The organism is Streptomyces sp. NPDC093094, from assembly GCF_044754345.1.
Lineage (GTDB): Bacteria > Actinomycetota > Actinomycetes > Streptomycetales > Streptomycetaceae > Streptomyces.
The window spans coordinates 1-112,199 of record NZ_JBIVOX010000023.1; the positions used below are offsets into that span (position 1 = coordinate 1).

The window sequence follows — 112,199 nt, forward strand, 5'->3', positions numbered from 1 at the left end:
CCCGACGCCGCCATCCCGTTCCGTGACATGCAGGAACGCATGCTGTTCTCCGAGGCTCTGGACACCGTCCGCCTCCTGGAGGAGGGCGTGCTGACCTCCGTCGCCGACGCCAACATCGGCTCCATCCTGGGCATCGGCTTCCCCGCGTGGACGGGCGGCGTGCTCCAGTACGTCAACGGCTACGACGGCGGCCTGCCCGGCTTCGTGGCCCGCGCGCGGGAACTCGCCGCACGCTACGGCGACCGCTTCACCCCGCCCGCGCTGCTCGTCGAGAAGGCCGAGCGGGGGGAGACCTTCACCGACGCGCGCTGACGCGACACACCACCGCGGCCCCGGTGACCGTCCTGCCGGGGCCGCGGTGCATCAACTCCGTAATAGGGCTGGAACAGGACGGTACGACCTCTTGCCGCGAGAAGGACAAAGGCCAACTCTGGGGCCACAATCCATCGCGCGCCCTGGGGGGCCGTCATGTCGCATCAGCACCCCGCCATGCGAAGACTCACCGCCGTCCTCGCCGTCTGCGTCCTGAGCCCGGCCGCCGTTCTGGTGGCCGCCCCCGCCGCCTCTGCCGAACCGGCCACCCCCGTCACCTATCCGGCGGGCACGACCGCGACCCGCTACTCCGGCCTCGCCTTCGACGCGTGCACGGCCCAGCCGTTGAACTCGATCAAGGCTTGGAACGCCTCGCCGTACCGCGCCGTCGGCGTCTACGTCTCCGGCGCCAACCGCACTTGCCGGCAGCCCGAGCTGACGCCCGCCTGGGTGGCCTCGGTGTCCCAGCTGAAGTGGCGTCTGCTGCCCATACACAAGGGCCTGCAACCGCCCTGCGGAGCACGCCCCACCGACACCAAGATCAGCAGGACCCTGACGACCGCACGCGCCCAGGGCACCGCGGCCGCCGCCGAGGCCGTCAAGGCCGCGAAAGCCCTCGGCATGCTGCCCGGCAGCGCCCTCTACAACGACATCGAGCACTACAGCCAGACCGACACCGGCTGCCGCGCCGCCGTCCTCACCTACCTCTCCGCCTGGACGAAGGAACTGCACCGCGTCGGCTGGGTCTCCGGCGTCTACATGAACCTCAACCTCGGCGCCAAGCAGCTCTCCGACGTCCACAACTCCACCGCCTACGCCCGCCCCGACGCCCTGTGGATCGCCCGTTACGACGGCATCGACTCCCTCAAGGGCTGGGCGAACATCGCCGACTCCAAGTGGGCCCGCCACCAGCGCGCCAAGCAGTTCCGCGGCAGCCACGACGAGACGTACGGCGGCGTCACGATCAACATCGACACCAACCGCCTCGACACACCCGTCGCCACCGTCGCCCACCCCTACAAGGTGACCAGCACGACACCGCTCAACGCCCGCACCGGACCCGGCACGGGCTACCCCGTGGCCGGCACCCACGCGCCCGGCGCCACCGTCCGGGTCGTCTGCCAGACGCCCGGCACCAAGGTCGGCACCACCTCGGTGTGGAACCGGCTCACCACCGGCCACTACGTGACCGACCACTACGTCAGCACCCCGTCCGGCACCGGCTACAGCGCGCCGCTGCCCCGCTGCGCCCACCCCTACCAGGTGACCGCCGCCGGCGGACTGACCGAACGCAGCGGTCCCGGCAACGGATACACGGCTGTCGGCACCCTGCCGGGCGGCGCACTCGCCTGGGTCACCTGCCAGCGCCCCGGCGGCAGGGTCGGCACGACCTCGGTGTGGAACCGCCTCGACGACGGCCGCTACGTCACCGACCACTACGTGGCCACACCCGGATCCACCTCGTACAGCAAGCCGCTGCCGCGCTGCTGACGGCCGGGCTCAGGCGCGTGGCTCGGTGAGCCACGCGCGCAGTTCCTCGCGCAGCGACCGCTGGAACGTCGTCAGCAGGGCCTCCACCACCAGCGGATGCATGTGCGCGGTCAGCGACTTCACCTCCTGCGGGGCGCGCTCGGCGACCGCCTCCCGCAGGAGCCGCGACAGCTCGCCCGCCGCCGCCCGCGAATGCGCGATCAGCGTGGCGCGGGCGGCCAGGAGCGTCTCCTGCGACAGCGGTACGTCGAGCAGTTCGACACCGAGCCGCAGCAGACCGGTGTCCACCCGGAAGCGGCCGTCGTCCTCGCGGGTGATCACATCCATCGCGGCGAGCCGCTCCACGTCCTCGTCGCCGAGCGTCCGCCCGGCCAGCCGCGCCAGCTCCTCCCGCGGCACCGACTCCACCGCCTCCGGGGCCCAGGAGGCCACCACGGCCCGGTGGACGGCCAGGTCGTGCGGGCTCAGCCCGGGCGGCAGCGCGCTCAGATGACGTTCGATCGCCGCGAGCGTCATGCCCTGCCGCTGAAGCTCCTCGATCAGCGCCAGACGCGCCACGTGCCCGGGGCCGTAGCGGCCCACCCGGCGCGGACCGATCACCGGCGGGGGCAGCAGCCCCTTGGTTCCGTAGAACCGCACCGTGCGCACCGTGACGCCCGTGCGGGCGGCCAGCTCGTCGATCGTGAGGGTCGGCTCCCCGGTGTCCGTCGTCATGTCCAGCAGTATCGCTGTCGCACCGGCGCTGTGACAGCCGGAGCCGTGGCGGTCCCCCCGCCCCCACGGACCCGCCCGGCCCGCGGACGTCCCGCGGCGGCGGCTCACCGCCCCTGTCAGTGGCATCGCCTACGGTGACGTCATGCCGGAGATCGTGTACGTACGAGGTGACGCCACCGCCCCGACGGCCAAGGGCCCCAGGGTCATCGCCCATGTCTGCAACGACATCGGGGGCTGGGGGAAGGGCTTCGTCCTCGCGCTGTCGCGCCGCTGGCCGCAGCCCGAGGCCGCGTACCGCGCATGGCACCGCGAGCGCGCGACGAACGACTTCGGGCTCGGCGCGCTCCAGCTCGTCCAGGTCGAACCGTACGTCTGGGTGGCCAACATGATCGGGCAGCGCGGCACACGCACCGGCAGCAAGGGCGTCCCGGTGCGCTACGAGGCCGTCGACACCGCCCTGGACGCCCTCGCGGGGCGGGCGGCCGCGCTGGGAGCCTCCGTGCACATGCCCCGCATAGGCTGCGGTCTCGCCGGGGGCAGGTGGAGCAGGGTGGAGCCGCTGGTCACCGGGCGGCTGGTGCGGCGGGGGATCCCGGTGACCGTCTACGACCATGACTGACCGTCAGGCGAGTGAGGCAGGGACATGGAGCTGATCCCGGCACAGATCGGTCCGCTGAATCCCCGGGTGCTGGAGACGGCGGTCGCGCTGGTGGCGTTCACCTGCTGCTACGTCGCCCTGGCCCGGCTGCTCCCGAGGATCGACCGGGTCCTGGAAGCGCGCGAGGAGGCGACGGAGGGCGCCACCCGCCGGGCCGACCTGGTGCGCGGCCGTGCCGAGGCGGTCCGGCGCGAGACCCTCGCCCTGCTCGCCGACGCCCGGCACGACGCCGCGGACATCCGCCGCAGGGCCCGGGAGCAGGGCGCGGCCCTGATCGCCGAGGCCCGCGCGGACGCCCTGCGCGAACGCGACAGGCTCCTCGCCGAGGCCGCGGTCCGTCTCGGGACGGACCGCGCGGCCGCCGAGGAGGAACTGCGCGCCCAGGTCCCGGTCTGGGCGGAGGAACTCGCCGCCCGAGTGCTGGGCGAGCCGGTCACCGCGCGGTCCGGCCCGGCAGCGGCCCGGAGCCGCTGACCGGGTCGGTCCGGAGCCGCTGACCGGGTCGGTCCGGGAAGGCCGCCCGTCCGGGAAGGCCGCCCGTCCGGGAAGGCCGGACCGGTCGACCGGTCCGGCCTTCCCGGACCGGTTCAGTGCGCGTGCACCCCGTTCGTCGCGGCGATGCTGCGCCACGACCTCGGCTGCACGGGCGCCCCGGCGGCCCGTGCGACGGACGCCGCGCGGGCCGCCGGAGCCGCCGGCTTCCCCGGCTGGAACAGCCATGTGTCGAACAGCGCGTCCAGCCGCTGCCCCGACACCTCCTGCGCGTAGGCCACGAAGTCCGCCACGGTCGCGTTGCCGTACGCGTACCGCTGCGGCCAGCCCTTGAGGACCGCGAAGAACGCCTCGTCGCCGATCTCGTCACGCAGCGCCTGCAGGGCCAGCGCGCCCCGGTCGTAGACGGCGAGGTGGAACTGGTTCTCCGGTCCGGGATCGCCCGGCTTCACCGTCCAGAACGGGTCGTCGGCGCCGTGCGAGGCGTACACGTAGTCGGCGATCTCCCGCGCCGTGCCCTCCCCCTCGTGCTCGGACCACAGCCACTGCGCGTACCGCGCGAAGCCCTCGTTGATCCAGATGTCCTTCCACCCGGCGACCGACACCAGGTCCCCGTACCACTGGTGGGCCAGCTCGTGCACCACCACGGAGGTGTTCGACCCGTTCGCGAACTGCCGCGGGCTGTAGAAGGGCCGTGTCTGCGTCTCCAGCGCGTACCCGGTGTCCGTGTTCGGCACGTACCCGCCGAGCGCGTCGTACGGATACGGCCCGAAGTACTCGACGAGCCAGTCGGCGATCTCGCCCGACCGCTCCACGCTGGCCCGCGCCGCCCCGTAGTTCTCCCCGAGATCCTTGCTGTAGGCGTTGACGACCGGGATGCCGCTGTCGGTCGTGCCCGTGGTGATGTCGAACTTCCCGACCGCGAGTGTGGCCAGATACGTCGCCTGCGGCCGGTCGGAACGCCAGTTCCAGCGGGTCCAGCCCAGCCGCGAGGAGGTCGACCGGAGACGGCCGTTGGAGATGGCCTGCGTACCGTCGGGAACCAGCACCGACACGTCGTAGGTGGCCTTGTCCAGCGGGTGGTCGTTGCTCGGGAACCACCACCAGGCCGCCTCGGGCTCGTTCGCGCCGACGCCGCCGTCCGGGGTGCGGTGCCAGCTGGTGAAGCCGTACGCCTGTTTCTGGGAGGGCACCCCGCGGTAGCGGACCACCACCGTGACGTCCGAGCCCTTGCGCAGCGGCGACTTCGGCGTGATCTCCAGCTCGTGCTCGCCCGAGGTCCTGAACGCGGCTCTGCTGCCGTTGACCCGTACCTCGTCGACGTCCAGCAGGAAGTCCAGGTCGAACCGCGACAGGTCCTCGGTGGTGCGGGCCAGCAGGGTCGCGGTGCCCTCCAGCTCGTCCGTCGCCGGCTGGTACTTCAGCCGCAGGTCGTAGTGGGAGACGTCGTATCCGCCGTTGCCGTAGTCCGGGTAGTAGGGGTCGCCGATGCCCGGTGCGCCCGGGGAGAAGCCGGCGGCCGATGCCGGGATCGCCAGCAGTACGGTGGCCGCCGCCAGTGCGCCCGGCGCGATGATTCTGCGGTGCACGAAAGCTCCAAGTCGTAGGGGCACGAGGTCTGTTCGGAGCCTATTGAGTCCCTGTGCCCCACAGCCTGTCCACGGCCCCCGCCGTCACATGAACGCCATCCGGCCGAAACAGGCCACCTGGTGCCCTCCGCTCTCTCCGTCCGCTTCGGCGCCCTCGCCCCGGACCTGTCCCGCACCCCTTGCCCGGGTCCCCCCGACGGGTGACACGTGCGCCTTCGCCCCGCGCCACCATCGGCACGGCGTCCCACCGCCCCGCGCCCGCCCCGCCCAAGGGCCTGCGCGGTCCGGGCGGGCACCGCGCGTCCCGCAGGCGCACCGGATCCCCGGCCGACGACCGCGGTCGAAGCGGTTTGAGGGCGGGGATACTCACCACATGTGTGCCGCGTACGCGACTTTCGGCCTGGCCCCGGCGATACGCACCGGCGGCGTGCTCCCCGACGGCGCCTATCAACTCCACCGCGACTTCGTCGACTTCGTCGTCGACGGCCGCCCGCTGCTGTTCCGGCTCGACGACGTCGACGCCGTCTCCCCGCTCGCCTCCGACATCCCGCCCGCCATCTTCACCGCCCAGGTCCGTGCCCTGCTCCTGGAGCCGGACGCGCCCGCACCGCTGCCCGGCGACCGGTACGTCATCTACGGCTGCCCCGACTGCGAGGACCTCGCCTGCGGCGCGGTCACCGCGGTCATCGAGCAGGACGGCGACGACTTCGTCTGGCGGGACTTCGCCTGGCAGACCGCGCCGCACGTCGACCTGGACCGCGACGGCTACCACGGCATAGGCCCGTTCCGCTTCGCGGGCCGGGAGTACAGATCCGCGCTGAACGCGCTCACCGACGGCGGCAGCGACGCCGCCGTCCGGCGGCGCGTCCTGCTGATCGGTGCCCGGGTCGCCGTCCTCGCCCGGCTCGCGGCGGCCCTGCGCACGATCGGCATCGGCGCCGACATCACCCGTGACGCCGAGGACGTGCCCGCCGAGGAACTGGCCGCCTACGGTGCCGTCGCCTTCGGCCGCGCGGTCGGCGAGCGGGAACGCGCCGCGGTGCGTCTCGCCTTCGAGCGCGCCGGAGCCGACGTGGTCCATGTCGACGGGCCGGCCCCGATCGTCCCCCTCCTCGTCGCCCAGATCGAGCACGCCCTCGACCGCAGCCCCGTGGACCGGCGCCGCCTGACCCGGCTGGTGGCCTCGGGCGGGGAGGCCGCGGTCGAGGTCGCCTCGCGCTGCAGGGTCCGGGTGACGGCGTACCGCCTGGACCGTCTCCACCGCACGCACACCCATGAGGTGCTCGACGCGGTCCTGGACCCGGGCCGGCACCGCATCGCCCTGGACGCGAGGGCGGTGAAGGGGGAGGCGTACCTCGTGGCACGGACGACGGGGAGCGTGCTGGTCGAGCCGGTGGGGCGCTGACCGTGCGGTGGTGCGCTGACCGTGCGCCCGCAGGACCACCGGCGCACAGCGCGCCCGTGGTGTGGTGGTGGGGGCTCCGCGGAAACCCGGGCGGAGCCCCCCGTCCGCGCCCATTAGGATCGGCGTCCTGATGACTGCCACCCTCGTCGCCAAGGACCTCGCCGCCGGACACGGCGACCGCTCGCTGTTCACCGGTCTCGACCTGGTCGTCGCCCCCGGCGACGTGATCGGGCTCGTCGGTGCGAACGGCGCCGGGAAGTCCACCCTCCTCCGGCTGCTGGCCGGGCTCGCCGCACCGGAACACGGCGAGATCAGGCTCTCCCCGCCCACGGCCACCGTCGGCCACCTCCCGCAGGAGCCGGAGCGCCGCCCCGGCGAGACGGTCCGCGCGTTCCTGGCCCGCCGCACCGGCGTCGCCGAGGCCCAGCGGATCATGGACGAGGCCACCCAGGGACTCGTCGACGGCACGCCCGGCGCCGACGACGCCTACGCCGTGAGTCTGGAGCGCTGGCTCGACCTGGGCGGCGCCGACCTCGACGAGCGGGCCGAGGAGGTCGCCGACTCCCTCGGCCTCGCCGTGGACCTGGACCAGCCGATGACCGCGCTGTCCGGCGGCCAGGCCGCCCGCGCCGGCCTCGCCTCCCTGCTGCTCTCCCGCTACGACGTGTTCCTGCTCGACGAGCCCACCAACGACCTCGACCTGGACGGCCTGGAACGTCTGGAGAGCTTCGTCACCGGCCTGCGCGCCGGCACCGTCGTCGTCAGCCACGACCGCGAGTTCCTCACCCGAACGGTCACCAAGGTCCTCGAACTCGACCTCGCCCAGCGGCAGATCAACCTCTACGGCGGCGGCTACGAGGCATATCTGGAGGAGCGGGCCACCGCCCGCCGCCACGCCCGCGAGGACTACGAGGAGTACGCCGACAAGAAGTCCGCCCTCCAGGACCGCGCCCAGATGCAGCGGGGCTGGATGGACAAGGGCGTGAAGAACGCCCGGCGCAAGGCGGGCAACGACAACGACAAGATCGGCCGCAAGTTCCGCAGCGAGGCCAGCGAGAAGCAGGCCGCGAAGGCCCGCCAGACCCAGCGCATGATCGAGCGCCTGGACGTCGTCGAGGAGCCCCGCAAGGAGTGGGAGCTGCGCATGGAGATCGCGTCGGCCCCGCGTTCGGGCGCGGTCGTCGCCACCCTCCGGGACGCGGAGGTCCGCCAGGGCGGCTTCACCTTCGGCCCGGTGTCCCTCCAGATCGACTGGGCCGACCGTGTCGCGGTCACCGGCGCCAACGGCGCGGGCAAGTCGACACTGCTCGCCGCGCTGCTGGGCCGCGTCCCGCTCGACTCCGGACACACGCTCCTCGGCCCGGGCGTCGTGGTGGGCGAGGTCGACCAGGCCCGCAAGCTGTTCCACGGCCCTGAGACCCTGCTGGACGCCTTCGGCGCGGCCGTCCCCGACACCGAACCGGCCGAGGTGCGCACCCTGCTGGCCAAGTTCGGCCTGAAGGCGGACCACGTCCTGCGCCCGGCGGCGACCCTGTCACCGGGCGAGCGCACCCGGGCCGCCCTCGCCCTGCTCCAGGGCAAGGGCGTCAACCTCCTCGTCCTCGACGAGCCCACCAACCATCTCGACCTGCCCGCCATCGAGCAGCTGGAGTCCGCCCTCGACTCCTACGAGGGCACCCTGCTCCTGGTCACCCACGACCGGCGCATGCTCGACGCCGTGCACGTCACCCGCCGCCTGGAGGTCGCCGACGGCAAGGTGACGGAACGCTAGGGCCGTGCGGCGGGCCTACCCCCTCTTCCTGAGCAGCGCGCACACGAAGTCCTCCTGCACCGCGCGCAGCCGTTCCAGCAGCTCGGGCGCCTGGGTCCGGTTGATCTGGCGGGTGACGGAGAAGGTCAGCGACCGGCGGCCGTCCGGCGTGGCCGCGATCAGCTGGGTGTAGCCGGGCGTGTTGCCGGTGTGCCCGAGCACGACTCCGCACCGGGTCTCGTACCGGAAGAGGGCCAGCCCGGCGGAGTTCCGCCCGGGTCCGGCGGGCTCGGACGCGCCGGGGATCCAGCGGCGCTGCTCCCGCACGACGCGCGGGCCGTACAGGCTGCCCCCGGCGTAGCCGCGGATGAACCGGGTCAGATCCGCGGGCGTGGAGACGATGCCGCCCGACGCCCATACGCCGGACATGCTGAGGGCCTCGCTGATGTCCTCCGGCGGCGCGGGCGGGGCCACGTCGTACCCGTGCAGATACGGCTCGGGCATCCGGTAGCCCTGCGGCAGGCTGGTGCGGCGCAGGTCCAGCGGCCGGTACACCAGCTCCGCCAGCAGCCGCTCGTAGCGGGCGCCGGTCGCCGCCTCGGCCATCAGGGCGACGGCGATGTTGTCGGAGTTGGAGTACTGGTAGCGGCTGCCCGGCGGGAAACGCAGCGGCCGGTCGGCGACGAAGTCGAGCAGCCGGCGCGAGTCGAAGTGGTGCCGGGGATCGGCCTGGATGATCGAGAGGAACTCGGGGCTCTCGGTGTAGTCGGGCAGCCCGCTGGTGTGCTGGAGCAGCTGGCGCAGCGTCACGGCGTTCCAGGCGTCCGGCAGCTGGGGCAGCCACCTGCCGATGGTGTCGTCGAGCCGCAGGTCGCCGAGCTGCACGAGGGACAGCGCGACCGCGCCGCTGAACGCCTTGGCGGTGCTGGCGATGCGCATGTGGTCCTGCGGCTGCGGCCTGCGGCCGGTCTCCAGGTCCGCCACCCCGGCCCGCACGACCCGGGTGTGCCGGCCCTCCTTGAGGACGGCGATGGCCCCGGGCGGACCGCCCGGCGTCCGCACCAGCTCGTCGAGCAGCCGTTGCAGGCGGGCGTCGGCATCGGCCGGCCCCGGGTGCGTGGCGGCGGTCGCGGGCGCGGATGCCGTCAGGGCCAGACAGGCCGCGATCAGGGAGACCGCGGCACGCCGTGACCGCAAGACACGGCGGGCCGGGCGGTGGGACGAGGTGAGACGCATCGATCACTCCGGGAGGCGAGGACTGGACGTCCAGCGTCGCCCCGCCCGAGGTGTCCCACCGCCCCGGCTGCTGCACTCGGCCCAACACCCCCAGCCCCCCGGCGTATCGGGCCAGGACGAGACGCCGCGCCTCCCGGCCCCCGGGGTGGACTGCCGGGCACAACGCTTCCCGCCCCCCCCGGCACACCGGGAGGCCCGAGCCCGACGCCTCCCGGCCCCCGGGGTGGACTGCCGGGCACAACGCTTCCCGCCCCCTCGGTACACCGGGAGGGCGGTCGGGCGTGGTGTTCTTCGGCTCGGGCACGTCCGGCGTACGGTCCGGGCGATTGCCTTCCGGCCGCGGCGTGCCCGGCAGGCCGCCGGGCGTGACGTCCCCCGGCCTGTGGCGCATGCGGTGGGCTGCCGCGGCGCATCCGGTGGGCTGCCGCGTGCCACGCCTCCCGGCCCGTGGTGTCCTTCGGCCCGGGGACGTCTGGCGGACGCCCGGGTGCCGGGCCTCCCGGGCCGTGGCACACGGGGCGCACGGCCGGGGGAAGTGCCTCCCGGGCCGTGGCACACGAGGCGCACGGCCGGGGGAAGTGCCTCCCGGGCCGTGGCATGCCGGGCGGTCGTCCGGCACGCGTCGCCCCCGGCCCGTGGTGTGGCGGGCGGGCCGGGAGGCGACGGCTCAGTCCGGTGAGCCGGTCCGGTGACTCAGCGCTTGCCCTTCTTCGGGTCCAGCAGGCCCGCCTTGCGCAGGGCGTCCGCCATCGCGCTGTTGGCCGGCGGCGGAGTCTGGCGGGAGCCGCCGCCCCCGCCCCCGCGGCCCTGTCGCTGTTCGCCGCCGCGGCTCTGCCGCTGCTGCGGGGGCCGCCCGCCGCCCCGCTGCGGGCGGCCCCCGCCGGAGCCCTGCCCCGCCGCGGCCGCCTCGTCGTCCAGCCGCAGCGTCAGCGCGATCCGCTTGCGCGGGATGTCCACGTCCAGGACCTTCACCTTGACGATGTCACCCGGCTTGACGACGTCCCGCGGGTCCTTCACGAACGTCTTCGACATCGCGGAGACATGCACGAGCCCGTCCTGGTGGACACCGACGTCGACGAACGCGCCGAAGGCGGCCACGTTGGTCACGACCCCTTCGAGGACCATCCCGGAGACGAGGTCGGAGATCTTCTCCACGCCCTCCTTGAAGGTGGCCGTCCTGAACGCCGGACGAGGGTCGCGCCCCGGCTTCTCCAGCTCCTTGATGATGTCGGTGACGGTCGGCAGACCGAAGGTCTCGTCCACGAACTCCGTCGGCCGCAGCGAGCGCAGCACCGAGGTGTTGCCGATCAGCGAGGCCACCTCCTGCCCCGCGGTCTTCACCATGCGCCGCACCACCGGGTATGCCTCGGGGTGCACGCTGGAGGAGTCCAGCGGGTCGTCGCCGCCGCGGATCCGCAGGAAGCCCGCGCACTGCTCGTACGCCTTCGGGCCCAGCCGCGACACCTTCTTCAGCTCCGACCGGGACCGGAACGGCCCGTTGGCGTCGCGGTGCGCCACGATGTTCTCGGCGAGCCCGGAGGAGATGCCGGACACCCGCGCGAGCAGCGGCGCGGAGGCGGTGTTGACGTCCACACCGACGCCGTTCACACAGTCCTCGACCACCGCGTCCAGCGAGCGCGACAGCTTCACCTCGGACAGGTCGTGCTGGTACTGGCCGACGCCGATGGACTTCGGGTCGATCTTCACCAGCTCCGCCAGCGGGTCCTGGAGCCGCCGCGCGATGGACACCGCGCCGCGCAGGGAGACGTCCATGTCCGGCAGTTCCTGCGAGGCGAACGCGGACGCCGAGTACACGGACGCGCCCGCCTCCGACACCATCACCTTGGTGAGCTTCAGCTCCGGGTGCCGGGTGATGAGGTCACCGGCGAGCTTGTCGGTCTCGCGGGACGCCGTGCCGTTGCCGATCGCGATCAGCTCGACCGCGTGCTCCTTCGCCAGCCGCGCCAGCTTGGCGACGGCCTCGTCCCACCGGTTGGCCGGGACGTGCGGGTGGACGACGTCCGTGGCGACGACCTTGCCGGTCGCGTCGACGACGGCGACCTTCACGCCCGTACGGAAGCCGGGGTCCAGGCCCAGGGTCGCGCGGGTGCCGGCCGGGGCGGCGAGCAGCAGGTCGCGCAGGTTGGCGGCGAACACGCCGACCGCGTCGTCCTCGGCGGCCGTGCGCAGCCTCAGGCGCAGGTCGATGCCGAGGTGGACGAGGACGCGGGTGCGCCACGCCCAGCGGACCGTGTCCGTGAGCCACTTGTCGCCGGGGCGGCCGCGGTCGGCGATGCCGAACTTCGCCGCCACGATCCCCTCGTAGGACGAAGGACCCTCGGTCTGCTCCTCCGGCTCCAGGACGAGGTCGAGGACGTCCTCCTTCTCGCCGCGCAGCATCGCCAGGATCCGGTGCGAGGGCAGGTCGGTGAACGGCTCGGTGAAGTCGAAGTAGTCGGCGAACTTCGCGCCCGCCTCCTCCTTGCCGTCGCGCACCTTGGCGGCGAGGCGCCCGCGCACCCACATGCGTTCGCGCAGCTCGCCGATCAGGTCGGCGTCCTCCGAGAACCGTTCGGTGAGGATCGCCCGGGCGCCGTCCAGCGCCGCCTGCGGGTCGGCGACACCCTTGTCCGCGTCGACGAACGCCGCGGCCGCGGCCGACGGCGCCACGGACGGGTCGCCGAGCAGCCCCTCCGCCAGCGGCTCCAGACCGGCCTCACGGGCGATCTGCGCCTTGGTGCGCCGCTTGGGCTTGTAGGGCAGGTAGATGTCCTCCAGGCGGGCCTTGGTCTCGGCACCCCGGATCTGCGCCTGGAGCTCCTCGGTGAGCTTGCCCTGCTCGCGCACCGACTCCAGGATCGCCGTCCGGCGCTCCTCCAGCTCCCGCAGATAACGCAGCCGCTCCTCGACCGTGCGCAGCTGCGCGTCGTCGAGCATCTCGGTGGCTTCCTTGCGGTAGCGGGCGATGAAAGGCACCGTCGAGCCGCCGTCGAGCAGCTCGACGGCGGCCTTGACCTGCCGCTCCCGTACGCCGAGCTCCTCGGCGATCCTGCCTTCGATGGACCCTGCTCCGAGGGACCCGGGTGTCGTCACGCGTACCGCCTTCTCCACTTCGGGTTGCGCGGCAATTGTGGCAGGTCGCACCGACAGCGGGGGATCAGGGCGGGCGCACGGGCGTGGCCGCGGGCTCAGGCGTGCCGCGCGCCGTGCCGGGTGCCCGACGAGGCACCGCCGAACAGCCGGGCCGGCGCCCGGGACGGCAGGGGCACCACGGTGGCGACGGCGCCGCCGAGCCGGCGCAGGACGTCCGCCACGGCTCGGAACACGTCGGAACTCCTTCTGCCGGCCGGACGGGAGATTCCTCGGGTACCGCTCCCGGGCACGCCCGCACATGGCAGGAAAGGTGGGGTGCTCGTCATTGCGGCCGCCCCGGGGGCACCGAAGAATCGGGGGCATGGCGCAGCGAACCGTGCTCGTCGTCCTCTTCGACGACCTCCAGAGCCTCGACGTCTCGGGCCCCGTGGAGGTCTTCGCGGGCGCCGCGACCCGTGTCCCCGGCGCGTACGGGATCCGTACGGCCTCGCTGGACGGCGGTCCGGTCCGCACCTCCAGCGGGCTGACCCTCGTACCGGACCGGGCCCTGACGGACGAGGACCCGGCGGACCCGGACGGGCCGGACCTGCTGCTGGTGCCGGGCGGTCCGGGCACCCGCTCCGCCGATCCGCGGCTCGTCGGCTGGCTGCGCCGCAGCGGCCCGCGGGCCCGGCGGCTGGTGTCCGTGTGCACGGGCGCGATCCTCCTGGCCGAGGCGGGCCTGCTGGACGGGCGCCGCGCCACGACCCACTGGGCGTACTGCGAGAAGCTGGCCCGCGACCATCCGCGGGTCGACGTCGACGCCGCCCCGATCTATGTGCGCGACGAGCACGTCTGCACCTCGGCCGGGGTCACCGCGGGCATCGACCTGGCCCTCGCCCTGGTGGAGGAGGACCTGGGCCGGGACGTGGCCCTGACGGTCGCCCGGCATCTGGTGGTGTTCCTGCGCCGGCCGGGCAACCAGGCCCAGTTCAGCGCCCAGCTCGCCGCCCAGACCGCGGCCCGCGCACCGCTGCGCGACGTCCAGCAGTGGGTCACCGAGCACCCCGCGGACGACCTGTCCGTCGAGGCGCTCGCCGCCCGCGCCCGGCTCTCGCCGCGCCACTTCGCCCGCGCCTTCCGCGCCGAGACCGGGCTGACCCCCGGCCGGTACGTGGACCGGGTCCGCCTCGAACACGCCCGCCGTCTGCTGGAGGACACCGGCGACGGCGTCGAGGAGATCTCCCGCGCGAGCGGCTACGGCACGCCCGAGTCCATGCGCCGGGCCTTCGTGCGGGCCCTGGGAACGGCGCCCGCCGAGTACCGGCGCCGCTTCCGTCCCGCGACCTTCGGACAATGAGGGGAAACCATGCAGATCGCGATCGTGCTCTTCGACCGCTTCACCGCCCTGGACGCCGTCGGACCCTACGAGACCCTGGGCCGGCTGCCCGACGCCGAGCTGGTCTTCGTGGCAGAGCGGGCCGGCCCGGTCCGCAGCGACACCGGGAGCCTCGCCCTGGTCGCCGACCGCACGCTCGCCGAGGTGCCGGCGCCGGACATCGTCGTCGTACCGGGCGGGCCCGGCCAGACGCAGCAGATGGACAACCGGGTCCTGCTGGACTGGCTGCGGACCGCCGACGCGAGCAGTACCTGGACGACGTCCGTGTGCACGGGCTCGCTGCTGCTGGCCGCCGCCGGGCTGCTGAAGGGGCGCCGGGCGGCCTCGCACTGGCTGGCGCTGGAGTACCTGGCGGGGTTCGGTGTCGAGTCCACCGGCGAACGGGTCGTGTTCGACGGCAAGTACGTCACGGCCGCCGGGGTCTCCTCAGGCATCGACATGGGTCTCGCCCTGCTGGGCCGGATCGCCGGGGACGAACACGCCCAGGCCGTGCAGCTGCTGACGGAGTACGACCCGCAGCCGCCCTACGACGCGGGCTCGCCGGCGAAGGCGCCCGCGCATCTGGTGGAGGAGTTCCGCGGCAGGAGCCGCTTCATCCTGACGTAGTCCAGGTGAAGCGCGGCTGCCTGCGCTGAAGGAACGCGGCGACGCCCTCCGCGGCGTCGCCGCTGCCGCGCGCCTGCTCGGCCCAGTGCTCGTCCCGGTCGGTGCGGCCGTCGGCGAACTCCTTCGCGGCGGCCTGCGTCAGCAGTGAGCGCGAGGCCAGGACCTGCGTGAACTCCTTCACACGCCGGTCGAGTCCGCCCTGAGGCAGCAGCTCGTCCACCAGCCCGGTGCGCAGCGCCCGCCGTGCGTCGATCAGTTCGCCGGAGAACAGCAGGTACTTGGTCGCGGACGGGCCGGTCAGCGCCACCAGCCGCCGTGTGGAGGAGGCCGGATAGACGAGCCCGAGCTTCGCCGGGGTCACCCCGAACAGGGCGTCCTCCTCGGCGAACCGCAGATCGCAGGCGGCCGCCAGCTGCGCCCCGCCGCCCACGCAGTGGCCCCGGATCGCCGCGAGCGTCGGCCGGGGGAAGGCGGCCAGCGCCTCCTCGGCCCGCTCCGCCCGTTGCTGTGCGGCGCGCGGCGATCCCTGGAGCGTGGAGATGTCGGCTCCCGCGCAGAAGGTGCCGCCCTCGCCGGTCAGCACCAGCGCCCGCACGCCCGGGTCCGCGGCCAGGGCGTCGAGCAGCGGCGGCAGCGCGGACCACATGGCGGCGGTCATGGCGTTGCGCTTGGCGGGGTGATGGATCACGACCGTGGCCACGGAATCGGTGACGCTGTGCAGCAGCTGCGGCTCCATGATCGGGATGCTAACCCGGGCCCCGGTCCGTGCTTCTGTGCGACGGATCACGGGGGTGGAGGAGAACTCCCGGCAAAACGGGCGAGGAGGCCCGCAAACCCGTACAACCCGAAAAGTTCGCGAAGTCGGCACGAGGGATGCAGGAGCAGTCCCACAACTGACTGTGTCATACGCCAACGGTCAGAAACGCTCGATAGTTGCTGACTTGTGTTCAGTCATGTGGTGGGGAGCGACTCAGTACCAACACTCGACGTGTGGCGACAATCGAGCGCGAGGGTGGCGACCCGACGATGGAGACCCACGGGCGCGGACCCGGCCCGGCGGGCGACGCGGACGCACCCCTTCAGACGGGCCCCGTGGACCCGCTGCCGTACGAAGGCGTCTGGCGGTTCACCGCCCCCGCCGTGGACGCCTCTGTCCCCCAGGCCCGGCATGCCGTGCGGGACCTGCTGTACCGACAGGGAGTGCCCGCCTCGGACGATCTCGTCCAGGGGCTGCTGCTGATCGTCTCCGAGCTGGTGACCAACGCCGTCCGGCACGCGGCCCTGCTGTCGCCGATGCTCGCCGTGGAGGTCGCGGTCGGCGCGGAGTGGCTGCGGGTGTCCGTCGAGGACAATCACCCCTACCGTCCGACGGCCCTGGAGGCGGATCACGGCCAGACCGGCGGCCGGGGGCTGCTGCTGGTGCGCGAGATCACCAGGGAGGCGGGCGGCGTGTGCGACGTGGAGCACACCGCGAGCGGCGGCAAGGTGATCTGGGCCGCGCTGCCGCTCGAACCCGCCTTCCGGGCCTGAGGCCCGCCGGCCCGAGGCGGCCGACGGGGCCGGAGCTCACCAGCCGGAGGTGTCGCCCGTCAGCTCGCGGACGGCCGGGCGCGCGGCGTCCAGCACGGTCATGAACCAGGCGGAGAACACATCCCTGGCGTGCCGCTCCGCGAGCTCCGCGGGCGTCACGAAGGCCGTGTCCTCGATCTCCTCCGGGTCGGGCCGCAGCGGGGACTGCACCATGCCGACGAAGAGGTGGTTGTACTCCTGCTCCACCAGACCCGAGGCCGGGTCCGGGTGGTTGTAGCGGACCGTGCCCGCCTCGGCCATCAGCGAGGGGGACACCCCCAGCTCCTCGTACGTGCGCCGCGCCGCGGCCGCGAACGGGGCCTCGCCCGGGTAGGGGTGGCCGCAGCAGGTGTTGGACCACACACCGGGGGAGTGGTACTTGCCGAGCGCGCGCCGCTGGAGCAGCAGCCGGCCGCGGTCGTCGAAGAGGAACACCGAGAACGCACGGTGCAGCTGTCCCGGCGGCTGGTGGGCGGCGAGCTTCTCCGCGGCGCCGATCGTCACGCCGTTCTCGTCGACGAGTTCCAGCAAGATCGCTTGCGCGGTGCCCTCCGGCGCGTGCTGCGCCGCGGTGGCAGGTGTGATCGGCATACCCATCCTTCGCCTCGTTCCTCGCGCCCCAGTCTGCCGTACGGAACCGGCGCTCCCGGCATCTGCGGCCGCAGGTGCACCGGAAGAGGGGCCCGATGGACGATCGTGCCCGGGGCGCCGTGCGCGGAATCCGCGAACTGATCTGCGAGGGGTCAGCCGGGAGAGGCCGGCGGCCGGCCGGGAGGGCGCCGCCCGGGGGAGACGGCCGCCCGGAGGTGACGGCCGCCCGGGGTCAGTGGCACAGCCGCGCCTCGTGCTCCGCGTGCCCCACCGGCTCCAGCTGGAAGGTGCAGTGCTCCACGTCGAAGTGGTCGCCGAGGCAGCCCTGGAGTTCGTGCAGCATCTTCTCGTGGCCGATCGCGTTCAGCGCCTCCGAGCTGACGACCACGTGCGCCGACAGGACGGGCATCCCGGAGGTGATGGTCCAGGCGTGCAGGTCGTGGACGTCCTCGACGCCGTCCAGCGCCAGGATGTGCGACCGCACCTCGGCCATGTCCACGTCCTTGGGCGCCGACTCCAGCAGCACGTCGAGGGTCTCGCGCAGCAGCCGCAGGGTGCGCGGGACGATCATCAGGCCGATGACCAGGGAGGCGATCGGGTCGGCGTACTGCCAGCCGGTGGTGAGGATCACCACGGCCGAGACCAGCACCGCGACCGAGCCCAGCGCGTCCGCCGCCACCTCCAGGAAGGCCCCGCGCACGTTCAGGCTGTCCTGGCTGCCGCGCATCAGGAGGGTCAGCGACACCGTGTTCGCGGCCAGGCCGATCAGCGCGAAGACGATCGTCACCCCGCCCTCGGTGCCCGCCGGCGTGATGAACCGCTGGATCGCCTCGTACAGGACGTAACCGCCCACCCCGAGCAGCAGCAGACAGTTGGCGAGCGCGGCGAGGATCTCGGCGCGGGCGTAGCCGAAGGTGCGGCGGGCGCTCGGCGGCAGGCTCGCGAAGCGGATCGCCAGCAGGGCCATCCCGAGACCGAGGGCGTCGGTCGCCATGTGCGCGGCGTCCGCGATCAGCGCGAGGGAGTCGGCGAGCACGCCGCCCACGATCTCGACGACCATCACGCCGAGGGTGATCGAGAGCGCCACCGTCAGCCGCCCGCGGTACGCCGAGGTCGCCGTGCCGCCCGGCCCGCCGTGCCCGTGCGCATGCCCGTGATCGTGACCTGCCCCCATGGGGAAACCACCCTCCTGTGATCGGCCCGGGCACCCAGTCAACTACGGGTGGGGGGTATCCGGCAACGCGGCACTGAACACCGTTGTCATATGCTCTGACCTGCGCAAACGAATCCCAGGTCAGGGTGCGTACGGGCCGTTCGGGTGAAGGGCGGCGGGTGCGACACCTAGCGGTCGGCGTGCAGCTGCTGCCAGCCCTCCCAGGCCGACCCGATCATCTCGCGTACCCCGTGACGGGCTTTCCACCCGAGCTCCCGGGCCGCCAGGGCGGCCGAGGCGACCGCGCGGGGTGCGTCCCCGGGACGGCGGGCCTCGGCGACGGCGGGCCGCGGATCGCCCGTCACCTCGCCGATCAGGGTGACCAGCTCCCGCACGGAGACCCCCACGCCACGGCCGATGTTGACCGTGAGGTCGCCCTGCACGTCGCCCGCGCCCAGCCGCCGGGCCGCCGCGAGATGCGCCTCGGCGAGGTCGGCGATGTGGATGTAGTCACGGACGCAGGTGCCGTCCGGCGTCGGGTAGTCGTCGCCGAAGATCCGCGGGGCCTCGCCCCGGGTGAGCCGGTCGAAGACCATCGGGACGATGTTGAACACGCCCGTGTCCGCCAGCTCGGGCGCGGCGGCGCCCGCCACGTTGAAGTAGCGCAGGCACGCCGTGGAGAAGCCGTGCGCCCGCCCGGCCGCCCTGACCAGCCACTCGCCGGCGAGCTTGGTCTCCCCGTAGGGGTTCACGGGCGCGCACGGGATGTCCTCGGTGATGAGGTCCACGTCCGGGGTGCCGTAGACGGCCGCGGACGAGGAGAAGACGAACCTGTCGACCCCGGCCTGTGCGACGGCGTCCAGCAGCGTGGCGAGTCCGCCCACGTTCTGCGCGTAGTACCAGGTGGGCCGTGCGACCGACTCCGCGACCTGCTTGCGTGCGGCGAGATGCACCACACCGGTGACCCGGTGCTCGGCGAGCACCCGCCGCAGCAGGTCCGCGTCCAGCGTCGAGCCCTCGACCAGGGGGACGCCGGCCGGCAGCCGTGCCGGGACCCCGGCCGAGAGGTCGTCGAGCGCCACCACGCTCTCCCCGGCCGCTGTCATGGCCCGCGCCACATGAGCCCCGATGTATCCGGCACCGCCGGTGATCAGCCATGTCATGGTGGCCCACCCTAAGCGGACCCCGGTCGGCGGGCCGCCCGCCCGGTGTGTCGCGGGAGCGGGCGGCGCCCTCCGCCGGACCGCCGTGTGCGGCGAATGCCCGTTCCGGAGCCGTGATTTTGTCCGCCCGGCCCGGGATCACCGATGATGATCGCGGCGGAGGTCACGGGCGGACCGTGTCGACCGGACCGTGAACGGCCGGTGAACGCGGCTTTCCCGGCATCCGATAGCCTCTGCCGACATGCCGCCCGCCTGGTGCACCCAAGGGGCGCCCCATCATGCACATGACCGGCGCGGATGCGCCGGGACCCAGGGAGTGAGTTCGGTTGCCGACCGCCATCCTCACCGGTGAGCCGGTCCCCAGATCGTCGATCGAGGGCGATCTGCGGTCCCTCGGCTTCGACGTCCGCGTGGCCTCCGGCACGGACGACACCGCGACGCTTCTGGAGCGGGTCCCCGCCGACCAGCGGGTCGCCGTGGTCGACCCCCGCTTCGTCGGGCACGTCCACGCGCTCCGCCTGGGCCTGACCGACCCCCGCTTCCCGCTCGCCGCCGTGCCCGGCGCCGTCACCGCCCAGGCGGCCGGCCGCCAGGCCCTCGGCCGGGCGCTGACCCGCGAGAGCGACGCAGGCGCCGGCACGGTCGCCGTCGGCAGCCTCGCCGACCGCCTCGCCACCGCCCTGGACACCGACGGTGCCGCGGTGCACCGTCCCGAGCTGGGCAGCCTCGTCGCCGCCGTCCCGGCCGACCCGCAGGCCCGCGACGAGGCCCGGCGGTCCGTCCTGGCCGTCGACGACGAGGCCGTACGCCTGAAGTCGGCGGTGAAGGCCCGTGACGGCTTCTTCACCACCTTCTTCATCAGCCCCTACTCCCGCTACATCGCCCGCTGGTGCGCCCGCCGCGGCCTGACCCCCAACCAGGTCACCACCGCCTCGCTGCTCACCGCCCTGATCGCGGCTGGCTGCGCGGCCACCGGCACCCGCGGCGGATTCGTCGCGGCCGGAGTCCTGCTGATCTTCTCCTTCGTGCTGGACTGCACCGACGGCCAGCTCGCCCGCTACTCCCTGCAGTACTCCACGCTCGGCGCCTGGCTGGACGCCACCTTCGACCGGGCCAAGGAGTACGCCTACTACGCCGGTCTCGCCCTCGGCGCCGCCCGCGGCGGCGACGACGTGTGGGCCCTCGCGCTCGGCGCGATGATCCTCCAGACCTGCCGGCACGTGGTCGACTTCTCCTTCAACGAGGCCAACCACGACGCCACCGCCAACACCAGCCCCACCGCCGCCCTCTCCGACAAGCTGGACAGCGTCGGCTGGACGGTGTGGGTGCGCCGGATGATCGTCCTGCCGATCGGCGAGCGCTGGGCGATGATCGCGGTCCTGACGGCGCTCACGACCCCCCGGATCACCTTCTACGCGCTGCTCGTCGGCTGTGCGTTCGCGGCGACCTACACGACGGCCGGCCGGGTGCTGCGCTCGCTGACCCGCAAGGCCGAGCGGACCGACCGGGCGGCCAGGGCGCTCGCGGACCTGGCCGACAACGGCCCGCTCGCCCAGTCGCTGAGCCGTGTCGCGCTGCCGCTGCGCACCCCCGTGGTCTCCGCGCTGCTGGGCGCCGCCGCCGTCGTGCTCACCGTGTCCCTCGCGCCGTACGGCAGCTGGCTGCCCGTCGTGAGCGGCGTGATCTACGTCGCCTTCTCCGCACTCGCCGTCGCCCGCCCTCTCAAGGGCCCGCTCGACTGGCTGGTCCCCCCGCTGTTCCGCGCCGCCGAGTACGGCACCGTCCTCGCGCTCGCGGTCCGGGCCGAGGTGAACGGAGCGCTTCCGGCGGCTTTCGGCCTGGTGGCGGCCGTCGCCTACCATCACTACGACACGGTGTACCGCATCCGCGGCGGCGCCGGAGCGCCCCCGGCCTGGCTGGTGCGCGCGATCGGGGGGCAGGAGGGGCGGACGCTGCTCGTCACCGTGCTGGCCGCCCTGCTCACCGGCTCGCAGTTCGGGGTCGCGCTCACGGCCGTGGCCGTGGCCGTCGCCCTGGTGGTGCTCGTCGAGAGCATCCGCTTCTGGGTGTCCGCTGGGGCGCCCGCCGTACACGACGAAGGAGAACCCGCATGATCGGCCTCGTGCTGGCAGCCGGCGCAGGCCGGCGTCTGCGCCCCTACACCGACAGCCTTCCCAAGGCTCTGGTGCCGGTGGGGCCCGAGGGCGTGGAGGGCGAGCCCACGGTCCTCGACCTGACGCTCGGCAACTTCGCCGAGATCGGTCTGACCGAGGTCGCGGTCATCGTGGGCTACCGCAAGGAAGCCGTGTACGCGCGCAAGGAGGCGCTGGAGGCCACGTACGGCCTCAAGCTCACCCTCATCGACAACGACAAGGCCGAGGAGTGGAACAACGCCTACTCCCTGTGGTGCGGCCGTGACGCCCTCAAGGACGGCGTGATCCTCGCCAACGGGGACACCGTCCACCCGGTCTCCGTCGAGAAGACCCTGCTGGCCGCCCGTGGCGAGGGCCGCCGCATCATCCTCGCCCTGGACACGGTCAAGGACCTCGCCGACGAGGAGATGAAGGTCGTCGTCGGCCCCGACCAGGGCGTGAAGAAGATCACCAAGCTGATGGACCCGGCCGAGGCCACCGGCGAGTACATCGGCGTCACCCTCATCGAGGGCGACGCTGCCCGCGAGCTGGCCGACGCGCTGAAGACCGTCTGGGAGACCGACCCGCAGCAGTTCTACGAGCACGGCTACCAGGAGCTCGTGAACCGCGGCTTCAAGATCGACGTGGCGCCGATCGGCGAGGTCGACTGGGTCGAGATCGACAACCACGACGATCTCGCCCGTGGACGGGACATCGCGTGCCGGTACTGACCAGGCTGATCCCCTCGCCGGTCGTCGTCGACATCCGCCCGGGTGCCCTCGACGACCTCGCGGGTGTGCTCGCCGACGAGCGCATCTCGCACTCCGGCAGGCTCGCCGTCGCCGTCAGCGGCGGTTCCGGCGCCCGGCTGCGCGAACGCCTCGCGCCCGCCCTGCCCGGCGCCACCTGGTACGAGGTCGGCGGCGGCACCCTCGACGACGCCGTCCGGCTCGCCGCCGACATGAGGGCGGGCCACTTCGACGCGCTCGTCGGCCTCGGCGGCGGCAAGATCATCGACTGCGCCAAGTTCGCCGCGGCACGCGTCGGCCTGCCCCTGGTCGCGGTCCCCACCAACCTCGCCCACGACGGCCTGTGCTCCCCGGTCGCCACCCTCGACAACGACGCCGGCCGCGGCTCCTACGGCGTGCCCAACCCGATCGCCGTCGTCATCGACCTGGACGTCGTCCGCGAGGCCCCGGTGCGCTTCGTACGGGCCGGCATCGGCGACGCGGTCTCCAACATCTCGGCGATCGCCGACTGGGAGCTGGCCCACCGGATCAAGGGCGAGAAGATCGACGGCCTGGCCGCCGCCATCGCCCGGCAGGCCGGCGAGGCCGTGCTGCGCCACCCCGGAACCATCGCGGACACCGGCTTCCTCCAGGTGCTCGCCGAGGCGCTGGTGCTCAGCGGCATCGCCATGTCGGTGTCGGGCGACTCCCGCCCCTCCTCCGGCGCCTGCCACGAGATCAACCACGCCTTCGACCTGCTCTTCCCCCGCCGTGCCGCCGCCCACGGCGAGCAGTGCGGCCTGGGCGCGGCCTTCGCGATGTATCTGCGCGGAGCCCACGAGGAGGCGGCCCTCATGGCCGCCGTGCTGCGCCGGCACGGGCTTCCCGTGCTGCCGGAGGAGATCGGCTTCACGACCGAGGAATTCGTCAGGGTCGTGGAGTTCGCCCCCGAGACGCGGCCCGGCCGCTACACGATCCTCGAACACCTCGACCTCGAAACCGACCAGATCAAGGACATCTACGCCGACTATGTCAAGGCCATCGGTAGCTGAACTCCGTCCGGTCGTCCACCCCGCAGGGGTCAAGGACCGGCGCAGCGGTGAGCACTGGATGGGACGCCTCTACATGCGTGAGGTGTCCCTGCGGGTCGACCGCTACCTGGTGAACACCAGGGTCACGCCCAACCAGCTCACGTACCTGATGACCGTCTTCGGCGTGCTCGCCGCCCCGGCCCTGCTGGTGCCGGGCATCGCGGGCGCGGTCCTCGGTGTGCTGTGCGTCCAGATGTACCTGCTGCTGGACTGCGTCGACGGCGAGATCGCGCGCTGGAAGAAGCAGTACTCCCTGAACGGCGTGTACCTCGACCGGGTCGGCGCCTACCTCACCGACGCCGCCGTGCTGGTCGGCTTCGGGCTGCGCGCCGCCGACCTGTGGGGCGAGGGCCGCGTCGACTGGCTGTGGGCCTTCCTCGGCACCCTGGCCGCGCTCGGCGCGATCCTGATCAAGGCCGAGACCGACCTGGTCGGGGTCGCCCGCCACCAGGCCGGCAAGCCGCCGGTGCAGGAGGCGGCCGCCGAGATGCGCTCCTCCGGCATGGCGCTGGCCCGCAGGGCCGCCGCCGCGCTGAAGTTCCACCGGCTGATCCTCGGCATCGAGGCATCGCTGGTGATCCTGGTCCTGGCGATCGCCGACCAGGCGCGCGGCGACCTGTTCTTCACCCGGCTCGGCGTCGCGGTGATGGCCGGCATCGCGCTGCTCCAGACGCTGCTGCACCTGGTGTCCATCCTCGCCTCCAGCAGGCTGAAGTGAGCGCCCCGGTGAAGGTCGGCGCGGTGATCATCACCATGGGCAACCGCCCCGACGAGCTGTGCGCCCTGATCGACTCGGTCGCCAAGCAGGACGGCGCCCCGGTCGAGGTCGTCGTCGTCGGCAACGGCTCCCCGGTGCCGGAGGTCCCCGAGGGCGTCCGCACGGTCGAGCTGCCCGAGAACCTCGGCATCCCCGGCGGCCGCAACGTCGGCATCGAGGCGTTCGGCCCGGGCGGCAGCGAGGTCGACGTGCTGCTCTTCCTCGACGACGACGGCCTGCTCGCCCGCACCGACACCGCCGAGCTGTGCCGGCGGGCCTTCGCCGACGACGACCGGCTCGGCATCGTCAGCTTCCGCATCGCCGACCCCGAGACCGGCGTCACCCAGCGCCGGCACGTGCCCCGGCTGCGCGCCTCCGACCCGATGCGCTCCTCGCGGGTCACCACCTTCCTCGGCGGCGCCAACGCCGTGCGGACGAAGGTCTTCGGCGAGGTCGGCGGCCTGCCGGACGAGTTCTTCTACGCCCATGAGGAGACCGACCTGGCCTGGCGGGCCCTCGACGCCGGCTGGATGATCGACTACCGGTCCGACATGGTGCTGTACCACCCGACGACCGCGCCCTCGCGGCACGCCGTCTACCACCGCATGGTCGCCCGCAACCGGGTCTGGCTCGCCCGCCGCAATCTTCCCGCCCTGCTGGTCCCGGTCTACCTCGGGGTCTGGCTGCTGCTGACCCTGCTGCGCCGTCCCTCGCGGCCCGCGCTGAAGGCGTGGTTCGGCGGATTCCGGGAAGGCTGGACCACGCCCTGCGGACCCCGCAGGCCGATGAGGTGGCGTACGGTGTGGCGGCTGACCCGACTGGGCCGGCCCCCGGTGATCTGACAAGCTCGACCCTGGGAGCACCGGTGCCGGGGCCCGTCCGGGCCACCCGGCCCGCCTCTTCCCCGCACCGGCTGTGCACATCGAAGACGAAAGTTTCCACTAGTGAGTGAGACCACCCAGGACGGAGGAGTCGCGGTGACCGCGCCCCCGTCCCCCGACGAGTCCATGTCGGCGGCCCAGCTCGCCGAGAAGTACGGCCTGACCGTCAGCGGCGCCAGGCCCTCGCTCGTCGAGTACGTCCGTCGGCTCTGGGGCCGCCGGCACTTCATCCTGGCCTTCTCCCAGGCGAAGCTGACCGCCCAGTACAGCCAGGCCAAGCTCGGCCAGCTGTGGCAGGTGGTCACGCCACTGCTGAACGCGGCCGTCTACTTCTTCATCTTCGGTGTCATCCTGGAGGCCGACCGCGGGATGTCCCGCGAGGTCTACATCCCGTTCCTGGTCACCGGCGTGTTCGTGTTCACCTTCACGCAGAGCTCGGTGATGGCGGGCGTCAGGGCGATCTCCGGCAACCTCGGCCTGGTGCGCGCGCTGCACTTCCCGCGCGCCTCGCTGCCGGTCTCCTTCTCCCTCCAGCAGCTCCAGCAGCTCCTGTTCTCGATGCTGGTGCTGGTCGCGGTGACCTGCGCCTTCGGCAGCTACCCGGATCTGTCGTGGCTGCTGATCTTCCCGACGCTCGCGCTGCAGTTCCTGTTCAACACCGGCCTGGCCCTGATCATGGCCCGGGCCGGCGCCAAGACCCCGGACCTCGCACAGCTGATGCCGTTCGTGATGCGTACCTGGATGTACGCGTCCGGCGTGATGTTCTCCATCCCGATCATGCTCCAGGACAAGCCGCAGTGGCTGGCGGACGTCCTGCAGTGGAACCCGGCCGCGATCTACATGGACCTGATGCGCTTCGCGCTGATCGACGGCTACGGCTCCCAGAACCTGCCCGACCACGTGTGGGCGGCGGCGGCCGGCTGGGCCGTGCTGTTCGCGGTGGGCGGCTTCGTGTACTTCTGGAAGGCGGAGGAGAGGTACGGCCGTGGCTGAGATGCGCATCCCCACCGTCATCGCCGACGAGCTGCACATCGTCTACCGCGTCAACGGCGCCAAGGGCGGCAAGGGCAGCGCGACCGCCGCCCTGAGCCGCATCCTCAAGCGCGGCGAGGAGTGCGGTGTGCGCAAGGTGCACGCCGTCAAGGGTGTGTCCTTCGTCGCCTACCGGGGCGAGGCGGTCGGTCTGATCGGCTCCAACGGCTCCGGCAAGTCCACGCTGCTGAGGGCCATCGCCGGCCTGCTGCCCGCCGAGAAGGGCAAGGTCTACACCCACGGCCAGCCCTCCCTGCTCGGCGTGAACGCGGCCCTGATGAACGACCTCACCGGCGAGCGCAACGTCATATTGGGCGGGCTCGCCATGGGCATGTCCCGCGAGGAGATCAAGGAGCGCTACCAGGAGATCGTCGACTTCTCCGGCATCAACGAGAAGGGCGACTTCATCACCCTGCCGATGCGCACCTACTCCTCCGGCATGGCGGCCCGGCTCAGGTTCTCCATCGCCGCGGCCAAGGACCACGACGTCCTGATGATCGACGAGGCGCTCGCCACCGGTGACCGCAAGTTCCAGAAGCGCTCCGAGGAGCGCATCCGGGAGCTGCGCAAGGAGGCCGGCACGGTGTTCCTGGTCAGCCACAACAACAAGTCGATCCGCGACACCTGCGACCGGGTGCTGTGGCTGGAGCGCGGTGAGCTGCGCATGGACGGCCCCACCGACGAGGTGCTCAAGGAGTACGAGAAGTTCACCGGCAAGTGACCGGGTGACGTTCGGGGCCCCGCCGGAACCGCTCCGGCGGGGCCCGGACGTGCGTGGACCGGCGCGGGACCCGTGCGCGGACGAGCAAAGGAAACGTCAACTCCGGCTGCCCGCAGGAATCTTGGGCGGCAATCGGTGTTGTCTTGTGATGTGCGGGACACCCCCTCGGTCCGTACCGCGTTGTACAACGTAAGCTGTACGGGTGCCCAATCGCGGCAAGTGGGGCGATAATGCGCGACACCGCCCACCGGGACGCCGCGGCGAGCACCGGGCGGCGTGTCCGAAATAGTGTGTATTGGGTCCGCAGTGTAGAACGGGAGATGTGACGGCAATGGCTACGGAAACTCCCCGGCTCCGCGAGGCATGCGCCGTCCACGCCCAGGGCAGCGAACGGTGACCGGAAGAGACACGGCGCGCACCGGGGACCCCGAGCGCGACACCCTGGCCAAGGCCGCGGCCGAGAACTTCCCCGTGGCCCCCTTCTTCCTGCCGCGCGACTGGCGCACCGACCTCATGGCCGTCTACGGCTTCGCCCGGCTCGTCGACGACATCGGCGACGGCGACCTCACCCCCGGCGGCGCCGACGCCCGCCTCCTCGGCGTCCCGCCCGGGGCGGCCGAGGACCGCCTGGCTCTGCTGGACGCCTTCGAGGAGGACCTGCGCCGGGTCTTCGACGGCACACCCCGTCACCCCCTGCTGCGCCGGCTCCGGCCCACCGTCCGCCGCCGCGCCCTCACCCCCGAGCCGTTCCTCGGCCTGATCGCCGCCAACCGCCAGGACCAGCTGGTCACCCGGTACGAGACCTTCGACGACCTGCTCGCCTACTGCGAGCTGTCCGCCAACCCCGTCGGCCGTCTCGTCCTCGCCGTCACCGGCACCTCCACCCCGGAGCGCGTCCGCCGCTCCGACGCGATCTGCACCGCCCTGCAGATCGTCGAGCACCTCCAGGACGTCGCCGAGGACCTCGGCCGCGACCGGATCTATCTGCCCGCCGAGGACATGAAACGCTTTCACGTCCAGGAGGCGGACCTCGCCGCGAGAACCGCGGGCGCATCGGTGCGCGCTCTGGTCGCCCACGAATCCCGGCGTGCCCGCGATCTCCTGGACGAAGGCGCCCCCCTGGTGGGCAGCGTCCACGGCAGGCTGAAACTGCTGCTCGCGGGGTTCGTGGCGGGAGGCAGGGCGGCACTCGCCGCCATCGCCGCCGCCGAGCACGACGTACTTCCCGGCCCGCCGAGGCCCCGCAAGCTCCGGCTGCTGCGCGAGGTGGGCGTGACCCTGCGAGGAGAGGGGTGATCCGGACCGTGGAGTCTGCACCACACGCGTCCGCACCGGTACTCGCCGCCTACAGCTACTGCGAGACCGTCACCGGACAGCAGGCCCGTAACTTCGCGTACGGGATCCGGCTGCTGCCCACGGCCAAGCGGCGGGCGATGTCGGCGCTCTACGCGTTCTCGCGCCGGGTGGACGACATCGGCGACGGCGCGCTCGCGCACGACGTCAAGGCGGTCCGGCTGGAGGACACCCGGGCGATGCTGGCCCGGGTGCGCGCGGGCGAGGTCGACGAGGACGACACCGACCCGGTCGCGGTGGCCCTGGCGCACGCGGCCGAGGTCTTCCCGATCCCGCTCGGCGGCCTGGACGAGCTCATCGACGGCGTGCTGATGGACGTGCGCGGCGAGACCTACGAGACCTGGGACGACCTGAAGGTGTACTGCCGCTGTGTGGCGGGCGCCATCGGCCGGCTCTCGCTCGGCGTCTTCGGCACCGAACCGGGGGCGCGCGGCGCCGAACGCGCGCCGGAGTACGCCGACACGCTCGGGCTCGCGCTCCAGCTCACCAACATCCTCAGGGACGTCCGCGAGGACGCCCAGGGCGGCCGGGTCTATCTGCCGGCCGACGACCTCGCCAAGTTCGGCTGCTCGGCCGGTTTCGGCGGCCCCACCCCGCCGGAGGGCTCCGACTTCGCGGGCCTGGTGCACTTCGAGGTCCGGCGGGCCCGAGCCCTGTTCGCCGAGGGCTACCGGCTGCTGCCCATGCTCGACCGGCGCAGCGGCGCCTGCGTCGCGGCCATGGCGGGCATCTACCGCCGGCTCCTGGACCGCATCGAGCGCGACCCCGCGGCGGTGCTGCGCGGCCGGGTCTCGCTGCCCGGCCGGGAGAAGGCGTACGTCGCCGTCCGCGGGCTGTCCGGACTCGACACCCGCCATGTGCTCCGTCAGACCGCCCGGAGGCGGGCCTGATGGCCGGCGAGAACCGGGGCGAGCCTCCTGCCGGCAAGCGGCGGGCAACCCTCCGCGGCCGGACCGCGTCCCTGACTTCAGTGGCTTGCAGTGCATCGTTCAACCATCACGGCGGTCACGCAGGGGAGGGTGCACGATGACCGACGGCACAGGGCCGCACGGGCTGCTCACCGACGTCACCGACGGCCCGGGGAAGCATGCCGTGGTGGTCGGCGGCGGGCTCGCCGGCATCACCGCCGCGCTCGCGCTCGCGGACGCCGGGATGCGCGTCACCCTGCTCGAAGGCAGACCGAGGCTGGGCGGCCTGGCCTTCTCCTTCCGGCGCGGCGACCTCACCGTCGACAACGGCCAGCATGTGTATCTGCGCTGCTGCACCGCCTACCGGTGGTTCCTCGACCGGATCGAGGCCACCACCCTCGCCCCGCTCCAGAACCGGCTCGACGTGCCCGTCCTCGACGTGGCCCGGCCCGAGGGCCGACGGCTCGGCAGACTGCGGCGCGACGCGCTGCCCGTCCCGCTCCACCTGGGGCGCAGCCTCGCCGCCTATCCGCATCTCTCGCTCGCCGAGCGTGCCCGGGTCGGCCGTGCCGCCCTCGCGCTGAAGAGTCTCGACCTCGCTGATCCGGCCCTGGACGCGCAGGACTTCGGCAGCTGGCTGGCCGCGCACGGTCAGTCGGCGCGGGCCGTCGAGGCACTGTGGGACCTGGTCGGGGTCGCCACCCTCAACGCGGTCGCCTCCGACTGCTCCCTGGGGCTGGCCGCGATGGTGTTCAAGACCGGTCTGCTGTCCGACCCGGGCGCGGCCGACATCGGCTGGGCGCACGTCCCGCTGGGCGAACTGCACGACGGGCTGGCCCGCAAGGCGCTCGACTCCGCGGGCGTGCGTACCGAGGTCCGTACACGCGTCACCTCCGTCTCCCCTTACGGGAACGGGCGTTGGACCGTTCATGTTCCCGGCGAGAGCATCGAGGCGGACGCGGTCGTGCTCGCCGTGCCCCAGCGCGAGACGTACGATCTGCTGCCCGGCGGAGCCCTCGACGCGCCCGAGCGGCTGCTGGAGATCGGCACCGCCCCGATCCTCAACGTCCACGTGGTGTACGACCGCACCGTGCTCGACGCGCCGTTCCTCGCGGCGCTCGGCACCCCCGTCCAGTGGGTCTTCGACCGCACCGACGCCTCCGGCCTGAGGAGCGGCCAGTACCTGGCGCTGTCCCAGTCGGCCGCGCAGGACGACATCGACGCACCCGTGGCGGCCCTGCGCGAGCGGTATCTGCCCGAGCTGGAGAAGCTGCTGCCCCTGGCCCGCGGAGCCGAGGTGAGGGACTTCTTCGTCACCCGGGAGCGCACCGCCACCTTCGCCCCGGCCCCCGGCGTCGGCCGGTTCAGGCCCGGCGCCCGCACCAAGGCCCCCGGCCTCTGTCTGGCCGGATCGTGGACCGCCACAGGGTGGCCCGCGACCATGGAGAGTGCGGTCCGCAGCGGTGTGAGCGCGGCGGACGCCGTGCTCGGCGCCCTGGGCCGGCCCCGCCCCCGCCACCTCTTCGAGTTCGAGGAGGCCGCATGAGACTCGACGCGCGCGCGGCAGGCCCCCGCACCCCCGGTACCGCAACAAGAGGAGAGACTGTGCCCACCATGCCCCCGGCCTCGACGGCCGCTCGAGAGACCGCGGTCGACGTGACCGCGCTCCTGGAGCGCGGCCGGACCCTGGCCACACCGGTGCTGCGGGCGGCCGTCGACCGCCTGGCGTCTCCCATGGACACCGTTTCCGCCTACCACTTCGGCTGGATCGACGCCGACGGCAGGCCCACCGAGGGCGACGGCGGCAAGGCCGTGCGGCCGGCCCTCGCCGTGCTGTCCGCCGAGGTCACCGGCGCCGCCCCCGAGGTCGGCGTCCCCGGCGCGGTCGCCGTGGAGCTGGTGCACAACTTCTCGCTGCTGCACGACGACCTGATGGACGGCGACGAGCAGCGCCGGCACCGCGACACCGTCTGGAAGGTGCACGGCCCCGCCCAGGCCATCCTGGTCGGCGACGCCCTGTTCGCGCTGGCCAACGAGATCCTGCTGGAGCTCGGCACCGTCGAGGCCGGCCGTGCCACCCGCCGGCTGACCACCGCCACCCGGGCGCTGATCGACGGTCAGGCCCAGGACATCTCCTACGAGCACCGCGACCGGGTCAGCGTCGAGGAGTGCCTGGAGATGGAGGGCAACAAGACCGGCGCCCTGCTGGCCTGCGCCAGCTCCATCGGCGCCGTGCTCGGCGGGGCCGACGACCGCACCGCCGACACCCTGGAGAAGTACGGCTACCACCTCGGCCTGGCCTTCCAGGCCGTCGACGACCTGCTCGGCATCTGGGGCGACCCGGAGTCCACCGGCAAGCAGACCTGGAGCGATCTGCGCCAGCGCAAGAAGTCGCTGCCGGTCGTCGCCGCGCTCGCGGCCGGCGGAGCCGCCTCCGAGCGGCTCGGCGAACTGCTCGCCGCCGACGCGCGCAGCAGCGACTTCGCGCACTTCTCCGAGGAGGAGTTCGCCGTCCGCGCCGCCCTCATCGAGGAGGCGGGCGGCCGCGAGTGGACCGCCGAGGAGGCCCGCCGCCAGCACGCCGTCGCCGTCGAGGCCCTCCACTCGGTCGACATGCCCGAGCGGGTGCGGGAACGGTTCACCGCGCTCGCCGACTTCGTCGTCGTACGAAAGAGATGATCACTATCGGTCGAATAACCCTCGCGTAGTCGCCGGCCGCAGGCGCCCGATGCGCGCCCCGGCCGACGGCGGACCCACAGCAGACGCACGCCATGCAGGACTGCAGTGAAGGGGAAGCCATGACAGCGACGACCGACGGAAGCACCGGGGCCCTGCCGCCCCGCGCTGCCGCGGCCAGCGACACACACAGCACCGTCCCCGGGACGGCCGGGGTCCACCGGGCCGCCGAGCTCGCCGTGCGGCGTGCCACCGACCATCTGCTCGCCCGCCAGGACGAGGAGGGCTGGTGGAAGGGCGACCTCGAGACGAACGTCACGATGGACGCCGAGGACCTTCTGCTGCGCCAGTTCCTCGGCATCCGCGACGAGGCGACCACCCGCGCCGCCGCCCTGTTCATCCGCGGTGAGCAGCGCGAGGACGGCGCCTGGTCCACCTTCTACGGCGGGCCGGGCGAACTGTCCGCCACCATCGAGGCGTACGTCGCCCTGCGGCTGGACGGCGACGCCCCCGACGCACCCCACATGGCGAAGGCATCGGCCTGGGTCCGGGAACGCGGCGGCATCGCCTCGGCCCGGGTGTTCACCCGGATCTGGCTGGCCCTGTTCGGCTGGTGGAACTGGGAGGACCTGCCCGAACTCCCGCCGGAGATCATCTACCTGCCGCCGTGGGTGCCCCTGAACATCTACGACTTCGGCTGCTGGGCCCGGCAGACCATCGTCCCGCTGACGATCGTCTCCGCCAAGCGCCCGGTGCGGCCGGCGCCCTTCCCGCTCGACGAGCTGCACACCGATCCGGCCCGGCCCAACCCGCTCAGGCCCTTCGCGCCGGTGGCCAGCTGGGACGGCCTCTTCCAGCGGCTGGACCGGACGCTGCACGCCCTGCGCAAGGTGGCCCCGCGCAGGCTGCGCCGCGCCGCGATGAACAGCGCCGCCCGCTGGATCATCGAGCGGCAGGAGAACGACGGCTGCTGGGGAGGCATCCAGCCGCCGGCCGTCTACTCGCTCATCGCGCTGCACCTGCTCGGCTACGACCTGAAGCACCCGGTGATGCGCGAGGGCCTGGCCTCGCTGGACCGGTTCGCCGTGTGGCGCGAGGACGGCGCCCGGATGGTCGAGGCATGCCAGTCGCCGGTGTGGGACACCTGCCTGGCCACCATCGCGCTGGCCGACGCGGGTGTGCCAGCCGACCATCCGCAGCTGGTCAAGGCCGCCGACTGGATGCTCGGCGAGGAGATCGTCCGTCTCGGGGACTGGTCCGTGAAGCGGCCCGGACTGCCGCCCGGGGGCTGGGCGTTCGAGTTCCACAACGACAACTACCCCGACATCGACGACACCGCCGAGGTGGTCCTCGCACTGCGCCGGGTCAGCCACCCCGACCCCGAGCGGCTGGAGCGGGCCGTCGGGCGGGCCGTGCGCTGGAACCTCGGGATGCAGTCGCGCAACGGCGCATGGGGCGCCTTCGACGTCGACAACACCAGCCCGTTCCCCAACCGGCTGCCGTTCTGCGACTTCGGCGAGGTCATCGACCCGCCGTCGGCCGACGTCACCGCGCACGTCGTGGAGATGCTCGCCGTGGAGGGGCTCGCCCACGACCCGCGCACCCGGCGCGGCATCGACTGGCTGCTCGCCGCGCAGGAGCCCGACGGCTCGTGGTTCGGGCGCTGGGGCGTCAACTACATCTACGGCACCGGGTCCGTGGTGCCCGCCCTGACCGCGGCGGGGCTGCCCGGCTCCCACCCGGCGGTCCGCCGGGCCGTCGGCTGGCTGGAGCGCGTCCAGAACGACGACGGCGGCTGGGGCGAGGACCTGCGCTCCTACCAGGACACCCACGGCTGGAGCGGGCGCGGCGAGTCCACCGCCTCACAGACCGCCTGGGCGCTGCTCGCGCTGCTGGCCGCGGGGGAGCAGGACTCCAAGGCCGTGGAGCGCGGCGTCGCGTGGCTGACCGCGACCCAGCGCGAGGACGGCTCCTGGGACGAGCCGCACTTCACCGGCACCGGCTTCCCCTGGGACTTCTCCATCAACTACCACCTGTACCGGCAGGTGTTCCCGCTCACCGCGCTCGGCCGGTACGTGCACGGCGACCCGTTCGCCGGGCCCGCGGCACAGGCCGAGGGGGGCTGATGACGGCCAAGCCCGCTCCGGTCCCGCTGCTGATCGCCTGCGCGCTCGGCATCGAGCACCTGGCCCTGCGCATGGGCGACCGCGGCGGTGCCGGCGGGCCGGTCACCGTCCTGCGCACCGGCATGGGGCCGCGGGCCGCCGAGCGCTCCGTGACCCGGGTCCTCGCCGACCCGGTCCTGGCGGGCGCGGCGGTGCTCGCCACCGGCTTCTGCGCCGGGCTCGCCCCCGGAATGCACCCGGGCGATCTCGTCGTCGCCGAGGAGACGCGCGACCCGTACGGCAGCACGCCGTGCGTGGGCACCGAACTGCTGGTCAAGGAGCTGGCACGGGCCCTGCCCGGCCGCACCGTGCACACCGGCCCGCTCACCGGCTCCGACCACGTCGTGCGCGGCGGCGAGCGGTCCGCGCTGCTCGCGACCGGCGCGATCGCGGTCGACATGGAGTCGGCCGCCACGCTCCTGAGCGCCGTACGAGCGGGCGAGCGCCCGGTTGCGGCCGTCCGGGTGGTCGTGGACGCTCCAGAACATGAACTCGTCCGGATCGGCACGGTGCGCGGTGGAATATCAGCTTTCCGCGTGCTTCGCTCCGTCCTTCCCGCTTTCTTCGAATGGCACCGTTCTTTGCTGCTCCCCCGGAGGTGAGCCCAGATGGCCATGCCGCTGCGCCAGTCGATCAAGGTCGCTACCTACCTGGCCGAACAGAAGCTCCGCAGGCGGGACAAGTTCCCGCTGATCGTCGAACTGGAGCCGCTGTTCGCCTGCAACCTCAAGTGCGAGGGCTGCGGCAAGATCCAGCATCCCGCGGGAGTCCTGAAGCAGCGCATGCCGGTCGCCCAGGCCGTCGGCGCGGTGCTGGAGTCCGGCGCGCCGATGGTGTCCATCGCCGGCGGCGAGCCCCTGATGCATCCGCAGATCGACGAGATCGTGCGCCAGCTGGTGGCCAAGCGGAAGTACGTCTTCCTGTGCACCAACGCCATGCTGCTGCGCAAGAAGATGGACAAGTTCACGCCCTCGCCCTACTTCGCCTTCGCCGTGCACATCGACGGCCTGCGCGAGCGGCACGACGAGTCGGTGGCCAAGGAGGGCGTCTTCGACGAGGCGGTGGAGGCGATCAAGGAGGCCCAGCGGCGCGGCTTCCGGGTCACCACCAACTCCACCTTCTTCAACACCGACACCCCGCAGACCGTCGTCGAGGTGCTCGACTTCCTCAACGACGACCTCAAGGTCGACGAGATGATGATCTCGCCCGCCTACGCCTACGAGAAGGCCCCCGACCAGGAGCACTTCCTCGGCGTGGAGCAGACCCGCGAGCTGTTCCGGAAGGCTTTCGCGGGCGGCAACCGGCGCCGCTGGAGGCTCAACCACTCGCCCCTGTTCCTCGACTTCCTGGAGGGCAAGGTCGACTTCCCCTGCACCGCCTGGGCGATCCCCAACTACTCCCTCTTCGGCTGGCAGCGCCCCTGCTATCTGATGAGCGACGGGTACGTGCCGACGTACCGCGAACTGATCGAGGACACCGACTGGGACAAGTACGGCCGCGGCAAGGACCCGCGCTGCGCCAACTGCATGGCGCACTGCGGCTACGAGCCGACCGCCGTGCTCGCCACCATGGGCTCCCTGAAGGAGTCGCTGCGCGCCATGCGCGAGACGGTCAGCGGAAACCGGGAGTGATGTCATGACCGCCGTCTCTCTCGGCATGCCGTCCGTTCCGACCAGGCTCGCCGAGCGCCGCAGGAGCCGGCAGATCCAGGTCGGTTCCGTGGCGGTCGGTGGCGACGCCCCGGTCTCGGTGCAGTCGATGACGACGACCCGTACGTCGGACATCGGTGCCACGCTCCAGCAGATCGCGGAGCTGACGGCGTCGGGCTGCCAGATCGTGCGGGTGGCCTGCCCGACGCAGGACGACGCCGACGCGCTGGCCACGATCGCCCGCAAGTCGCAGATCCCGGTGATCGCCGACATCCACTTCCAGCCGAAGTACGTGTTCGCGGCGATCGAGGCGGGCTGTGCGGCGGTGCGGGTGAACCCGGGCAACATCAAGCAGTTCGACGACAAGGTCAGGGAGATCGCGCGGGCGGCGAAGGACCACGGCACGCCGGTCCGTATCGGTGTCAACGCGGGTTCGCTGGACCGGCGGCTGCTCCAGAAGTACGGCAGGGCGACCCCGGAGGCGCTGGTGGAGTCGGCGCTGTGGGAGGCGTCGCTGTTCGAGGAGCACGGCTTCCGCGACATCAAGATCTCGGTCAAGCACAACGACCCGGTGATCATGATCGAGGCGTACAAGCAGCTCGCCGCCCAGTGTGATTATCCGCTGCACCTGGGTGTCACCGAGGCGGGTCCCGCCTTCCAGGGCACGATCAAGTCGGCGGTGGCGTTCGGGGCGCTGCTGAGCCAGGGCATCGGTGACACCATCCGGGTCTCGCTGTCGGCGCCGCCGGCGGAGGAGGTCAAGGTGGGGCTGCAGATCCTGGAGTCCCTCAACCTCAAGCAGCGGGGTCTGGAGATCGTCTCCTGTCCGTCCTGCGGCCGGGCCCAGGTGGATGTGTACAAGCTGGCCGAGGAGGTCACGGCGGGTCTGACGGGCATGGAGGTCCCCCTGCGGGTCGCGGTGATGGGCTGTGTCGTCAACGGTCCCGGCGAGGCCCGGGAGGCCGACCTCGGGGTCGCCTCCGGCAACGGCAAGGGCCAGATCTTCGTCAAGGGCGAGGTCATCAAGACCGTCCCCGAGTCCAAGATCGTGGAGACCCTCGTCGAGGAGGCCCTCAAGCTCGCGGAGCAGTCGAAGTGAACTGAGTACAAGGCACGGACCGAAGGGGGCCCGAGCGTGACGATTCTGGAGAACATCCGGCAACCACGCGACCTGAAGGCGCTGTCCGAGGCGCAGCTTCGCGAACTGTCCGAAGAGATCAGGGAGTTCCTGGTGCACGCGGTCGCCAGGACCGGCGGCCATCTCGGCCCCAACCTGGGCGTGGTGGAACTGACCGTCGCCCTGCACCGGGTCTTCGAGTCGCCGGCCGACCGCATCCTGTGGGACACCGGACACCAGAGCTATGTGCACAAGCTGCTGACCGGGCGGCAGGACTTCTCCAAGCTGCGCGGCAAGGGCGGCCTGTCGGGCTACCCCTCCCGCGAGGAGTCCGAGCACGACGTCATCGAGAACAGCCACGCCTCCACCGCCCTCGGCTGGGCCGACGGCCTCGCCAAGGCACGCCAGGTGCAGGGCGGCAAGGGCCATGTCGTCGCGGTCGTCGGAGACGGAGCCCTGACCGGCGGCATGGCCTGGGAGGCGCTGAACAACATCGCGGCCGCCAAGGACCGGCCGCTGATCATCGTCGTCAACGACAACGAACGCTCCTACGCCCCCACCATCGGCGGCCTCGCCAACCATCTGGCCACCCTGCGCACCACCGACGGCTACGAGAGGGTCCTCGCCTGGGGCAAGGACGTCCTGCTGCGCACCCCGGTGATCGGCCACCCCCTCTACGAGGCCCTGCACGGCGCCAAGAAGGGCTTCAAGGACGCCTTCGCGCCCCAGGGCATGTTCGAGGACCTGGGCCTGAAGTACGTCGGGCCCATCGACGGGCACGACATCGGGGCCGTGGAGTCCGCGCTGCGCCGCGCCAGGCGCTTCCACGGGCCGGTGCTCGTGCACTGTCTGACGGTCAAGGGCCGCGGCTACGAACCCGCGCTGGCGCACGAGGAGGACCACTTCCACACCGTCGGCGTGATGGACCCGCTCACCTGCGAGCCCCTCACCCCGTCGGACGGACCGTCCTGGACCTCGGTGTTCGGCGAGGAGATCGTGAAGATCGGCGAGGAGCGCGAGGACGTCGTCGCCATCACCGCCGCCATGCTGCACCCGGTCGGACTCGGCCGGTTCGCCGAACGCTTCCCGGACCGGGTCTGGGACGTCGGCATCGCCGAGCAGCACGCGGCGGTCTCCGCGGCCGGCCTCGCCACCGGCGGACTGCACCCGGTCGTCGCCGTCTACGCCACCTTCCTCAACCGTGCCTTCGACCAGCTCCTGATGGACGTGGCCCTGCACCGCTGCGGAGTCACCTTCGTCCTGGACCGGGCCGGTGTCACCGGCGTCGACGGCGCCTCCCACAACGGCATGTGGGACATGTCCGTCCTCCAGGTCGTGCCGGGCCTGAGGATCGCCGCCCCGCGCGACGCCGACCAGCTGCGGGCCCAGCTGCGGGAGGCCGTCGCCGTGGACGACGCGCCGACCCTGATCCGTTTCCCGAAGGAGTCGGCGGGCCCGCGGATCCCCGCCGTCGACCGGGTGGGCGGCCTGGACGTCCTGCACCGCGACGAGCGGCCCGATGTGCTCCTGGTCGCCGTCGGTGTCATGGCCCCGGTCTGTCTCCAGGCCGCCGAGCTGCTGCGGGCGCGCGGCATCGGCTGCACGGTCGTCGACCCGCGCTGGGTCAAGCCCGTCGACCCCGCCCTGCCCGGTCTGGCCGCCGGGCACCGGCTGGTGGCCGTCGTGGAGGACAACAGCCGCGCCGCGGGGGTGGGCTCGGCCGTGGCGCTGGCCCTGGGCGACGCCGATGTCGACGTGCCCGTGCGGCGGTTCGGCATTCCCGGGCAGTTCCTCGCGCACGCCAAGCGCGGCGAGGTGCTCGCCGACATCGGGCTCACACCCGTCGAGATCGCCGGGCGGATCGGCGCGAGCCTGGCCGTCATGGCGGAGCCGTCCGAGGAGAAACCCGCATGACCACCGCCGGACCCGAGGCCGGGACAGGACAGTTCGACCTCGGCAGACTGCTCGCCGAGCGGTCCGCCGAACGCTACGAACTGCACACCAAGTACCTCAACCACCAGCTCCCGCGCATGCTGCACACCATCGGCTTCGACAAGGTGTACGAGCGGGCCGAGGGCGCCTACTTCTGGGACGCGGAGGGCCAGGACTACCTGGACATGCTCGCCGGGTTCGGGGTGATGGGGCTCGGCCGCCACCATCCGGTCGTCCGCCGGGCGCTGCACGACGTCCTCGACGCCTCCCTCGCCGACCTCACCCGCTTCGACTGCCAGCCGCTGCCCGGACTGCTCGCCGAGAAGCTGCTCGCCCACAGCCCGCACCTGGACCGGGCGTTCTTCGGCAACAGCGGCACCGAGGCGGTGGAGACCGCGCTGAAGTTCGCCCGCCGTGCCACCGGCAGACCGAGGATCCTCTACTGCGACCACGCCTTCCACGGCCTGACCACCGGCTCCCTGTCCGTCAACGGCGAGGACGGCTTCCGCGACGGCTTCGCCCCGCTGCTGCCCGACACCGCCGTACCGCTCGGCGATCTCGACGCGCTGGCGAGGGAGCTGAAGAAGGGGGACGTCGCCGCCCTCATCGTCGAGCCGATCCAGGGCAAGGGCGTCCACGAGGCCCCGCCCGGCTATCTGCGGGCCGCGCAGGAACTGCTGCACCGGCACAAGGCGCTGCTCATCGCCGACGAGGTGCAGACCGGCCTCGGCCGGACCGGCGACTTCTACGCCTACCAGCACGAGGACGGTGTCGAACCGGACCTGGTGTGTGTGGCCAAGGCCCTGTCCGGCGGCTATGTGCCGGTCGGCGCGACCCTCGGCAAGGACTGGATCTTCAAGAAGGTCTACTCGTCCATGGACCGCGTCCTCGTCCACTCGGCGAGCTTCGGCTCCAACGCCCAGGCGATGGCGGCGGGGCTGGCCGTGCTGTCCGTCATGGAGAACGAGCAGACCGTCGCGAACGCCCGGGCGACCGGGGAACTGCTGAGGTCGCGGCTGGCCGCGCTGGTCGGCCGTTACGAACTGCTCGCCGACGTGCGCGGCCGGGGGCTGATGGTCGGCATCGAGTTCGGCCGGCCGAAGTCGCTGAAGCTGCGCAGCCGCTGGACGATGCTCCAGGCCGCCCGCAAGGGACTGTTCGCCCAGATGGTGGTCGTGCCCCTGCTCCAGCGGCACCGGATCCTCACCCAGGTCTCCGGGGACCATCTGGAGGTGATCAAGCTGATCCCGCCGCTGATCGTCGGGGAGAAGGAGGTCGACCGGTTCGTCGGCGCCTTCACCGAGGTCATGGACGACGCCCACAGCGGGGGCGGGCTGATGTGGGACTTCGGCAGGACGCTGGTGAAGCAGGCGGTGGCCAACCGCTGAGGCGAGGGCCTCCGCCCGCGCGGGCCCTTCGCCGAAGGCACCCGCGAGAGGTTTTTGCCTGTGGGGCAAGAAATTTGCCTCACAGGCAAGTGTGCGGCTGAATGGAGGGCATGAACCCTCCCGAGACCGGGCCGCCGCAGGAGCCGGTCGCCGACCTGCCCGCCCTGGCGCCCCAGCTGCGCGCCCTGCGCCGGCGGGCCTCCCTCACGCTGGAGGCCGCGGCGCGGTCCGCCGGGCTCTCGCCCGCGCACCTGTCCCGGCTGGAGACCGGGCAGCGCCAGGCGTCGCTGCCGATGCTGCTCGCGCTCGCGCGCATCTACGGTACGACCGTCTCCGAGCTCCTCGGTGAGCGGGCCGCCGACCGGGACGCCGTGGTGCGCGCCGCGGACATGGAGCCGACCCGGGCCGGCGGCTGGACCTACTGGCAGGCGGGCTCGTCCGGGCGCGGGATGCAGGCCCTGCGGGTGCGTGTGCCGCACGGCTCCCAGGGCGACATCGTGCGGGTGCACCCCGGCGAGGAGTGGCTGCACGTCCTGACGGGGCGGCTGCGGCTGCGCCTCGGCGACACCACGCATCACCTCGGTCCCGGGGACAGCGCGCACTTCGACTCGCTGACCCCGCACCGCATCGCCGCCGAGGACGAGGCCGGCGTCGACCTCCTCTTCGTCCACACCCTGCTGCAGAGTCCCGCGGCCGCGCTGTGCCTCGGGCCCACGACGGGAGACATGCCATGAGCGACATCGAACAGAAGTTTCCCCGCACCCTCTGGGTCCGACTGCTGATCTACATCGCGGCCGGGCACGTCTTCGCCGGCTTCCTCTATCTGCTGTTCGCGGTGGGCGCCGAGTAGGGCGGCGGCCGGGCGTCAGTCGAGCAGCCGGTCCCGCAGGCGCTCGCGGATCCCGGGCGTCACACCCAGCCCCCGCTCCAGGTAGCCCTCGACTCCGCCCCAGGTCTCCTCGACCGTCTCCAGCGCCGCCGTCAGGTACTCGGCGCGGGCCTCGAACAGAGGGCTGAGCAGCTCCATGACCTCGGGCGAGTACGCGGAGGCGGCGTCGCCGTTGCGGCGCACCTTGTAGCGGCGGTGCTTGGCGTTCGACTCCAGGTAGTCGGCGAGGATCGCCTCGCGCTCGACGCCCAGGGCGAGCAGCGTCACGGCGATCGACAGGCCGGCCCGGTCCTTGCCGGCCGCGCAGTGCATGAGCGCGGGGACGCTGTCCTCGGCGAGGGCGTGCAGTACGCGCGCGTGCTCGGCGGTGCGCTCTCTGACGATCATGCGGTACGAGGCGATCATCCGGCCGGCCGCCTTGCCGTCCGCGAGGATCGAGCGCAGCAGCTCCAGGTCGCCGTCGCGCACCATCTTCCAGAACTCGGCCCCGTCCGCCGGGTCGCTCAGCGGAAGGTTGACGTTGCGCACGCCCGGCAGCGTCACGTCCGGGCCCTCCAGCTTCTGGTCCGCCGCGTTGCGGAAGTCGAAGATCGTGTGCAGGCCCAGGGAGGAGAGGAACACCGCGTCCTCGGCGGTCGCGTGCGCCAGATGTCCGCTGCGGAAGAGCACGCCCCGGCGCACCCGGCGCCCGTCGACCGTCGGCAGTCCTCCCACGTCACGGAAATTGCGCACTCCGGCCAGCTCGGGCTCGGTCGACGGGACCTGCTGCGTCACGGTGGCTCCCTCCGGTCGGCCCCGCCGGCGCGGCTCGTCCGGCGGGCGCTTCGATGACCATACGACATGGCTTCCTGAGGCAACGGGTTGTCCGCGTCCCGTCCGCACACGCCCACAGACTGGATCAAAACGGACCTTATGTCCGTATGGTTCCGCGCCGCGCCCCCGTGTGAGCGCGGGGGATTTCCCGACGCGCGCCACTTCTGCACCTTCTGTCCGTATTGACTCCTTCATTCCAACTCGCTCTGGAATAAAGGAACCTGGAGAGGTGTCACGTGAGGAGCGTCATAACCGTGACCGTGCGTCGTCGGTCATGTCCACGTAATCAAGGGCCTTCTCAAGGGAGTTTGAGGAATCCGGCGGAGCCGTCGTGCACGGAGGGTGACCGGGAATTTCCTTTACGGATCAAGAAGAAGGGCTTCGGGCGGAACCTCTTGCTTGTCCCTTTGCGCCTTGCTCGCTTACGTTCGCCACCGATCCGGACGGACGCCCAATCCTGCCGCCGACCGGAGCCCGCACAAACCCACCCGTCCACGGCAGGAGCGGGGGACCCACAGGTACGACTGCCTGTTCCGGTCTCCGGAACGGCTCGGGGTTAAGCCGCGTCTCGGCGCGGCCGGACATCTCCAGTCCGCACCCGACAGCTCACCTCGCAGGCGCCGGAGAGGAATTCGCCATGCCCGCGAAGGGTAAGCACCGCCGTCCCAAGGCCCAGCGCCTGACCCGTTCCATCGCCGTCGCCGGTACCGGTGGCGCCGCGCTCGCCCTGCCGCTGCTGGCGGCCACCGGCGCGAACGCCGCGACCGGACAGTCCGCCCCGGACGCCGCCGTCCGGTCGGCCGCCACGGTCCAGAAGACCTCCGCGGCCACCGGGGCCGCCGAGAAGAAGTCGACCGCCCCGCGCGTCTATGCCGTGAAGCACGGCGACTACCTCTCGAAGATCGCCGACGAGCAGAACGTCCGCGGCGGCTGGCAGAAGCTGTACCAGGACAACCGTGAGGCCGTCGGCTCCGACCCCTCGATGATCCACCCGGGTCTGAAGCTCACCCTCGGCAAGAAGGCCGCGGCGGCGCAGTCCTGGAAGTCCTCCGACGCGGCGAAGCCGGCCACGCGCTCCTCCGGCTCCTCCTCGTCCTCGCAGTCCGCCGAGGCGTCGAAGTCCGCCGAGGCGTCGAAGTCCTCGGCCTCCGAGTCCTCGGCCTCTTCCTCCGCCCCCTCCTCCTCCGGCTCGTCCGCCGCCACCCAGGCGGACACCACCGCGGCGAGCGGCTACAGCGCCCCCGTCTCCGGCGCCGGAGTCGGCACCGCCTACCGCGTGGCGGGCAGCATGTGGTCCAGCGGCTACCACACGGGCGCCGACTTCGTCGTCCCGACCGGCACCTCGCTCAAGGCCGTCGGCGCGGGCACCGTCGTCTCCGCGGGCTGGGGCGGCGCGTACGGCAACCAGGTCGTCATCAAGCTGGCCGACGGCCACTACGCCCAGTACGCCCACCTGTCCTCGCTGTCCGTCTCCACCGGCCAGTCGGTGACCGCGGGACAGCAGGTCGGCCTCTCCGGCGCGACCGGCAACGTGACCGGCCCGCACCTGCACTTCGAGATCCGCACCACCCCGGACTACGGCTCGGACGTGGACCCGATCTCCTACCTCCGCTCGCACGGCGTCGCCATCTGACGTCCGTCGTCCGCGGCGTCGGCACCTGACGTCCGTCATCCGCGGCCGAAGGCCGGACCCCGTCCCCGGGGTCCGGCCTTCGGTGTGTCCGGAGTTCCCCGTTCCCGTTCCGCACCGGCAACAGGTCCGGACGGAGGGTTATTCCACGCTTGCCGAGACTTTAGGAGTGTCTTATCTCACCGCCCGTCAACCCCTGCCTACGGTCGCGTAGGTCACATTCGAAAGGGAATCATGGGCCGATGTGGCAGACGATTCGAAGAATGACAGCAGATCAGTGATCGGGTCGTACGTGGCGGTGGGGGACAGCTTCACCGAGGGCGTCGGCGACCCCGGTCCCGACGGGAGGTTCGTCGGCTGGGCCGACCGGTTCGCCGTGCTGCTCGCGGACCGGCGACCCGAGGGCGACTTCGAGTACACCAACCTCGCCGTGCGCGGGAAGCTGCTCGACCAGATCGTGGCGGACCAGGTGCCGCGGGCTCTCGAACTCGCCCCGGACCTCGTCAGCATCTGCGCGGGCGGCAACGACATCATCCGGCCCGGCACCGACCCCGACGACGTCGCCGAGCGCTTCGAGCAGGCGATCGCCGCGCTGACCGAGGCGGCCGGCACCGTCCTGGTGGCGACCGGCTTCGACACCCGCGGCGTGCCGGTGCTGAAGCATCTGCGCGGCAAGATCGCCACGTACAACGGACATGTGCGGGCGGTCGCCGACCGCTACGGCTGCCCGGTGCTCGACCTGTGGTCCCTGAGGTCCGTCCAGGACCGCCGCGCCTGGGACGGCGACCGGCTCCACCTCGGACCCGAGGGCCACACGCGCGTGGCGCTGCGTGCCGGGCAGGCCCTCGGCGTGGACGTGCCGGCCGATCCCGAGCAGCCCTGGCCGCCGCTGCCGCCCCGCGGCACGCTCGACGTCCGCCGCGACGACGTCCACTGGGCCCGCGAGTACCTCGTCCCCTGGATCGGCCGCCGGCTGCGCGGCGAGTCCTCCGGCGACCATGTCACCGCCAAGGGCGCACTGAGCCCGGACGACATCAAGCTCCGCATCGAGGCGGTGGCCTGACGGGGCCGGCGCGCGGCCGCGCGGGTCCGCAGGCCCTCCCTCAGCGCCGCCCCGTCAACGCCTCCGGCGTCAGCCCCAGTTCGCGGGCCAGCGCCTCGTCCACCCACTCCGTCGCCCGGGCCCGGGACACCGCGCCCGGGTAGGAGGTCAGCTGGACGGCGAGGCCGTCGAGCAGCGCGGTCAGACGCAGGGCGGCGCCCGCCGGGTCGGGGCAGCGGAACTCCCCGGCGGCGACGCCCTCGGCGATGACCTCCGTCAGCGCGGCCTTCCACCGGCGGTCGAGGTCGCGGGCGACGTCCCGCAGGGCGGGCTCGCGCAGGGACACCGCCCAGCCCTCGATCCACAGCCGCCAGCCCTTGGCCTGGCCGGTCGGCGCGTACCAGCGCACCGCACCCCGCAGCCGCCGCAGCGCGGAGGTCCGGCGGCCGAGCAGCCCCCGCAGGTGGGCCAGGTCCCCCTCGGCCGCATGGGTGAACGCGGCGGCGACCAGCTTCTCCTTGGAGGAGAAGTGATAGAGCACGAGTGCGTTGCTCACGCCCAGCGCCGAGGCCACGTCGGCGATCCGCACCGAGGCCACGCCCCGCGCCTCGATCTGCCCGATGGCGGCCCGCAGCAACTCCTCGCGCCGCTCCTCCACGCTCAACCGCACCCTCGCCACGCGGCTCACCCTACACAGCGCCCAGGACCCGCGCCGAAGGCCCGTTCGAGGGCGGCCGCACGGCCGGCGACCGTGCGGCCCCGGCTCACCGGTACCAGCCGAAGCGCTCGGCGATCACCGGCAGCCGCTCCGCCGCGACGGCGTGCGCGGCGGCCCGGGGCGTCGTGCCGTCGGCCTCCGCCCGCGCGAGCATCAGCTCGACCAGCGCCCGCATCGAACGGCGTGTGTGCGTGAACGCCTCGTCCGCGTCGGCGCCGATGTCGCCGAACAGCGTCCACCACCACCACGCGTTCGTCCCCGAGTTGACGACCACGTCCGGCAGCACCGTCACCCCGCGCTCCGCCAGCAGTTCCTCCGCCTCCGCCGTCACGGGCATGTTGGCCGCCTCGACGATCCAGCGCGCGCGCACCTGTCCCTGGTTGCCCGTGTCGATCGCGTACGACACCGCCGCCGGGACCAGGATCTCCGCCTCCGCCGACAGCCAGGCGTCACCGGCGTGTTCGAGGTCGGCGGGCCGCAGTGCCGCCCGGTCGACCGTGCCGTGGGCGTCGCGCGCCGCGAGCAGCGCGTCCACGTCGAGGCCGTCCGGGTTGGCGATCGTGCCCTTGATGTCGGCGACCGCCACGACCGTCAGGCCCGCGCGGGCGAGGAAACGGGCGGTGGCGCCGCCCATCGTGCCGAACCCCTGCACGGCGGCCCGGGTGCCGGCGTACGGCGTGCCGGACCGGTCCAGGGCGGCGAGGGCGGCCTCGGCGACCCCGCAGCCGCCGACCAGCTCGTCCAGCCCGATCCCGTCCACCTCGACCCCGAACGCGGCGGCGAGCCGGGCGCGGGCGGCCGTCTCGTCGTCGAGCAGCGGATACACGGCCTGGATCGAGGAGACCAGCCCCGCCTCGGCGGCGGCCCGGTCCACCAGGTCCTGGGTGAGCCCGAGGTCCTCGCCCGTGGTCCAGAAGCACTCGATGTGCGGCCGCACGGCCCGCAGGTAGCGCACGAGCACCCCGTACGCCTCCGGGTCCCTGGGGTCGCAGTCGATGCCGCCCTTGGCGCCGCCGAGCGGCACGTACCGGCTCCGCGGGTCGTAGTGCAGGGCCTCCTTCATGGTCATGCCCCGGGCGAGTCCGGCCACCTCCTCCAGGGTGCAGCCCGGCCGCATGCGCAGTCCGCCGCTGGAGACACCGCGCACCAGCCGGTCCACGACCAGGAAGCCCCGGCGGCCGGTGACGTGGTCGGTCCAGGTGAGCGACAGCAGGGGGGCGGTCATGGGGTCTCCTCGGGGCACGGTGATCGGGCCGGGGCCGGGCCGGTCCCGGCGCCCGCCCGGCATGCTACTGAATGACCGGTCAGTACCGGGGCGCCGCCCTCCGCCGTCCGCGCGCCGGACGCGGCACCACGGTGACACCGGCGCGCACCCGGTGTCACCGGGCTGTCACCGAGGCGACCCGGAGTTGTCGGAGGGGCGGACCATAATGGAAGACCTCACCGACTCCACCGGGAGGTACCGTGGCCGGAATCCGTCACCTGAGCGCCGGGCTCAGCGCGCTGCAGCCCGAGGCATTCGGCGCGGACCCCAGCGGTGAGCGCATGGCCCGCATCCGCAGATCACCGCACTTCAAGGACGGTGTCTTCCAGAATCCCGGCGGCCCCTCGCGCACCCGCCCCTCCGGCTCGCCCGTCGACTTCGCCAAGCTCTACTTCGACAAGGAGTCCCGCGTCCGCCGGGCTCCGCACGGCACCGTCCCGGTCCACCCGACCACCCTCGCCGACATCGCCCGGCCCCCCGCCACGGGCCTGCGCCTGACCTGGATGGGCCACTCCGGCGTCCTCGCCGAGATCGACGGCACGCGCGTGCTCTTCGACCCCGTCTGGGGCGAGCGCTGCTCCCCGTTCGCCTTCGCCGGGCCCAGACGGCTGCACCCCGTGCCGCTGCCGCTGACCGCGCTCGGCCCGGTCGACGTCGTCGTGATCTCCCACGACCACTACGACCACCTCGACCTGCCCACGATCAAGGCCCTGGCGGGCACGGACACCGTCTTCGCCGTCCCGCTCGGCGTCGGCGCGCACCTGGAGCGCTGGGGCGTCTCCGCCGACCGGCTGCGCGAGCTGGACTGGCACGAGAGCGCACGCGTCGGCGGCCTCACCCTGACCGCCACCCCGGCCCGCCACTTCTGCGGCCGCGGCCTGCGCAACACCCAGCACACCCTCTGGGCGTCCTGGGTCGTCTCCGGCGAGGAGCACCGCGTCTACCACAGCGGCGACACCGGCTACTTCGAGGGCTTCCGGGACATAGGCGCCGAGCACGGCCCGTTCGACGCGACCATGATCCAGCTCGGTGCCTACAGCGAGTTCTGGACCGACATCCACATGACTCCCGCCGAGGCGCTGCGCGCCCACCTCGACCTCCAGGGCGGCGTCCCCGCCGGAGTGCTGCTGCCGATCCACTGGGCCACCTTCAACCTCGCCCCGCACCCCTGGGCGGAGCCGGGGGAGTGGACCAAGGACGCCGCCGAGGAGGCCGGTCAGGCCGTGGCCTTCCCCCGCCCCGGTGAGCCCTTCGAGCCCGGCGGCAAGCTGCCCGCCGACGCCTGGTGGCGGGCGGTGTCCACGCCGGTGCGGCGCCACTGGCAGCCGTCCGCCGAACCGGGCCCGGCCGCGGAGACCCGGCCGGATCTGGACCTCGCGGGCGACCGGTGACGCCGTACCCCTTGATGGGCCGTCAGTTCTGCTGATGGTATCTCCGGCACCCGTCGAACCGACCGTGCCGGAGGTCCGCCCGTGTACCGACGCCTGTTCGCCGCGCTCCTCGGCTGGGTCCTCCTCGGGACCGCGGCCACCGCCCGCGCGGACGCCGGGGAGGACCCCCGGGAGCCCGTCCGGACCGCCGCCGGCGCGCCCTACGCCCCCGCCGTCGCCGGCACGGTCCTCTCCGAGACCCGCACGCCGCAGACCGGCGCCTACCGCCTCGCCTACCGGGCCGGGCGCGGCGTCACCGAGATCAGGGTGCCCTCGCGGCCGGGAGGCTGGCGGCTCACCCTGGCGGGGCCCGCGACGACCTCCTCGCCCGCCCTCCCGGCCGGCCGGGCCGCGACGGCCCGCGTGCACGCCCGGCCGGGCGTCCGGGTCACGGTGACGGTCGTACCCCGCCGGCCCGGTCCGGCACGGAGGATCCCCGCGGGCGACGCTCAGCCGTCGATGTCGAGCGCGGTGCCGTAGAGGCGCCGGGCCCTGAGGCGGATCACGACGCGGCGCTCGGCGACCTGCTGCCGCAGGAAGGCGTCCTCGTCGTCGGGCCGGGCCTCGGCCGGGAGCATCGCGAGCAGTTCCCGCCCCACCGCGTCCCCGGCCTCGGCCGTCGGCTCGGAGACCTCCGCCTCGCCCTCCACGACCGCGAACGACCACACGTCGTCGCCCGGGACGTGCAGGGCCGCCCGCGGATCGTGGCCCAGATGCCGGACCTTGACCCGGTCCGCCGTGGTGGAGAAGCGCGCGACCCGGGCCTGCGGGTCCCAGTTGTAGAGCATGGTCGTGAGGTGGGGGTGGCCACTGCGCTTGGTGGTGGCCAGGGTGCCGAAGTGCCGGCCTGCCAGCAGGCCGGAGAGTGCTTCGTCGGACAGGCGGCGAGGTGCGGGTCCCTTGGTCATGACGGTGTGAACTCCGTCCCGGCGCAGGGTTATTCCGCTCCGGCGTCCCCGCGGGGCCCGGTGTGCCGGGCAGCTGGCCGCGGCGGCCCGCGGGAGGGTGCGACGAGCGTCGGCCGGAGCGCGGCACGGGGCTCCGATCCGGCTCGGGTTCCCGAGCCGGAGGGTACGCACTGGTGGTCGGGGCTGGGTCCCGTGGGCGGCGTCGTGCTGCTGGTCGCCGGTGCCGCCCTCCTGGTGTGGGCCCTGGCCGTCCCGAGGTCCGCGCTCCTGGTCCGTCAGGGGGCGAAGGCCGGGGCGATCGGCCTGGTGGTGGCCGGCACGGCGCTGTCCGTCCGCCGGGGGTCCCGCGACAAGGATCACGGCTAGCCGGCCCTCCGGCCGGCGGCCCCTCTCGCTGTCACCGAGTGTGACCGTTTCCGATCGGGTCGGACCGCTTGGATTCGGGTTCCGGCGAAGGTGACGAAGGGGTTATCGGCCAGTCGTACGAAGGCTCATACCAGAGCGGGACGGTTCGTGGAGGAGTTTGCCAACTGCCCACCGAGCACCAGACGTTCGCGACTACTGTGAGTGTCCGTCGGGCGACGCAGGGCCGATCACCACGGCTCTTCGGCGCACCAGCACACGGACCAGTACGAGGACAGCGATGTCTCACCTCCGCGCACCGGCCGCACGCGCAGACCGCCGTGAGGGCGGACGGCACGGTCGCCCGGTCGCCCGTACCGCCCCGGCCCTGCACGAAGCCCACATACGGCCCCAGCTGCTGAGGCTGGCCGTCCTTCCCCCCACCGCGGTCGCCCTCGGCGCCAGCGCCGCCGTCCTGTTCACCGTCCGCTCCACCGGCGCGCGCACCGGCCTCACCCTGTGGGCCGTGCTCGCCGCAGCGGTGGGCGTCACGCTCGCGGGCATCGGCATCGCCGCCGTCGCCGCCGACCGGGCCGCCCGCTCCGTGCACGAGCGGGTCGGCGCCCTGCGCCGCGGCAGCGCCCGCCGCGAGGCCGATCTGCGGGCCCTGGTCGAGGCGTTGCGCCGGGGCGAGACCCCGCCCCAGCGCAAGCCGAGCTCCGGACCGCCCGAGGACGCCGACGACTTCGACCTGCTCGCCGCCGATCTGGCCCGCGCGCACGACGGCGCCGTCACCGCCGTCGTGCAGGCCGCACAGCTGTCGAGCCAGACCGGCAGCGAGCAGAAACTGGAGGTCTTCGTCAATCTCGCCCGGCGGCTCCAGTCGCTGGTGCACCGCGAGATCGCGACCCTCGACGAGCTGGAGAACGAGATCGAGGACCCCGATCTGCTCAAGGGCCTCTTCCACGTCGACCACCTCGCCACCCGCATCCGCCGGCACGCCGAGAACCTCGCCGTGCTCGGGGGCGCCGTCTCCCGCAGACAGTGGAGCAACCCCGTCCCCATGACCGAGGTGCTCCGCTCGGCGATCGCGGAGGTCGAGCAGTACTCGCGGGTCAGGCTCGTGCCGCCCGTCGACGGCGAGCTGCGCGGGCACGCCGTCGCCGACGTCATCCACCTGCTCGCCGAACTCGTCGAGAACGCCACGGTGTTCTCCGCGCCGCACACCCAGGTGCTGCTCCGCGCCAACCTCGTCACCTCGGGGCTCGCCGTCGAGGTCGAGGACCGCGGCCTCGGCATGCCCGTCGGCGAGCAGAACCGGATGAACGCCCTGCTCGCCGACCCCGACCAGGTCAACGTCGCCAGTCTGCTGGCCGACGGGCGCATCGGGCTGTTCGTCGTCTCCCAGCTGGCGAGGCGGCACGGCATCACCGTACGGCTCCAGAGCAACATCTACGGCGGTGTCCAGGCCGTGCTCGTCGTCCCGCAGGCCCTGTTGGGCACGGCGCCGGGCCAGGCCGCGGCCGACGGGTCGGCCCCCGGCGACCGGGCGGCCGCGGCGAGCCCCGGCACCGCGCCCGTACCGCCGGCCCACCCCCTGCCGGCCGGCGGGCAGCAGCCCGGCGCACGGCCCGACGCGCAGCCCGTCCCCGGCCGGGAGGTCCGGCAGGACCCGTCGCACCAGAGGCACGGCGGACCCCAGGACGCCCGCCCCGGCCCCGGCCCCGCCCCGTCCCCGGACCGGCCCGGGCAGGCGGACCCGTGGCCCGACGGCGTTCCCGCGCCGGTTCCGGTTCCGGCCCCGGCCCCCGCCCCCGTTCCCGGTCAGGCCGGTGCCCTGCCGCTGCCCGTGCGGGGCGACCGGCGGGAGCGGCGCAACCCGGCCGAGGCCGTCCCCGGGATCCGCGCCGACGAACGCCCTCTCGTCGAGGAGCACGCCGCCGCGCCCCCCGTCCCGCGCAACGGAGCCGTCCGCGGCACCATGGGCAAACCCCGGCTGCCCAGACGCCGCGCGCAGGAACACCTCGTGCCCCAGCTGCGCGAGCGGCCGGGACCCCGCCCCGACATCGAGCAGCACGTCGGCCACGACCCCGGCCTGATGGCCGCCTTCCAGCGCGGCATCGGCCTCGCCGAGTCGCAGCAGAGCCTGGAGGGCACACCCCCGGACGGGGACGTGAGCATCAGTCACCAGCCCCTGTACCACGCCGGAACGACCCCCGACGTCATGGCGCCGGGACCCGGGCCCCGTACGGCACCCCACCTCGCGGACGTGCCCGACCAGCACACTCCGCGGCTACCGGCCGTGCCCCGGCCCGCCGTCCGGCACGACGGGAGCACGCCGACCGGATGACCCTCCCCGCCCCCACCCCCACCGCGGCCGTCGTCACCCCCGGGCCGGCCGCGGCCCCCCATATCCCAAGGAGTCCAACCACCATGGCGACCGAAGCGCCGACCGGCCATGTTTCCGACCTCGACTGGCTGATGAGCGGCCTGGTGCAGCGGGTACCGCACACATCCAGCGCGGTCCTGCTCTCCTGCGACGGCCTCGTGAGGTCCGTGCACGGCCTCGACCCCGACAGCGCCGACCACATGGCCGCCCTCGCCTCCGGCCTGTACTCCCTCGGCCGCAGCGCGGGCGCCCGGTTCGGCGACGGCGGCGACGTACGGCAGGTCGTCGTCGAACTCGACTCGACCCTGCTGTTCGTGACCACCGCGGGCTCCGGGACCTGTCTCGCCGTGGTGGCCGGCCGCGAGGCGGACGCCGCCGTGCTCGGCTACGAGATGGCCATGCTCGTCAAGAGCGTCCGCCCCTACCTGGTCACCGCGCCCCGCCGGCACGCAGTCGAACCCCCGGCGATGAGGTCTTGAACGTGGCGGCGGCCGGTGACGGACCCTGGCTCGACGACGCGGCGGGACGGCTGGTGCGCCCGTTCACGATCAGCAACGGCCGCACCCGCCCCACCGTCGCGCTCGACCTCATGTCACAGATCATGGCCACCGGGGCCACCCCCCTCGGCCATCCGGGCCCGGAACACACGCTGGCCCTCGACCTGTGCCGGGCGCCCATATCGGTCGCCGAGGTGGCCGCACATCTCAAGCTGCCGGCGGCGGTCACCAAGGTGCTGCTGTCCGACCTCGTCGACTGCGGGGCGCTCACCACCAAGCCCCCCGCGTCCCCACACCATCCGACGGACCGGGCCCTTCTGGAGGCAGTGCTCGATGGACTACGACGACAGCTCTGACTACGACGGCGCCACGGACCCCTTCCCCACCGCGCTCAAGATCCTGGTCGCGGGCGGCTTCGGCGTCGGCAAGACGACGTTCGTCGGCGCGGTCAGCGAGATCGCCCCGCTCTCCACGGAGGAGCTCCTCACCACGGTCAGCGCCGCGACCGACAGCCTCGACGGCATCGAGAACAAGGTCGAGACGACCGTCGCCATGGACTTCGGCCGCATCACCCTCGACCCGGAACACGTGCTGTACCTGTTCGGCACACCGGGACAGGAGCGGTTCTGGTTCATGTGGGACGAGCTGTCCGAGGGAGCCCTCGGCGCGGTCGTCATCGCGGACACCCGCAGGCTGGAGGAGTGCTTCGCGGCCGTCGACTTCTTCGAGGAACGCGGCCTCACCTTCATCGTGGCCGTCAACGAGTTCGACGGGTCCCACCGCTACCACCCCGAGGAGGTGCGGGCCGCCCTCGACCTGGACCCGGAGATCCCGGTCGTGTGCTGCGACGCCCGGATCTCCAGCTCCGGTGTGCAGACCCTGCTCACCCTCGTGCGGTACCTCATCGCCCACGCGCCGGCGGCGCCCGCGCCCAGCGAGGGAGCCCGGCGATGAGCTACGACCCGCCCCGCCCGGCCGGCCGGCTGCTGCTCACCCCCGAGGACAGGGAGGCCCCCGCCCGGGCCCGGCGGCTGCACGGCCTCGGCCTCGGGGAACGCCCGGAGCCCGCCCTGGACACCTTCGCGTCCCGGCTCGCCGGGCGGAGCGGGACGACGTACGCCATGGTCAACTTCGTCGGCGAACACGGCCAGTTCTTCGCCGGGCTGCACGCGCCCGCGGCCGCGCCCGTCGTACGGGAGGACGGCACACGCGCCGAGATCGGCCGCTTCCTGCCCCGCGACCACGGCTTCTGCCCCCATGTCGTCGTCCGGCGCAGAGCGCTGGCGCTCCAGGACGTCCGCGACTTCCCCCGTTTCGCGGGCAACGCGGTGGTCGACGACCTCGGCATCCGCTCCTACCTCGGAGCCCCCCTGCTGGACAGCACCGGCATGGCGCTCGGCACGGTGTGCGTCGCCGACACGGCCCCGCGGGCCTGGGGCCAGGAGGGCCTGGACGCCATCAAGGCGGCGGCGGCCGGACTCGTCGTACGGCTGGAGCGGCAGGCGGAGGACGGGCTGCCGATCTGAGGCGGAAGGGGCTCCCGGGCCACAAGGCGTGAAGGAAACCTGCGAAGCCGCTTAAGAAAACCTCGATGGACGCGGACCGTGGGATACGGCAGATTGCTCCTCGATTCCCCATCTGCCCCCGTCCACGGGTTCGTTCGGCATGCCCGCGGCCGGGACCACACCCACAGGGAGCCGTTCGCGTGAAGGCGCTGGTCAAGGAGAAGGCGGAGCCCGGGCTCTGGCTCACGGACGTCCCGGAGCCGCAGATCGGCCCCGGCGACGTGCTGATCAAGGTGCTGCGCACCGGTATCTGCGGCACCGACCTGCACATCCGCTCCTGGGACGGCTGGGCGCAGCAGGCCATCCGCACCCCCCTCGTGGTCGGACACGAGTTCGTCGGCGAGGTCGTCGAGACCGGCCGGGACGTCAGCGACATCTCCGTCGGCGACCGGGTCAGCGGCGAGGGCCATCTGGTGTGCGGGAAGTGCCGCAACTGTCTGGCCGGCCGCCGGCATCTGTGCCGGGCCACCGTCGGCCTCGGCGTCGGCCGCGACGGCGCCTTCGCCGAGTACGTCGCCCTGCCCGCGTCCAACGTCTGGGTGCACCGGGTGGCCGTCGACCTCGACATCGCCGCGATCTTCGACCCGTTCGGCAACGCCGTGCACACCGCGCTGTCCTTCCCGCTGGTGGGCGAGGACGTCCTGATCACCGGAGCCGGCCCGATCGGCCTGATGGCGGCCGCGGTGGCCCGGCACGCGGGCGCCCGCAACGTGGTGGTCACCGATGTGAGCGAGGAGCGTCTGGAGCTCGCCCGGAAGATCGGCGTGAGCCTGGCGCTCGACGTCTCCCGGACCTCCATCGCCGACGGACAGCGCGAGCTCGGTCTGCGCGAGGGCTTCGACGTCGGCCTGGAGATGTCCGGCAACCCCGTCGCGATGCGCGACATGATCGCCAACATGACCCACGGCGGCAAGATCGCCATGCTCGGCCTGCCCGCCCAGGAGTTCCCGGTCGACTGGGCCCGGATCGTCACCTCCATGATCACGATCAAGGGCATCTACGGCCGTGAGATGTTCGAGACCTGGTACGCGATGTCCGTCCTGCTGGAGCGCGGCCTCGACCTCGCGCCCGTGATCACCGGCCGCTACGGCTACCGCGACTTCGAGGCGGCGTTCGCCGACGCGGCGAGCGGCCGCGGCGGCAAGATCATCCTCGACTGGACCGCGTAGCCCCCGTACAGCCTTAGGAGCTTCCTCGATGTTCGACTCCGTGCGTGACGACCTGCGCGCCACCCTCGACGAGATCCGCGCCGCGGGTCTGCACAAGCCGGAGCGGGTGATCGGCACCCCGCAGTCCGCGACCGTGAACGTCACCGCCGGCGGCCGCCCCGGCGAGGTCCTCAACTTCTGCGCCAACAACTACCTCGGCCTCGCCGACCACCCCGAGGTCGTCGCCGCCGCCCACGAGGCGCTGGACCGCTGGGGCTACGGCATGGCGTCCGTGCGCTTCATCTGCGGCACGCAGGAGGTGCACAAGGAGCTGGAGGCGCGTCTGTCGGCGTTCCTCGGCCAGGAGGACACCATCCTCTACTCCTCCTGCTTCGACGCCAACGGCGGTGTCTTCGAGACGCTGCTCGGAGCCGAGGACGCGGTGATCTCCGACGCCCTCAACCACGCGTCGATCATCGACGGCATCCGCCTGTCCAAGGCCCGCCGCTTCCGCTACGCCAACCGCGACATGGCGGACCTGGAGGCGCAGCTGAAGGAGGCCGTGGCGGCGGGCGCGCGGCGCAAGCTGATCGTCACCGACGGCGTCTTCTCCATGGACGGCTACGTGGCGCCGCTGAAGGACGTCTGCGACCTCGCCGACCGCTACGACGCCATGGTCATGGTCGACGACTCGCACGCGGTCGGCTTCGTCGGCCCCGGCGGCCGCGGCACGCCCGAGCTGCACGGGGTCATGGACCGGGTCGACATCATCACCGGCACGCTCGGCAAGGCCCTCGGCGGTGCCTCCGGCGGCTATGTCGCCGCCCGCGCCGAGATCGTCGCCCTGCTGCGCCAGCGCTCGCGCCCGTACCTGTTCTCCAACACCCTCGCGCCGGTGATCGCGGCGGCCTCCCTGAAGGTCCTGGACCTGCTGGAGTCGGCCGACGACCTGCGGGTCCGGCTCGCCGAGAACACCGCGCTGTTCCGCCGCCGGATGACCGAGGAGGGCTTCGACATCCTCCCCGGCGACCACGCGATCGCGCCCGTGATGATCGGCGACGCCTCCGAGGCGGGCCGGATGGCCGAGCTGCTGCTGGAGCGCGGTGTGTACGTGATCGGCTTCTCCTACCCGGTCGTCCCGCAGGGCCAGGCCCGCATCCGGGTGCAGCTCTCCGCCGCGCACTCCCTGGAGGACGTGAACCGCGCGGTCGACGCCTTCGTGGCGGCGCGGGCCGAGCTGAAGGGCTGACGAGGAACGGGCGGAGGACCGCGAGGGCCCGGCCGGAGAACCGGCGGGGGCCCTCGGGCTTTTTGAGACAATCGAGCCATGATCGAAGCGCGGCGGCTGCACATCCTCCGTGCGGTGGCCGACCACCGTACGGTGACCGCGGCTGCCGCCGCGCTGTACCTGACGCCCTCGGCGGTCTCCCAGCAGCTCACCGCCCTGGAGCAGGAGACCGGGCACCGGCTGGTCGAGCGCGGCGCCAAGGGCGTACGGCTCACCCCGGCCGGTGAGATCCTGCTCGGCCACACCAACGCCGTGCTGGCCCAGCTGGAGCGGGCCGAGGCGGAGCTGGCGGCGTACGGCTCGGGCGCCGCGGGCACGGTCACCGTCGCCGCCTTCGCGACCGGGATCGCGCAGGTCGTCGCGCCCGCGGTGGCCTCTCTCGCCGTGGCGGTGCCCGGCATCCGCATCCGGGTGCTGGACGCGGAGGGCGACGCCAGTCTGCCGATGGTGCTGGACCGGCAGGTCGACGTGGCGGTCGCCGTGGAGTACCGGGGGGCGCCCTCGGCGGACGACCCGCGGCTGACGCATGTGGCCCTGTACGCCGAGCCGTTCGACGCGGTCTTCCCGCTCGGCCACCGGCTGGCGGACACCGGGGAGGTGCCGCTCGCGGAGCTGGCCAAGGACCCCTGGATCGGGCCGTACCCCGGCAACCCGTGTCACGACGTGGTGGTGCTGGCCTGCGAGAGCGCGGGCTTCCAGCCCCGTCTGGAGCACTCCTCCGACGACTTCCGCGCGGTCGTCGCCCTCGCCTCGGCCGACGCGGGCGTGGCCCTCGTCCCGCGCTCGGCGCTGCGCGGCATGGACCTCGCGGGTGTGGTCGTACGCCCGGTGGACGGGGTGGCGCCGACCCGGCGGGTGTTCGCGGCGGTACGCCGGGGCGCGGAGGAGCATCCCCTGATCCGTCCCGTGCTGGACGCGCTGCGCGCGGCGGCGGGGGAGTAGACGCCGGGCCGTACGCCGGGAGGCGGGACCGGCCGCCGGGCGCGCGGTCCGGGCCGCCTCGCGTACGGCGATGATCCGTCCGGCCCCGGCCGAGGTGGCCGGCCCGCTGTTCCGGCCCGTCACGTACGCGCTGTTCCCGCCGCTCGGGCTCACCGCCCGGGCCGGGGCGAGGCGGCCGGGGCCGGTCGGTACGACGGGCATGCCGAGCGCCTGCCCGGAGACCCTGAGCCCCGGCCCGCCGATCCGCTCCCGTCGGGTGGTGCGCGTGTGCCGCCCGCGCCGGAGCGGACGCCCGCCGCGCCCGGCGGCCGGGAGTGAGGTCCGCGCAACACGGGTGTCTCATATCCGGGATAGTCTCCCGGATATGAGACACCTTGACGTCGTGACCGCCGACGTGGACGTACGCCTCGGCGCCCGTCTGTCCGCACTGCGGGCCGAGCACGGCTGGTCCCTGGACGAGCTGGCCGAACGCAGCGGCATCAGCCGCTCGACCCTCTCCCGGGCCGAACGGGCCGAGACCAGCCCCACCGCCTCCCTGCTCAACCGGCTGTGCGCGGTCTACGGCCGGACCATGTCCCAGTTGCTCAGCGAGGTCGAGGCGGAGCCCGCCCCGGTGGTGCGGGCGGCCGACCAGACGGTGTGGGAGGACCGTGCCGCCGGGTTCGTACGGCGTTCCGTGTCCCCGCCGCACGCCGGTCTGCGCGGCGAGCTGATCGAGGGCAGGCTCGCCCCCGGCGCCGACCTCGCCTACGACCGGCCGCCCGTGCCGGGTCTCGAACAGCACATCTGGGTGCTGGAGGGGGAGCTGGAGGTGACCGTGCAGGGCGTCGCCCACGCCCTCGGCGCCGGAGACTGCCTGCGGCTGCGGGTATGGGGGCCGACGCGTTTCCGGTGCGGGGGAGACCGGCCCGTGCGCTACGTCCTCGCGGTGGTGCTGCCGTGATCGTGACCCGCCTGGACGCGTCCGGGACGCACGCCCGTGCCGAGGAACTGGCGGGACTGCTGAGCGACACCGTGGAAGGCGGCGCGTCGATCGGGTTCCTCGCGCCGCTGGACGCCGCCACGGCCCTGGACTGGTGGCGCGGGCGGGCCGCAGCCGTGGCCGCCGGGGAGCTCGCGGTGTGGGCCGCGCACGAGGAGGGCCGGCTCGTCGGCACGGTGAGCCTCGCCCTGCCGGACAAGCCCAACAGCAGGCACCGCGCCGAGATCGTCAAGCTGATGGTCGACCGCGGGGTGCGCGGCCGGGGCCTCGGGCGCACCCTGCTCACCACCGCGGAGGAGGCCGCCGCCGCGGCGGGCATCACGCTGCTGCATCTCGACACGGAGACCGGCAGCTCTGCCGAGCACCTCTACCGGACCGCCGGCTGGACCCGGGTGGGCGTGATCCCGGACTACGCGGCGGACCCGCAGGGGGAGCTGCGCGGGACGACGGTCTACTACAAGCGGCTCTGAGCCCGGAGGGTGATTGTCGGTGGCGGGCGCTACGGTGCGGGGCATGCCGGAAGCCGAAGACGTACGCCGTGTCGCCCTGTCCCTGCCGGACACGACGGAGAAGGTCGCCTGGAACATGCCCACCTTCAGGGTGGCCGGGAAGATGTTCGCGACCCTGCCCGAGGACGAGACCTCCATCGCGGTGCGCTGCCCCAAGGAGGAGCGCGACGAACTGGTCCTGGCCGAGCCCGGGAAGTTCTGGATCGCCGGCCACGAGGCGCAGTTCGCCTGGGTGAGAGTACGGCTCGCCGCCCTGGAGGACGAGGCGGAGCTGCGGGACATCCTCGCCGACTCCTGGCGGCAGGCGGCACCGCCCCGGCTCCTCGACGCCCACCCCGGGCTGGGGCTCGCCACCGGAGGATGACCCCCGCCGGAAAATCCCTCGGGCGCCGCCGGGGCCGCGTGGCATGATCCCGGGCACAGGTCTGGACCAGGAGCCCCGGCCGGCGCCGGGGCTCCGGCGGCCGGGGGCCGCTCGGGAGGGGATGCGCGGGATGTCGGGGAGGGCGTCGCAGCAGCCGGAGCCGCCGGTGGCCGAGCCGGGACCGCCGAGCTCATCACGGACACCAAGCCCGGGGACACCAAGCCCGGGGACACCGGGCCCGCCGGAACCGGGCCCGGTTCCGCCGGGCTCATCACGGACACCGGGCCCGGGGGCACCAAGTCCGCGGACACCAAGCCCGCCGGAACCGGGCCCGGGGACGCCGGGTGCGCAGGAGGTCGGCGGGGGCGCGCGGTCCTACTGGTCGCGGGACTTCGGACTGTTCTTCGTCGCCCGGGCCGTCGCCCGGCTCGGGGACACCATGCTGCCCGTGGCACTCGCGGCCGGCATGCTCCAGCACGGGTACGGGGCGGGCGCGGTGGGACTCGCGATGGCGGCGACCGCCGCCGCCTTCGCCGGGCTGGTCGTCTTCGGCGGGGTGATCGCCGACCGGTTCAGCACCCGTCGGCTCATGATCGGCGCGGACCTCGTCCGGCTCGTCACCCAGGCCCTCACCGCCGTCCTTTTCTGCGCCGGCCATGTGGTCCTCTGGGAGATCTGCGTCATCGGCGTCGTCAACGGCACGGCCGGCGCGGTCTTCCAGCCCGGTGTCGCCAGCACCGTGCCCCGGCTCGCCGCGGACGTCCAGGGCGCCAACGGCGCGATACGCATCGCCGAGTCCGCCGCACAGCTCGCCGGCCCCGCCCTCGCCGGAGTCCTGGTCGGCCTCGCGGCGCCCGGCGGCGTCTTCGCGGCGCACGCCGCCACCTACGGGATCAGCGCGCTCTGCCTGCTCCTGCTCCGGCTGCCGCCGCCCGCCCCCGCGACGGGCCCGCCGCGCCACGGTACGGGTGCCTTCCGGGCCGATCTGGCCGAGGGCTGGCACGAGTTCCGCTCCCGCACCTGGATGTGGGCCGTGATCGCCGTCTGGTGCCTGTACATGGTCGCCGTCTGGGGTCCCTCGGTCCCGCTCGTCGCCACCGAGGTCGTGCAGCGGCACGGCGCGGGCGCCTACGGCCTGGTGAACTCCGCCCTCGGCGCCGGCACGGTCGTCGGCGGACTGGTCGCCCTGAGACTGCGCCCCAGACGCATGCTGCGGGCCGGGGCGATCGCCCTGACCGGCTTCCCGGCCTTCCCGGCCACCGTCGGACTCGGACTGGACGTGCCCGCCATGGCGGCCGGGGCCGCGGTCGCCGGGGCCGGTATGTCGTTCTGGGGCGTCATGTGGGCGACCAGCGTCCAGACGCAGGTCGCACCCGACGTCCTCAACCGGATCCACGCCTACGACGTCGCCGGCTCCCTGGCGATGATGCCGGTCGGACAGGCCCTCGCAGGGCCCGCCGCGTCCGCCCTCGGCGCCCACCGCGTGCTGCTCGTCAGCAGCGGGGTGAGCGTCGTGGTGGCGGCCGCGCTGCTGTCCGTACGGGCCGTCCGGGACCTGGTCCGCGTCGACCCCGCCCCGGTCGGCGCCGTCCCCCGCGAGCCCGCCGGCCGGGCGCGCGGCTGACGGGCCCCGGACACCGCCCCGCAAAAGGAGTGCGCGACCACCGACCGGAGTGCGGTATGGTTTCTGTGCGCGTTCGGCCAGGGGAAAGCCCAGGTCAGACGGCACCGGGACGTGGCGCAGCTTGGTAGCGCACTTGACTGGGGGTCAAGGGGTCGCAGGTTCAAATCCTGTCGTCCCGACCAGCTTCACAGCAGGTCGGAGGCCGTTTCTCAGCAATGGGAAGCGGCCTTTTCCCGTTCTCCCGGAACGTCCGGGATGCGGAACGCCGCCCGGGCCTTCTTGACCGGTGTGATCACCCCCTGCTTTGATCCCTGACATGAAGCGACAGGACCTCACGCGGCGACGCCACGTCGACCTCGCGCGTGTCTCCAGCTCCTGCTGTCGCCACCACGCCTGAGCCCTCGCACGTCCGAGCCCCGCGCAGGGCGCTCCCGGGACCGGGCTCCCGCCTTCTGAGCGGCCGGCCGCCCTCCCCGCAGGTCCGGCCTCCTTTCCCTCGACATCGCACTCCCCTTTAACGCCGTCGCGGCGCGTACCGGCCCTGCCGGTGCCGCGCACCCGCAGGCGCTCCCTCGCGCGCCGCAGGCGAACCACGAACCGAGAGGTCCTCGCATGGCCACCGTCCTGTCCGTCTCCGGCAGCCCCTCCCCGACGTCCCGCACCGCCCGTCTGCTGCGCCACCTCGACACGCGTCTGATCGAGCAGGGCCACGAGGTGATCCCGCTGGACGTGCGCACCCTGCCCGCCGAGGCCCTGCTCGGGGCCGACTTCGGGCACCCCGCGATCGTCGAGGCCGCCTCGCTGTTCGCCCGGGCCGACGGCGTCGTGATCGGCACGCCCGTCTACAAGGCCGCCTACTCCGGCCTGCTGAAGTCGCTGCTCGACCTGCTGCCGCAGTACGCGCTGGCGGGCAAGACCGTCCTGCCGCTGGCCACGGGCGGCTCCACCGCCCATGTCCTCGCCATCGACTACGCCCTGCGCCCGGTCCTCGCCTCCATGGGCCCCGCGCACATCACCCCGGGCTGGTTCACCCTCGACAAGGACATCGCCGTGGCCGCCGACGGCACGCTGACCGTCGCGCCCGCCTCGGCCGAGGCGCTGGCCCAGGTCACCGACCAGTTCTCCCTCGCCCTCGGCGGCCGGCCGAACGTCCTGGCCGCCACGGGCTGACTCCCTCACCGACGCCGCACCCCGAACCGACAGGAGTCACCCGTGTCCCTCACCTTCCACTGGTTCCTGCCCACCAACGGCGACAGCCGCCATGTCGTCGGCGGCGGACACGGCAGCCCCGCCACCGCGTCCGGGCGCGACCGGCCGCCGACGGTCGACTATCTGAGCCAGATCGCCCGCGCCGCGGAGGACCTCGGCTTCACCGCCGCGCTCACCCCCACCGGCGCATGGTGCGAGGACGCCTGGCTGACCACCGCGATGGTCGCCCAGCACACCGAGCGGCTGAAGTTCCTCGTCGCCTTCCGGCCGGGCTTCGTCTCGCCCACACTCGCCGCGCAGATGGCCTCCACCTTCCAGCGGCAGACCGGCGGACGGCTGCTGCTCAACGTGGTCACCGGAGGCGAGAGCGAGGAGCAGCGCGCCTACGGCGACTTCCTCGACAAGGACGCGCGCTACCGCCGTACCGGCGAATTCCTGGACGTCGTACGGGGGTTGTGGGAGGGCAGGACCGTCGATCTGCGCGGGGAGCACCTCCGGGTGGAGGGCGCGCGGCTCGCGCGGGTGCCCGAACCGGTCCCCGAGGTGTACTTCGGGGGCTCCTCGCCCCTCGCGGGGGAGGTCGCCGCACGGTCCGCCGACGTGTATCTCACCTGGGGCGAGCCGCCCGCCCAGGTCGCCGAGAAGATCGCGTGGGTCCGGAGCCTGGCGGCCCGTCAGGGACGCGCCCCGCGCTTCGGGATCCGGCTGCACGTCATCACCCGCGACACCGCCGGACAGGCATGGGCCGAGGCGGACCGGCTGCTGGCCGGCTTCGACCCGGAGACGGTGCGCGCGGTGCAGGCCGGGCTCGCGCGCAGCGAGTCCGAGGGGCAGCGGCGCATGCGCGCCCTGCACGGCGGGGGCGGCCGGGACGGCCTGGAGATCCACCCCAACCTGTGGGCCGGCATCGGACTGGTCCGCGGCGGCGCGGGCACCGCGCTGGTCGGCGGCCACGACGAGGTGGCCGACCGCATCGAGGAGTACCACGCCCTGGGCATCGACGAGTTCGTGCTGTCCGGGTATCCGCACCTGGAGGAGGCGTACTGGTTCGGCGAGGGCGTCCTGCCGAGGCTGGCCGCGCGCGGCCTGTGGCGGCACCCCTTCGAGGAACCGGCCCCGACACCGGTCCGGGTGCCCTTCGCCGGAGCCGCGGCGCACTGAACACCGGCCCTCCCCGCACCCGCACCGCCCGCCCCGCACCGCCCGCCCGCCCCGTCCGACCGCACCGCCCGGCTGCCCGGCCGCCCTGCCGCCGTCCGGCTCAGCGGCGGGCGCGGTCCTGGGCCTCGCGCGGAGCCGGGACGAACTGGAGCTCCAGCGTGAGGGGCGGCTCGGCGAGGCCCGGGCCGCCCGCGGCGGCCCAGCGCACGAGGTCGTCCGTGCTCGCGTCGTCCGTCGCGAAGCCGACCCACACCGGGCGGCCGCCCGCCAGCCGGCCCGCGCCGGAGGGCTGGACCACGACGACATTGGCCTGTCCGCACGGGCCCAGGCAGTCCGACGTGCGGACGGCGAACCGTCCGCCCGAGCCGGCGGCCGCCGCGCGCAGCACCGCGAGCTGCCCCTCGTGGTCGAACCCGGGGTGCTTGCGGCGGTCACCGCAGCAGCACCCCCGGCACACCACGAGGGTGCAGGGGCGGACGCCACCGCTCAAAACGTCAGGCCCACGTGCGCCAGCGCCTGCTTCAGCAGCACCCCGTGCCCGCCCGGCATCTCGCTCTGCACCGCGGCCGAGGCCGCCTCCTGCGGGCTGAACCACACCAGGTCCAGGGCGTCCTGCCGGGGCCGGCAGTCACCCGCGACCGGGACGACGTAGGCCAGCGACACCGCGTGCTGGCGCGGGTCGTGGTACGGCGTGACGCCGTGGGTGGGGAAGTACTCCGCGACCGTGAACGGCTGCGGGGAGGCGGGGACCCGGGGCAGGGCCACGGGGCCGAGGTCCTTCTCCAGATGGCGCAGCAGGGCGTCGCGCACCCGCTCGTGGTGCATCACCCGGCCCGACACCAGGGTCCGGCTCACGGTGCCGTCCGGTCCGATGCGCAGCAGCAGTCCGATGCTGGTGACCTCGCCGCTGTCGTCCACGCGCACCGGCACCGCCTCGACGTACAGGATCGGCATGCGGGCGCGTGCCAGTTCGAGGTCGTCGGGGCTCAGCCAGCCGGGCGTGGTCTCGGTCATGTCAGACATTGCTTGATCATACTTTCAGAGGTCGTCGGAAAGGCGGTAGACCCGGCGGGCGTTGTCCGCTCCCGCCCACCGCGCGAAGCGCACGGCGTCCGCCGGGCTCATCTCGTCGGCGTCCACCCGGTCCTGGAGCAGCTCGCCGAGCCCGCGGCGGAAGGCGAGCGCGCCCAGCCAGTGGAACTCGGCCAGTCCGCAGGCGTCGGAGCTGTACAGCAGCTTGCGGTACGGGGTGATCTCCAGCGCCTCCTCCAGCACCGCCCGTGCCCGGACCGGCCCCACATGGTGCAGCGTGAGCCCGACGTCCAGGTACACCTGCTCGAACACCGCGGACAGATAGGCGGCTTGGCGCTGGTACGGCCAGCAGTGCAGGAAGAGCACCGGGACCGTGCCGGAGGTCAGATGCAGCCAGTCGGTGAGGAGGGCGGGGTCCGAGCGGTGCATGCGCAGGTCGTTGTCGCCGAAGCCGGTGTGCAGTTGGAGCGGGAGCCCCAGATCGACGGCGGTCCACAGCAGTTGGCGCACCAGGACCGGGTCGTCGAGCCGGCCGCCGCGGGCCAGCCAGCGCCGGGCCGCGCCGGTGACCTCCTGGTCGGCGGGCCGGGCGGGGTCCAGGGCGAAGCCGGTGCGGTAGGCGGCCACGGACTTCACGCCGATCACCCCCGGCCGCCGTACGGCGTCCAGCACGGCCGCGCGGAAGACGTCGGCGTACTCGTCCGCCTCCACACCCCCCGCCGCCACGGCCTCGGCGACGCTCTCCAGCCGGACCACCTCGTACGCCACCGCGTCCGCGGCGCCGGCCAGCCGGGCGGGGGCGGTGAGCCGCTGCGGCGCGTGGCCGGTGTCGACGCAGAACACCCGGGTGCCGGCCGCGGTCAGGAACCGGCGGTCGGTCTCGTCCGGCCCCAGCTCGGCCCGGCGGGCCAGATACTCCCCGGCGGGGGTGTGCCGCGGCAGATCCAGCAGGGGCGCGCAGTGGCGGCGCACGGCGGTGCCGACGGGGGTGTCGAACGGGGAGATCCCCGGCCATGTCCCGCCCTCGGTGAGCCAGGCCGCGAACTCCTGGGCGTCCAGCGGGCCGCGGGCCACACCGTGGCAGTGGTGGTCGACCAGCGGCAGGGCGGCGAGCGCCTCGTGGACGGCTCCCGGGGGCGGCACGTCAGTACACCCAGCGGTAGGCGGCGGCGATCTGCGCGTCCTCCAGCCCGTCGGCGGCCGCGATCTCGCCCTCGCGCACGGCGGTCACCGCGTCCGCGAGGACCGGCCCGAGGGCGCCGCGCAGCACCTCGTCGCCGCGGAACGCCTCGACGGACTCCGCCAGCGTCGCCGGCAGGCGCCGCACCCCGCGGGCGGCGGCCTCCTCGGCGGTGAGCCGGACCGGATCGCCGGTGGTCTCCCCGGGCAGCGTGGCGGAGCGCCGTACGCCGTCCAGTCCCGCGGCGATCGTGCAGCCCAGCGCCAGATAGGGGTTGGCGGCCAGGTCCACCGGCTTGACCTCCAGGTTCGCCGCCCGGTCGCGGCTGCCGGCCGTGCCGGTGACCAGGCGCAGCGCGCACTCCCGGGTCTCCAGGCCCCAGGCCGTGTGGACGCCGGCCCACTGGGAGGGCCGCAGCCGCAGATAGCTGGCCGGGCTGGGGGCGGTGACCGCCGTCAGCGCGGGCAGCCGGGCGAGGACGCCCGCCGCGAACGCCTCCGCGTCGGCCGTCATGCCGTGGCGCCGGTCGCCGCCGGTGTGCAGGTTGCGGCCGTCGCGCCACGCCGACAGATGCAGATGGCCGCCGTTGCCGACCCCCACGGCGTTCACCGCGGGGGAGAAGGAGACCCGCAGGCCGTGACGGCGGGCCACCGCGCGGACGGTGTGCCGCACCAGGACGCTGCGGTCGGCCGCCGCCACCGGGTCCAGCGCCCCGGTGGACAGCTCGAACTGCCCCGGCGCGTACTCCGGGTGGAACTGGTCGACGTCCACGCCCTGCGCCGCGCACACGGCCAGCAGCTCGGCGCCGAACTCGCTCAGCTCCACCTGCCGGGTCGCGCCGTACGCCGGGCCCGTGGCCGCCGGGACGAACTCCCCGTCCGGGGCGGAGCCGAGGCCCACCGCCCATTCGATCTCCACGGCGGCCCGGAAGTCCAGGCCGTGCCGGGCTCTCGCGGCGGTGAGGGTGTGCCGCAGGAACGTGCGCGAGCAGCCCGGGTGCGGTTCGCCGTCCTGGGTGATGCGGTCGACCGGCGCCCACGCCCAGCCCGGCTGGGCGGCCAGGACCGTCAGCCGGTCCAGGTCCGGGTACAGCCGCAGGTCCCCGTCCGGTGAGCCGAGGACGTCGGTGGTGACGACGGCGTCGTCGGCGAGGAACGTGTCGAACACCGGCGACATGCCGACGCCCCAGGCCGCGGCGTCCGCGAGCCGTCCGGCCGGGATCGTCTTGACCCGGCCGACGCCCGCGGTGTCGACGTAGGAGAGCACGATCCCGTGCACCTCCCGCCCGGCCAGTTCGCCGGCGAGCGCGGTGGCCCGCTCGACGTCTCCGGGGCGGCCGCCGGGGACCGGGTCGGCCAGCGTGGTCATACGTCCTCCTCGGCAGGGCGGGGCCGGGACCGGGCCGGTGTCAGGGTTTCACGGCGACCGCGCCGAACTGCGGCACCACCACCGGAGCGTGCAGCTCCGCACGCCACTGGGAGCACGGCACCAGGCCGGGCTCCAGCAGGTCGAGCCCGTCGAGGAACGAGGCGACCTCGTCCCGGCCGCGGGCGGTGATCGGCGGGGTGGCGTGGGCGTTCCAGAACTCCATCGCCGCCACGTTGCCCTCGCCGCCGAGGTCGGCGTCGTAGGTGGGGTGCGTCAGGACGAGGAAGCTGCCCGAGGGCACGGCCGCCATGACCCGGCGCACGATGTCCCGCGCCTCGTCGGTGTCCAGCACGAAGTTGAGGATGCCCAGCATCATCACGGCTGTCGGCCGGGAGAGGTCCAGGACCTCCTTCGCCCGTTCCACGATCGCGTCGGGGTCGTGCACGTCGGCGTCGAGATAGTCGGTGACGCCCTCGGGCGTGCTGGTCAGCAGCGTGCGGGCGTGCAGCAGGACGATCGGGTCGTTGTCGACGTACACGATCTTCGCGTCCGGGGCGATCCGCTGGGCGATCTCGTGGGTGTTGTCGACGGTCGGCAGGCCGGTGCCGATGTCCAGGAACTGCCGCACCCCGCGCTCCCCGGCGAGGTGGCGCACCGCGCGGCCCAGGAAGTCCCGGTCGGCCCGGGCCACGTCCCTGATCACCGGGAACAGGCCGGCGACCTGTGCGCCGACCCGCTGGTCGACCTCGTAGTTGTCCTTGCCGCCGATCCAGTAGTTCCAGACCCGCGCGTTGTGCGCCACGGCGGTGTTCAGCCGGGCCGTCGTCCCCTGGCCGTCGCTCACGTCGATCGCCCCTCTCGTCGCGCGTCTCTCCTCGCGCGGCACCGTCGCGGCCATTGTGCCGCGTTCATGATCAGTTGTCCCGGGATTCGGCCGCCCCGGTAGGGTGGTCGGTCGTTCACGGAGACGACGAGGTGCCGTGGAGGTCCGTACCCGCCGAGCCAGGAAGCAGACATGCCTTTCTCCCCGACCCCCGCGCCGCCGCACGCCGCCGCGCAGCCCCCTGCCCGTGACGCGGGCCCGGCCGACATCCGGCTGATCGTCACCGACATGGACGGGACGCTGCTGGACGACGACAAGCAGCCGCCTCGGCGGCTGTGGGCCGTGCTGGAGCAGCTGCGCGAGCGGGGCGTGCTGTTCAGCCCGGCCAGCGGCCGCCAGTACGCGACGCTGGCCCGTGAGTTCTCCCGGGCCGCCGACGGCATGGTGTTCATCGCCGAGAACGGCACCTATGTGGTCCGCGACGGCGTCGAGCTCAGCTCCGACACACTGGATCCGGCCGTCGTCGCGGAGGTCCTGGAGACGGTACGGCGGCTGAACGCGCAGGGCGCCGACGTCGGCGCCGTGGTCTGCGGCAAGGAGTCGGCCTACGTCGAGCGCGCCGACGAGCCCTTCCTGGCCGAGGTCCGCAGGTACTACGTGCAGAACCGGGTCGTCGCCGACGCCGCCGCCGTGGCCGACGACATCCTCAAGGTGGCCCTGTTCGACTTCGGGTCCGTCGAGCGCGTCACCGCCCCGGCCCTGGCCCCGTTCACCGCCACCCACCAGGTCGTCGTGTCCGGCCACCACTGGGTCGACCTGATGAACCGCACCGCGAACAAGGGCGCCGCGATCCGCCGCCTCCAGCGGGAGCTGGGCATCACGCCCGCGCAGACCATGGCCTTCGGCGACTACCTCAACGATCTGGAGATGCTCGACGCCGCCGAGTGGTCCTTCGCGATGGCCAACGCCCATCCCGAGGTCGTCCGCCGGGCCCGCCACCTGGCCCCGGCCAACACCGACGACGGCGTGCTGCGCACGATCACGCGCGTGCTGGGGCTGCCGGAGTCGTAGTTCCCGCGGCGCCCGCCCCGTGCCGTGGTGAGGGCGCCGCTCTCGGCACGCTCAGCGCTTGACGCCGACCGCGCCGTACAGCGACACCGGGCCGGGGCCGAGGTCGGACTCGCCCTCGGCCAGCTCCGGCCGCCAGTCCGCCACCGACACGACCCCGGGCTCCAGCAGGTCGAGCCCGGTGAAGAAGGCGCCCATCTCGGCCCGGGAGCGGGCCACCAGGGTCACGCCCTGCGCGGTGTAGGCGTCGATGCCGCGCCGGACGTTCTCCGGCTCGAAGTCGGCGGTCATCGCCGACAGCACCAGGCAGCTGCCCGGCGCCAGCGCGTCGACCAAGGTGCCCACCAGGTCGTGGGCGCCGTCCTCGTCCGCGATGAAGTGCAGCAGCGCGATGAGCGACACGGCCACCGGCCGGTCGAGGTCCAGGATCCCGCGGGCCTGCTCCAGGATGCTCCGCGGGTCACGGGCGTCGGCCTGGAGGTACTCGGTGACGCCCTCCGGGGTGCCGCGCAGCAGGGCACCCGCGTGGGCCAGGACGATCGGGTCGTTGTCGACGTAGACCACGCGGGTCTCGGGTGCCGTGCCCTGGGCTATCTGGTGGAGGTTGGGCTCGGTCGGTATGCCGGTGCCGATGTCCAGGAACTGGCGGATCCCGGTCTCGCGGGACAGCAGCCGGGTGGCCCGCTGCATGAACCAGCGGTTCGCGCGGGCGGCCCGCGGGGCGCCCGAGTCGATGGCCATGATCTGCCGGCCGAGCTGTTCGTCGACCGGGTAGTTGTCCTTGCCGCCCAGGTACCAGTCGTAGACCCGGGCCGGGTGCGGCCTGGTGGTGTCGATCTGCTGCGGGGCGGGCGGGGGCGTCCCGGTCACACGGTGCTCCTCGGCTCGGACTGAGGCGTCGTGCGGGCAGTCTGACATGATCAACCCGCCTGGACGCAGACAGTCTTCGGCCACCTCTTTTTCGGCCGCGGCGGGGTTCCGGGAAGCTTCCCAGGGAGGCAGCCGGCGGTCTATAGTCCGAAACTAGCAGTGCTAATTAAGAGCTCTGGTCCACAGCGTCGTCGGTCAGGAGTCCTCCCGTGCGTCCCGTCCACTTCGCGGCAGCCCGCCGCACCCCCATCGGCAAGCTGCGCGGAGCCCTGTCCGCCGTACGCCCCGACGACCTCGCCGCCGCCGTGATCCGCGGCCTGGTCGCCGACGTGCCCGCCCTCGACCCGGCCAGGATCGACGACGTCTACTGGGGTGCGGCCAACCAGGCCGGCGAGGACAACCGCAACGTCGCCCGGATGGCGGCTCTCCTCGCGGGCCTGCCCGAGTCCGTGCCCGGCGCCACCGTGAACCGGCTGTGCGCCTCCGGCCTCGAAGCCGTCACCGCCGCCGCCCGTACGATCGCCGCCGGTGAGGCCGACATCGTCCTCGCGGGCGGCTCCGAGTCCATGAGCCGGGCGCCCTTCGTGCTGCCCCGGCCCGACGAGGCCCTCCCGCACCGCATCGAGACCGTCGACACCCGCCTCGGCTGGCGTCTGGTCAACCCCGCGATGAAGGAGCTGCACGGACTGCTCTCCATGGGCGAGACCGCCGAGGAGGTCGCCGCCCGTCACGGCGTGTCGCGTGAGCGGCAGGACGCGTTCGCGCTGCGCAGCCACCAGCGGGCCGCCCTCGCGCGCAAGAACGGCCACTTCGACGACGAACTCCTGCCGTACGAGCGCCCGGACGGGGTGGTCGTGGACACCGACGAGTGCGTCCGCGAGGACACCTCGCCGGAGAAGCTGGCCCGGCTCAAGCCCGTCTTCCGCAAGGACGGCACCGTCACCGCGGGCAACGCCTCACCGATGAACGACGGCGCGGCCGGTCTGCTCCTCGTCAGCGAGGAGGCCCTCCACGACCTCGGCCTGGAATCGATGGGCCGCTACGCCGCCGGCGCCTCCGCCGGGGTCCACCCCGATGTGATGGGCATCGGCCCGGTCCCCGCCACCCGCAAGGCCCTCGCCCGCGTCGGCTGGGCCGTCGACGACGTCCAGGAGGCCGAGTTCAACGAGGCGTTCGCCGCCCAGGCCCTCGCCTGCGTCGACCAGCTCGGCATCGACCCCGAGCTGGTCAACCCCAGCGGCGGCGCCATCGCCCTCGGCCACCCCCTCGGCTGCTCCGGCGCCCGTATCCTCACCACCCTGCTGCACCGCATGCGCCGCACGGGATCGGCCCGCGGGCTGGCCACCATGTGCGTCGGCGTGGGCCAGGGCAGCGCGGTGCTGGTCGAGAGGCACTGACCCCCGCCGTGCCCGGCCGCGGACGGGCCGATGCGTGGGCATAGCATCGGTCACCGCATGAACACGATGACCCTGTGGCACATATCCGGCTGGGAGTTCGCCGCCCTGGCCGCCGCGGCCCTGCTCGTGGGCTTCTCCAAGACGGCCGTGAGCGGGGCCAACACCGTCAGCCTCGCGATCTTCGCGGCGGTGCTGCCCGCCCGTGCCTCCACGGGCGTGCTGCTGCCGATCCTGATCGCCGGGGACGTGCTGGCCGTCCTCACCTACCGGCGGCACGCCCACTGGCCGACCCTGTGGCGGCTGTTCCCGGCGGTCGCGGCGGGCGTGGTGGCGGGCACCGTCTTCCTGATGTGGGCCGACGACGAGGTGGTGCGGCTGTCCATCGGCGCGACCCTGCTGCTGATGACGGCGGTGACGCTGTGGCGGCGGCGCACGGCCGACCGGGAGGACGACCCGGACGCCGTCACCACCCGGGCCGGCCGGATCAAGGCACGCTCCTACGGCGTCCTCGGCGGCTTCACCACGATGGTGGCCAACGCGGGCGGCCCCGTGATGTCGATGTACCTGCTCTCCGCGGGCTTCCGCAAGCTCGGCTTCCTGGGCACGTCGGCGTTCTTCTTCCTGATCGTCAACGTGGCGAAGGTGCCCTTCAGCGTGGGCCTCGGCCTGATCGACGGCCGCTCCCTGCTGCTCGACGCCGCCCTCGTCCTGTTCGTCGTGCCCGGCGCGTTCATCGGCCGATGGGCGGTGGACCGCATCAACCAGCGCCTGTTCGAACAACTGGTGATCGCCGCGACCGTCCTGGGCGCCCTCCAGCTCCTCCTCCGCTGACCCCCGCAACCGACGAACGAGACCCGGCCCCGACGCCTTGAGGGCCAGCGCCCTGAGGGGCGCGGGGAACTGCGCGACCGGCCCCCGCGGCCCGCGGCCGACGGACATGGTCTGCCCCCTTCTCGACCTCGCACGGGGCCGCGCCCGTTCCCGACGTCCTGGGGGGCAATGCCCAAAGGGGGCGCGGGGAACTGCGCGACCGACCCCCGCGGCCCGCGGCCGACGGACATGGCCTGCCCCCTTCTCGACCTCGCACGGGGCCGCGCCCGTTCCCGACGTCCTGGGGGCAACGCCCAAAGGGGGCGCGGGGAACTGCGCGACCAGCCCCCCGCGGCCCGCGGACGCGGGACGGCGCGGAGCCACGGCGTACGCTCACGCCATGCCCCACATCCTCATCCTCGGCGGCACGACCGAGGCACGCCGCCTCGCCGCCGAGCTGGCCGCACGCCCGCACACGCGGGTGACCACCTCCCTCGCGGGCCGCGTCTCCCGGCCCGGCACGGTCGAGGGCGACCTCAGGATCGGCGGCTTCGGCGGCGCCGAGGGACTGGCGGCATGGCTGCGCGAGCACCACGTGACCGCGGTCGTCGACGCCACACACCCCTTCGCCGGGGCCATCACGGCGAACGCCGCCCGCGCGGCCGTCGCCACCGGGACCCCGGCCGTCGTCCTGCGGCGCCCCGGCTGGCAGCCCGGCCCCACGGACCGCTGGCACTGGGCGGACTCCCTCGCCGACGCCGCGGACCTGCTGCCGCCCCTCGGCCGGCGGGTCCTCCTCACCACCGGCCGCCTCGGCCTCGCCGCCTTCGCCCATCTGACCGGCCTGCACTTCGTCGCGCGGTCGGTGGAGCCGCCCGCACCGCCGATGCCGCCCCGCACCGAGGTGCTGCTGGCCCGCGGCCCGTTCACCGAGGCCGACGAGACACGGCTGCTGCGGGACCGCCGTATCGACGTGATCGTCACGAAGGACAGCGGGGGAGAGGCGACGGCCGCCAAGCTCACGGCCGCCCGCAAGCTCGCGCTCCCCGTGGTCGTCGTACGCCGTCCACCGCTGCCGGACGGCGTGACCGCCGTGGCCGGCGTCGAGGCCGTACTGGAGCGGCTGGAGCGCGCGCCGAAGCCGTGAGGCACACGTTTCAGGGGGCGCCGGCCGACGTCAGCCGCGCCGACGGGACCGCCGGGCAGGCATGTGATCAGGCGTTCTCGGCACCGGGCCGACCGGGGTCCCGGACGTCCCCGGGATTCCGCCGGAGCAGATACGTGTCCATGATCCAGCCCTTGCGCTCCCGGGCCTCCGCCCGCAGCGCCTCGATCCGGGGCGCCGCCTCGGAGATCGGCCCGGAGGCGAGGATCTCGTCCGGGGTGCCGATGTACGCGCCCCAGTAGATGTCGATGTCCTGGTCGGCGTACCGCCGGAACGTCTGGTGCGCGTCCAGCATCACCACCACGTCGTCCACGCCCTCGGGGAAGCCCTCGGCGAGCCGCCGCCCGGTGGTGATCTGCACCGGCCCCGCCACCCGGTTCAGCCCGGTGCGGTGCCGGGCCACCAGCGCGGAGACACTGCTGATGCCGGGCACGACGTCGTACCCGAAACGCACGGTGCCCCGCTCCAGCACCTCCTCCAGGATCCCGAGCGTGCTGTCGTACAGCGCGGGGTCGCCCCAGACCAGGAACGCGCCCGTCTCGTCCTCGCCGAGCTCCTCGGCGATCAGCCGCTCGTAGATGTCGGCCCGGGCACTGCGCCAGTCCCCGACGGCCGGGGAGTAGGCGGCCCCGCCGGCCCCGCGGTCCCGCTCGGGGTCACGCGCCTCGACCACGCGGTACGCGCCCTCCGGCAGGTGCGCCTCCAGCATGTCCCGGCGCAGATCGGTGAGGTCCGCCTTCGCCTCGCCCTTGCCCAGGATGAAGAAGACGTCCGTGTCCCGCAGCGCCCTGACGGCCTGCAGGGTCAACTGGTCGGGGTCGCCCGCGCCGATACCGATGACATGAATGCTTCGCACGCCCCGAGTCTGCCGTACGCCACCGGCACCGCGTGCACCGGCCGGTCCCCGGCGGTCTCCTCCTCCCTCAGCGTCCTCGCAGCCGGGGCGCCCGCGCCGCCGCGTCCACCGGTGGGCCGTCGGCCTCCACCGACCCGGCCAGGTCCCGGGCCCAGGACACCGTGCCCGCGAGATCGAGGCCGTAGGGGTTCGGGCGGCCGCTGAGCGCGGCCCACTCCTCGGCGCCCGCCGCCCCGCGACGCAGCAGACGGGCGCCGCCGGTGGTGTTGCCGCGGGCCGCGTGGGTGAGGCCGACGGCGAGCTGGGCGAGACCCCGCCACAGGGCACGCTCCTCCTCGGGCCCGGCCTTCCAGGCGTCCTCGAACACCTCGTGCGCGTGGAACGGTCTGCCCCCGTCCAGCAGCGCCTGCGCCTCGGCGACCGTCTGCGCCGGGGTGCGCGCCACTCCCTCGGGCTGCCGGGGCACGCCCTCGGCCCCGTAGGGCAGCGGCCGCCCCAGCCCGTCCCGCGGCCGGGCGTTGCGCGCCCGTCCCTCACCGTCCCGGTCCCGCCGCCCGCCGTCCGGGCCCGCCGTACGCTCCATGGGCCCATTCTCCGCCCGTCCGTCCTCCCCGGTCGGCCCGCCCGGACCGGTGGGGTAGAGTGCTCTCCGCATGATCGCGCGGAGGGCCGTTCGGTCACCGCACCGGGACGTGGCGCAGCTTGGTAGCGCACTTGACTGGGGGTCAAGGGGTCGCAGGTTCAAATCCTGTCGTCCCGACAGTTCGATGAGCTGTCATCGCAGGTCAGGGCCTTGTATCACTTCGGTGGTGCAAGGCCCTCGATCGTCTGCGGAGGTCCCCGCACATCGTCGGCGCCCGTGCCCCGAGCCGGCCGACGAGCCGGTGAGGGCCGGCCCGTCGGGGGGCGCCGGGGCGGGCGGGCCGAACCCGCCTGTCGGAGCGAGCGATGTTCACCGTGCGTCCGTTCCTCTTCGGCCGTACCTGGGCCGGGGTGCACGGGTGCCGGTGACCGGCCCGCGCCCCGGAGGCCGGATGCTGTCCGCCGAGCCCGGAACGCCGTTCGGGTATGCGGCTGTTGTGCCGCTTCGGTGACATCTCGCCGTGATAGAAGCAGACATGACCATCACGCCCGACCCCCGCCCCGTCCCGGCCGCCCGATGACCACCGGAGCCGACGTCCCCGACCGCCGTGGCCGCACCGGACTGCACCGCACCGGACTGGATCTGACCGGCAACCCCCGGGTGAAGGTGCGGGAGGTGACCCTCCTGTCCAGCCACTGGTACGTCGAACGGGCCACGACCTACGACATCCGCCGCCAGGACGGCAGCTGGAGCACCCAGCAGCGCGAGACGCACGACCGCGGCAACGGCGCGACCATGCTGCTCTACGACGCCGAACGCGAGACGGTGCTGCTCACCCGGCAGTTCCGCTACCCGGTGTATGTCAACGGCCACCCCGACGGGATGCTGGTCGAGACGCCCGGCGGGGTGCTCGACGACGAGGACGAACAGCCCGAGATCGCCGTACGGCGGGAGGTCGTGGAGGAGACGGGCCACACCATCGGCGCGGTCCGGCACGTCTTCGACGTCTACATGAGCCCCGGCTCGGTCACCGAGCGCGTGAGTTTCTACGCCGCCGAGTACGGCCCCTCGACCCGTACCCACGAGGGCGGCGGGCTGGACGAGGAGGGCGAGGACATCGAGATCCTCGAACTCCCCTTCCGTGAGGCGCTGAAGATGATCCGCACCGGTGAGATCGCCGACGCCAAGACGATCATGCTGCTCCAATGGGCCGCGCTGGAGGGGCCGTTCGCGCAATGACCCGCCGGGGCCGATCACGCGCCGGCCCTCCCGGGGCCGGTGCGGGCGCCGTGGTTGGCCGCCGCGGCCGGGGGTAGGGAACGCCCACGCCCGTCCCCTGGTCGCACAGTGAGGTGCAGAACAGATGGATCGCTCTTCCCGGCCCCGCTCCTGGTCCCGCTCCCGCAGAATCGTCCCCGCCCTGGCCGTGGCCGCCGCGGCGGCGCTGGCACTCGCCGGCTGCTCCAGCGGCTCGGGCGGCAAGAAGGCCGAGGAGTCGGAGGGCGGGGGCGGGGGCGGCTCCGCGGGCAGGGCGAACACCCCGCGCATGACGATCGCCCTGGTCACCCACCAGTCGCCGGGCGACACCTTCTGGGACATCGTCCGCAAGGGCGCCGAGGCCGCCGCCGCCAAGGACAACGTCAAGCTGGTCTACTCCGCCGACCCGAACGCCGGCAACCAGGCCGGCCTCGTCCAGAACGCCATCGACCAGAAGGTCGACGGCATCGCCGTCACCCTCGCCAAACCCGACGCCCTCAAGGACGTGGTGAGCAGGGCGAGGGCCGCCGGGATACCCGTGGTCGGCCTCAACTCCGGTGTCAGCGAATGGCAGAAGCTGGGCCTGCTGGAGTTCTTCGGCCAGGACGAGACGGTCGCCGGCGAGGCCCTCGGCAAGCGCCTGAACGGCCTCGGCGCGAAGAAGGCCGTCTGCGTCGTCCAGGAACAGGGCAACATCGGCCTCACCCAGCGCTGCGACGGCGTGAGGAAGACGTTCTCCGGCGCCATCGAGAACCTCTACGTCAACGGCACCGACATGCCCTCGGTGAAGTCCACCGTCACGGCCAAGCTGGAGAAGGACGGCGACATCGACCATGTGATCGCGCTCGGCGCCCCGATCGCGCTCACCGCCGCCCAGTCCGTCGCCGAGGCGGGCAGCGAGGCGAAGGTCGCCACGTTCGACCTGAACAAGCAGCTCACCAAGGCCATCGCCGACGGCACCGTCGAGTTCGCCGTCGACCAGCAGCCCTACCTCCAGGGCTATCTGGCGATCGACTCGCTGTGGCTGTACGAGAACAACGGCAACTACATGGGCGGCGGCGAGCAGCCGGTCCTGACCGGCCCGGCCTTCGTCGACAGGTCCAACGTCGACAGCGTCGACGGGTTCGCCGCGAAGGGCACCCGTTGATGGGCACGGCTCCGCAGGCCGGGCCGGCGGCGACCGCTCCGCCGGCCCCCGGCCCCGGGAAGGAGACCGACGGCCGGACCGCGCCACGCTCCCCGTACAGACGGCTGCTGGCACGCCCCGAGGTCGGCGTGCTCCTCGGCGCGGCCGCCGTGTTCGTCTTCTTCCTCGCCGCCGCGCCCGCCGTGCGCGACGGCAGCTCGATGGCGAACGTCCTCTACCAGTCGTCGGTCATCGGCATCATGGCGCTGCCGGTCGCCCTGCTGATGATCGGCGGCGAGTTCGACCTCTCCTCCGGTGTCGCGGTGATCACCTCCGCGCTGACCGCGAGCATGGTCAGCTACCAGCTGACCATGAACGTCTGGGTCGGTGTGGCCGTCGCGCTCGCCGTCTCGCTCGCCGTCGGTCTGCTCAACGGCTGGCTGCTGGTGCGCACCGGCCTGCCGAGCTTCCTCGTCACCCTCGGCACGTTCCTGATCCTCCAGGGCGTCAACCTCGCCGTCACCAAGTGGGTCACCGGCAATGTCGCCACCGACGACATCAGCGACATGGACGGCTTCGGCCAGGCCAGGGCGGTCTTCGCCTCCGGCTTCGGCGTCGGCGGCGTCCAGGTGAAGATCACCGTCGTGTGGTGGCTCGTCCTCGCCGCGCTGGCGACCTGGATGCTGCTGCGCACCCGGTACGGCAACTGGGTCTTCGCCGTCGGCGGCGACCAGGAGAGCGCGCGGGCCGTCGGCGTACCGGTGACCTTCACCAAGATCTCGCTGTTCATGCTCGTCGGCCTCGGTGCCTGGTTCGTCGGCATGCACCAGCTGTTCTCCTTCAGCACCGTGCAGTCCGGCGAGGGCGTCGGCCAGGAGCTGATCTACATCGCCGCGGCCGTCATCGGCGGCTGTCTGCTCACCGGCGGGTACGGCTCCGCCGTCGGGCCGGTCTTCGGCGCCTTCATGTTCGGCATGGTCCAGCAGGGCATCGTCTACGCCGGCTGGAACCCCGACTGGTTCAAGGCGTTCCTCGGCGCGATGCTGCTCGGCGCCGTCCTGATCAATCTGTGGGTCAGCCGCACGGCGACCCGGAGGTGAGCCGCCCCATGACCCCCACCGACACCACCGGACAGCCCCTCGTCGAGCTCCGCGGGGCGGGCAGGTCCTACGGCAACGTCCGCGCCCTGCACGGCGTCGACCTCGTGGTCCGCCCCGGCCGGGTGACCTGCGTGCTCGGCGACAACGGTGCCGGCAAGTCCACCCTCATCAAGATCGTCTCGGGGCTGCACCGGCACACCGAGGGCGAGTTCCTCGTCGACGGCGCCCCCGTGCGCCTCACCACCCCGCGCGAGGCCCTGGACCGGGGCATCGCCGCCGTCTACCAGGACCTGGCGACCGTGCCGCTGATGCCGGTCTGGCGCAACTTCTTCCTCGGCTCCGAGATCACCAGGGGGCCCTGGCCCGTCCGCCGCCTCGACATCGCGGCGATGAAGCGGATCGCGGACGAGGAACTGCGCCGTATGGGCATCGTCCTCGACGACCTGGAACAGCCCGTCGGCACGCTCTCCGGCGGGCAGCGCCAGTGCGTCGCCATCGCCCGGGCCGTGCACTTCGGCGCCCGTGTCCTCATCCTCGACGAACCCACCGCCGCCCTCGGCGTCAGACAGTCCGGTGTGGTGCTGAGATACATCGCCGCCGCCCGCGAGCGCGGCCTCGGCGTCGTCCTCGTCACCCACAACCCCCACCACGCCTACATGGTCGGCGACCACTTCAGCGTCCTGCGGCTCGGCACCCTGGAACTCTCCGCCGCCCGCGCCGAGGTCACCCTGGAGGAGCTCACCGACCACATGGCCGGCGGCGCCGAACTCGCCGCGCTCAAGCACGAGCTGGCCCAGGTCGGCGGCGTCGACACCAGCGGGCTGCCCGACGCCGGGGGCCTCGCCCCGCGCTCGCCCGCCGATTGACGGGCCCCCGGTCTCGGCTGCCGGCCGACGGGCCCCGGTCTCCGGCCGACCGGTCCCGGCTGCCGGCCGACGGGCCCCGGTCTCCGGCCGACCGGTCCCGGCTGCCGACTGACGGGCCCCGGTCTCCGGCCGACCGGTCCCGGCTGCCGACTGACGGGCCCCGGTCTCCGGCCGACCGGTCCCGGCTGCCGACTGACGGGCCCCTGCTTCTGGCCCACGGGCCCCGGTCTTCGGCTGACGGGCCCCTGCCTCTGGCCGACGGGCCCCGGGTCTCCGGCTGACCGGCCCGGCCTCCGGCTCCGGGGCGCCCCTAGCCGGCCGGCCGGGGCACGGGCGCCGCGGCCTCCGGCTCCGGGGCGCCCCGCCGGCGGCCCCGTACCAGCAGGACCGTTCCGGCCGCGGAGAGCAGGAACCCGCCGGCCGCGGCGCCTGCCGGCACGGTCGTGCCCACCGTCCGCAGCCGGGCGCCGTCCTCCTTCGCCTTGTCCACCGCGGCCTTCTGCGTGGCCGTCGTGTGCGCCAGCCCCGGCACGTCCAGCAGCACCAGCGCGTCCTTCGCGGCCCCCGGGGCCCGCAGTGTCTGGCGCGGGGCGAGCCGGGCGGACAGGACACGGCCGGTGGCCTGGTCGACGACCAGCTTGATGCCCCGGTTGGAGTACCACTCCTCGGCGAGCACCTGCGGGGCGCTCTGCCGCCCGACCAGCGCGCCCGGCACCTGCCGGGTGCCGACCTTCGTCGGGTCGACGGTGCCGGTGAAGACGTACCCCTCGTACCCCTGGACCTTCTCCTTGCCCCGGTAGGCGAGCGGCACCGCCGCGCCGAGCGTCCTGTCCCACCACTGGTAGGTGCGCTTCTGCACGTCGAAGGGGAACTTCAGGAACGCCTCCCCCTCGTGGTACGGCTCCTCCCGGCAGCAGTGCGCGGGCAGGTTGGTGCGGCGGTCGGTGACCCAGCGGGTGAGGGTGAAGTCCAGCGCGTCGTGCGGATCGGCCGCGGGCAGCGACTTGTCCGTGTCGATCGTCGTCGCGACGTCCCACACGGCCTTTCCGCTGTCCTCGCTCTCGGCGACGTTCCCGCGCACCCGCTGGGTGACCGTGATCCGGCGGTCCTCGACCGTCGCGGCCTCGTCGACGTCGAAATAGCTGCCCGTGCCCTCGTACACGGCGGTGACGTCGATGTCGATCGGGTTCACCGCGGCGCGCGGCTTCACGTACCACGCCAGCAGCGGCGCGAGCACCAGGAGGAACACACCGGCGCCCAGCAGGACCAGGGACAGAGGTGAGGCACTTCGGCGCATCCGGCACTCCCAGAGGCTCGACTCCGGGGACCGTAGGAGCAGGGGCGGGGCCGCGTCTACGCACCCGGATGACAAAAACACGCCCCGTCCCGCCGGACGCGGCCCGTACGGACGCGCCCGGCGGGCGACGCCCGCCCCGCCGTGCGAGATTGGCGGACAAGAGGGGGCCGGCGGCGGCGTCACAGTCCTCGGACGAGCAGCTCGGGTGTTCGCTCCGGCCTCCTTCTCTCCCGGCCCGGTCCTACGGCGTCCGTACGCCGGTCCAGGTGCCGCTGCGCACGGAGGCCGCCATCGCCTCCAGCACGGCCGCGCTGTGCACGGCGTCGGCGAGCGTCGTCCCGTACGGCCGGTCCTCGTCGATCGAACGCAGGAAGCGGTACGCCTCGATCACCTTCAGGTCGTCGTAGCCCATCGCGTTCGCCGCGCCCGGCTGGAACGCGCCGAACTCGCCGTCGCCCGGCCCGGTGTACACCGTGCTCACCGGCTGGTCCTGGTACGCCGTGCCGCGGCTGACGCCGAGCTCGTTCATCCTGCGGAAGTCCCAGAACAGCGCGCCCCTGGTGCCGTGCACCTCGAAGCCGTAGGCGTTCTGCTCGCCGACCGAGACCCGGCACGCCTCCAGGACCCCGCGGGCGCCGGAGGCGAAGCGCAGCAGGCAGCCGGCGTAGTCCTCGTTCTCCACCGCGCCCGTCGCACCGCCCGCGGCACGGGCGTGACCGGCCGTGGCGCCCGTCGGGCGGGGCCGGTGCGGGACGAACACGGCCGAGTCGGCGACGAGTTCGGTGATGTCCCCGAGCAGGAACCGGGCGAGGTCGGCACCGTGGGAGGCGAGATCGGCCAGGACCCCGCTGCCGCCGTGGGCGCGTTCGTACCGCCAGGTCAGGGCGCCGTCCGGATGGGCCGCGTAGTCGGAGAACAGCCGGAAGCGGGCATGCGTGACCGTGCCCAGATCGCCGGACGCGATCAGTTCCCGGGCCGTCTCGACAGCGGGTGCGTTGCGGTAGTTGAAGCCGACCGCGCCGTGCACCCCGGCCGTGGCGGCCGCGTCGGCGACCGCGCGGGCGTCCGCGAGCGTCAGACCGACCGGCTTCTCGATCCAGAGGTGCTTGCCGGCCGCGGCCATCGCCGTACCGATCTCCCGGTGCAGGAAGTTCGGCGCGGTGACGCTGACCGCCTCCACCCGGGGGTCGGCCGCCACGTCGCGCCAGTCACGGGTCGCCGAGGCGAACCCGAACCGTGCGGCCGCCTCCTCGGCCCGGCCCGGCACCTCCTCGGCGACCGCGACCGGCTCCGGCCGTACGCCCAGCCCCGGATAGTGGTGCGCGACCCGGGCGTACGCGCGGGTGTGCACCCGCCCCATCCAGCCGAACCCGATGACGGCGATTCCGAGCGCACGCACCATGGCAGCCCTTCGTCGGACCGGTCCAACAGCTCCTCGGGCCACCATGGGCGGGCCGCGCGGACGTGTCAACGACGAACCGCCGCACGTCGCGGACGTGCCTTGGCCGGAGGTCAGAGATCGATCGCGTACGCCTTGCGCAGGGTCTCGTGGACCGTCCAGGTCGTGCGGTCGCCCGCGCGCAGCACCGCCATGTCGCCGGGACCGACCGTGAGGGTCGGGCCGTCCTCCACCTCGACCGTCGCCCGGCCGCTGATCACCACGAACAGCTCGTCCGCCTCCGTGTCGGTCACCACCCCGGGCGTGATCTGCCAGATGCCCCGCAGCCGCCTGCCGTCCGCCGACTCCCAGACCACCTTCCCCGTCACCTCGGGGCTGCCGGAGACGATCTGCGCCGGGTCGAGCGGCTCGGGTTCGAGCTCGGCGTCGGGGATGTGGAGAGCGAAGCTGTGCGTCATGGGCCCGACCCTAGCCAGCCGCCCGGTGCGCGCGACGCAGACAGAGTGTGGGGTCTCGCCCCCGCAGACCGGACAGTGCGTCGGGTCAGCCGCGCCGGGTGAGGTGGCGGGGGCACGGGGGCCGGGTGACCGTGGAGGGCATGGCTCCGAACACGGCCGCGGCGAGGGAGCCGCACCGGCACGACACCCGGGAGGCCGTCCTGTTCGGCGGCGTCTACGGCGCCGTCCTGGCCAGCTCGATGGTCGCCGCGCTCACCCGGTACGGCCATTCCTCGCGGGGCGACCGGCGCTACGACGCCCTGTGGCTGGTGGTGACCGCGCTCGCCTCCGCGCTCGCGCACGGGTACGCCCACTACATCGCCGAGCGCGGCCCGCACCGCCGCTGGGACGTCCTGCGCAGCCTCGCCGCCGAGTGGCCTCTGGTGGCCGCGGTGCTGCCCACCGTGGCGGTCCTCGCGGGCGCCGGCTGGGGCTGGTGGCCGGCCAGGGACGTGGAGTACCCGGCCTTCACCCTCAACGTCGTGCTGCTGTTCACGCTGGGCCTGGTGACGGCCCGCTCTGCCCGCAGGCCCTGGGGCGCGGCCGTCCTGATCGGCGTGGTGGACGCGCTGCTCGGCCTGGTCGTGGTGGTGGCGAACGCGGTCATCAAGTAGCCCCGGACCTGCGAGGCCCCGGCCCGGACCCGCGCGGCCCGCCCTGAACGGCGCCGGCGCCGGCGGCCCCGCGCGGGGTGCCCGCATGGGGTAGGGTTTCCCTGCACGATCACGCCGGGGGACACCCCGCGGTTCGAGCATCGGGACGTGGCGCAGCTTGGTAGCGCACTTGACTGGGGGTCAAGGGGTCGCAGGTTCAAATCCTGTCGTCCCGACTTGTGAGAGTCGCAGGCCGGAGGCCGTCGTCGGAGAGATCCGGGACGGCCTTCTCGTCGTGCTGCGCCCGGGGCGCGACACACCGATTCAAACTGGTGATCGAAATCGGGCGCCGGTGTGGCTATGATCCTCCGCAGCAAGGCCGTAGCGCAGAGGTCGTCGCGCCCACGCATCGAGCTGGAGGACGTCGGTTCGAATCCGACCGGTCTTGCGTCTACTTGATGTCGACCCCTGCGTCGTCCCGAAGCCGACGCGCACGCCGGGCCCCGGCGGAGGACCGGTGGAGTGGTGATGAACCAGCCGACAACGCCCGTACGCTGCCCCGCGATCGAGCACCCCGACCTGCCGCTCGCCGACCCGGCGGCCCTCGGCCCCCTGACGGCCCGCCTCGCGGACGCGCGGCCCGTCACCGAGGACGAGACGTTCCCGCTCGGCACCCTGCGCGCCGACGGCCGCGTGGACCTGTGCAAGCAGGGACTCGGCCCCGACGGCGCCGCCCGGCTGCTGCCCGTCGCCGCCGCCTCCCCGCACGCCGCCCATCTGCTCCTGGGCACCAACTCCCTGGGTGACGAGGGCGTCCGTTCCGTGGCCGACGCGCTGGTGACGGCCCGGGACACCGGCGCCCCCCACGGGATCCGCACCCTCTACCTCGGCTGCAACCGCATCGGCCCGGACGGTGTGACCGCCCTCGCCGGGGCGCTCGCCGACGACACCGTGCTGCGTGCCCTGTGGCTCAAGCGCAACCCCGTGACGGAGGCCGGAGCACGCACCCTCGCCGGGCTGCTGCGCCGCAACACCGCCCTGCGCACCCTCGACCTCGTCAACTCCGGTCTCGGCGCCACGGGCGTACGCCTCCTCCTCGACGCCCTTCTCGGCCGGGACGCCCCGCTGGAGCGGCTCTTCCTCGGCGGCAACGGCCTCACCGCCGCCGACGCGCCGCTGCTCGCCGCCCTGATCCGCGACGCCGGTGTCCGCGAGCTGTACCTGACGGCCAACCACCTCGGCGACGAGGGCACCGCCGTGCTGGCCGCCGCGACCGACGCAGCCCGGCCCGTCCGCCTCGGCCTCGGCGGCAACGGCATCGGCCCCGCCGGCGCCCGCGCCCTCGCCGACGCCCTCGACGGCATCGAGACCCTCGACCTCGGCCGGGCCATGTCCGAACGCAGCCTCGGCGCCCCCGGCAACACCACCGGCGACGAGGGAGCCCACGCCCTGGCCGCCGCCCTGCCCGGAAGCCCCCTGCGCCGCCTCGAACTGCGCCACACCGGCATCACCGGCCGCGGCGCCAAGAGCCTGCTCGCCGCCCTGCCCGACGGACACCGCCTCGAACACGTCGGCCTCGGCCCCGGTCTGCCCCGCCGGGTCAAGCGGTCCTTCGCCGAACGGCTGCGTCCCGCCCTGCCGACCCACCCCGACCTGCGCGCGATAGGCAGCCTCTACCGATGAACCCGCAGCCGCTGCCGCCCGCGGCCCTCTCGCCCGCCGACGCCTCCGCCTGGGCCCGCGTCCGCCGTCACGCCGTCCCCCGCCGGATGATCGAGGCCGCCGGCCGGGCCCGCCTGGCCGGCGACTGGCGTGCCGCCTGCGCCGCGGCCGCGGTGGACGTCCCCGCCGGACTCGAACCGGAACGCGTCGCCGACCTGTACGGACCCGAGACGGCCGCCCGGGTGGCCGACGACCTGCTCCACCTCGCCCCGGACCTGCTGCGCTGGCACATGCCGCGCGCCCTCGGCGGCCACACCACGCTCATGCCCGCCCGGCGGATCGTCCTCGCCTCGTACGGCCCCTCGGGCCCGGTGCTGTCGCTGACGACCACCCCCATGCTGGAGGGACCCCAGCGGCTGCGCCTGCACCTCGGGCCCGCCGTCCCGCCCGGACAGGACCGGCTGCACGGACTGACGTACAGCACCGAGGACTGGACGGCCGCCCGCCGCTTCTGGGACGCCCGCCGCACCGGCGAGCTGCGCCACAGCGCGGGCCCCCCGGGCGGCGACCGCCTGCTGTTCCTGCACCCCGACGGCACCCCGCTCGCCCCGGAGGAACTGCCCACCGAGGACCCCGGGGACACCGACCCGGTCGCGCGCGCCGAGTGGATCGCCGTGCTCCAGGCGCGCGGCGCCCACATCGAGGCGTACGCGGCCGCGGGGCTCGACCTCGACCTCACCACCCCGCCCCGGGGCCCGCGCTCCTACCGGGACCTCGACGTCGCCGAGCTCGTCTCGCGCTCCGCCCCCGACCTCGCCCGCCTCGCCCCCGAGATCCGGCTCCTGGAGCGCGCCGGACGCGGCCCGCTCTTCCGCTTCCCCGTCGGCTGGCAGGGCCATCTGCGGATGGAACTCGGCCCCGCGGACGCCGGGAACACGCGGGTACGGGTCACCGGGCGGGACCGGGGTCAGGAGGACGGCGTCCCCCTGCTGCCCTCGTACGCCTGGCAGCCGCTGCCCGACATCGGGCTGCTGCGCGCCGGCCGCATCCGGCCCGAGGACCTGCACCCGCTGGTCGCCGCCGCGCTGTTCCCGCAGGCCGGACCCGCCGCCGGCCCGCCCGGTCCGGCGGCGCCCGCACCGGTCCGGGTCCGCTGCGGCCGCGACTGGCACGAGGTCGTCTCCCGCGACGGCGGCCTGGACGTCCCGCACACCCCGCAGGAGCAGCAGCGCGAACTCGCCCTGCGTGCCTTCGGCGGGACCGTCTCCGGCTGCTTCGCCGTCCGGCACGCCTGGACCAGCGGCGAAGGACGCCTGCCGCGCGGCCTGCGCGACCAGCGGCGCGCGCTGTTCCTGCACATCCAGCACGGGGACACCCCCGCCGTGCTGGACCTGCTCGACGCCGGGACGGACCCGCACGTGCGCGACGGCCGGGGACGCGGCCTGCTGCACCTCCTGCATCTGCTCGACCACCGGGAGCTGCTGCCGCGGCTGCTGGCCGCGGGGCTCGACCTGGAGGCGCTCGACAAGGCGGAGCGCACGCCGCTGCAGAACGCCGTCCACAACGGCGGATCGGCCGGTCTGGTCAAGGACTTCATCGCCGCCGGTGCCCGCATCGACGTGGTCGACGAGATGGAGCTCTCCCTCGCCCAGGTCGTGCGCCGCTACGAGCGCACCGACCTGATGTTCCTGCGCCGCCGTGTGCTCGACGAGCACCCCGGCATCGGCTCCGGGTGGTTCGACGACTACATGAGCGAGCGGGACGAAGAGCCCGACTGGGACGAGGACGCCCCGCCGTCCCCCGAGGACGAGGACCTCCACGCATGACCGCCTCCCCCGCCGTGCCCGCGGCCCTCGCGGCCGCGGACGCCCTCAACGCCCGTCTTCGTGTCACCCGCAGCGAATCCGCGGGCAACCCCCAGCTGGAGGCGCTCGCACTGGCGGTGACGGCCAATCAGCCCGTCCTGCTGTGGGGCGAGCCGGGCATCGGCAAGTCCGCCGGCATGGAGCAGCTCGCCGCCGCCCTCGGTGTCCGTCTGGAGACGGTCGTCGCCAGCGTCCACGAGCCGTCCGACTTCGCCGGGCTGCCGATCGTCGGCGACGACCCGGCCGTGACGGGCGTGCCGATGGCCCCGCCGGACTGGGCCGTCCGCCTCGCCCGCACCGGCCACGGGCTGCTGTTCTTCGACGAGCTGTCCTCGGCGCCGCCCGCGGTGCAGGCCGCCCTGCTGCGGGTGGTCCTCGAACGCCGGGTCGGCAGCCTGGTCCTGCCCGAGTCGGTACGGATCGTCGCCGCCGCCAACCCGCCCTCCAGCGCCGCCGACGGCTGGCACCTCACCGCGCCGCTCGCCAACCGCTTCGTCCACCTCGACTGGACGCACGACCCGCGCACCGTGGCCCGCGGCATGGCCGGCATCTGGCCCGCGACCGAGCTGCCCACGGTGGATCCCGCGCGGTCGTCCGGCGCGGTCGCCCGGGCCCGCGGGGTGATCTCCGGCTTCCTCACCGCCCGCCCCGGCCTGGTGCACCACATGCCGAACGAGGCGGAGGCCCGCGGCCGCGCCTGGCCCTCCCCGCGCACCTGGGAGACGGCACTGCGGCTGCTCGCCGTCGGGTACGCCTCCGGCGCGGGACGCGAGGCACAGGCCGCGGCCGTGACCGGCGCCGTCGGCGACGCCGCCGGGATCGAGCTGCTGTCGTACCTGGAGAACCTCGACCTGCCCGACCCCGACCGGGTGCTCGCCGACCCGTCGGCGTTCGCGCTGCCCGAACGCGGCGACCGCCAGCTGGCGTTCCTCGTCGCCGTGGTCGCCGCCGTGCAGAGCGAGCCCACCCGGCCCCGCTGGGAGGCGGGCTGGGAGGTCCTCGCCAAGGCCGTGGACGCCGGGGTGCCCGACGTGGCCGCGCGGGCCGCCCGCGACCTCGCCGTGATGCGTGAGCCGCACTGGCCGATCCCGCCGGGCATCGACGCCTTCCTGGAACTGCTCCAGCTCGCCGGCGCCCTGCCGGGCGCGCGCTGACCGGCCGCCCCGTGACCGCCACCGGGGGCCCGGCCGGGGAACTGGACCGCGCCAAGCTGCTGGCCGCGCGCTACCGGGCGGCCGAGGCCCGCCCGTATCTGGCCTCCGCCCTGTACGCGCTCACCGTCGTGGCCTCCGGGCAGGTGCGCACCATGGCCGTCGACCGGCACTGGCGCTGCTACGTCGCACCCGCCTTCGTCGAGGCGACCGATGTCGAGGACCTGGCCGGGGTGTGGATCCACGAGGCGGCGCACCTGCTGCGCGACCACCACGGCCGGGCCGACCGGCTGCCCGCCGCCGACCAGCGCGACCGTCTGCGGGTCAACGTCGCCCAGGACTGCGAGATCAACGACGACCTGCTCTCCGACGGGCTGCGGCTGCCCGAGGGACGCATGGAGCCACGCCTGTTCGGACTGCCCGAGGGCGGGCTCTTCGAGACCTACCTGCCCGGCATCCCGCCCATGCCCCGGCACGACGTGGACTGCGGGTCCGGCGCGCACGGCGTCCCCGCGCCCTGGGACCTGGGGGACGGCGTCGGGGGCGTGAGCGGGCTCGGCCCGGTGGAGGCCGAGGCGCTGCGCCGCCAGACCGCCCAGGCCGTCCGCGCCCACCAGCGCTCCCGGGGCTCGGTCCCGGCGGGCTGGCGGCGCTGGGCGGACGAGGTCCTGGAACCCACCGTCGACTGGCGCAAGGCGCTGACCGGCGCCGTCCGCGAAGCCGCCGCCTGGGCGGGCGGCGCCGTCGACTACACCTACCGCCGCCCCTCGCGCCGCACGCCCGCCCTGGGCGGCCGGGTGGTGCTGCCCAGCCTGCGCCGGCCGCTGCCGCGCGTGGCGATCGTCGTCGACACCTCCGGCTCGATGAGCGACGACGACCTCGCCGCCGCGCTCGCCGAGGTGTCCGGCGTCCTGCGCGAGGTCGGCGTCGGCGGCAACCGGGTCGCCGTCCTCGCCTGCGACGCCGACGTCCAGGCCGTCGCCCGGGTGAGCGCCGCGTCCCAGGTGGAACTCGCGGGCGGCGGCGGGACCGACATGACCGTCGGCATCCGCGCGGCGCTCGCCGCGCCCGAACCGCCGCAGATCGTCGTCGTCCTCACCGACGGGTACACGCCCTGGCCGCCCGAGCCCGTGTCGTGCCGGCTCGTCGTCGCCCTGATCGGCCAGGACGCCCCCCAGCCGCCCGCCTGGGCGGAGACCGTGCGCATCATCCGAGACAGCTGACAGCCGCCTGGTGGACGCCCCCTTGACGCGGCGTCGAGGCGGGCCGACACTCCAACTGGGAATCCTAGTGAACAGGTAGGGAAACATGGGACGCCGCGAGCCGGTCACCGCACAGGCGGCCCCCGTGTCCCCGAAGCCGCCGCTGCTCACCTCCCGCCGTCACATCGATCTGCTGCGCGTCTGCAGCGCCATCGGCGCCAGGGGCTGAGCCCGGCCGTTCCCGCGGCCGTTCGGGGCCGAGCCCGGCCGTTCGGGGGCCGAACGGCCGACCCCGCAGCCGCATGTCCCGTCGGCACCCTCCGACGTCCGCCGTGCGCACCTCCACGCCTCCACCCGGGGAGAACCATGTCCGTCGCACCGCTCGCCACCCGCCCGCTGCCCGCGCTGCGGGGCCGTATCGGCCTCGACGCCCGCAGCGGCCACTACGCCGTCCCGCGCCGCTATCGCCTGTATCTGTCGACCGCATGTCCCGACGGCCTGCGTCTCGCCGTCACCCACGCCCTCCTCGGCCTCGACGCCGTCTGCCCCGTCACCTGGCTGCCGGAGGTGCCCGACCTGCCCGACGGGGGCCACTCGCGGCTGCTCCCGCTGTACGAGGCGAGCGCGCACCACCATCCCGGCCCGGCCGCGGCGCCGGTGCTGGCGGACGACTGGTCCGGCCGCGTCGTCAGCACCCATGTGCAGGACATCATGCGCGACCTCGCCCGCTGCTTCGGCGAGGGACGCCCCGCGCTGTACCCGTGCGGGACGGAGGAGGAGATCGAAGCCGTCCGACGGCTGTGCGCACGCGCCGAGCGGGCGGCCCGCCGGGCCGGGACGCCCTGCTCCCCGGAACGCGCCGCCGCGGCCGAGGAGTTGCTCGGGGCGCTGGACGAACTGGAGCGCAGGATCGGCCCGGACGGACACCTGGTGGACCGTCATGTCACCGCTGCGGACGTCGAGTTGTGGGTGACCCTGACGCAGATCGACACCGTGCACCTCCGGCACCTGGACGCCGACGTGGCGCACCGCGTCGCCGGGCACCGCCGGCTGTGGGCCCACGCCGCCGGTCTGACCGCCCACCCCGCCTTCGGCGAACGGCTCGGCCACGGCTGAGTCCGCCAGGCGGAACGGCATTGACAGCCGTTCACGCGACTGTGTTGACTACGGCCACAACGGTCATGAGTGTCAGCGACAAGCCCTGGCTTGCTGACCGGCAACCCTCGCACCGCGGTGGGGTGCCCCAGGTGACGACCGGACCGGATCACGTTTCGGTAAGCGCGAGGCCCTTGCGGGCCGTGAGGTGAGGACGACGGACATGGACGCAGCTTCCAGGACGGCGCAGCGACGCCGCCCCCGGGGCCGCGTCCTGCCGCCCGAGATCCCGCTCGTCGCCGACCGCGCCGTCGACCTCCTGCGCGTCAGCAGCGCCCTGTGTACCGCACCGGGCCGTGCCCGCCGCCGGATCGTCCGGCCGGCATCCGTCTGACCGGCTCCGTCCCGCCGGCCCGCGCCTGACCTTCCCCGGTCGGGCCGGCCGCCGGACCCGCCCGGTTCGGGCCGGATGCCGTCGACGGTCTCTCTCCGACCCCTTCGTGTCGGACCGGCAGCCCCGCACGCCCTGAACGAACACCGCCCGAGCGGTGTGCCGTCGCCCGCCCAGCCCCCGGTCCCGTGCGGTCCGCGCCGAGTCGCGTCACCACGCCGTACCGCCGCACCGCCGTACCCCCGCCCCCACGGGCGGGGTCCACCGCGGTGCCCCGGGGTGTCCGACCGTCGCTGGAGCCCGCCATGAGTGAACCCCCAGGCGCCGCCGTGTCCCTCGCCGCCGAGGCCGCGCCCGCCGCCCCCGCCCCCCGTCCCCTCGCCGCACAGCGGGTGCTGCCGCTCCGGCGCCCCGGACGCTGGATCGCCACCGCCGCCGTCCTCGTCCTGCTCGCCCAGTTCGTCCACGGCCTGGCCACCAACCCCTTCTACCAGTGGGACCGGTTCGGCTACTGGTTCCTGCGGCCCGCCATCCTCGACGGGCTCGTCATCACCCTCCAGGTCGCCGCGCTCAGCGCGGTGCTGGGCCTGCTCGGCGGCATCCTCCTCGCCCTCGCCCGGCTGTCCGGCAGCCCCGTGCTGCGGGCCGCGAGCTGGACGTACACCTGGCTGTTCCGGTCCGTCCCGCTGATCGTCGTCCTGATCTTCCTCTACAACTTCAGCGCGCTCTACCAGACCCTCAGTCTGGGCGTCCCCTTCGGCCCGGCCTTCGTCACCTTCGACGAGTCACGGCTGGCCACCGACCTGGCGGTCGCCGTCGTCGGACTCAGCCTCAACGAGGCCGCCTACGCCTCCGAGGTCGTACGCGGCGGCATCCTCTCCGTCGACCAGGGCCAGCACGAGGCGGCCGCCGCACTGGGACTGCCCAAGCGCTACCAGTTCCGCAGGATCGTCTTCCCCCAGGCGCTGCGCTCCATCACCCCGAACTACGTCAACCAGCTCATCGGCCTGATCAAGTCGACCTCGCTGGTGTTCTACGTGTCGCTGCTCGACCTGTTCGGCTCCGTGCAGACCATGGGCAGCACCTACCCCGGAGACATCGTGCCGCTGCTGATGGTGGCCACCGTCTGGTACCTGATCCTGACCAGCGCCGTCTCCGTCGTCCAGTACTACGTCGAGCGGTACTACGCCCGCGGTGCCACCCGGAGCCTGCCGCCGACCCCGCTGCAGAGACTGCGCGCCGCCGCCGGCGAACTGCGCGCCCGCGCCCGCAGGGAGACCGCCGTATGACCGCCACCGCCCTCGAAGTCCACGACGTGCACAAGTGGTACGGGACCCAGCGGGTCCTCGACGGCATCGACCTCACCGTGCGCCCCGGCGAGGTCACCGTGATCCTCGGCCCGTCCGGGTCCGGCAAGTCGACGCTGCTCAGGGTGATCAACCACCTGGAGAAGCCCGAGATCGGCCATGTCAGCCTGGGCGGCGAACTGATCGGCGTCCGCCGCCAGGGAGACCGGCTGAAGGAACTGGGGGAGCGCGCCATCCTCGCCCAGCGCGGCCGGATCGGTTTCGTCTTCCAGAACTTCAACCTCTTCCCGCATCTGACCGTCCTCGACAACGTGGCCGCCGCGCCCGTCGCCACCGGGCGCCTCTCCCGGCCCGCCGCCGAGGAACTCGCCCGTGACCTGCTCGGCCGCGTCGGGCTCGCCGACCGCACGGGCGCCTACCCCCGGCAGCTCTCCGGCGGCCAGCAGCAGCGCGTCGCCATCGCCCGGGCGCTCGCGCTGCGGCCCGGGATCATCCTCTTCGACGAGCCGACCTCGGCGCTGGACCCCGAACTGGTCGGCGAGGTGCTCTCCGTCATCAAGGACCTGGCGACCAGCGGCACGACCCTCGTCATCGTCACCCACGAGATCGGCTTCGCCCGCGAGGTCGCCGACCGGATCGTCTTCATCGACGGCGGCCGGATCGTCGAACAGGGCCCGCCCGACCAGGTCCTGGACCACCCGCGGCACGAACGGACCCGCGACTTCCTCGCCAAGGTCCTCTGAACGCCCGCCCCTTGAAGAACCACCTGAAGAACTCCCCGAAGAACCAGCCCTCCTCCCCGGAAAAGGAAACACCCATGTTCTCGCGACGCACCCTCCTGCGCGGCCTCACGGCGGCGACCGCCACCGCCACCCTCGCCACCGGCCTCACCGCCTGCGGAGGCGAGAGCGACGCCGCCACCACCACGGCCGACAAGGCCGGCACCGTGACCGTGGGACGGCTGTCCAACGGCGCGGCCCAGGAGACCACCCTGAAGGTCGCCGAGGTGAAGTCCATCAGCGCCCTGCTGCCCGAGGACGTCAGAAAGAGCGGCAAGCTGGTGATCGGCTCGGGCACGCTGCCCTCCGGCAGCCCGCCGCTCGGCTTCGTCGGCGACGACCAGAAGACCCTCACCGGCTCCGAGGTCGACCTCGGACGCCTGGTCGCCGCCGTCCTCGGCCTCGAACCCGAGGTGCGCCGGTCGACCTGGGAGAACCTCTTCATCGGCATCGACAGCGGCAAGGTCGACGTGGCGTTCTCCAACGTCACCGACACCGAGGAGCGCAAGCAGAAGTACGAGTTCGCCTCCTACCGCAAGGACGACCTCGCCTTCGAGGTGAAGAACGACGACACCTGGACGTTCGACGGCGACCACCGCAGCCTCGCCGGCAAGACGGTCTCCGTCGGCAACGGCACCAACCAGGAGAAGATCCTCCTGGAGTGGAAGGCCAAGCTGGCCGAGGAGGGCAAGCCGCTCACGGTCAAGTACTTCCAGGAGACCAACAGCCTCTACCTGGCCCTCGGCAGCGGCAGGATCGACGCCTACTTCGGCCCCAGCCCCAACCTCGCCTACCACGCGGCGAACACCGCGGGCACGCCGCAGGCGACCCGGATCGCGGGCCAGTTCTCCGGCGCCGGCGAGACCCTCCAGGGCCTGATCGCCGCGACCGCGAAGAAGGGCAGCGGTCTGGCCGAGCCGCTCGCCGCCGCCATCAACCACCTGATCGACAACGGCCAGTACGCCAAGTGGCTGGCCGCGTGGAACCTCTCCGGCGAGGCCGTCGCCGAGTCCGAGGTCAACCCGCCCGGCCTGCCCCTCGACAACGCCTGACCCCTCGTCACCAGCCGCGGCCCCCCTCACCCTCCGGGGGCCGCGGTACGGAACTCCAGGAAGGCACCCACCTGTGTCCCCGACCTCCTCCGCACCCCTGCACCTGGCCGTCGCCCTGGACGGCACCGGCTGGCACCCGGCCTCCTGGCGCGACCCGGCCGCCCGGCCCCGCGACCTGTTCCGGGCCGGCTACTGGACCGATCTCGTCACCGAGGCCGAGCGCGGACTGCTCGACTTCGTCACCGTCGAGGACGGCCTCGGCCCGCAGTCCTCCCACTTCCTCCACCCCGACGAGCGCACCGACCAGGTCCGCGGCCGCCTGGACGCCGTGCTCATCGCCTCCCGGGTGGCCCCGCTGACCTCGCACATCGGCCTGGTCCCCACCGTCGTCGCCACCCACACCGAGCCGTTCCACATCTCCAAGGCCATAGCCACCCTGGACCACGTCAGCACCGGCCGGGCGGGCCTGCGGGTCCAGATCAGCGCCCGCCCGAACGAGGCCGCCCACTTCGGGCGCCGCACGGTCGCCCCGATCACCGACTACGACGACCCGTCGGTGCCCGACTTCTTCGACGAGGCCGCCGACCACGTCGAGGCCGTCCGCCGGCTGTGGGACAGCTGGGAGGACGACGCCGAGATCCGCGACAAGGCCACCGGCCGTTTCATCGACCGGGACAAGCTCCACCACATCGACTTCGAGGGCCGCCGCTTCAGCGTCAAGGGCCCCTCCATCACCCCCCGCCCGCCGCAGGGCCAGCCCCTCGTGACCGCCCTCGCCCACCAGACCGTGCCCTACCGGCTGGTCGCCCGCTCCGCCGACGTCGGCTACGTCACCCCGCACGACGCCGGCCAGGCCCGTGCGATCGTCGCCGAGATCCGCGCCTGGCAGCAGGCGGCCGGCCGGGCGGACGAGCCGCTGCACGTCTTCGCCGACCTCGTGGTTCTCCTCGACGGCACCGAGGCCGCGGCCGTGGCCCGCCGCGAACGGCTCGACGCGCTCGCCGGCACGCCGTACACCAGCGACGCCCGCGTCTTCGCCGGCACACCCGCCCAGCTCGCCGATCTGCTCCAGGAGTACCAGGCCGAGGGGCTGACCGGCTTCCGGCTGCGGCCCGCCGTCGCCGGACACGACCTGCCCGCGATCACCCGAGGGCTCGTCCCCGAACTCCAGCGCCGGGGCGCCTTCCGCCACGCCTACGAGGCGGACACCCTGCGCGGGCTGCTGGGCCTGCCGCGCCCCGCCAACCGCTATGCCGCAGCCTGAGCCGGAGGGAGACCGCACCCCATGAGCAAGCCCCTGAAGCAGATCCACCTCGCCGCCCACTTCCCCGGCGTCAACAACACCACCGTCTGGAGCGACCCGCGCGCCGGCAGCCACATCGACTTCGGCTCCTTCGCCCACTTCGCGCGCACCGCCGAACGCGCCAAGTTCGACTTCCTGTTCCTCGCCGAGGGACTGCGCCTGCGCGAACAGGGCGGGCAGATCTACGACCTGGACGTCGTCGGCCGGCCCGACACCTTCACCGTCCTCGCCGCGCTCGCCGCCGTCACCGACCGCCTCGGCCTGACCGGCACCATCAACTCCACCTTCAACGAGCCCTATGAGGTCGCCCGCCAGTTCGCGAGCCTCGACCACCTCTCCGACGGCCGCGCCGCCTGGAACGTCGTCACCTCCTGGGACGCCTTCACCGGCGAGAACTTCCGCCGCGGCGGCTTCCTCCCGCAGGAGGAGCGCTACTCCCGGGCCAAGGAGTTCCTGGCCACCGCGAACGAACTCTTCGACTCCTGGCGGGGCGACGAGATCCTCGCCGACCGGGCCACCGGCGTCTTCCTCTCCGACGCCGAGGCAGGCGCCTTCGTCCACAGCGGACAGCACTTCGACATCCACGGCCGGTTCAACGTGCCCCGCTCCCCGCAGGGCCGGCCGGTGATCTTCCAGGCGGGCGACTCCGAGGAGGGCCGCGAGTTCGCCGCGTCGAGCGCCGACGCCATCTTCAGCCGGTACGCCCGGCTCGACACCGGCCGCGCCTTCTACGCCGACGTCAAGTCCCGCCTCGCCAGGTACGGCCGCCGCCCCGACCAGCTGCTCGTCCTCCCCGCCGCCAGCTTCGTCCTCGGCGACACCGACCAGGAGGCCGAGGAACTCGCCCGCGAGGTCCGCCGGCAGCAGGTCAGCGGCGCCACCGCGATCAAGCACCTGGAGTTCGTCTGGAACCGGGACCTGTCGTCGTACGACCCGGAAGGGCCGCTGCCCGACATCGACCCGGACCCCGGCGAGCACCACATCGCGCGCGGCCGCGCCCAGGTCCGCATGTACCGCGACCCGCTCGCCACCGCCCGGGAGTGGCGGGCGCTCGCCGAGGCCAACGGCTGGTCGATCCGCGACCTGGTCATCGAGACCGGCAACCGGCAGAACTTCGTCGGCACCCCCGCCACCGTCGCCGCAACCATCAACGACTACGTCCAGCAGGACGCGAGCGACGGCTTCATCCTCGTCCCGCACATCACCCCGGGCGGCCTCGACGAGTTCGCCGACAAGGTCGTCCCGCTCCTCCAGGAACAGGGCGTCTTCCGCGCCGACTACGAGGGCACCACCCTGCGCGACCACCTCGGCCTCGCCCACCCCGACGAGGCCCGTGCCGGCGACGAGGCGCGTGAGGCCCGGGCGGCGTCGTGAGGTTCCTCGCGATCACCCTGATCGTCCACCGCCCCGACCCGGTCACCGGCGTCCTGAAGTCCACCCGGGACCGCTTCCGCGAGGTCCTCGGCAACGCGCTGCTCGCCGAGGAGCTCGGCTTCGACGGATTCGGCGTGGGGGAGCGGCACGAGCGGCCCTTCCTCTCCTCCTCGCCGCCGGTCGTCCTCAGCCATGTCGCCGCCCTCACCCGGCGCATCCGGCTGTTCACCGCCGTGACGACGCTCAGCCTGCTCGACCCGGTGCGCGCCTACGAGGACTACGCCACCCTCGACCACCTCTCCGGCGGCCGTCTGGAGCTGATCATCGGCAAGGGCAACGGCTCCGCGCAGCGTGACCTGTTCCAGGTCACGCCCGAGGACCAGTGGGAGCGCAACGCCGAGAGCTACGAGGTGTTCCGGCGGCTGTGGCGGCAGGACAAGGTCACCGCCGCCACCCGCTTCCGCCCGCCGCTGACCGACGCCGAGGCATGGCCGCGCCCCTACCAGCAGCCCCTGCGGGTGTGGCACGGCAGCGCCACCAGCCGCGAGTCCGTCGACCTGGCCGCCCGCTACGGCGACCCGCTGTTCTCCGCCAACGTCACCCACCCCGTCGAGCCGTACGCCGACCTCGTCGCGTACTACCGCGAGCGGTGGGCGCATCACGGCCACGACCCGGCCGCCCTCGCGGTCGGCGCCGGCACGGCGGGGCTGTACGCGGCGCGCACCTCGCAGGAGGCGCTGGAGACCTACCGGCCGATCTTCGAGAGCAACCTCGCCTTCCAGCGCAAGGCCGGTCTGCCGGTCGTCTTCGAGACCCTGGAGGACTTCGCCGAGCGCAGCTCCGCCCTGATCGGCAGCCCGCAGCAGATCGTGGAGAAGGTCCACCGCCACCACGAACGCCTCGGCCACACCGTGCTGCATCTGCACGCCGACGGAGCCGGACTGACGGAACGTCAGCACCGTGACTCGCTGGCCCTCTTCCAGTCCGAGGCCGCCCCCGTCCTGCGCCGCGAGATCCCGGACCCGCCCTTCGCCTGGGCCCCGGTCGCGCCGCACCCGGGGGAGCCCCCGGCGGAGCCGGCGGAGGAGCCCGCGCATGCCTGACATCCCCCTCGGCGTCCTCGACCTCGTCCCGGTGTCCTCCGGCTCGACCGCCGCGGACGCCCTGCGCAACACCGCCGACCTGGCCCGGCGGGCCGAACGCCTCGGCTACGCCCGCTACTGGATCGCCGAGCACCACCTCAACCCGGGCGTCGCCGGGACCTCCCCGGCGGTCGTCCTCGCGCTGACGGCCGCCGCCACCACCACGATCCGGCTCGGCGCGGGAGCCGTACAGCTGGGCCACCGCACCGCGCTGAGCACGGTGGAGGAGTTCGGCCTGATCGACCTGGAGCAGCTCCAGGAGGCCACGGGCGCCGACGAACTGCTCGTCACCACCCTCACCCACGACCACACCGACCGCGTCCGCTCCTACGAACTGCTCGCGGGGGAGTGGGCACGCCGCGGCCGTCTGCGGCGCCCCCCCCGAGGGCGCCCTCGCCTGACACGGCGCCCCGCCCGGCGTACGGAAGCCCCGCACCTCCCTCGTGGTGCGGGGTTCCCGTGTGCGGCCGGGGTTCGCCGCCCTCCCCCGAAGGCGACGAACCCCGCCGCTCCCCCGGTGCCGGACTGTGGTCCGTGCGTCGGGCTCACGCCCGACCCGTGGCTGCGGCCCGCCGGCCGGGCCTCACCAGCACATGACCGCGGTCTCGCCCGGACCCCAGCCGGAGTACAGGCGGACCCGGACGAAGTAGCGGCGCCCCTTGACCAGTCGGGCCCTGACCCTGGCGTTGCGAGGGGCGCCGCCGTCGTCGTCGCCCGCGAGATAGCGGGGCTCCCCGTCCCGCTCCTCGAACAGGACGACGACGGCGTCGCAGTCGCCGAACGCGGCGACGGTGTACTCCCGGGTCCCGGCCGGCTCGACCGTGAAGTCGGCCTGCTCGCCCGGGCCGAGCCTGAGCGGCGCGGACCGGAAGGGCACCAGCACCGGCGGGCGCGGGGCGTCGGGCGGCGGATACCAGCGGAGCACGTACTCCTTGTCCAGCGGCGACAGCGTCCCGGGCGGGACGAGGCCGCCGCGGAACTCCTCCGGTTCCAGGATCAGTCCGGACGGGAACGGATACTCCATGATCGACTGTGGGTCCCACAGCGTGCCGTTGGCCTCGGACGGCTCCAGCTTGCGCAGGATGTTGAACTCCGTGGTCTCCCGGCTCCAGAAGTTCGGCGGGCCGGCCAGCTCGGCGTGGACGGCCTCGTCGTCCCAGTGGATGCCGGCGCACGGGCTCTGGTGCTCGTGGAGCATCCCCAGCGCGTGCCCGATCTGGTGCAGGGCCGTGGCGCGCTCCCCGGGCGCGGTCAGGTCCCAGCCGAAGTTCATGGTGCGGTCGTTGATGCCGATGCGCAGCGCGTCCTTGCCCACCGCCGACCAGGAGCCGTCGCCGAGCTGGAACCCGATGCGCAGCTCCGCCTCCGAGCGGTCGGTCACCTCCGTGAAGGAGATCCCGATGCCGAGGCCGTGCCACTCGCGGAAGGCGGCCCGCACCGCCTCCCGCTGCCTCTCGTCGCCGACCCAGGACACCCGCCGGGTCGACGCGGACCCCGGCACATGGATGACGGAGGCGTCGTCGTCGCCGTCGAAGAAGCAGTAGTGCAGGACCGTGCCGTTGACCCACTTGGGCCGGCCGCCGACGAGCGCGCTCAGCCGTTCGGCGGCCAGCCCCGGGGTGAGCACGGGGGCCGGCGCCTGCGTGAGCGAGCAGTAGCGTCCGGTCATGGAAGAAGCGTGCCGCCCGGCCGTCCCCGGCGCCTGAGTCGGGGTCTACTCAAGTCGCCCTGTATCAGGGCCGAGTACACGGACTCCCGTTACCGTGACGACTTCTCCCACCGCTTCCGGTCTCCCTTCACGCACAGCGACCGCTCTCCGGGAGGCCCGGACCCTGGAGCTGTCCTGGCCGTTCACCGGCCGGGAGGAGGAACTGGAGCTGGTCCGCCGGTCCTCGACCGCGACCCGGCACGGCATCGTGGTGACCGGCCCGGCCGGCTGCGGGAAGACCCGGCTGGTCGACGAGGCCGTGCGGGGCACGCAGTGCGTCAGGGCCGCCGGCAGCCCCGGCTCCCGGGACACGCCGTTCGCCGCGTTCGCCCATCTGCTGCCGGAGTCCGTCACGCTGCACCGCGCGGTGCACCTGCTGTCCGGCGCCCGGCTGCTGGTCGTCGACGACGCCCACCTGCTCGACGACGCCTCCGCCGCGCTCGTCCACCAGCTCGCCGTGCACACCCGCACCCGGCTGATCGTCGTCGTCACCGACGGAGCCCCCGCCCCCGGTGCGATACAGCGCCTTCGGACCGGGGAACTGCTGCCCCGGCTCGCCCTGGAACCGCCGACCGGGGAGGACACCGACCGGCTCCTCGCCGCGGGCGCCCCCGGCCCCGTCGAACCGCTCACCGCACGCCGGCTGCGCCGTCTGTCCGGCGGCGACCTCGCACTGCTGCGCGACCTGATGGGCGCCGTGCGCGACAAGGGCCTGCTCACCGCCGACCCGGACACCGGGGAACACACCTGGCACGGCCCGCTGCCGCTCACCCCGGCGGTCCGTGAGCGCGCCGCGCCGGTCCTCGGCCGCACCGACCCGGCCGAGCGCGAGATCCTGGACCGGCTCGCCTTCGCCGAGCCCCTGCCGCTCGACGCCGCCGACTGCGACCTGAGCGTCCTGGAACGCCTGGAGGCCGACGGCCTGATCCGGGTGACGGAGGACCCGCGCACCCCCGACGCCGTCCGTCTCGCCCACCCCCTGCACGGACCGGTCCTGCGCGCCGCCGCCGGGCGCCTGCGCGCCCGCCGTCTCGCCCGTACGGCCGGCGAGGCCGAGCTCGCCCTCAAGACCGAGGCGGCCGCGCTGGAGCGGCTCATCGAGGAGGCGGACGTACGGGAGACGCCCACACCCGCGGGGGAGTGGCTGGAGGAGTCCGGCACCGCGGCTCCCGCCGCCTACGCCGCCGTACGCGCACGCTTCGCCCGTCTGCGCGGCGAGCTCCGGGAGGCCGCGGCCTGGTCCCGCCTCGGTCTGCGCGACACCCCCGGCGATCCCGTCTGCCGCCTCGAACTGGACCTGGCCGTGGCCCAGTCGGGCGGAGACGACGGCTGTGCCGCACCGCAGGGCGCGGCGGCCCCGGGCGGGCCCGGGGGATGCGTCCGGGCCGCCGGCGGGGCGACCGGAGCGGCTTCGGACCGCGAAGCCGCCCAGGGCCCCCGTCCGTCCGGCCCGTGCCCCGGCGACGGCGCCGAAGGCCCCGCGGCCCGGGAGACGGGATGCCCCCGTCCGTCCGGCCCCTTCTCCCGCGCCGCCGTCCGGGGTCCTGCCGCCGCCTGGTCCGCGGCCGCGCGCGGCGACCTCGACGGCGCGCTCGCCGTGCTCGACGCACGGCGGCCCTACGACGCCGTACGCCTGGGCGCGCCCGACCGAGCGCTGGGCCTGCTGCCCGCCGGAGGCGTGTTCGCGGCACACGCCGAGGCGCTGGCCCGTGCCGACGCATCCGCGCTGGACCGGGTCGCCGGCACCCTCGGGGAACGCGGCTTCCTGCTCTTCGCGGCCGAGGCGCACGCCCAGGCCGCCCGGGCCCATCGCGACCCGCTCGCCGCCCGCACCTCCCGCGCCCGCGCCGTCGCTCTCGCCCGCCGCTGCCAGGGGGCCCGCACCCCCGCCCTGACCGGGCTGGTGCTGGGCGAACTCACCGCCCGGCAGCGGCAGATCGTCACCCTCGCCGCGGCGGGCCTGAGCAACCGGCAGATCGCCGAACGCCTCACCCTGTCCGTGCGCACGGTCGGCAACCACCTCTACGGCGCCTACACCCGCCTCGGCGGCGACCGCCGGACCCTGCCCTGCCTGATGGCGGAACCGGACGCCAAGTCGGCCTGACCGCGACGCACTTCAAGATCGACGAGGCATGATGATGCCGCTCGAAGCGCCAAGTGCGGGTCTCCCTGCAACCCGCCGCCCCATCGAGGGCATGAGTCGAGGGAGACCATCAAGTGGATCCGGGAGTGCCGCGCCTTTGCCGCGATTGTCCTCATGACGGTGGTGACAGGGCGTAGCTCGGGTCAGGGGTGTGACGAGCACGGCCGAGGGTCCCGCAGGGACCCTCGGTCCCGAAGCCTCCCGAAGCCGCCCGAGGTCGCCCGAAGCCTCCCGAGGTCGCCCGGAGCAGCCCGGAGCCGTCACGCCGCGCCGAACGCCGTGAACGCCCACCCCGTCGCCTGGTGCACCGCGTCGTCCGGCACGGCCGCGCGCGCGTCGCGCAGCGCCTCCGCCAGGGACAGCCCGGCCGCCAGCCCCTTGTGCAGGGCCAGCATCAGCGGCACGACCGCCTCGTCGTTGACGGGCGCGCTGCACGCCACCACGCCCGCCGTGCCCAGCGGCAGCAACGCCGTCACCAGTCCGAGGAGTTCGTCCGCACCGACGGACGCGAAGCGCGCGGTGTCGCAGCAGGACAGGATGATCCGGTGCGGGCTGCGGGCGAGGCGCTCGAAGTCGTGCACGACGATCGGGCCGTCCGCCATCCGCAGCGAGGAGAACAGCGGGCTGTCCGCCCGGAAGGCCCCGTGCGCCGCGATGTGCGCCAGCGCCGCCCCGTCCAGCTCCTCCAGCACCCGCGCCGCCCGCGCCTCGTCGTGCTCCAGCACCGTCGGATCGCCGTAGCGGCCCGCCAGTTCGGGCACCTCCGCGCCGCCCGTCGCCAGCCCGGGCCCGCGCACCAGCACATGCCGGCCGCCCGGCGCGGGCGCCGTCCGAAGGGCCCGCAGCCAGCCCGTCGCCGACGGCGACACGCTCAGCACCCGGTCCCTGAGCGACGGCAGCAGCGCCCACGGCACCCGGTGCAGCCGTCCCGGCGGCACCACCACGACCGGCCCGCCGCCCAGATGCGCGGCCGCGGGTCCCAGCAGCAGCTCCTCCAGCCGCCGCCCCATGGCCTCCACCAGCGGCAGCCGCGCCTCCGCCCCCGGATGCGCCAGCCGCCGCAGCCCCGCCTGGATGTGCTCCGCCTCCGCCTCCGCCTGTGCCAGCTGCCCCGCCTCGAACCGCCGCACCCGTCCGCCCCCGCACAGCAGCACATGCACCCGGCCGTCCACCACGGCCAGCTCCACCAGCCGGGTGTCGCCCAGCGCCGCCAGCAGCAGACCCGCGTCGAACCGGTCCCCGTCCCCGGGCGCGTCGCCCCGGATGTGCAGGGTCCGCGAACGTATCTCCCTTTCCAGGCGGCGCTGTTCGCGCTCCAGCGCCGGCACCGGCCGGCCCTCCATCCGCGCGGCCTCCGCGCGGGCGGCGATCTCCCGGAACGCGGTCAGCGCGCTCTGCAGCGCCGGGTCGGCGGGCGGCCGGGTCGGCGGCGCCGCCAGCGCGGTCGCCCGCCAGCGCTCGCTCCACTCCAGCAACCGCCGCGGCCCGCCCGCCGCCAGTGAGGCACGCTGCGCCAACGCCGCCAGTTCCGCGCCCTGTTCGGTGGCCCGCGCCCGCAGCTCCGAGGCGCCCAGCGTCGTGCGGTGGTCGTCGAGCACGGCCAGCCCGCTCCGGCACGCCTGGAGCACCCCGCGCCCCGAACCGGCCGCCTGCGCGCGCAGCGCCTGCGCCGCCCAGCCGGTGATCCGGGCCAGCGCGGGCCCCGCGTGCCGGCTGCGGGCCGCGACCGCCAGATGCCGCTCGGCGTCCGCGCGCCAGCCCAGCGACAGCGCGATCCGGCCCGCGAGGAGCGACGCCTCCGGCGCGGCCGGAGCCCCGAACGACGCCAGCCGCTCGGCGACCGCGGCCGCGTCCGCCACCAGCCGGCCCGAACGCCGGCCGGCCGCGACCCGCGCCTCGATCAGCACCAGCCGGGCGTGCGTCTCCCACCAGGTGCGCCGCTGACCGGCGAACAGCCGCACCGCCAGCGCGGCCCGCGCGATCGCCGTGTGCGGATCACCCGCGAGACGCGCCGCCCGCGCCGCCGCGAGGAGCAGCTCCGCCTTCCGTGTCGACTGCCCGCCGAGGCCGTCCAGCGCCGCGATCGCCGCGTCCGCCTCCGCCAGCGCCTCCGGCGCCAGGCCCGCCGCCATCAGCACCTCGCAGCGCCGGATGTCGAGCATGAACGTGGGGGTCCCGAGCGCCGCGTAACGCCCCTCGGCCTCGTCCAGCAGCCGCAGCGCCACCGGTATGTCCCCGGCGCGGAACGCCGCCAGGCCCCGGCTCTCCACCGCGTCCGCCTTGTCGTGCTCCTGGCCGGTGGTGTCCCACAGCGCCTCCGCCGCCGTGAAGTCGGCGTCCGCCCGGTCCACCGCGCCCAGCGCCAGATGGACGGTGGCCCGCAGGGTCAGCGCCCGCGCCGTCCAGATGACGTCCTCCGCCTGCCGCAGCACCGGGACCGCGCGCCGTACGTCCTCCAGCGCCTGCCGGTGCTGCCCCAGCACCCACCAGGCGTACGCCCGCCGGTACAGCACCCGCGCCCGGGTGTGGCCGCTGCCGCGCAGCACGCCCCGCTCGAACGCGGCGAGCCCCTGCCGAGTGCGCCCCGCGTGCACCAGTGCGACCCCGAGCGTGCCCAGCACGTCCGCCTCGCGCTCGGCGGAGTCCGCGCGCGCCGCGCAGTCCCGGGCCCGGCGCAGATGGTGCAGCGCGAGCCGCATGTCGCCGAAGTCCCGCTGCCAGATGCCGATGACCTGGTGGGCGACCGAGGCGTGCAGGGGCGGCCCGCCGGACTCCAGCACGTGCCGCGCCCGCGTCAGTGCCTCGTTCGGGGCGGCGAACACCATCGGCAGCAGTTCCAGCACCGAGTCGCTTCCCGCTGTCACCCCACGGATGGTAGTGGCCGCGGAACCGCATCACACGGTCCGGGGTCTGTATCAGGCAACGGCCCCGCGGCTCTGTTTGACGACCATTGCCTCAGTGGGAGGACACGCCATGGCACCACAGCGATTCCACGAGCAGTACGACCAGATCCAGCGCTCGCTGCCGGACGTCCCCCTGGCGATGGGGCCGGACGACTCCGCCGAGTTCCTCTACGAGAAGGGAGTCGTCCTCGCCCGCGACGGTGAGGAGGCCCGCGTCGTCGAGGACGCCGTGCGCGCCCACTTCACCGAGCACCCCTCGCTCACCGCGGACACCGTGCGCCGCGCGGGCCCGTCCACCAACCGCTCCGGCATCACCCGCATCCAGGTCGGCGACCCGGGCCAGGGCGTCCGCGGCGGCGGCGACCGGGAAGTGGCCGCCGCGATGAGGTCGTTGAGGCAGGCCGAGGGCCGCGCCGGACGCCGTCTCGTCAGCCGCAACCACGTCGTGTCCATCGCGGTCAACGCCTGCCCGGGCGACGAGCCCGTGCCCGTCCCGCGCACCCGGACACCCAACCCCGGCCCGGACGGCGCCCCGTACGACCCCGAGACCGCCGTCGGCGTCCTGGTCGTCGACACCGGCCTGACGAACGACTACCGCTCCTACCCGCCCCTCGCGCACACCCGGGGCGACGCCCAGCTGAGGGAGACCGACGACGAGGGCGTCCTCCAGCAGTACGTCGGCCACGGCACGTTCATCGCCGGCCTCGTCGCGGCCGTCGCCCCCAACACCGAGATCACGGTGAACAACGCGCTGACGGACGCGGGCGCCGTCCTGGAGTCCGAGTTCGGCGAGAAGCTCTTCGACGCCGTCGACCGCGACGGCTGGCCCGACATCCTCAGCCTCTCCGCCGGCACCTCCAACGGCCGCGACGACGGCCTGCTCGGCATCGAGAACTTCATGCGCGAACTGCGCCGGCAGCGCACCCTGCTGGTCGCCGCCGCCGGCAACAACGGCAGCGCCACGCCGTTCTGGCCCGCCGCCTACGCGAGCCTGCCCGACTACGCGGACTGCGTGCTCTCCGTCGGCGCGCTGCGCGGGGACGGCGAGTTCGGCGCCTGCTTCTCCAACCACGGCCCCTGGGTGAACGCGTACGCTCCCGGTGAGCGGCTCACCGGCGCCCTCACCGGCTTCACCGCCCCCGTGCCGTACGTGTACCAGCACTCCACCTACGACGCCTGCCGCTACGGCTTCACCTACGCGTGCACCTGCCAGGCGCCCGGCCACACCGGTGTGCTGACCGAACGCCAGAACGGCGGCGCGGGCAAGGCGGACCAGGTGATGTTCGAGGGGTACGCCAGCTGGAGCGGCACCTCCTTCGCCACCCCCGTCGTCGCCGGTCTGGTCGCCGCCCACATGACCGCCCACAAGGAGACCGACCCGCGCCGGGCCCGGCGGCAACTGCTCGCCGCCAGCACCGAGTTCGCCGAGGTGCGCGGGGCGCATGTGCCCGCGCTCCTGCCGGCCACCTGGAGCCCCGTGCCGGTCGAGCCCCCCGCATGAGGACCCGGACACCCATGAGGACCGGAGCATCCCCCGCCACGGCGTACGATGACAGGCCGTACACGAGGGGTGGGGCCGTGGACCGTGCAGATGTCGGCGCGCTCGTCCAGTCCGCCGTCGACGGTGACGCGGCGGCCTGGAAAGCGCTGGTGGAAGGGCTGAGCCCGCTGGTGTGGTCGGTCGTGCGCGCCCATCGGCTGTCCGACGCCGACGCGCACGAGGTGTACCAGACGGTGTGGTTCCGCTTCGCCCAGCATCTGGGCCGGCTGCGTGAACCCGACAAGGCGGGTTCCTGGCTCGCGAGCACCGCGCGGCACGAGAGCCTGAAGGTCATCAAGAGCCTCAAGCGGCTCACCCCCACCGACGACCCGCAGCTCCTGGACCGGATCAGCGAGGACCGCACGCCCGAGCAGTCGGTGCTGGACTCCGAGGAGGCGGCCGCCGAGACCGAGCGGATCCGGCGGATGTGGCAGGAGTTCGAGGAACTCGGCGACCGCTGCCGGCAGCTGCTGCGGGTGCTGATGGCCTCGCCGCCGCCGACCTATCAGGAGGTGTCCGCGGCCCTCGGGATCGCCGTGGGCAGTATCGGACCGCTGCGCCAGCGCTGTCTGCGGCGGCTGCGCGCCCGAATCGACGCACGGGGAGCGCTGTGAACGGCATGGACGGCATGGACGGCATGGACGGCATGGACGACATCGACGGCCTCGGCGCCGACGACGTCGGAGGTCCGGACGAGGACTCCTTCGACACCGGTCTGCTGGAGGAGGAGCTGCGGCGTGCCGCGGCCGTCCTCGACCCGGTGCCGGCCGAGCTGCGGCGGATCGCCGTGGAGGCGTATCTGCTGCACGACCTCGACGCCGGGATCGCCGAGCTGACCTTCGACTCGCTCGTCGACGCCCTTCCGGTCAGGGGAGCGGCCGACCCGCCGCGGATGCTGACCTTCCGGGCGGGCGGGCTGACCGTCGACGTGGAGGTGACCGGGGAGGGCCTGCTGGGGCAGGTGCTGCCGCCGCAGCCGGCCGGCATCGAGGTCCTGGGCGGACCGCACCCGGCCGCGCCCGCCGCCCTCGCCGCCGACGACATGGGCCGCTTCAGCAGCGACGTGCCCCCCTCGGGGCCCTTCGCCCTGCGGCTGCGGGCCGGCGGACAGGTGGTGGTCACGGAGTGGCTGCGCGCCTGACCCCGGCCGCCGGGGTCAGCCGCGGGGCACGGCGTCCACCAGGCGGGACAGGGCGCGGGCGAGGGCGGTGAGACCCGCTGTGGCGGGGCCGCCCGGCTCGGTCATGTAGGTGTCCCGGCGGATCTCCACCATCAGCGCGGCCACGCGCGGGTCGCGCCCGTAGAACTCCAGCGGCACGTACGTGCCGGCGAACGGGCTGTCCAGGCCGGTCTCCCCGACCCCGGCGAACGCCTCCCGGGCCGCCGCGAGCAGCTCGGGCGGTGTGTGGAAGGAGTCGGTGCCGAGGCACACCGGCGGCCGGGGCCCCGATCCGTGCAGCTCGTAGGGCAGCGCCTCGGCCGGGTACGAGTGCACGTCGATGATCACGGCCCGTCCGGTGGCGGCCAGCCGGCCTGCCACGGCCTCGGTCATGCCCTGCGCATAGGGACGGAAGTACCGCGCGATCAGCGGCTCGGGCTCACCGTCCCCCTCCCGCAGCAGCTCCTTGTGCGTGGTCCGGGTGTACACCGCCCCCATCCCCGCCGCGAGCATCTCCTCCCGCTCGTCGGGGAACCGCTCGGGGTCGACGACGAGCCGCGACAGCCCGTTCACGAACCGCCAGGGCGCGGTCCCCGCCAGCCGCGCCGCCTCCGCCGCGATCTCGGCGGTGTGGGAGTCGGTGATGTGGTCCAGCTCCCGCTCCAGCGCCTCGTCGTCGAGCACGATCCCCTTCCGCACATCGGCGGGTATCTCCCGCGAGGAGTGCGGGACGTGCAGGATCACGGGCGAGTCGTCGGAGCCGGGCAGCAGCGCGAAGGACATCGGGGATCTCCCTGGAGGAAGGCCGGAGCATTACGTGATCAAGGTGCCACAAGGGTCTGACAACCGGGTCCGGCACCCGGCCCCGCACACGGCTCCGCCCCGGCCGGGTGTGTTGTCGGCCGGGGCGGAGATCAGGCGACAAGGAGCGTCAGCTCACGGTCACAGCGCGGCGAGGGCCTCGTTCCAGGTCGCCGAGGGGCGCATGGCCGCGGCGGCCTTGGCCGGGTCGGGCTGGTAGTAGCCGCCGATCTCGACGGGCTTGCCCTGGACGGCGTTGAGCTCGTCGACGATCTTCTGCTCGTTCGCGGCGAGGGACTCGGCGAGCGGGGCGAACGCCTTCGCCAGCTCGGCGTCGTCGGTCTGCGAGGCCAGCTCCTGGGCCCAGTACAGGGACAGGAAGAAGTGGCTGCCGCGGTTGTCGATGCCGCCGACGCGACGGGTCGGGGACTTGTCCTCGTTGAGGAAGGTCGCCGTGGCGCGGTCGAGGGTGTCGGCGAGGACCTTGGCCTTGGTGTTGCCGGTGGCCGTCGCGTACTGCTCCAGGGAGGGGACCAGCGCGAAGAACTCGCCGAGGGAGTCCCAGCGCAGGTAGTTCTCCTTGACCAGCTGCTGGACGTGCTTCGGCGCGGAGCCGCCGGCGCCCGTCTCGAACAGGCCGCCGCCCGCCATCAGCGGGACGACCGACAGCATCTTGGCGCTGGTGCCCAGCTCCAGGATCGGGAACAGGTCGGTCAGGTAGTCGCGCAGGACGTTGCCCGTCACCGAGATGGTGTTCTCGCCGCGGCGGATGCGCTCCACCGACAGCTTGGTGGCCTCGACCGGGGCGAGGACGCGGATGTCCAGGCCCTCGGTGTCGTGCTCGGCCAGGTACGTGCCGACCTTGGTGATCAGGTTGGCGTCGTGGGCGCGGGTCTCGTCCAGCCAGAAGACGGCCGGGTCGCCGGTGGCACGGGCACGGGTGACGGCGAGCTTCACCCAGTCCTTGATCGGCGCGTCCTTGGTCTGGCAGGCGCGGAAGATGTCGCCCTCGGAGACCGGCTGCTCGATGACGACGTCGCCGGCCGCGTCGACCAGACGCACGGTGCCCGCGGCCCGGATCTCGAAGGTCTTGTCGTGGGAGCCGTACTCCTCGGCCTTCTGCGCCATCAGGCCGACGTTCGGGACCGAGCCCATCGTCGACGGGTCGTAGGCGCCGTTCGCGCGGCAGTCCTCGATCACGGCCTGGTAGACACCGGCGTAGGAGGAGTCCGGCAGCACCGCGAGGGTGTCGGCCTCCTGGCCGTCGGGGCCCCACATGTGGCCGGAGGTGCGGATCATGGCCGGCATCGAGGCGTCGACGATCACGTCGGACGGCACGTGCAGGTTGGTGATGCCCTTGTCGGAGTCGACCATCGCCAGCGCCGGGCCCCCGGCGATCTCCGCGTCGAAGGACGCCTTGATCTCGGCGCCGTTCGCCAGCGCGTCCAGGCCCTTGAGGATGCCGCCCAGACCGTCGTTGGGGGAGAGGCCGGCCGCGGCCAGCGCCTCACCGAACTGCGCGAAGGTCTTCGGGAAGAAGGCGCGTACGACGTGGCCGAAGACGATCGGGTCGGAGACCTTCATCATCGTGGCCTTCAGGTGCACGGAGAACAGCACGCCCTCCGCCTTGGCGCGGGCGACCTGCGCGGCGAGGAACTCGCGGAGGTGGGCGACACGCATCACGGAGGCGTCGACGACCTCACCGGCGAGCACCGGAACCGACTCGCGCAGCACGGTGGTGGTGCCGTCCTCGGCCACCAGCTCGATCCGCAGCGTGCCGTCCTCGGCGATCACCGCGGACTTCTCGGTGGAGCGGAAGTCGTTCTCGCCCATCGTCGCCACGTTGGTCTTCGACTCGCCGGACCAGGCGCCCATGCGGTGCGGGTGGGTCTTGGCGTAGTTCTTCACCGAGGCGGGGGCACGGCGGTCGGAGTTGCCCTCGCGCAGGACCGGGTTCACGGCGGAGCCCTTGACCTTGTCGTAGCGGGCCTTGATCTCCCGCTCCTCGTCGGTCTTCGGGTCGTCCGGGTAGTCCGGCAGCGCGTAGCCCTGGCCCTGGAGCTCGGCGACGGCGGCCTTGAGCTGCGGGATGGACGCCGAGATGTTCGGCAGCTTGATGATGTTGGCCGCGGGCGTCTTCGCCAGCTCGCCCAGCTCGCTCAGCGCGTCCGGGATGCGCTGGTCCTCGCTCAGGTACTCCGGGAACACCGAGATGAGGCGTCCGGCCAGCGAGATGTCCCGGGTCTCCACGGAGACACCCGCCTGGGAGGCGTAAGCCTGGACCACCGGCAGGAAGGAATACGTCGCCAGGGCCGGGGCCTCGTCAGTGTGCGTATAGATGATGGTCGAGTCAGTCACCGGGTGCTCCGCTCCACGTCTGCAACATTGCTCGACATCAAGATATCTCGTGATCGCCCCTGTCTCGACAGGGGTCCGGCCGGATCGGGGCGTGGATCGTCCGGGTCACGATGCAACCGAAGGGGGTGATCTTGCGGTCATGGTGGGTGATCGTTCTATCGACCGACGACGGCCGGACCCGACCAGCCGGCCGCCCGAACGAAAGCCGACCATGAGATATCGCAGCAGAGTGACCGCGCCGGCCGTCCTCATCGGCAGCGCCGCGGCACTGACCGCCGGGATCCCGGCCCACGCCGCCACGGGGGAGCGGACCGCGGCAGGACGCGCACGGAGCGCCGCCCCGGGCCCCGAGACCCTCGGCGACCCCGTCTTCCCGGGCCTCGGCAACGACGGCTACCGCGTCTCCGCCTACGACCTGGACCTGGTCTGGGACGCCGACGCGAAGACCGTCTCCGGCACGGCGACCCTGAGGATCACCACCACCACGGCCCTCAGCCGCCTCTCCCTGGACGCCCTCGGCCTGGACATACGGTCCGTGCGCGTCGACGGCCGCGCCGCCACGTACGCCCAGGAGGGCGAGAAGCTGCGGATCACCCCCGCCAAGGCGCTGGCCGCGAAGGCCGCCGCCAGGATCGTGGTGGAGTACACGGCCGACCCGCGGCGGACGCTCGCGCACACCGCCTGGGTGCCCACGCCGGACGGGTTCGCGGTGTGCCCGCAGCCGAACTCGGCGCACACCGTCTTCCCCTGCAACGACCACCCGGCGGACAAGGCGGACTTCTCCTTCCGCATCACCGTCCCCGCCGGTCTGCGCGGTGTGGCCAGCGGCGCGCTCACCGGCACGGAGACCCTCGCCGACGGCCGGACCCGGTACGCCTACCGCTCGCGCTCCCCGATCGCGACCGAGGTGGTGCAGATCACCGTCGGCGACTACGTCGTCAAGAACCGTCCCGGCCCGCACGGGCTGCCCCTGCGCGACGTCGTCCCCAGCGCGCGGGCCGCCGCGCTGGAGCCCGCGCTGGCGCTCACCCCGGGCATCGTCGAGTGGATCGAGGCCCGCCTCGGCGCCTTCCCGTTCGAGACGTACGGACTGCTGCCGTGCAACTCCGACGACCCGAAGGCGTTCGACTTCACCGGCCTGGAGACCCAGACCCTCACGCTGTACAAGCCGAACTTCCTCCTCCAGGAGGAGAAGAAGATCGGCTCGCACATGATGCACGAGATCGTCCACTCCTACTTCGGCAACAGCGTCAGCCCCGCCACCTGGGCCGACCTGTGGCTGAACGAGGGCCACGCCGACTTCTACGGCCTGCTCTACCGCTACGAGCGCGGCTGGCCCGACTCCCTCGGTCTGACCACGATGGAAGCGCGGATGAAGGCGACGTACGCGCTCGGCGACCAGTGGCGCAAGGACTCCGGCCCGGTGGCCGCGCCGAACGCCGTCAACCTGTTCGACAGCCAGCGCTACCTGGGTGGCGTGCTCGTGCTGTTCGCGCTGCGCGAGCGGGTCGGGCAGAACGTGTTCGACGCCATCGAGCGGGCCTTCCTCGCCCGGTACCGCAACTCCGCGGCGTCCACCAAGGACTACATCGCCGTCGCCTCGGAGACCGCCGGCGAGGACCTGTCCGGATTCCTGAACGACTGGCTCTACGGCACCAGGACGCCGCGGATGCCGGGCCACCCGGACTGGACGGTCAACCCGGCGAGCTCCTCCTTCGCCGCCCCGCACAGCCGCAGGGGCGGGCACCACCACGACAACTCGGCGACTCTCTGAGCCGTCAGTCGAGCCGGGCGGCCGTTCGGTCGCCCGGCTCGGCCGGCGCCGGCGCGGTGCGCTGCTGGGGGATGACCACCGCGCCCTGCTCCAGCGCCACCGTGCGGGTCGGCGCCGGGATGCTGATGCCCTCCGCGCGGTAGCGGCGGTGCAGCCGCTTGATGAACTCGTGCTTGATCCGGTACTGGTCGCTGAACTCGCCGACGCCGAGGATGATCGTGAAGCCGATCCGCGAGTCGCCGAAGGTGTGGAACCGCACGGCCGGCTCGTGCTCCGGCAGGGCTCCGGTGATCTCCTGCATCACCTCGGCGATCACCTCGACCGTCACCCGCTCCACGTGCTCCAGGTCGCTGTCGTAGGCGACACCCGCCTGGACCAGGATCGTCAGCTCCTGCGCGGGCCGGTTGTAGTTGGTCATGTTGGTCCCCGCGAGACGGCCGTTGGGGATGATGACCAGGTTGTTGGAGAGCGAACGGATCGTGGTCTGCCGCCAGTTGATGTCGGTGACATAGCCTTCCTCGCCGCTGCTCAGCCGGATGTAGTCGCCCGGCTGGACGGTCTTGGAGGCGAGGATGTGGATGCCCGCGAAGAGGTTCGCGAGGGTGTCCTGGAGTGCCAGCGCGACGGCCAGACCGCCCACCCCGAGGGCGGTGAGCATCGGCGCGATCGAGATGCCCAGCGTCTGCAGCACCACCAGGAAGCCGAGCGCCAGGACCACGATCCGCGTGATGTTCACGAAGATGGTGGCCGACCCGGCGACCCCGGAGCGGGACTGGGTCACCGCACCCACCAGCCCGGCCACGACCCGGGCCGCGGCCACCGTCGCCGCGACGATCAGCAGCACGGTCAGGGACTGGTTCACATGCCGCTGCACGGTCCGCGTCAGCGGCAGCACCGCGCCCGCCGCGGCCGCGCCGCCCAGCACCGCCGCCCACGGCAGCACGGTCCGCAGCCCGTCCACGATGACGTCGTCCCCGCCCCAGCGGGTGCGGTCGGCCTGCTTGCCCAGCCAGCGCACCAGCACGCGCAGCGCGAACGCCAGCAGCAGGCCGGCGGCCAGCGCGATACCGGCGACGACGAAGTCGTGCAGGGTCAGCGCGCGGGTCACCGGTCACCTCCGGTGAGGAGGTCTGCCGCGGAACGGGCCGCCGACGGCCGGATGTGAAGTGTCGTCACGTTGTCACCTGCTCGAATCGGAATGTGCTCGTACGCAGGCCGGACCGTGTCGCGAACCGGCGCGCGCGCTCATCCTGCCGTATCCGGAACAGCAGTTCGCACACCTGGTCGAGGTCCGGCCACCCCGGCCCCCGCCGGGCCCGTTCTCACGGCTCCTCGAACGAGCCGTGCCGGCCCGCGCCGGAGGCGAAGCGGGCCGCGCCCTCCAGGCTCTCCGCCAGCACGGCCGACCCGTGGCGCAGTTCGGTCCGCAGCGCCTCCTCCTCGCCGAGCCCCTCCTGGTCCAGGACGGACGCCCGGTCCGCGCGCAGACACGCCTGCGGGAAGCGGGCGATCTCGGCGGCCAGGGACTCGGCGTGCGCACGGGCCGTACCGGTCGGCACGACCCGGTCGGCGAGGCCGATGCCGTACGCCTCGCGGGCGGGCACCGGGCGGCCGGTGAGGATCAGGTCCATGGCACGGCCGGCGCCGATCAGCCGCGGGAGCCGCACCGTGCCGCCGTCGATCAGCGGGACGCCCCAGCGGCGGCAGAACACCCCGAAGACGGCGTCCTCCTCGGCGACCCGCAGATCGCACCACAGGG

The 112,199-nt window shown here is 73.5% G+C and carries 105 protein-coding genes, 3 tRNA genes, 3 pseudogenes and 2 riboswitches (1 of these 113 running past the window's edge); of the genes and pseudogenes, 81 read left to right on the forward strand and 30 right to left on the reverse strand.

Going from position 1 to position 112,199, the window contains the following annotated elements; translation table 11 throughout:
- Both ACIQGV_RS33860 and ACIQGV_RS33865 read left to right on the forward strand, forming a co-directional pair.
- Positions 1-312, forward strand: a pseudogene (locus ACIQGV_RS33860) (3-hydroxyacyl-CoA dehydrogenase); the annotation flags it as partial.
- A gap of 177 nt (positions 313-489) precedes the next feature.
- Positions 490-1,803 carry a glycoside hydrolase domain-containing protein gene (locus ACIQGV_RS33865; protein WP_402501697.1) on the forward strand — a complete coding sequence of 438 codons (1,314 nt, stop codon included), beginning with the start codon at positions 490-492 and terminating at the stop codon, positions 1,801-1,803.
- A 9-nt stretch (positions 1,804-1,812) separates the two neighbouring features.
- Here the strand turns inward: ACIQGV_RS33865 and ACIQGV_RS33870 are convergent, their stop codons facing one another.
- Positions 1,813-2,517, reverse strand: a complete 705-nt coding sequence (locus tag ACIQGV_RS33870; protein ID WP_402501699.1) for a MerR family transcriptional regulator — start codon at positions 2,515-2,517, stop codon at positions 1,813-1,815.
- Between the two features lie 142 nt (positions 2,518-2,659).
- Here ACIQGV_RS33870 and ACIQGV_RS33875 point away from each other — a divergent pair, with 142 nt between their 5' ends.
- Both ACIQGV_RS33875 and ACIQGV_RS33880 read left to right on the forward strand, forming a co-directional pair.
- Entirely contained in the window at positions 2,660-3,136 is a 477-nt protein-coding gene (locus ACIQGV_RS33875; RefSeq protein WP_402501702.1) for an Appr-1-p processing protein, read from the forward strand.
- 24 nt (positions 3,137-3,160) lie between these two features.
- Positions 3,161-3,649: a hypothetical protein gene (locus ACIQGV_RS33880; protein WP_402501705.1), complete on the forward strand. Its 489-nt coding sequence runs from the start codon at positions 3,161-3,163 to the stop codon at positions 3,647-3,649.
- Positions 3,650-3,762: 113 nt separating this feature from the next.
- Here ACIQGV_RS33880 and ACIQGV_RS33885 read toward each other — a convergent pair whose 3' ends face one another.
- Positions 3,763-5,256 carry a M1 family metallopeptidase gene (locus tag ACIQGV_RS33885; RefSeq protein ID WP_402501708.1) on the reverse strand — a complete coding sequence of 498 codons (1,494 nt, stop codon included), beginning with the start codon at positions 5,254-5,256 and terminating at the stop codon, positions 3,763-3,765.
- Positions 5,257-5,629: 373 nt separating this feature from the next.
- On the opposite strand from ACIQGV_RS33885, the gene ACIQGV_RS33890 reads away from it, so the two are divergent.
- Both ACIQGV_RS33890 and ACIQGV_RS33895 read left to right on the forward strand, forming a co-directional pair.
- A complete protein-coding gene (locus ACIQGV_RS33890) occupies positions 5,630-6,661 on the forward strand; it encodes an oxidoreductase (RefSeq protein WP_402501710.1) in 1,032 nt (343 codons plus the stop codon).
- Positions 6,662-6,791: 130 nt separating this feature from the next.
- Complete coding sequence (locus ACIQGV_RS33895; RefSeq protein ID WP_402501713.1) at positions 6,792-8,432, forward strand: ABC-F family ATP-binding cassette domain-containing protein; 1,641 nt, start codon at positions 6,792-6,794, stop codon at positions 8,430-8,432.
- A 15-nt stretch (positions 8,433-8,447) separates the two neighbouring features.
- Here the strand turns inward: ACIQGV_RS33895 and ACIQGV_RS33900 are convergent, their stop codons facing one another.
- The 3 genes from ACIQGV_RS33900 to ACIQGV_RS33910 all read right to left on the reverse strand — a co-directional run bounded on the left by ACIQGV_RS33900 (position 8,448) and on the right by ACIQGV_RS33910 (position 12,973).
- Positions 8,448-9,647: a serine hydrolase domain-containing protein gene (locus ACIQGV_RS33900; RefSeq protein WP_402501716.1), complete on the reverse strand. Its 1,200-nt coding sequence runs from the start codon at positions 9,645-9,647 to the stop codon at positions 8,448-8,450.
- 693 nt (positions 9,648-10,340) lie between these two features.
- Positions 10,341-12,740: a Tex family protein gene (locus ACIQGV_RS33905; RefSeq protein ID WP_402501718.1), complete on the reverse strand. Its 2,400-nt coding sequence runs from the start codon at positions 12,738-12,740 to the stop codon at positions 10,341-10,343.
- A 95-nt stretch (positions 12,741-12,835) separates the two neighbouring features.
- Positions 12,836-12,973, reverse strand: coding sequence for an LPFR motif small protein (locus tag ACIQGV_RS33910; protein WP_402501721.1), 138 nt, complete (start codon positions 12,971-12,973; stop codon positions 12,836-12,838).
- A gap of 128 nt (positions 12,974-13,101) precedes the next feature.
- Here ACIQGV_RS33910 and ACIQGV_RS33915 point away from each other — a divergent pair, with 128 nt between their 5' ends.
- Positions 13,102-14,079, forward strand: coding sequence for a GlxA family transcriptional regulator (locus tag ACIQGV_RS33915; RefSeq protein WP_402501723.1), 978 nt, complete (start codon positions 13,102-13,104; stop codon positions 14,077-14,079).
- Between the two features lie 9 nt (positions 14,080-14,088).
- Positions 14,089-14,724 (forward strand): DJ-1/PfpI family protein, encoded by a 636-nt coding sequence (locus ACIQGV_RS33920; RefSeq protein ID WP_402501726.1) that lies wholly within the window; start codon positions 14,089-14,091, stop codon positions 14,722-14,724.
- Here ACIQGV_RS33920 and ACIQGV_RS33925 read toward each other — a convergent pair.
- Complete coding sequence (locus tag ACIQGV_RS33925) at positions 14,711-15,460, reverse strand: enoyl-CoA hydratase/isomerase family protein (RefSeq protein ID WP_402501729.1); 750 nt, start codon at positions 15,458-15,460, stop codon at positions 14,711-14,713. The genes ACIQGV_RS33920 and ACIQGV_RS33925 overlap by 14 nt on opposite strands.
- A gap of 290 nt (positions 15,461-15,750) precedes the next feature.
- Here ACIQGV_RS33925 and ACIQGV_RS33930 point away from each other — a divergent pair, with 290 nt between their 5' ends.
- Positions 15,751-16,254, forward strand: coding sequence for an ATP-binding protein (locus ACIQGV_RS33930; RefSeq protein ID WP_402501928.1), 504 nt, complete (start codon positions 15,751-15,753; stop codon positions 16,252-16,254).
- 36 nt (positions 16,255-16,290) lie between these two features.
- Here ACIQGV_RS33930 and idi read toward each other — a convergent pair whose 3' ends face one another.
- From idi to galE, 3 genes are all read right to left on the reverse strand, one after another.
- A complete protein-coding gene (idi, locus tag ACIQGV_RS33935) occupies positions 16,291-16,884 on the reverse strand; it encodes an isopentenyl-diphosphate Delta-isomerase (RefSeq protein WP_402501732.1) in 594 nt (197 codons plus the stop codon).
- Positions 16,885-17,116: 232 nt separating this feature from the next.
- On the reverse strand, positions 17,117-18,058 hold the full coding sequence (locus ACIQGV_RS33940; RefSeq protein ID WP_402501735.1) for a cation diffusion facilitator family transporter: 942 nt from the start codon (positions 18,056-18,058) through the stop codon (positions 17,117-17,119).
- A gap of 167 nt (positions 18,059-18,225) precedes the next feature.
- Entirely contained in the window at positions 18,226-19,200 is a 975-nt protein-coding gene (galE, locus tag ACIQGV_RS33945; RefSeq protein WP_402501738.1) for a UDP-glucose 4-epimerase GalE, read from the reverse strand.
- A 326-nt stretch (positions 19,201-19,526) separates the two neighbouring features.
- Between galE and ACIQGV_RS33950 the strand changes: the two genes are divergently transcribed.
- From ACIQGV_RS33950 to ACIQGV_RS34045, 20 genes are all read left to right on the forward strand, one after another.
- On the forward strand, positions 19,527-21,314 hold the full coding sequence (locus ACIQGV_RS33950) for a DUF5941 domain-containing protein (protein ID WP_402501740.1): 1,788 nt from the start codon (positions 19,527-19,529) through the stop codon (positions 21,312-21,314).
- Positions 21,311-22,063 (forward strand): sugar phosphate nucleotidyltransferase, encoded by a 753-nt coding sequence (locus ACIQGV_RS33955; protein WP_402501742.1) that lies wholly within the window; start codon positions 21,311-21,313, stop codon positions 22,061-22,063. Before ACIQGV_RS33950 ends, ACIQGV_RS33955 begins: the two co-directional genes overlap by 4 nt.
- Positions 22,051-23,112: an iron-containing alcohol dehydrogenase family protein gene (locus ACIQGV_RS33960; RefSeq protein ID WP_402501746.1), complete on the forward strand. Its 1,062-nt coding sequence runs from the start codon at positions 22,051-22,053 to the stop codon at positions 23,110-23,112. Before ACIQGV_RS33955 ends, ACIQGV_RS33960 begins: the two co-directional genes overlap by 13 nt.
- On the forward strand, positions 23,090-23,869 hold the full coding sequence (locus ACIQGV_RS33965; protein ID WP_402501748.1) for a CDP-alcohol phosphatidyltransferase family protein: 780 nt from the start codon (positions 23,090-23,092) through the stop codon (positions 23,867-23,869). Before ACIQGV_RS33960 ends, ACIQGV_RS33965 begins: the two co-directional genes overlap by 23 nt.
- Positions 23,870-23,877: 8 nt before the next feature.
- Entirely contained in the window at positions 23,878-24,750 is an 873-nt protein-coding gene (locus ACIQGV_RS33970; protein ID WP_402501932.1) for a glycosyltransferase family 2 protein, read from the forward strand.
- A 102-nt stretch (positions 24,751-24,852) separates the two neighbouring features.
- Entirely contained in the window at positions 24,853-25,782 is a 930-nt protein-coding gene (locus ACIQGV_RS33975) for an ABC transporter permease (RefSeq protein ID WP_402501751.1), read from the forward strand.
- Position 25,783: 1 nt separating this feature from the next.
- Complete coding sequence (locus ACIQGV_RS33980) at positions 25,784-26,542, forward strand: ABC transporter ATP-binding protein (protein ID WP_402501935.1); 759 nt, start codon at positions 25,784-25,786, stop codon at positions 26,540-26,542.
- 393 nt (positions 26,543-26,935) lie between these two features.
- Positions 26,936-27,838, forward strand: a complete 903-nt coding sequence (gene hpnC, locus ACIQGV_RS33985; protein WP_402501753.1) for a squalene synthase HpnC — start codon at positions 26,936-26,938, stop codon at positions 27,836-27,838.
- A complete protein-coding gene (gene hpnD, locus ACIQGV_RS33990; protein WP_402501756.1) occupies positions 27,835-28,785 on the forward strand; it encodes a presqualene diphosphate synthase HpnD in 951 nt (316 codons plus the stop codon). Before hpnC ends, hpnD begins: the two co-directional genes overlap by 4 nt.
- Positions 28,785-28,925: a DUF6380 family protein gene (locus ACIQGV_RS33995; protein WP_402501758.1), complete on the forward strand. Its 141-nt coding sequence runs from the start codon at positions 28,785-28,787 to the stop codon at positions 28,923-28,925. The genes hpnD and ACIQGV_RS33995 overlap by 1 nt, the downstream gene beginning before the upstream one ends.
- Positions 28,922-30,349: a hydroxysqualene dehydroxylase HpnE gene (gene hpnE / locus ACIQGV_RS34000; protein WP_402501760.1), complete on the forward strand. Its 1,428-nt coding sequence runs from the start codon at positions 28,922-28,924 to the stop codon at positions 30,347-30,349. The genes ACIQGV_RS33995 and hpnE overlap by 4 nt, the downstream gene beginning before the upstream one ends.
- Before the next feature lie 68 nt (positions 30,350-30,417).
- Positions 30,418-31,482, forward strand: a complete 1,065-nt coding sequence (locus ACIQGV_RS34005) for a polyprenyl synthetase family protein (RefSeq protein WP_402501937.1) — start codon at positions 30,418-30,420, stop codon at positions 31,480-31,482.
- Positions 31,483-31,601: 119 nt separating this feature from the next.
- Positions 31,602-33,605 (forward strand): squalene--hopene cyclase, encoded by a 2,004-nt coding sequence (shc, locus tag ACIQGV_RS34010; protein WP_402501763.1) that lies wholly within the window; start codon positions 31,602-31,604, stop codon positions 33,603-33,605.
- Positions 33,605-34,246, forward strand: a complete 642-nt coding sequence (locus ACIQGV_RS34015) for a 1-hydroxy-2-methyl-2-butenyl 4-diphosphate reductase (protein ID WP_402501765.1) — start codon at positions 33,605-33,607, stop codon at positions 34,244-34,246. The genes shc and ACIQGV_RS34015 overlap by 1 nt, the downstream gene beginning before the upstream one ends.
- A gap of 6 nt (positions 34,247-34,252) precedes the next feature.
- Positions 34,253-35,275 carry an adenosyl-hopene transferase HpnH gene (hpnH, locus tag ACIQGV_RS34020; RefSeq protein WP_402501768.1) on the forward strand — a complete coding sequence of 341 codons (1,023 nt, stop codon included), beginning with the start codon at positions 34,253-34,255 and terminating at the stop codon, positions 35,273-35,275.
- Between the two features lie 4 nt (positions 35,276-35,279).
- Positions 35,280-36,392 carry a flavodoxin-dependent (E)-4-hydroxy-3-methylbut-2-enyl-diphosphate synthase gene (gene ispG, locus ACIQGV_RS34025; protein WP_402501771.1) on the forward strand — a complete coding sequence of 371 codons (1,113 nt, stop codon included), beginning with the start codon at positions 35,280-35,282 and terminating at the stop codon, positions 36,390-36,392.
- Between the two features lie 36 nt (positions 36,393-36,428).
- Positions 36,429-38,324 carry a 1-deoxy-D-xylulose-5-phosphate synthase gene (dxs, locus tag ACIQGV_RS34030; RefSeq protein ID WP_402501773.1) on the forward strand — a complete coding sequence of 632 codons (1,896 nt, stop codon included), beginning with the start codon at positions 36,429-36,431 and terminating at the stop codon, positions 38,322-38,324.
- Positions 38,321-39,730: an aspartate aminotransferase family protein gene (locus ACIQGV_RS34035; RefSeq protein WP_402501775.1), complete on the forward strand. Its 1,410-nt coding sequence runs from the start codon at positions 38,321-38,323 to the stop codon at positions 39,728-39,730. Before dxs ends, ACIQGV_RS34035 begins: the two co-directional genes overlap by 4 nt.
- Before the next feature lie 110 nt (positions 39,731-39,840).
- Positions 39,841-40,464: a helix-turn-helix domain-containing protein gene (locus ACIQGV_RS34040; protein ID WP_402501777.1), complete on the forward strand. Its 624-nt coding sequence runs from the start codon at positions 39,841-39,843 to the stop codon at positions 40,462-40,464.
- Complete coding sequence (locus ACIQGV_RS34045; RefSeq protein WP_402501780.1) at positions 40,461-40,580, forward strand: DUF6126 family protein; 120 nt, start codon at positions 40,461-40,463, stop codon at positions 40,578-40,580. Before ACIQGV_RS34040 ends, ACIQGV_RS34045 begins: the two co-directional genes overlap by 4 nt.
- 15 nt (positions 40,581-40,595) lie before the next feature.
- Here ACIQGV_RS34045 and ACIQGV_RS34050 read toward each other — a convergent pair whose 3' ends face one another.
- The gene (locus ACIQGV_RS34050; RefSeq protein WP_402501782.1) at positions 40,596-41,393 is read right to left on the reverse strand and encodes a tyrosine-protein phosphatase; all 798 of its coding nucleotides are present in this window, start codon (positions 41,391-41,393) and stop codon (positions 40,596-40,598) included.
- Positions 41,394-41,907: 514 nt separating this feature from the next.
- Positions 41,908-42,065: riboswitch (cyclic di-AMP (ydaO/yuaA leader) on the forward strand.
- Positions 42,066-42,069: 4 nt separating this feature from the next.
- Between ACIQGV_RS34050 and ACIQGV_RS34055 the strand changes: the two genes are divergently transcribed.
- A complete protein-coding gene (locus ACIQGV_RS34055; RefSeq protein WP_402501784.1) occupies positions 42,070-43,065 on the forward strand; it encodes a M23 family metallopeptidase in 996 nt (331 codons plus the stop codon).
- 274 nt (positions 43,066-43,339) lie between these two features.
- Positions 43,340-44,125, forward strand: a complete 786-nt coding sequence (locus tag ACIQGV_RS34060) for an SGNH/GDSL hydrolase family protein (protein ID WP_402501938.1) — start codon at positions 43,340-43,342, stop codon at positions 44,123-44,125.
- A gap of 40 nt (positions 44,126-44,165) precedes the next feature.
- Here ACIQGV_RS34060 and ACIQGV_RS34065 read toward each other — a convergent pair whose 3' ends face one another.
- The gene (locus ACIQGV_RS34065; RefSeq protein ID WP_402501786.1) at positions 44,166-44,783 is read right to left on the reverse strand and encodes a TetR/AcrR family transcriptional regulator; all 618 of its coding nucleotides are present in this window, start codon (positions 44,781-44,783) and stop codon (positions 44,166-44,168) included.
- Positions 44,784-44,868: 85 nt separating this feature from the next.
- Positions 44,869-46,047 carry a Glu/Leu/Phe/Val dehydrogenase dimerization domain-containing protein gene (locus ACIQGV_RS34070; RefSeq protein WP_402501789.1) on the reverse strand — a complete coding sequence of 393 codons (1,179 nt, stop codon included), beginning with the start codon at positions 46,045-46,047 and terminating at the stop codon, positions 44,869-44,871.
- A 239-nt stretch (positions 46,048-46,286) separates the two neighbouring features.
- Between ACIQGV_RS34070 and ACIQGV_RS34075 the strand changes: the two genes are divergently transcribed.
- A complete protein-coding gene (locus tag ACIQGV_RS34075) occupies positions 46,287-47,477 on the forward strand; it encodes an MBL fold metallo-hydrolase (RefSeq protein ID WP_402501792.1) in 1,191 nt (396 codons plus the stop codon).
- Positions 47,478-47,558: 81 nt separating this feature from the next.
- Positions 47,559-47,996 carry a hypothetical protein gene (locus tag ACIQGV_RS34080; RefSeq protein WP_402501795.1) on the forward strand — a complete coding sequence of 146 codons (438 nt, stop codon included), beginning with the start codon at positions 47,559-47,561 and terminating at the stop codon, positions 47,994-47,996.
- On the opposite strand, the gene ACIQGV_RS34085 is transcribed toward ACIQGV_RS34080, so the two are convergent.
- A complete protein-coding gene (locus ACIQGV_RS34085; protein WP_402501797.1) occupies positions 47,966-48,424 on the reverse strand; it encodes a PPOX class F420-dependent oxidoreductase in 459 nt (152 codons plus the stop codon). The two genes, ACIQGV_RS34080 and ACIQGV_RS34085, sit on opposite strands and share 31 nt — an antisense overlap.
- Positions 48,425-48,616: 192 nt before the next feature.
- On the opposite strand from ACIQGV_RS34085, the gene ACIQGV_RS34090 reads away from it, so the two are divergent.
- The 17 genes from ACIQGV_RS34090 to ACIQGV_RS34170 all read left to right on the forward strand — a co-directional run bounded on the left by ACIQGV_RS34090 (position 48,617) and on the right by ACIQGV_RS34170 (position 62,444).
- Entirely contained in the window at positions 48,617-48,790 is a 174-nt protein-coding gene (locus tag ACIQGV_RS34090; protein WP_402501799.1) for a hypothetical protein, read from the forward strand.
- 277 nt (positions 48,791-49,067) lie between these two features.
- Positions 49,068-51,116 carry an ATP-binding protein gene (locus ACIQGV_RS34095; RefSeq protein ID WP_402501801.1) on the forward strand — a complete coding sequence of 683 codons (2,049 nt, stop codon included), beginning with the start codon at positions 49,068-49,070 and terminating at the stop codon, positions 51,114-51,116.
- Positions 51,117-51,199: 83 nt separating this feature from the next.
- Positions 51,200-51,634, forward strand: coding sequence for a roadblock/LC7 domain-containing protein (locus ACIQGV_RS34100; protein WP_402501804.1), 435 nt, complete (start codon positions 51,200-51,202; stop codon positions 51,632-51,634).
- A 2-nt stretch (positions 51,635-51,636) separates the two neighbouring features.
- On the forward strand, positions 51,637-52,008 hold the full coding sequence (locus tag ACIQGV_RS34105) for a DUF742 domain-containing protein (RefSeq protein WP_402501941.1): 372 nt from the start codon (positions 51,637-51,639) through the stop codon (positions 52,006-52,008).
- Positions 51,986-52,606 (forward strand): GTP-binding protein, encoded by a 621-nt coding sequence (locus tag ACIQGV_RS34110; protein WP_402501807.1) that lies wholly within the window; start codon positions 51,986-51,988, stop codon positions 52,604-52,606. The genes ACIQGV_RS34105 and ACIQGV_RS34110 overlap by 23 nt, the downstream gene beginning before the upstream one ends.
- Positions 52,603-53,178 (forward strand): GAF domain-containing protein, encoded by a 576-nt coding sequence (locus tag ACIQGV_RS34115; protein WP_402501809.1) that lies wholly within the window; start codon positions 52,603-52,605, stop codon positions 53,176-53,178. Before ACIQGV_RS34110 ends, ACIQGV_RS34115 begins: the two co-directional genes overlap by 4 nt.
- A 179-nt stretch (positions 53,179-53,357) precedes the next feature.
- On the forward strand, positions 53,358-54,386 hold the full coding sequence (tdh, locus tag ACIQGV_RS34120) for an L-threonine 3-dehydrogenase (RefSeq protein WP_402501811.1): 1,029 nt from the start codon (positions 53,358-53,360) through the stop codon (positions 54,384-54,386).
- 28 nt (positions 54,387-54,414) lie between these two features.
- Positions 54,415-55,614, forward strand: a complete 1,200-nt coding sequence (locus ACIQGV_RS34125) for a glycine C-acetyltransferase (RefSeq protein WP_402501813.1) — start codon at positions 54,415-54,417, stop codon at positions 55,612-55,614.
- 78 nt (positions 55,615-55,692) lie between these two features.
- The gene (locus tag ACIQGV_RS34130) at positions 55,693-56,595 is read left to right on the forward strand and encodes a LysR family transcriptional regulator (protein WP_402501815.1); all 903 of its coding nucleotides are present in this window, start codon (positions 55,693-55,695) and stop codon (positions 56,593-56,595) included.
- A 364-nt stretch (positions 56,596-56,959) separates the two neighbouring features.
- Complete coding sequence (locus tag ACIQGV_RS34135) at positions 56,960-57,538, forward strand: helix-turn-helix domain-containing protein (RefSeq protein WP_402501816.1); 579 nt, start codon at positions 56,960-56,962, stop codon at positions 57,536-57,538.
- Entirely contained in the window at positions 57,535-58,047 is a 513-nt protein-coding gene (locus ACIQGV_RS34140) for a GNAT family N-acetyltransferase (RefSeq protein WP_402501818.1), read from the forward strand. Before ACIQGV_RS34135 ends, ACIQGV_RS34140 begins: the two co-directional genes overlap by 4 nt.
- 43 nt (positions 58,048-58,090) lie before the next feature.
- Complete coding sequence (locus ACIQGV_RS34145; protein ID WP_402501820.1) at positions 58,091-58,450, forward strand: MmcQ/YjbR family DNA-binding protein; 360 nt, start codon at positions 58,091-58,093, stop codon at positions 58,448-58,450.
- A gap of 397 nt (positions 58,451-58,847) precedes the next feature.
- A complete protein-coding gene (locus tag ACIQGV_RS34150; RefSeq protein ID WP_402501945.1) occupies positions 58,848-60,074 on the forward strand; it encodes an MFS transporter in 1,227 nt (408 codons plus the stop codon).
- A 105-nt stretch (positions 60,075-60,179) separates the two neighbouring features.
- A tRNA-Pro gene (locus tag ACIQGV_RS34155) sits at positions 60,180-60,256 on the forward strand.
- Between the two features lie 134 nt (positions 60,257-60,390).
- On the forward strand, positions 60,391-60,471 hold the full coding sequence (locus ACIQGV_RS34160) for a putative leader peptide (protein ID WP_402501947.1): 81 nt from the start codon (positions 60,391-60,393) through the stop codon (positions 60,469-60,471).
- A 215-nt stretch (positions 60,472-60,686) separates the two neighbouring features.
- The gene (ssuE, locus tag ACIQGV_RS34165) at positions 60,687-61,244 is read left to right on the forward strand and encodes an NADPH-dependent FMN reductase (protein WP_402501822.1); all 558 of its coding nucleotides are present in this window, start codon (positions 60,687-60,689) and stop codon (positions 61,242-61,244) included.
- Between the two features lie 42 nt (positions 61,245-61,286).
- Positions 61,287-62,444: an LLM class flavin-dependent oxidoreductase gene (locus ACIQGV_RS34170; protein WP_402501825.1), complete on the forward strand. Its 1,158-nt coding sequence runs from the start codon at positions 61,287-61,289 to the stop codon at positions 62,442-62,444.
- 100 nt (positions 62,445-62,544) lie between these two features.
- Here ACIQGV_RS34170 and ACIQGV_RS34175 read toward each other — a convergent pair whose 3' ends face one another.
- From ACIQGV_RS34175 to ACIQGV_RS34195, 5 genes are read right to left on the reverse strand one after another with little or no spacing between them, the layout of a single operon-like run.
- On the reverse strand, positions 62,545-62,934 hold the full coding sequence (locus tag ACIQGV_RS34175) for a (2Fe-2S) ferredoxin domain-containing protein (protein WP_402501828.1): 390 nt from the start codon (positions 62,932-62,934) through the stop codon (positions 62,545-62,547).
- Positions 62,931-63,458: an NUDIX hydrolase family protein gene (locus tag ACIQGV_RS34180; protein WP_402501950.1), complete on the reverse strand. Its 528-nt coding sequence runs from the start codon at positions 63,456-63,458 to the stop codon at positions 62,931-62,933. Before ACIQGV_RS34180 ends, ACIQGV_RS34175 begins: the two co-directional genes overlap by 4 nt.
- A 24-nt stretch (positions 63,459-63,482) precedes the next feature.
- Positions 63,483-64,619, reverse strand: a complete 1,137-nt coding sequence (locus tag ACIQGV_RS34185; RefSeq protein WP_402501830.1) for an amidohydrolase family protein — start codon at positions 64,617-64,619, stop codon at positions 63,483-63,485.
- A gap of 1 nt (position 64,620) precedes the next feature.
- A complete protein-coding gene (locus ACIQGV_RS34190; RefSeq protein WP_402501833.1) occupies positions 64,621-66,024 on the reverse strand; it encodes a glutamine synthetase in 1,404 nt (467 codons plus the stop codon).
- Between the two features lie 40 nt (positions 66,025-66,064).
- Positions 66,065-66,922 carry an SAM-dependent methyltransferase gene (locus tag ACIQGV_RS34195; RefSeq protein ID WP_402501835.1) on the reverse strand — a complete coding sequence of 286 codons (858 nt, stop codon included), beginning with the start codon at positions 66,920-66,922 and terminating at the stop codon, positions 66,065-66,067.
- A gap of 117 nt (positions 66,923-67,039) precedes the next feature.
- Here ACIQGV_RS34195 and ACIQGV_RS34200 point away from each other — a divergent pair, with 117 nt between their 5' ends.
- On the forward strand, positions 67,040-67,918 hold the full coding sequence (locus ACIQGV_RS34200) for a Cof-type HAD-IIB family hydrolase (RefSeq protein WP_402501837.1): 879 nt from the start codon (positions 67,040-67,042) through the stop codon (positions 67,916-67,918).
- Between the two features lie 51 nt (positions 67,919-67,969).
- Here ACIQGV_RS34200 and ACIQGV_RS34205 read toward each other — a convergent pair whose 3' ends face one another.
- On the reverse strand, positions 67,970-68,785 hold the full coding sequence (locus ACIQGV_RS34205) for an SAM-dependent methyltransferase (protein WP_402501841.1): 816 nt from the start codon (positions 68,783-68,785) through the stop codon (positions 67,970-67,972).
- Between the two features lie 209 nt (positions 68,786-68,994).
- Between ACIQGV_RS34205 and ACIQGV_RS34210 the strand changes: the two genes are divergently transcribed.
- The 3 genes from ACIQGV_RS34210 (at position 68,995) to ACIQGV_RS34220 (ending at position 72,139) form a co-directional block, all read left to right on the forward strand.
- Entirely contained in the window at positions 68,995-70,182 is a 1,188-nt protein-coding gene (locus tag ACIQGV_RS34210; protein WP_402501843.1) for a thiolase family protein, read from the forward strand.
- A gap of 57 nt (positions 70,183-70,239) precedes the next feature.
- Positions 70,240-71,013 carry a sulfite exporter TauE/SafE family protein gene (locus ACIQGV_RS34215; RefSeq protein WP_402501845.1) on the forward strand — a complete coding sequence of 258 codons (774 nt, stop codon included), beginning with the start codon at positions 70,240-70,242 and terminating at the stop codon, positions 71,011-71,013.
- Positions 71,014-71,392: 379 nt separating this feature from the next.
- Entirely contained in the window at positions 71,393-72,139 is a 747-nt protein-coding gene (locus ACIQGV_RS34220) for a cobalt-precorrin-6A reductase (RefSeq protein WP_402501847.1), read from the forward strand.
- Positions 72,140-72,206: 67 nt separating this feature from the next.
- On the opposite strand, the gene cobF is transcribed toward ACIQGV_RS34220, so the two are convergent.
- Both cobF and ACIQGV_RS34230 read right to left on the reverse strand, forming a co-directional pair.
- Positions 72,207-73,013: a precorrin-6A synthase (deacetylating) gene (cobF, locus tag ACIQGV_RS34225; RefSeq protein WP_402501850.1), complete on the reverse strand. Its 807-nt coding sequence runs from the start codon at positions 73,011-73,013 to the stop codon at positions 72,207-72,209.
- 67 nt (positions 73,014-73,080) lie between these two features.
- Positions 73,081-73,596, reverse strand: coding sequence for a DUF309 domain-containing protein (locus ACIQGV_RS34230; protein ID WP_402501853.1), 516 nt, complete (start codon positions 73,594-73,596; stop codon positions 73,081-73,083).
- Positions 73,597-73,699: 103 nt separating this feature from the next.
- Between ACIQGV_RS34230 and ACIQGV_RS34235 the strand changes: the two genes are divergently transcribed.
- The 5 genes from ACIQGV_RS34235 to ACIQGV_RS34255 all read left to right on the forward strand — a co-directional run bounded on the left by ACIQGV_RS34235 (position 73,700) and on the right by ACIQGV_RS34255 (position 77,945).
- A tRNA-Pro gene (locus ACIQGV_RS34235) sits at positions 73,700-73,773 on the forward strand.
- A 399-nt stretch (positions 73,774-74,172) separates the two neighbouring features.
- Positions 74,173-74,835 (forward strand): NUDIX domain-containing protein, encoded by a 663-nt coding sequence (locus tag ACIQGV_RS34240; RefSeq protein ID WP_402501855.1) that lies wholly within the window; start codon positions 74,173-74,175, stop codon positions 74,833-74,835.
- Between the two features lie 124 nt (positions 74,836-74,959).
- The gene (locus tag ACIQGV_RS34245) at positions 74,960-76,000 is read left to right on the forward strand and encodes a sugar ABC transporter substrate-binding protein (protein ID WP_402501857.1); all 1,041 of its coding nucleotides are present in this window, start codon (positions 74,960-74,962) and stop codon (positions 75,998-76,000) included.
- Complete coding sequence (locus tag ACIQGV_RS34250; RefSeq protein ID WP_402501860.1) at positions 76,000-77,079, forward strand: ABC transporter permease; 1,080 nt, start codon at positions 76,000-76,002, stop codon at positions 77,077-77,079. Before ACIQGV_RS34245 ends, ACIQGV_RS34250 begins: the two co-directional genes overlap by 1 nt.
- 8 nt (positions 77,080-77,087) lie before the next feature.
- Positions 77,088-77,945, forward strand: coding sequence for an ATP-binding cassette domain-containing protein (locus tag ACIQGV_RS34255; RefSeq protein ID WP_402501864.1), 858 nt, complete (start codon positions 77,088-77,090; stop codon positions 77,943-77,945).
- Between the two features lie 310 nt (positions 77,946-78,255).
- On the opposite strand, the gene ACIQGV_RS34260 is transcribed toward ACIQGV_RS34255, so the two are convergent.
- The 3 genes from ACIQGV_RS34260 to ACIQGV_RS34270 all read right to left on the reverse strand — a co-directional run bounded on the left by ACIQGV_RS34260 (position 78,256) and on the right by ACIQGV_RS34270 (position 81,099).
- Entirely contained in the window at positions 78,256-79,242 is a 987-nt protein-coding gene (locus ACIQGV_RS34260; RefSeq protein WP_402501866.1) for a DUF3068 domain-containing protein, read from the reverse strand.
- A 241-nt stretch (positions 79,243-79,483) separates the two neighbouring features.
- Positions 79,484-80,644 carry a Gfo/Idh/MocA family protein gene (locus tag ACIQGV_RS34265; protein ID WP_402501868.1) on the reverse strand — a complete coding sequence of 387 codons (1,161 nt, stop codon included), beginning with the start codon at positions 80,642-80,644 and terminating at the stop codon, positions 79,484-79,486.
- 110 nt (positions 80,645-80,754) lie between these two features.
- Positions 80,755-81,099 carry a cupin domain-containing protein gene (locus ACIQGV_RS34270; RefSeq protein WP_402501871.1) on the reverse strand — a complete coding sequence of 115 codons (345 nt, stop codon included), beginning with the start codon at positions 81,097-81,099 and terminating at the stop codon, positions 80,755-80,757.
- A 140-nt stretch (positions 81,100-81,239) separates the two neighbouring features.
- On the opposite strand from ACIQGV_RS34270, the gene ACIQGV_RS34275 reads away from it, so the two are divergent.
- From ACIQGV_RS34275 to ACIQGV_RS34355, 17 genes and pseudogenes are all read left to right on the forward strand, one after another.
- Complete coding sequence (locus ACIQGV_RS34275; RefSeq protein WP_402501874.1) at positions 81,240-81,752, forward strand: hypothetical protein; 513 nt, start codon at positions 81,240-81,242, stop codon at positions 81,750-81,752.
- Positions 81,753-81,893: 141 nt separating this feature from the next.
- Positions 81,894-81,967 (forward strand) — tRNA-Pro (locus ACIQGV_RS34280).
- 139 nt (positions 81,968-82,106) lie between these two features.
- A pseudogene (locus ACIQGV_RS34285) lies at positions 82,107-82,179 on the forward strand.
- A gap of 80 nt (positions 82,180-82,259) precedes the next feature.
- On the forward strand, positions 82,260-83,414 hold the full coding sequence (locus tag ACIQGV_RS34290) for a gala protein (RefSeq protein ID WP_402501877.1): 1,155 nt from the start codon (positions 82,260-82,262) through the stop codon (positions 83,412-83,414).
- Positions 83,411-85,219: an ankyrin repeat domain-containing protein gene (locus ACIQGV_RS34295; RefSeq protein WP_402501879.1), complete on the forward strand. Its 1,809-nt coding sequence runs from the start codon at positions 83,411-83,413 to the stop codon at positions 85,217-85,219. The genes ACIQGV_RS34290 and ACIQGV_RS34295 overlap by 4 nt, the downstream gene beginning before the upstream one ends.
- Positions 85,216-86,412, forward strand: a complete 1,197-nt coding sequence (locus ACIQGV_RS34300; protein ID WP_402501882.1) for an AAA family ATPase — start codon at positions 85,216-85,218, stop codon at positions 86,410-86,412. Before ACIQGV_RS34295 ends, ACIQGV_RS34300 begins: the two co-directional genes overlap by 4 nt.
- Before the next feature lie 11 nt (positions 86,413-86,423).
- Positions 86,424-87,632: a VWA-like domain-containing protein gene (locus ACIQGV_RS34305; RefSeq protein WP_402501885.1), complete on the forward strand. Its 1,209-nt coding sequence runs from the start codon at positions 86,424-86,426 to the stop codon at positions 87,630-87,632.
- 85 nt (positions 87,633-87,717) lie between these two features.
- Positions 87,718-87,840 carry a putative leader peptide gene (locus ACIQGV_RS34310; RefSeq protein WP_402501887.1) on the forward strand — a complete coding sequence of 41 codons (123 nt, stop codon included), beginning with the start codon at positions 87,718-87,720 and terminating at the stop codon, positions 87,838-87,840.
- Positions 87,841-87,977: 137 nt separating this feature from the next.
- A complete protein-coding gene (locus ACIQGV_RS34315; protein ID WP_402501889.1) occupies positions 87,978-88,727 on the forward strand; it encodes a glutathione S-transferase C-terminal domain-containing protein in 750 nt (249 codons plus the stop codon).
- A 61-nt stretch (positions 88,728-88,788) separates the two neighbouring features.
- Positions 88,789-88,898, forward strand: a riboswitch (SAM riboswitch).
- A gap of 31 nt (positions 88,899-88,929) precedes the next feature.
- A complete protein-coding gene (locus tag ACIQGV_RS34320) occupies positions 88,930-89,100 on the forward strand; it encodes a hypothetical protein (RefSeq protein WP_402501891.1) in 171 nt (56 codons plus the stop codon).
- A 302-nt stretch (positions 89,101-89,402) separates the two neighbouring features.
- The gene (locus ACIQGV_RS34325) at positions 89,403-90,386 is read left to right on the forward strand and encodes an amino acid ABC transporter permease (protein WP_402501892.1); all 984 of its coding nucleotides are present in this window, start codon (positions 89,403-89,405) and stop codon (positions 90,384-90,386) included.
- Entirely contained in the window at positions 90,383-91,147 is a 765-nt protein-coding gene (locus tag ACIQGV_RS34330; protein WP_402501895.1) for an amino acid ABC transporter ATP-binding protein, read from the forward strand. The genes ACIQGV_RS34325 and ACIQGV_RS34330 overlap by 4 nt, the downstream gene beginning before the upstream one ends.
- 74 nt (positions 91,148-91,221) lie before the next feature.
- Positions 91,222-92,235: a transporter substrate-binding domain-containing protein gene (locus ACIQGV_RS34335; RefSeq protein WP_402501897.1), complete on the forward strand. Its 1,014-nt coding sequence runs from the start codon at positions 91,222-91,224 to the stop codon at positions 92,233-92,235.
- Between the two features lie 73 nt (positions 92,236-92,308).
- Positions 92,309-93,499, forward strand: a complete 1,191-nt coding sequence (locus ACIQGV_RS34340) for an LLM class flavin-dependent oxidoreductase (protein ID WP_402501899.1) — start codon at positions 92,309-92,311, stop codon at positions 93,497-93,499.
- 21 nt (positions 93,500-93,520) lie between these two features.
- The gene (locus ACIQGV_RS34345; RefSeq protein ID WP_402501901.1) at positions 93,521-94,912 is read left to right on the forward strand and encodes an NtaA/DmoA family FMN-dependent monooxygenase; all 1,392 of its coding nucleotides are present in this window, start codon (positions 93,521-93,523) and stop codon (positions 94,910-94,912) included.
- On the forward strand, positions 94,909-96,015 hold the full coding sequence (locus ACIQGV_RS34350) for an LLM class flavin-dependent oxidoreductase (protein WP_402501903.1): 1,107 nt from the start codon (positions 94,909-94,911) through the stop codon (positions 96,013-96,015). Before ACIQGV_RS34345 ends, ACIQGV_RS34350 begins: the two co-directional genes overlap by 4 nt.
- A pseudogene (locus ACIQGV_RS34355) lies at positions 96,008-96,298 on the forward strand (LLM class flavin-dependent oxidoreductase); the annotation flags it as partial. The gene ACIQGV_RS34350 and the pseudogene ACIQGV_RS34355, both read left to right, overlap by 8 nt.
- Positions 96,299-96,637: 339 nt before the next feature.
- Here the strand turns inward: ACIQGV_RS34355 and ACIQGV_RS34360 are convergent.
- A complete protein-coding gene (locus ACIQGV_RS34360) occupies positions 96,638-97,723 on the reverse strand; it encodes a M12 family metallopeptidase (RefSeq protein ID WP_402501906.1) in 1,086 nt (361 codons plus the stop codon).
- A 94-nt stretch (positions 97,724-97,817) separates the two neighbouring features.
- Here ACIQGV_RS34360 and ACIQGV_RS34365 point away from each other — a divergent pair, with 94 nt between their 5' ends.
- The gene (locus ACIQGV_RS34365; protein WP_402501908.1) at positions 97,818-99,866 is read left to right on the forward strand and encodes a LuxR C-terminal-related transcriptional regulator; all 2,049 of its coding nucleotides are present in this window, start codon (positions 97,818-97,820) and stop codon (positions 99,864-99,866) included.
- 299 nt (positions 99,867-100,165) lie between these two features.
- Here the strand turns inward: ACIQGV_RS34365 and ACIQGV_RS34370 are convergent, their stop codons facing one another.
- Entirely contained in the window at positions 100,166-102,730 is a 2,565-nt protein-coding gene (locus tag ACIQGV_RS34370; protein WP_402501952.1) for a CHAT domain-containing protein, read from the reverse strand.
- A gap of 148 nt (positions 102,731-102,878) precedes the next feature.
- Between ACIQGV_RS34370 and ACIQGV_RS34375 the strand changes: the two genes are divergently transcribed.
- The 3 genes from ACIQGV_RS34375 (at position 102,879) to ACIQGV_RS34385 (ending at position 105,489) form a co-directional block, all read left to right on the forward strand.
- On the forward strand, positions 102,879-104,309 hold the full coding sequence (locus tag ACIQGV_RS34375) for a S8/S53 family peptidase (RefSeq protein ID WP_402501910.1): 1,431 nt from the start codon (positions 102,879-102,881) through the stop codon (positions 104,307-104,309).
- A gap of 77 nt (positions 104,310-104,386) precedes the next feature.
- Complete coding sequence (locus ACIQGV_RS34380) at positions 104,387-104,962, forward strand: RNA polymerase sigma factor (RefSeq protein ID WP_402501912.1); 576 nt, start codon at positions 104,387-104,389, stop codon at positions 104,960-104,962.
- 14 nt (positions 104,963-104,976) lie between these two features.
- Entirely contained in the window at positions 104,977-105,489 is a 513-nt protein-coding gene (locus ACIQGV_RS34385; protein WP_402501955.1) for a hypothetical protein, read from the forward strand.
- Positions 105,490-105,504: 15 nt separating this feature from the next.
- Here ACIQGV_RS34385 and ACIQGV_RS34390 read toward each other — a convergent pair whose 3' ends face one another.
- Together ACIQGV_RS34390 and ACIQGV_RS34395 are read right to left on the reverse strand one after the other, a co-directional pair.
- Positions 105,505-106,290: an N-formylglutamate amidohydrolase gene (locus ACIQGV_RS34390; protein WP_402501914.1), complete on the reverse strand. Its 786-nt coding sequence runs from the start codon at positions 106,288-106,290 to the stop codon at positions 105,505-105,507.
- 159 nt (positions 106,291-106,449) lie between these two features.
- Positions 106,450-108,666 (reverse strand): NADP-dependent isocitrate dehydrogenase, encoded by a 2,217-nt coding sequence (locus ACIQGV_RS34395; protein ID WP_402501917.1) that lies wholly within the window; start codon positions 108,664-108,666, stop codon positions 106,450-106,452.
- 211 nt (positions 108,667-108,877) lie between these two features.
- Between ACIQGV_RS34395 and ACIQGV_RS34400 the strand changes: the two genes are divergently transcribed.
- Positions 108,878-110,440 carry a M1 family metallopeptidase gene (locus ACIQGV_RS34400; protein WP_402501919.1) on the forward strand — a complete coding sequence of 521 codons (1,563 nt, stop codon included), beginning with the start codon at positions 108,878-108,880 and terminating at the stop codon, positions 110,438-110,440.
- Between the two features lie 4 nt (positions 110,441-110,444).
- On the opposite strand, the gene ACIQGV_RS34405 is transcribed toward ACIQGV_RS34400, so the two are convergent.
- Together ACIQGV_RS34405 and ACIQGV_RS34410 are read right to left on the reverse strand one after the other, a co-directional pair.
- On the reverse strand, positions 110,445-111,548 hold the full coding sequence (locus ACIQGV_RS34405) for a mechanosensitive ion channel family protein (RefSeq protein ID WP_402501921.1): 1,104 nt from the start codon (positions 111,546-111,548) through the stop codon (positions 110,445-110,447).
- A gap of 214 nt (positions 111,549-111,762) precedes the next feature.
- A protein-coding gene (locus ACIQGV_RS34410; RefSeq protein WP_402501923.1) for a crotonase/enoyl-CoA hydratase family protein crosses the window boundary here: on the reverse strand, positions 111,763-112,199 show its 3' portion. The gene runs 328 nt beyond the window's last position; only the last 437 of its 765 coding nucleotides appear in the window; the start codon falls outside the window, past its right edge; the stop codon is at positions 111,763-111,765.

Excerpts from the sequence above, each read along its gene's own strand:
- ACIQGV_RS33865 (WP_402501697.1), top strand. The coding sequence starts at position 490 with ATGCGAAGACTCACCGCCGTCCTCGCCGTCTGCGTCCTGAGCCCGGCC.
- ACIQGV_RS33870 (WP_402501699.1), bottom strand. The coding sequence starts at position 2,517 with ATGACGACGGACACCGGGGAGCCGACCCTCACGATCGACGAGCTGGCC.
- ACIQGV_RS33875 (WP_402501702.1), top strand. The coding sequence starts at position 2,660 with ATGCCGGAGATCGTGTACGTACGAGGTGACGCCACCGCCCCGACGGCC.
- ACIQGV_RS33880 (WP_402501705.1), top strand. The coding sequence starts at position 3,161 with ATGGAGCTGATCCCGGCACAGATCGGTCCGCTGAATCCCCGGGTGCTG.
- ACIQGV_RS33890 (WP_402501710.1), top strand. The coding sequence starts at position 5,630 with ATGTGTGCCGCGTACGCGACTTTCGGCCTGGCCCCGGCGATACGCACC.
- ACIQGV_RS33895 (WP_402501713.1), top strand. The coding sequence starts at position 6,792 with ATGACTGCCACCCTCGTCGCCAAGGACCTCGCCGCCGGACACGGCGAC.
- ACIQGV_RS33900 (WP_402501716.1), bottom strand. The coding sequence starts at position 9,647 with ATGCGTCTCACCTCGTCCCACCGCCCGGCCCGCCGTGTCTTGCGGTCA.
- ACIQGV_RS33915 (WP_402501723.1), top strand. The coding sequence starts at position 13,102 with ATGGCGCAGCGAACCGTGCTCGTCGTCCTCTTCGACGACCTCCAGAGC.
- ACIQGV_RS33920 (WP_402501726.1), top strand. The coding sequence starts at position 14,089 with ATGCAGATCGCGATCGTGCTCTTCGACCGCTTCACCGCCCTGGACGCC.
- ACIQGV_RS33925 (WP_402501729.1), bottom strand. The coding sequence starts at position 15,460 with ATGGAGCCGCAGCTGCTGCACAGCGTCACCGATTCCGTGGCCACGGTC.
- ACIQGV_RS33930 (WP_402501928.1), top strand. The coding sequence starts at position 15,751 with ATGGAGACCCACGGGCGCGGACCCGGCCCGGCGGGCGACGCGGACGCA.
- idi (WP_402501732.1), bottom strand. The coding sequence starts at position 16,884 with ATGCCGATCACACCTGCCACCGCGGCGCAGCACGCGCCGGAGGGCACC.
- ACIQGV_RS33940 (WP_402501735.1), bottom strand. The coding sequence starts at position 18,058 with ATGGGGGCAGGTCACGATCACGGGCATGCGCACGGGCACGGCGGGCCG.
- galE (WP_402501738.1), bottom strand. The coding sequence starts at position 19,200 with ATGACATGGCTGATCACCGGCGGTGCCGGATACATCGGGGCTCATGTG.
- ACIQGV_RS33955 (WP_402501742.1), top strand. The coding sequence starts at position 21,311 with ATGATCGGCCTCGTGCTGGCAGCCGGCGCAGGCCGGCGTCTGCGCCCC.
- ACIQGV_RS33965 (WP_402501748.1), top strand. The coding sequence starts at position 23,090 with ATGTCAAGGCCATCGGTAGCTGAACTCCGTCCGGTCGTCCACCCCGCA.
- ACIQGV_RS33980 (WP_402501935.1), top strand. The coding sequence starts at position 25,784 with ATGCGCATCCCCACCGTCATCGCCGACGAGCTGCACATCGTCTACCGC.
- ACIQGV_RS33995 (WP_402501758.1), top strand. The coding sequence starts at position 28,785 with ATGGCCGGCGAGAACCGGGGCGAGCCTCCTGCCGGCAAGCGGCGGGCA.
- hpnE (WP_402501760.1), top strand. The coding sequence starts at position 28,922 with ATGACCGACGGCACAGGGCCGCACGGGCTGCTCACCGACGTCACCGAC.
- ACIQGV_RS34005 (WP_402501937.1), top strand. The coding sequence starts at position 30,418 with ATGCCCCCGGCCTCGACGGCCGCTCGAGAGACCGCGGTCGACGTGACC.
- shc (WP_402501763.1), top strand. The coding sequence starts at position 31,602 with ATGACAGCGACGACCGACGGAAGCACCGGGGCCCTGCCGCCCCGCGCT.
- ACIQGV_RS34015 (WP_402501765.1), top strand. The coding sequence starts at position 33,605 with ATGACGGCCAAGCCCGCTCCGGTCCCGCTGCTGATCGCCTGCGCGCTC.
- hpnH (WP_402501768.1), top strand. The coding sequence starts at position 34,253 with ATGGCCATGCCGCTGCGCCAGTCGATCAAGGTCGCTACCTACCTGGCC.
- ispG (WP_402501771.1), top strand. The coding sequence starts at position 35,280 with ATGACCGCCGTCTCTCTCGGCATGCCGTCCGTTCCGACCAGGCTCGCC.
- ACIQGV_RS34035 (WP_402501775.1), top strand. The coding sequence starts at position 38,321 with ATGACCACCGCCGGACCCGAGGCCGGGACAGGACAGTTCGACCTCGGC.
- ACIQGV_RS34040 (WP_402501777.1), top strand. The coding sequence starts at position 39,841 with ATGAACCCTCCCGAGACCGGGCCGCCGCAGGAGCCGGTCGCCGACCTG.
- ACIQGV_RS34045 (WP_402501780.1), top strand. The coding sequence starts at position 40,461 with ATGAGCGACATCGAACAGAAGTTTCCCCGCACCCTCTGGGTCCGACTG.
- ACIQGV_RS34055 (WP_402501784.1), top strand. The coding sequence starts at position 42,070 with ATGCCCGCGAAGGGTAAGCACCGCCGTCCCAAGGCCCAGCGCCTGACC.
- ACIQGV_RS34070 (WP_402501789.1), bottom strand. The coding sequence starts at position 46,047 with ATGACCGCCCCCCTGCTGTCGCTCACCTGGACCGACCACGTCACCGGC.
- ACIQGV_RS34085 (WP_402501797.1), bottom strand. The coding sequence starts at position 48,424 with ATGACCAAGGGACCCGCACCTCGCCGCCTGTCCGACGAAGCACTCTCC.
- ACIQGV_RS34095 (WP_402501801.1), top strand. The coding sequence starts at position 49,068 with ATGTCTCACCTCCGCGCACCGGCCGCACGCGCAGACCGCCGTGAGGGC.
- ACIQGV_RS34100 (WP_402501804.1), top strand. The coding sequence starts at position 51,200 with ATGGCGACCGAAGCGCCGACCGGCCATGTTTCCGACCTCGACTGGCTG.
- ACIQGV_RS34110 (WP_402501807.1), top strand. The coding sequence starts at position 51,986 with ATGGACTACGACGACAGCTCTGACTACGACGGCGCCACGGACCCCTTC.
- ACIQGV_RS34115 (WP_402501809.1), top strand. The coding sequence starts at position 52,603 with ATGAGCTACGACCCGCCCCGCCCGGCCGGCCGGCTGCTGCTCACCCCC.
- ACIQGV_RS34125 (WP_402501813.1), top strand. The coding sequence starts at position 54,415 with ATGTTCGACTCCGTGCGTGACGACCTGCGCGCCACCCTCGACGAGATC.
- ACIQGV_RS34130 (WP_402501815.1), top strand. The coding sequence starts at position 55,693 with ATGATCGAAGCGCGGCGGCTGCACATCCTCCGTGCGGTGGCCGACCAC.
- ACIQGV_RS34135 (WP_402501816.1), top strand. The coding sequence starts at position 56,960 with ATGAGACACCTTGACGTCGTGACCGCCGACGTGGACGTACGCCTCGGC.
- ACIQGV_RS34145 (WP_402501820.1), top strand. The coding sequence starts at position 58,091 with ATGCCGGAAGCCGAAGACGTACGCCGTGTCGCCCTGTCCCTGCCGGAC.
- ACIQGV_RS34160 (WP_402501947.1), top strand. The coding sequence starts at position 60,391 with ATGAAGCGACAGGACCTCACGCGGCGACGCCACGTCGACCTCGCGCGT.
- ssuE (WP_402501822.1), top strand. The coding sequence starts at position 60,687 with ATGGCCACCGTCCTGTCCGTCTCCGGCAGCCCCTCCCCGACGTCCCGC.
- ACIQGV_RS34180 (WP_402501950.1), bottom strand. The coding sequence starts at position 63,458 with ATGACCGAGACCACGCCCGGCTGGCTGAGCCCCGACGACCTCGAACTG.
- ACIQGV_RS34190 (WP_402501833.1), bottom strand. The coding sequence starts at position 66,024 with ATGACCACGCTGGCCGACCCGGTCCCCGGCGGCCGCCCCGGAGACGTC.
- ACIQGV_RS34195 (WP_402501835.1), bottom strand. The coding sequence starts at position 66,922 with ATGGCCGCGACGGTGCCGCGCGAGGAGAGACGCGCGACGAGAGGGGCG.
- ACIQGV_RS34200 (WP_402501837.1), top strand. The coding sequence starts at position 67,040 with ATGCCTTTCTCCCCGACCCCCGCGCCGCCGCACGCCGCCGCGCAGCCC.
- ACIQGV_RS34215 (WP_402501845.1), top strand. The coding sequence starts at position 70,240 with ATGAACACGATGACCCTGTGGCACATATCCGGCTGGGAGTTCGCCGCC.
- ACIQGV_RS34220 (WP_402501847.1), top strand. The coding sequence starts at position 71,393 with ATGCCCCACATCCTCATCCTCGGCGGCACGACCGAGGCACGCCGCCTC.
- ACIQGV_RS34230 (WP_402501853.1), bottom strand. The coding sequence starts at position 73,596 with ATGGAGCGTACGGCGGGCCCGGACGGCGGGCGGCGGGACCGGGACGGT.
- ACIQGV_RS34240 (WP_402501855.1), top strand. The coding sequence starts at position 74,173 with ATGACCACCGGAGCCGACGTCCCCGACCGCCGTGGCCGCACCGGACTG.
- ACIQGV_RS34245 (WP_402501857.1), top strand. The coding sequence starts at position 74,960 with ATGGATCGCTCTTCCCGGCCCCGCTCCTGGTCCCGCTCCCGCAGAATC.
- ACIQGV_RS34250 (WP_402501860.1), top strand. The coding sequence starts at position 76,000 with ATGGGCACGGCTCCGCAGGCCGGGCCGGCGGCGACCGCTCCGCCGGCC.
- ACIQGV_RS34255 (WP_402501864.1), top strand. The coding sequence starts at position 77,088 with ATGACCCCCACCGACACCACCGGACAGCCCCTCGTCGAGCTCCGCGGG.
- ACIQGV_RS34260 (WP_402501866.1), bottom strand. The coding sequence starts at position 79,242 with ATGCGCCGAAGTGCCTCACCTCTGTCCCTGGTCCTGCTGGGCGCCGGT.
- ACIQGV_RS34265 (WP_402501868.1), bottom strand. The coding sequence starts at position 80,644 with ATGGTGCGTGCGCTCGGAATCGCCGTCATCGGGTTCGGCTGGATGGGG.
- ACIQGV_RS34270 (WP_402501871.1), bottom strand. The coding sequence starts at position 81,099 with ATGACGCACAGCTTCGCTCTCCACATCCCCGACGCCGAGCTCGAACCC.
- ACIQGV_RS34275 (WP_402501874.1), top strand. The coding sequence starts at position 81,240 with ATGGCTCCGAACACGGCCGCGGCGAGGGAGCCGCACCGGCACGACACC.
- ACIQGV_RS34290 (WP_402501877.1), top strand. The coding sequence starts at position 82,260 with ATGAACCAGCCGACAACGCCCGTACGCTGCCCCGCGATCGAGCACCCC.
- ACIQGV_RS34295 (WP_402501879.1), top strand. The coding sequence starts at position 83,411 with ATGAACCCGCAGCCGCTGCCGCCCGCGGCCCTCTCGCCCGCCGACGCC.
- ACIQGV_RS34300 (WP_402501882.1), top strand. The coding sequence starts at position 85,216 with ATGACCGCCTCCCCCGCCGTGCCCGCGGCCCTCGCGGCCGCGGACGCC.
- ACIQGV_RS34310 (WP_402501887.1), top strand. The coding sequence starts at position 87,718 with ATGGGACGCCGCGAGCCGGTCACCGCACAGGCGGCCCCCGTGTCCCCG.
- ACIQGV_RS34315 (WP_402501889.1), top strand. The coding sequence starts at position 87,978 with ATGTCCGTCGCACCGCTCGCCACCCGCCCGCTGCCCGCGCTGCGGGGC.
- ACIQGV_RS34320 (WP_402501891.1), top strand. The coding sequence starts at position 88,930 with ATGGACGCAGCTTCCAGGACGGCGCAGCGACGCCGCCCCCGGGGCCGC.
- ACIQGV_RS34325 (WP_402501892.1), top strand. The coding sequence starts at position 89,403 with ATGAGTGAACCCCCAGGCGCCGCCGTGTCCCTCGCCGCCGAGGCCGCG.
- ACIQGV_RS34330 (WP_402501895.1), top strand. The coding sequence starts at position 90,383 with ATGACCGCCACCGCCCTCGAAGTCCACGACGTGCACAAGTGGTACGGG.
- ACIQGV_RS34335 (WP_402501897.1), top strand. The coding sequence starts at position 91,222 with ATGTTCTCGCGACGCACCCTCCTGCGCGGCCTCACGGCGGCGACCGCC.
- ACIQGV_RS34345 (WP_402501901.1), top strand. The coding sequence starts at position 93,521 with ATGAGCAAGCCCCTGAAGCAGATCCACCTCGCCGCCCACTTCCCCGGC.
- ACIQGV_RS34360 (WP_402501906.1), bottom strand. The coding sequence starts at position 97,723 with ATGACCGGACGCTACTGCTCGCTCACGCAGGCGCCGGCCCCCGTGCTC.
- ACIQGV_RS34370 (WP_402501952.1), bottom strand. The coding sequence starts at position 102,730 with ATGGTGTTCGCCGCCCCGAACGAGGCACTGACGCGGGCGCGGCACGTG.
- ACIQGV_RS34375 (WP_402501910.1), top strand. The coding sequence starts at position 102,879 with ATGGCACCACAGCGATTCCACGAGCAGTACGACCAGATCCAGCGCTCG.
- ACIQGV_RS34385 (WP_402501955.1), top strand. The coding sequence starts at position 104,977 with ATGGACGGCATGGACGGCATGGACGACATCGACGGCCTCGGCGCCGAC.
- ACIQGV_RS34390 (WP_402501914.1), bottom strand. The coding sequence starts at position 106,290 with ATGTCCTTCGCGCTGCTGCCCGGCTCCGACGACTCGCCCGTGATCCTG.
- ACIQGV_RS34400 (WP_402501919.1), top strand. The coding sequence starts at position 108,878 with ATGAGATATCGCAGCAGAGTGACCGCGCCGGCCGTCCTCATCGGCAGC.